This is a genomic window from Saliterribacillus persicus, from assembly GCF_003337485.1.
GTDB classification, from domain to species: Bacteria; Bacillota; Bacilli; order Bacillales; family Amphibacillaceae; genus Saliterribacillus; species Saliterribacillus persicus.
This window is the reverse complement of record NZ_QPJJ01000002.1, coordinates 230,687-346,029: the sequence shown is the minus strand read 5'-3', so window position 1 is coordinate 346,029 and position 115,343 is coordinate 230,687. Positions and strand designations below refer to the sequence as shown.

General features: G+C 36.3%; 98 protein-coding genes and 1 riboswitch (1 of these 99 cut by a window edge). Of the genes, 54 read left to right on the top strand and 44 right to left on the bottom strand.

Annotated elements, in window-relative coordinates:
• Positions 1–485 precede the first annotated feature (485 nt).
• The 10 genes from DFR57_RS03735 to DFR57_RS18440 all read left to right on the top strand — a co-directional run bounded on the left by DFR57_RS03735 (position 486) and on the right by DFR57_RS18440 (position 12,154).
• Positions 486–1,355 carry a hypothetical protein gene (locus tag DFR57_RS03735; RefSeq protein WP_114351806.1) on the top strand — a complete coding sequence of 290 codons (870 nt, stop codon included), beginning with the start codon at positions 486–488 and terminating at the stop codon, positions 1,353–1,355.
• On the top strand, positions 1,348–2,067 hold the full coding sequence (locus DFR57_RS03730; RefSeq protein WP_114351805.1) for a polyphosphate polymerase domain-containing protein: 720 nt from the start codon (positions 1,348–1,350) through the stop codon (positions 2,065–2,067). The genes DFR57_RS03735 and DFR57_RS03730 overlap by 8 nt, the downstream gene beginning before the upstream one ends.
• 11 nt (positions 2,068–2,078) lie before the next feature.
• Complete coding sequence (locus DFR57_RS03725) at positions 2,079–2,756, top strand: DUF4956 domain-containing protein (protein WP_114351804.1); 678 nt, start codon at positions 2,079–2,081, stop codon at positions 2,754–2,756.
• A 3-nt stretch (positions 2,757–2,759) separates the two neighbouring features.
• On the top strand, positions 2,760–4,208 hold the full coding sequence (locus DFR57_RS03720) for a CotH kinase family protein (RefSeq protein WP_114351803.1): 1,449 nt from the start codon (positions 2,760–2,762) through the stop codon (positions 4,206–4,208).
• 335 nt (positions 4,209–4,543) lie between these two features.
• On the top strand, positions 4,544–6,604 hold the full coding sequence (locus DFR57_RS03715; RefSeq protein WP_114351802.1) for a hypothetical protein: 2,061 nt from the start codon (positions 4,544–4,546) through the stop codon (positions 6,602–6,604).
• Between the two features lie 2 nt (positions 6,605–6,606).
• Positions 6,607–7,689, top strand: coding sequence for a HEAT repeat domain-containing protein (locus DFR57_RS03710; protein WP_114351801.1), 1,083 nt, complete (start codon positions 6,607–6,609; stop codon positions 7,687–7,689).
• On the top strand, positions 7,686–9,089 hold the full coding sequence (locus DFR57_RS03705) for a glycosyltransferase family 2 protein (RefSeq protein WP_114351800.1): 1,404 nt from the start codon (positions 7,686–7,688) through the stop codon (positions 9,087–9,089). The genes DFR57_RS03710 and DFR57_RS03705 overlap by 4 nt, the downstream gene beginning before the upstream one ends.
• 576 nt (positions 9,090–9,665) lie before the next feature.
• Entirely contained in the window at positions 9,666–10,883 is a 1,218-nt protein-coding gene (locus tag DFR57_RS03700) for an SEC-C metal-binding domain-containing protein (RefSeq protein ID WP_170132896.1), read from the top strand.
• 283 nt (positions 10,884–11,166) lie between these two features.
• Positions 11,167–11,916, top strand: a complete 750-nt coding sequence (locus DFR57_RS03695; RefSeq protein WP_245937375.1) for a tetratricopeptide repeat protein — start codon at positions 11,167–11,169, stop codon at positions 11,914–11,916.
• Positions 11,870–12,154 (top strand): tetratricopeptide repeat protein, encoded by a 285-nt coding sequence (locus DFR57_RS18440; RefSeq protein WP_245937374.1) that lies wholly within the window; start codon positions 11,870–11,872, stop codon positions 12,152–12,154. The genes DFR57_RS03695 and DFR57_RS18440 overlap by 47 nt, the downstream gene beginning before the upstream one ends.
• Positions 12,155–13,185: 1,031 nt before the next feature.
• On the opposite strand, the gene DFR57_RS18150 is transcribed toward DFR57_RS18440, so the two are convergent.
• Entirely contained in the window at positions 13,186–14,190 is a 1,005-nt protein-coding gene (locus DFR57_RS18150; RefSeq protein WP_147269767.1) for a hypothetical protein, read from the bottom strand.
• A 779-nt stretch (positions 14,191–14,969) separates the two neighbouring features.
• Here DFR57_RS18150 and DFR57_RS03685 point away from each other — a divergent pair.
• The 3 genes from DFR57_RS03685 to DFR57_RS03675 all read left to right on the top strand — a co-directional run bounded on the left by DFR57_RS03685 (position 14,970) and on the right by DFR57_RS03675 (position 17,529).
• Positions 14,970–15,554 carry a TetR/AcrR family transcriptional regulator gene (locus DFR57_RS03685; protein WP_114351797.1) on the top strand — a complete coding sequence of 195 codons (585 nt, stop codon included), beginning with the start codon at positions 14,970–14,972 and terminating at the stop codon, positions 15,552–15,554.
• A 149-nt stretch (positions 15,555–15,703) separates the two neighbouring features.
• Positions 15,704–15,886, top strand: a complete 183-nt coding sequence (locus DFR57_RS03680) for a hypothetical protein (protein ID WP_114351796.1) — start codon at positions 15,704–15,706, stop codon at positions 15,884–15,886.
• A 353-nt stretch (positions 15,887–16,239) separates the two neighbouring features.
• Positions 16,240–17,529, top strand: coding sequence for a YcxB family protein (locus tag DFR57_RS03675; RefSeq protein WP_114351795.1), 1,290 nt, complete (start codon positions 16,240–16,242; stop codon positions 17,527–17,529).
• Between the two features lie 36 nt (positions 17,530–17,565).
• On the opposite strand, the gene DFR57_RS03670 is transcribed toward DFR57_RS03675, so the two are convergent.
• Positions 17,566–17,778: a hypothetical protein gene (locus tag DFR57_RS03670; RefSeq protein WP_114351794.1), complete on the bottom strand. Its 213-nt coding sequence runs from the start codon at positions 17,776–17,778 to the stop codon at positions 17,566–17,568.
• Between the two features lie 56 nt (positions 17,779–17,834).
• Entirely contained in the window at positions 17,835–17,957 is a 123-nt protein-coding gene (locus DFR57_RS18545) for a hypothetical protein (RefSeq protein WP_281270469.1), read from the bottom strand.
• A gap of 153 nt (positions 17,958–18,110) precedes the next feature.
• Here DFR57_RS18545 and DFR57_RS03665 point away from each other — a divergent pair, with 153 nt between their 5' ends.
• The 3 genes from DFR57_RS03665 to DFR57_RS03655 all read left to right on the top strand — a co-directional run bounded on the left by DFR57_RS03665 (position 18,111) and on the right by DFR57_RS03655 (position 20,774).
• A complete protein-coding gene (locus DFR57_RS03665; protein ID WP_114351793.1) occupies positions 18,111–19,067 on the top strand; it encodes a response regulator transcription factor in 957 nt (318 codons plus the stop codon).
• 163 nt (positions 19,068–19,230) lie between these two features.
• The gene (locus DFR57_RS03660; protein ID WP_114351792.1) at positions 19,231–20,079 is read left to right on the top strand and encodes an ABC transporter ATP-binding protein; all 849 of its coding nucleotides are present in this window, start codon (positions 19,231–19,233) and stop codon (positions 20,077–20,079) included.
• Positions 20,079–20,774, top strand: a complete 696-nt coding sequence (locus DFR57_RS03655) for an ABC transporter permease (protein WP_114351791.1) — start codon at positions 20,079–20,081, stop codon at positions 20,772–20,774. The genes DFR57_RS03660 and DFR57_RS03655 overlap by 1 nt, the downstream gene beginning before the upstream one ends.
• Before the next feature lie 157 nt (positions 20,775–20,931).
• Here the strand turns inward: DFR57_RS03655 and DFR57_RS03650 are convergent, their stop codons facing one another.
• Entirely contained in the window at positions 20,932–21,393 is a 462-nt protein-coding gene (locus tag DFR57_RS03650) for a flavodoxin (RefSeq protein WP_114351790.1), read from the bottom strand.
• A 287-nt stretch (positions 21,394–21,680) separates the two neighbouring features.
• On the opposite strand from DFR57_RS03650, the gene DFR57_RS03645 reads away from it, so the two are divergent.
• Positions 21,681–22,091, top strand: coding sequence for an IDEAL domain-containing protein (locus DFR57_RS03645; RefSeq protein WP_114351789.1), 411 nt, complete (start codon positions 21,681–21,683; stop codon positions 22,089–22,091).
• A 168-nt stretch (positions 22,092–22,259) separates the two neighbouring features.
• On the opposite strand, the gene DFR57_RS03640 is transcribed toward DFR57_RS03645, so the two are convergent.
• Complete coding sequence (locus DFR57_RS03640; protein ID WP_114351788.1) at positions 22,260–22,862, bottom strand: DUF421 domain-containing protein; 603 nt, start codon at positions 22,860–22,862, stop codon at positions 22,260–22,262.
• A gap of 290 nt (positions 22,863–23,152) precedes the next feature.
• Here DFR57_RS03640 and map point away from each other — a divergent pair, with 290 nt between their 5' ends.
• Entirely contained in the window at positions 23,153–23,893 is a 741-nt protein-coding gene (map, locus tag DFR57_RS03635; protein ID WP_114351787.1) for a type I methionyl aminopeptidase, read from the top strand.
• 114 nt (positions 23,894–24,007) lie between these two features.
• Here the strand turns inward: map and DFR57_RS03630 are convergent, their stop codons facing one another.
• From DFR57_RS03630 to DFR57_RS03620, 3 genes are all read right to left on the bottom strand, one after another.
• On the bottom strand, positions 24,008–24,604 hold the full coding sequence (locus DFR57_RS03630) for a YkoF family thiamine/hydroxymethylpyrimidine-binding protein (RefSeq protein WP_114351786.1): 597 nt from the start codon (positions 24,602–24,604) through the stop codon (positions 24,008–24,010).
• Between the two features lie 85 nt (positions 24,605–24,689).
• Positions 24,690–24,794: riboswitch (TPP riboswitch) on the bottom strand.
• A 111-nt stretch (positions 24,795–24,905) separates the two neighbouring features.
• Entirely contained in the window at positions 24,906–25,202 is a 297-nt protein-coding gene (locus DFR57_RS03625; protein ID WP_114351785.1) for a hypothetical protein, read from the bottom strand.
• A 408-nt stretch (positions 25,203–25,610) separates the two neighbouring features.
• On the bottom strand, positions 25,611–26,609 hold the full coding sequence (locus DFR57_RS03620; protein ID WP_114351827.1) for a tRNA dihydrouridine synthase: 999 nt from the start codon (positions 26,607–26,609) through the stop codon (positions 25,611–25,613).
• A 313-nt stretch (positions 26,610–26,922) separates the two neighbouring features.
• Here DFR57_RS03620 and DFR57_RS03615 point away from each other — a divergent pair, with 313 nt between their 5' ends.
• The 3 genes from DFR57_RS03615 to DFR57_RS03605 all read left to right on the top strand — a co-directional run bounded on the left by DFR57_RS03615 (position 26,923) and on the right by DFR57_RS03605 (position 29,331).
• On the top strand, positions 26,923–27,819 hold the full coding sequence (locus tag DFR57_RS03615; protein ID WP_114351784.1) for a glycerol kinase: 897 nt from the start codon (positions 26,923–26,925) through the stop codon (positions 27,817–27,819).
• A 163-nt stretch (positions 27,820–27,982) separates the two neighbouring features.
• The gene (locus DFR57_RS03610; RefSeq protein ID WP_114351783.1) at positions 27,983–28,309 is read left to right on the top strand and encodes a nucleoside triphosphate pyrophosphohydrolase; all 327 of its coding nucleotides are present in this window, start codon (positions 27,983–27,985) and stop codon (positions 28,307–28,309) included.
• Positions 28,310–28,344: 35 nt separating this feature from the next.
• Positions 28,345–29,331, top strand: a complete 987-nt coding sequence (locus tag DFR57_RS03605) for an HNH endonuclease domain-containing protein (protein ID WP_114351782.1) — start codon at positions 28,345–28,347, stop codon at positions 29,329–29,331.
• Positions 29,332–29,622: 291 nt separating this feature from the next.
• On the opposite strand, the gene nadA is transcribed toward DFR57_RS03605, so the two are convergent.
• Both nadA and nadB read right to left on the bottom strand, forming a co-directional pair.
• Complete coding sequence (gene nadA, locus DFR57_RS03600) at positions 29,623–30,729, bottom strand: quinolinate synthase NadA (RefSeq protein WP_114351781.1); 1,107 nt, start codon at positions 30,727–30,729, stop codon at positions 29,623–29,625.
• A gap of 134 nt (positions 30,730–30,863) precedes the next feature.
• Positions 30,864–32,426: an L-aspartate oxidase gene (gene nadB / locus DFR57_RS03595; protein WP_114351780.1), complete on the bottom strand. Its 1,563-nt coding sequence runs from the start codon at positions 32,424–32,426 to the stop codon at positions 30,864–30,866.
• A 106-nt stretch (positions 32,427–32,532) separates the two neighbouring features.
• Between nadB and DFR57_RS03590 the strand changes: the two genes are divergently transcribed.
• The gene (locus DFR57_RS03590; RefSeq protein WP_114351779.1) at positions 32,533–33,675 is read left to right on the top strand and encodes an IscS subfamily cysteine desulfurase; all 1,143 of its coding nucleotides are present in this window, start codon (positions 32,533–32,535) and stop codon (positions 33,673–33,675) included.
• A 504-nt stretch (positions 33,676–34,179) separates the two neighbouring features.
• Here DFR57_RS03590 and cntE read toward each other — a convergent pair.
• Genes cntE through DFR57_RS03545 form a run of 9 tightly spaced genes read right to left on the bottom strand, consistent with a single transcriptional unit; the run spans position 34,180 to position 44,524 of the window.
• A complete protein-coding gene (cntE, locus tag DFR57_RS03585; protein ID WP_114351778.1) occupies positions 34,180–35,379 on the bottom strand; it encodes a staphylopine family metallophore export MFS transporter CntE in 1,200 nt (399 codons plus the stop codon).
• A 21-nt stretch (positions 35,380–35,400) separates the two neighbouring features.
• A complete protein-coding gene (locus DFR57_RS03580) occupies positions 35,401–36,540 on the bottom strand; it encodes a cysteine synthase family protein (RefSeq protein ID WP_114351777.1) in 1,140 nt (379 codons plus the stop codon).
• 19 nt (positions 36,541–36,559) lie between these two features.
• Positions 36,560–38,170, bottom strand: coding sequence for an ABC transporter ATP-binding protein (locus DFR57_RS03575; RefSeq protein WP_114351776.1), 1,611 nt, complete (start codon positions 38,168–38,170; stop codon positions 36,560–36,562).
• A 15-nt stretch (positions 38,171–38,185) separates the two neighbouring features.
• Entirely contained in the window at positions 38,186–38,965 is a 780-nt protein-coding gene (locus DFR57_RS03570; protein ID WP_245937373.1) for an ABC transporter permease, read from the bottom strand.
• Between the two features lie 37 nt (positions 38,966–39,002).
• Positions 39,003–39,974, bottom strand: a complete 972-nt coding sequence (locus DFR57_RS03565; protein ID WP_114351774.1) for an ABC transporter permease — start codon at positions 39,972–39,974, stop codon at positions 39,003–39,005.
• 13 nt (positions 39,975–39,987) lie between these two features.
• A complete protein-coding gene (locus tag DFR57_RS03560) occupies positions 39,988–41,574 on the bottom strand; it encodes an ABC transporter substrate-binding protein (protein ID WP_245937372.1) in 1,587 nt (528 codons plus the stop codon).
• A 52-nt stretch (positions 41,575–41,626) separates the two neighbouring features.
• The gene (locus DFR57_RS03555) at positions 41,627–42,424 is read right to left on the bottom strand and encodes a class I SAM-dependent methyltransferase (protein ID WP_114351773.1); all 798 of its coding nucleotides are present in this window, start codon (positions 42,422–42,424) and stop codon (positions 41,627–41,629) included.
• Between the two features lie 7 nt (positions 42,425–42,431).
• A complete protein-coding gene (locus DFR57_RS03550) occupies positions 42,432–43,256 on the bottom strand; it encodes a Rossmann-like domain-containing protein (protein WP_114351772.1) in 825 nt (274 codons plus the stop codon).
• Positions 43,257–43,261: 5 nt separating this feature from the next.
• Positions 43,262–44,524 carry an ATP-grasp domain-containing protein gene (locus DFR57_RS03545; protein WP_114351771.1) on the bottom strand — a complete coding sequence of 421 codons (1,263 nt, stop codon included), beginning with the start codon at positions 44,522–44,524 and terminating at the stop codon, positions 43,262–43,264.
• Between the two features lie 352 nt (positions 44,525–44,876).
• Here DFR57_RS03545 and DFR57_RS03540 point away from each other — a divergent pair, with 352 nt between their 5' ends.
• Complete coding sequence (locus tag DFR57_RS03540) at positions 44,877–46,226, top strand: membrane-associated sensor domain-containing protein (RefSeq protein ID WP_114351770.1); 1,350 nt, start codon at positions 44,877–44,879, stop codon at positions 46,224–46,226.
• A gap of 853 nt (positions 46,227–47,079) precedes the next feature.
• On the top strand, positions 47,080–48,078 hold the full coding sequence (locus DFR57_RS03530; RefSeq protein WP_114351769.1) for a sodium:calcium antiporter: 999 nt from the start codon (positions 47,080–47,082) through the stop codon (positions 48,076–48,078).
• 330 nt (positions 48,079–48,408) lie between these two features.
• Here DFR57_RS03530 and DFR57_RS03525 read toward each other — a convergent pair whose 3' ends face one another.
• Positions 48,409–49,647: a hemolysin family protein gene (locus DFR57_RS03525; RefSeq protein ID WP_114351768.1), complete on the bottom strand. Its 1,239-nt coding sequence runs from the start codon at positions 49,645–49,647 to the stop codon at positions 48,409–48,411.
• 342 nt (positions 49,648–49,989) lie between these two features.
• Between DFR57_RS03525 and DFR57_RS03520 the strand changes: the two genes are divergently transcribed.
• The 4 genes from DFR57_RS03520 (at position 49,990) to DFR57_RS03505 (ending at position 52,984) form a co-directional block, all read left to right on the top strand.
• Complete coding sequence (locus DFR57_RS03520) at positions 49,990–50,538, top strand: DUF488 domain-containing protein (protein ID WP_114351767.1); 549 nt, start codon at positions 49,990–49,992, stop codon at positions 50,536–50,538.
• A 280-nt stretch (positions 50,539–50,818) separates the two neighbouring features.
• Positions 50,819–51,772 carry a helix-turn-helix transcriptional regulator gene (locus DFR57_RS03515; protein WP_114351766.1) on the top strand — a complete coding sequence of 318 codons (954 nt, stop codon included), beginning with the start codon at positions 50,819–50,821 and terminating at the stop codon, positions 51,770–51,772.
• A 65-nt stretch (positions 51,773–51,837) separates the two neighbouring features.
• Positions 51,838–52,416 carry a GyrI-like domain-containing protein gene (locus tag DFR57_RS03510; RefSeq protein WP_114351765.1) on the top strand — a complete coding sequence of 193 codons (579 nt, stop codon included), beginning with the start codon at positions 51,838–51,840 and terminating at the stop codon, positions 52,414–52,416.
• A 148-nt stretch (positions 52,417–52,564) separates the two neighbouring features.
• Positions 52,565–52,984, top strand: coding sequence for a DUF1801 domain-containing protein (locus tag DFR57_RS03505; protein ID WP_114351764.1), 420 nt, complete (start codon positions 52,565–52,567; stop codon positions 52,982–52,984).
• 173 nt (positions 52,985–53,157) lie between these two features.
• On the opposite strand, the gene DFR57_RS03500 is transcribed toward DFR57_RS03505, so the two are convergent.
• From DFR57_RS03500 to DFR57_RS03490, 3 genes are all read right to left on the bottom strand, one after another.
• Complete coding sequence (locus tag DFR57_RS03500) at positions 53,158–53,436, bottom strand: hypothetical protein (RefSeq protein WP_147269765.1); 279 nt, start codon at positions 53,434–53,436, stop codon at positions 53,158–53,160.
• A 290-nt stretch (positions 53,437–53,726) separates the two neighbouring features.
• Positions 53,727–54,734 (bottom strand): NADP-dependent oxidoreductase, encoded by a 1,008-nt coding sequence (locus DFR57_RS03495; RefSeq protein ID WP_114351762.1) that lies wholly within the window; start codon positions 54,732–54,734, stop codon positions 53,727–53,729.
• Positions 54,735–55,578: 844 nt separating this feature from the next.
• Complete coding sequence (locus tag DFR57_RS03490) at positions 55,579–56,046, bottom strand: methylglyoxal synthase (RefSeq protein ID WP_114351761.1); 468 nt, start codon at positions 56,044–56,046, stop codon at positions 55,579–55,581.
• A 569-nt stretch (positions 56,047–56,615) separates the two neighbouring features.
• On the opposite strand from DFR57_RS03490, the gene DFR57_RS03485 reads away from it, so the two are divergent.
• The 3 genes from DFR57_RS03485 to DFR57_RS03475 are packed head-to-tail and all read left to right on the top strand — an operon-like array spanning position 56,616 to position 58,241.
• The gene (locus tag DFR57_RS03485) at positions 56,616–57,068 is read left to right on the top strand and encodes a MarR family winged helix-turn-helix transcriptional regulator (RefSeq protein ID WP_114351760.1); all 453 of its coding nucleotides are present in this window, start codon (positions 56,616–56,618) and stop codon (positions 57,066–57,068) included.
• Between the two features lie 25 nt (positions 57,069–57,093).
• Complete coding sequence (paiA, locus tag DFR57_RS03480; protein ID WP_114351759.1) at positions 57,094–57,612, top strand: spermidine/spermine N(1)-acetyltransferase; 519 nt, start codon at positions 57,094–57,096, stop codon at positions 57,610–57,612.
• A gap of 20 nt (positions 57,613–57,632) precedes the next feature.
• Positions 57,633–58,241, top strand: coding sequence for an FMN-binding negative transcriptional regulator (locus DFR57_RS03475; RefSeq protein ID WP_114351758.1), 609 nt, complete (start codon positions 57,633–57,635; stop codon positions 58,239–58,241).
• 177 nt (positions 58,242–58,418) lie between these two features.
• Here the strand turns inward: DFR57_RS03475 and DFR57_RS03470 are convergent, their stop codons facing one another.
• Positions 58,419–59,678 (bottom strand): helix-turn-helix domain-containing protein, encoded by a 1,260-nt coding sequence (locus DFR57_RS03470; RefSeq protein WP_114351757.1) that lies wholly within the window; start codon positions 59,676–59,678, stop codon positions 58,419–58,421.
• A 197-nt stretch (positions 59,679–59,875) separates the two neighbouring features.
• Here DFR57_RS03470 and DFR57_RS03465 point away from each other — a divergent pair, with 197 nt between their 5' ends.
• The 11 genes from DFR57_RS03465 (at position 59,876) to DFR57_RS03415 (ending at position 77,785) form a co-directional block, all read left to right on the top strand.
• Positions 59,876–61,411: a glycoside hydrolase family 43 protein gene (locus tag DFR57_RS03465; RefSeq protein WP_114351756.1), complete on the top strand. Its 1,536-nt coding sequence runs from the start codon at positions 59,876–59,878 to the stop codon at positions 61,409–61,411.
• 81 nt (positions 61,412–61,492) lie between these two features.
• On the top strand, positions 61,493–62,905 hold the full coding sequence (locus DFR57_RS03460) for an MFS transporter (RefSeq protein WP_114351755.1): 1,413 nt from the start codon (positions 61,493–61,495) through the stop codon (positions 62,903–62,905).
• Between the two features lie 77 nt (positions 62,906–62,982).
• Positions 62,983–64,284 carry a glycoside hydrolase family 1 protein gene (locus DFR57_RS03455; RefSeq protein WP_114351754.1) on the top strand — a complete coding sequence of 434 codons (1,302 nt, stop codon included), beginning with the start codon at positions 62,983–62,985 and terminating at the stop codon, positions 64,282–64,284.
• Between the two features lie 68 nt (positions 64,285–64,352).
• Entirely contained in the window at positions 64,353–65,162 is an 810-nt protein-coding gene (locus DFR57_RS03450; RefSeq protein WP_114351753.1) for an SDR family NAD(P)-dependent oxidoreductase, read from the top strand.
• 124 nt (positions 65,163–65,286) lie between these two features.
• Positions 65,287–66,096: an SDR family NAD(P)-dependent oxidoreductase gene (locus DFR57_RS03445; protein ID WP_114351752.1), complete on the top strand. Its 810-nt coding sequence runs from the start codon at positions 65,287–65,289 to the stop codon at positions 66,094–66,096.
• Between the two features lie 195 nt (positions 66,097–66,291).
• Complete coding sequence (locus tag DFR57_RS03440; protein WP_114351751.1) at positions 66,292–68,928, top strand: glycosylhydrolase-like jelly roll fold domain-containing protein; 2,637 nt, start codon at positions 66,292–66,294, stop codon at positions 68,926–68,928.
• 69 nt (positions 68,929–68,997) lie between these two features.
• Positions 68,998–71,322: a glycoside hydrolase family 2 protein gene (locus DFR57_RS03435; protein ID WP_114351750.1), complete on the top strand. Its 2,325-nt coding sequence runs from the start codon at positions 68,998–69,000 to the stop codon at positions 71,320–71,322.
• A 760-nt stretch (positions 71,323–72,082) separates the two neighbouring features.
• The gene (locus DFR57_RS03430; protein ID WP_114351749.1) at positions 72,083–73,606 is read left to right on the top strand and encodes an MFS transporter; all 1,524 of its coding nucleotides are present in this window, start codon (positions 72,083–72,085) and stop codon (positions 73,604–73,606) included.
• A gap of 541 nt (positions 73,607–74,147) precedes the next feature.
• Positions 74,148–75,833 carry a methyl-accepting chemotaxis protein gene (locus DFR57_RS03425; RefSeq protein WP_114351748.1) on the top strand — a complete coding sequence of 562 codons (1,686 nt, stop codon included), beginning with the start codon at positions 74,148–74,150 and terminating at the stop codon, positions 75,831–75,833.
• 327 nt (positions 75,834–76,160) lie between these two features.
• Entirely contained in the window at positions 76,161–76,610 is a 450-nt protein-coding gene (locus DFR57_RS03420; protein ID WP_114351747.1) for a DUF1569 domain-containing protein, read from the top strand.
• A 194-nt stretch (positions 76,611–76,804) separates the two neighbouring features.
• Entirely contained in the window at positions 76,805–77,785 is a 981-nt protein-coding gene (locus DFR57_RS03415) for a Gfo/Idh/MocA family protein (protein ID WP_114351746.1), read from the top strand.
• Positions 77,786–77,883: 98 nt separating this feature from the next.
• On the opposite strand, the gene DFR57_RS03410 is transcribed toward DFR57_RS03415, so the two are convergent.
• From DFR57_RS03410 to DFR57_RS03395, 4 genes are all read right to left on the bottom strand, one after another.
• Positions 77,884–78,573 (bottom strand): ABC transporter permease, encoded by a 690-nt coding sequence (locus DFR57_RS03410; RefSeq protein WP_114351745.1) that lies wholly within the window; start codon positions 78,571–78,573, stop codon positions 77,884–77,886.
• On the bottom strand, positions 78,566–79,492 hold the full coding sequence (locus DFR57_RS03405) for an ABC transporter ATP-binding protein (protein WP_114351744.1): 927 nt from the start codon (positions 79,490–79,492) through the stop codon (positions 78,566–78,568). Before DFR57_RS03405 ends, DFR57_RS03410 begins: the two co-directional genes overlap by 8 nt.
• 85 nt (positions 79,493–79,577) lie before the next feature.
• Positions 79,578–80,522 (bottom strand): sensor histidine kinase, encoded by a 945-nt coding sequence (locus DFR57_RS03400; RefSeq protein ID WP_114351743.1) that lies wholly within the window; start codon positions 80,520–80,522, stop codon positions 79,578–79,580.
• Positions 80,519–81,220, bottom strand: a complete 702-nt coding sequence (locus tag DFR57_RS03395) for a response regulator transcription factor (protein ID WP_114351742.1) — start codon at positions 81,218–81,220, stop codon at positions 80,519–80,521. The genes DFR57_RS03400 and DFR57_RS03395 overlap by 4 nt, the downstream gene beginning before the upstream one ends.
• A 584-nt stretch (positions 81,221–81,804) precedes the next feature.
• Here DFR57_RS03395 and DFR57_RS03390 point away from each other — a divergent pair.
• The gene (locus DFR57_RS03390) at positions 81,805–82,299 is read left to right on the top strand and encodes a cupin domain-containing protein (RefSeq protein WP_114351741.1); all 495 of its coding nucleotides are present in this window, start codon (positions 81,805–81,807) and stop codon (positions 82,297–82,299) included.
• A gap of 120 nt (positions 82,300–82,419) precedes the next feature.
• Here the strand turns inward: DFR57_RS03390 and DFR57_RS03385 are convergent, their stop codons facing one another.
• Positions 82,420–82,776, bottom strand: a complete 357-nt coding sequence (locus DFR57_RS03385) for a DoxX family protein (RefSeq protein WP_114351740.1) — start codon at positions 82,774–82,776, stop codon at positions 82,420–82,422.
• Positions 82,777–83,249: 473 nt separating this feature from the next.
• Here DFR57_RS03385 and DFR57_RS03380 point away from each other — a divergent pair, with 473 nt between their 5' ends.
• Both DFR57_RS03380 and DFR57_RS03375 read left to right on the top strand, forming a co-directional pair.
• Positions 83,250–84,410, top strand: a complete 1,161-nt coding sequence (locus DFR57_RS03380) for a ParM/StbA family protein (RefSeq protein WP_114351739.1) — start codon at positions 83,250–83,252, stop codon at positions 84,408–84,410.
• Positions 84,411–84,419: 9 nt separating this feature from the next.
• Entirely contained in the window at positions 84,420–85,004 is a 585-nt protein-coding gene (locus tag DFR57_RS03375; RefSeq protein ID WP_114351738.1) for a hypothetical protein, read from the top strand.
• A gap of 156 nt (positions 85,005–85,160) precedes the next feature.
• Here the strand turns inward: DFR57_RS03375 and DFR57_RS03370 are convergent, their stop codons facing one another.
• From DFR57_RS03370 to DFR57_RS03345, 6 genes are all read right to left on the bottom strand, one after another.
• Positions 85,161–86,102 carry an iron-hydroxamate ABC transporter substrate-binding protein gene (locus DFR57_RS03370; RefSeq protein WP_114351737.1) on the bottom strand — a complete coding sequence of 314 codons (942 nt, stop codon included), beginning with the start codon at positions 86,100–86,102 and terminating at the stop codon, positions 85,161–85,163.
• 22 nt (positions 86,103–86,124) lie between these two features.
• Positions 86,125–87,132, bottom strand: a complete 1,008-nt coding sequence (locus DFR57_RS03365; protein WP_170132894.1) for an ABC transporter substrate-binding protein — start codon at positions 87,130–87,132, stop codon at positions 86,125–86,127.
• A gap of 76 nt (positions 87,133–87,208) precedes the next feature.
• A complete protein-coding gene (locus DFR57_RS03360) occupies positions 87,209–88,267 on the bottom strand; it encodes an NAD(P)/FAD-dependent oxidoreductase (protein WP_114351735.1) in 1,059 nt (352 codons plus the stop codon).
• Positions 88,268–88,302: 35 nt separating this feature from the next.
• On the bottom strand, positions 88,303–89,286 hold the full coding sequence (locus tag DFR57_RS03355; RefSeq protein WP_425450938.1) for a FecCD family ABC transporter permease: 984 nt from the start codon (positions 89,284–89,286) through the stop codon (positions 88,303–88,305).
• Positions 89,287–89,336: 50 nt separating this feature from the next.
• On the bottom strand, positions 89,337–90,383 hold the full coding sequence (locus DFR57_RS03350; RefSeq protein ID WP_114351734.1) for a FecCD family ABC transporter permease: 1,047 nt from the start codon (positions 90,381–90,383) through the stop codon (positions 89,337–89,339).
• Between the two features lie 5 nt (positions 90,384–90,388).
• On the bottom strand, positions 90,389–91,216 hold the full coding sequence (locus tag DFR57_RS03345) for an ABC transporter ATP-binding protein (RefSeq protein ID WP_114351733.1): 828 nt from the start codon (positions 91,214–91,216) through the stop codon (positions 90,389–90,391).
• Positions 91,217–91,840: 624 nt separating this feature from the next.
• Here DFR57_RS03345 and DFR57_RS03340 point away from each other — a divergent pair.
• A complete protein-coding gene (locus tag DFR57_RS03340; protein WP_114351732.1) occupies positions 91,841–92,587 on the top strand; it encodes a response regulator transcription factor in 747 nt (248 codons plus the stop codon).
• 17 nt (positions 92,588–92,604) lie between these two features.
• On the opposite strand, the gene DFR57_RS03335 is transcribed toward DFR57_RS03340, so the two are convergent.
• Positions 92,605–92,748, bottom strand: a complete 144-nt coding sequence (locus tag DFR57_RS03335) for an anti-repressor SinI family protein (protein WP_114351731.1) — start codon at positions 92,746–92,748, stop codon at positions 92,605–92,607.
• 109 nt (positions 92,749–92,857) lie between these two features.
• Between DFR57_RS03335 and DFR57_RS03330 the strand changes: the two genes are divergently transcribed.
• Both DFR57_RS03330 and DFR57_RS03325 read left to right on the top strand, forming a co-directional pair.
• The gene (locus DFR57_RS03330; RefSeq protein ID WP_114351730.1) at positions 92,858–98,047 is read left to right on the top strand and encodes an ATP-binding sensor histidine kinase; all 5,190 of its coding nucleotides are present in this window, start codon (positions 92,858–92,860) and stop codon (positions 98,045–98,047) included.
• A 196-nt stretch (positions 98,048–98,243) separates the two neighbouring features.
• Positions 98,244–98,732, top strand: coding sequence for a DUF4871 domain-containing protein (locus DFR57_RS03325; RefSeq protein WP_114351729.1), 489 nt, complete (start codon positions 98,244–98,246; stop codon positions 98,730–98,732).
• Positions 98,733–98,873: 141 nt separating this feature from the next.
• On the opposite strand, the gene DFR57_RS03320 is transcribed toward DFR57_RS03325, so the two are convergent.
• Entirely contained in the window at positions 98,874–103,091 is a 4,218-nt protein-coding gene (locus DFR57_RS03320) for an endo-1,4-beta-xylanase (RefSeq protein ID WP_425450937.1), read from the bottom strand.
• Between the two features lie 492 nt (positions 103,092–103,583).
• Between DFR57_RS03320 and DFR57_RS03315 the strand changes: the two genes are divergently transcribed.
• On the top strand, positions 103,584–105,068 hold the full coding sequence (locus tag DFR57_RS03315; protein ID WP_114351727.1) for a malate:quinone oxidoreductase: 1,485 nt from the start codon (positions 103,584–103,586) through the stop codon (positions 105,066–105,068).
• A gap of 103 nt (positions 105,069–105,171) precedes the next feature.
• Here the strand turns inward: DFR57_RS03315 and DFR57_RS03310 are convergent, their stop codons facing one another.
• Entirely contained in the window at positions 105,172–106,356 is a 1,185-nt protein-coding gene (locus DFR57_RS03310) for a DUF4317 domain-containing protein (RefSeq protein WP_114351726.1), read from the bottom strand.
• 401 nt (positions 106,357–106,757) lie between these two features.
• Between DFR57_RS03310 and DFR57_RS03305 the strand changes: the two genes are divergently transcribed.
• The 3 genes from DFR57_RS03305 to DFR57_RS03295 all read left to right on the top strand — a co-directional run bounded on the left by DFR57_RS03305 (position 106,758) and on the right by DFR57_RS03295 (position 108,866).
• Positions 106,758–107,501, top strand: a complete 744-nt coding sequence (locus tag DFR57_RS03305) for a hypothetical protein (protein ID WP_114351725.1) — start codon at positions 106,758–106,760, stop codon at positions 107,499–107,501.
• A 20-nt stretch (positions 107,502–107,521) separates the two neighbouring features.
• Entirely contained in the window at positions 107,522–108,241 is a 720-nt protein-coding gene (locus tag DFR57_RS03300) for an ATP-binding cassette domain-containing protein (RefSeq protein ID WP_170132893.1), read from the top strand.
• 256 nt (positions 108,242–108,497) lie between these two features.
• Positions 108,498–108,866 (top strand): DUF4181 domain-containing protein, encoded by a 369-nt coding sequence (locus DFR57_RS03295; RefSeq protein ID WP_114351723.1) that lies wholly within the window; start codon positions 108,498–108,500, stop codon positions 108,864–108,866.
• 77 nt (positions 108,867–108,943) lie between these two features.
• Here DFR57_RS03295 and DFR57_RS03290 read toward each other — a convergent pair whose 3' ends face one another.
• Positions 108,944–109,732 carry a phosphotransferase gene (locus DFR57_RS03290; RefSeq protein ID WP_114351722.1) on the bottom strand — a complete coding sequence of 263 codons (789 nt, stop codon included), beginning with the start codon at positions 109,730–109,732 and terminating at the stop codon, positions 108,944–108,946.
• A gap of 128 nt (positions 109,733–109,860) precedes the next feature.
• The gene (locus tag DFR57_RS03285) at positions 109,861–110,421 is read right to left on the bottom strand and encodes a GNAT family N-acetyltransferase (RefSeq protein WP_114351721.1); all 561 of its coding nucleotides are present in this window, start codon (positions 110,419–110,421) and stop codon (positions 109,861–109,863) included.
• A gap of 272 nt (positions 110,422–110,693) precedes the next feature.
• On the opposite strand from DFR57_RS03285, the gene DFR57_RS03280 reads away from it, so the two are divergent.
• Positions 110,694–110,906 (top strand): hypothetical protein, encoded by a 213-nt coding sequence (locus DFR57_RS03280; RefSeq protein ID WP_114351720.1) that lies wholly within the window; start codon positions 110,694–110,696, stop codon positions 110,904–110,906.
• 156 nt (positions 110,907–111,062) lie between these two features.
• On the opposite strand, the gene DFR57_RS03275 is transcribed toward DFR57_RS03280, so the two are convergent.
• From DFR57_RS03275 to DFR57_RS03260, 4 genes are all read right to left on the bottom strand, one after another.
• Positions 111,063–111,851: an alpha/beta hydrolase gene (locus DFR57_RS03275; RefSeq protein WP_114351719.1), complete on the bottom strand. Its 789-nt coding sequence runs from the start codon at positions 111,849–111,851 to the stop codon at positions 111,063–111,065.
• A 271-nt stretch (positions 111,852–112,122) separates the two neighbouring features.
• Positions 112,123–112,491 (bottom strand): hypothetical protein, encoded by a 369-nt coding sequence (locus DFR57_RS03270; RefSeq protein ID WP_114351718.1) that lies wholly within the window; start codon positions 112,489–112,491, stop codon positions 112,123–112,125.
• A 250-nt stretch (positions 112,492–112,741) separates the two neighbouring features.
• Positions 112,742–113,398, bottom strand: a complete 657-nt coding sequence (locus tag DFR57_RS03265) for an HAD family hydrolase (RefSeq protein WP_114351717.1) — start codon at positions 113,396–113,398, stop codon at positions 112,742–112,744.
• A gap of 63 nt (positions 113,399–113,461) precedes the next feature.
• Entirely contained in the window at positions 113,462–113,947 is a 486-nt protein-coding gene (locus tag DFR57_RS03260; RefSeq protein WP_114351716.1) for an NUDIX hydrolase, read from the bottom strand.
• 335 nt (positions 113,948–114,282) lie between these two features.
• Between DFR57_RS03260 and DFR57_RS03255 the strand changes: the two genes are divergently transcribed.
• A protein-coding gene (locus tag DFR57_RS03255; RefSeq protein WP_114351715.1) for an AI-2E family transporter crosses the window boundary here: on the top strand, positions 114,283–115,343 show its 5' portion. Its footprint extends 13 nt past the window's final position; the window shows 1,061 of its 1,074 coding nt (coding positions 1–1,061); the start codon lies at positions 114,283–114,285; the stop codon falls past the right edge of the window.

Here is a 115,343-nt window from a genome sequence, read left to right as displayed (position 1 = left end):
CTTGTTCAGATGGATCAAAAGTAAATACAGTGTATCCGGCTTCGACAAACTATATGGAGTATTACTTTTATTCAACAGTCAACAACCATATCCAGTCCAATAATAACTCTCGGATACCCGAATTTTATACCTGTGTAAATAAATTACTCTATATCCATTTTTTATAAAATTTACTGGATGTGGATAACATGCAGAGTCAGCCACGTCGAGCGCAAACGCCCAGCAACTAGAGAGGCTTCCCTCACTTCCATACGATAAGTCAACATCGATTGGATGAAAAACAGAGTATAGAAGAAACGTTATTTGAGAAAAATGGTGTCAGATTCTTCACATCGAGAGTTGTCCATATGAGGAATCTGACCCCCTTTTTTTATATAAAATGTATTTATAAGTTCAAAACATGTCGTAAGTTGTAAAAAAAATCGTATTTTTCTGTCAATGTAATGATATAATTAGGTCTATTGACGAACTAGTGGAGGTTTAGTATGCGATCCCCCAAAAAATTATTACTTCTACTGATCGGTTTAGTGATTATTCTCTCTATTTTCTGGCTAGGAAGAGACTCAAATCAAGTGAGTACAAAGCTTTCAATTTTTTCATGGTCATCCGAAGAAATTACCCTTAATCAAACCCAACTATTAAATGATTTAATTGAATATGACTTTGACCGTTTATTTCAGTCGTTTTCCAGTGAGTTAACCGATAAAGAAATCACTTCATTTGTCTCAGATGTCACCAAGAATGATATTGATGTGTACGGATTGTCTGGAACACCAGAGTGGGCCCTTGATCCCACCGGAGAAGGAATGATTGACAAATTAGACCGGATTGTAGAAATAAATCGTCAGTTACCAAAAAATCAGCGTATCCAAGGTTTTGTGATTGATGTTGAACCTTATATATTAGATGATTTTGACTGGGAGGATGAGAAGGTGCAACAATCATACATATCGGGAATGAAAAACCTCTATCAAGCTGCTAAGCGAGAAGGTCTAGAACTGATTGTGGTGATTCCTTATTTTTATGATACAAAAGGGTATCAAGAGGTCTTGACATCTTTTATTCACGAAGCTTCAACGGAAGTGGCTATTATGAATTACTATCGTGAAAATGAAAGAGCCAATCTTAAGTTCGAAGCAGAAGAAGCAAAAAATGCAGGGAAACCTTTAACAACGATCTATGAATTCAAACGCCCAGGTGAACATGGCCTGATTGAAATGAACACGTATTTTCATGAAGGGCGATTAGCGGCTTTAGAAAATGCGGATCGTTTAATCCAACATTATCACGACCAAACGATTCATATTGCTTTTCATGATTATCATGCGTTTCGAGAGGTGATTAACAATGAATAATGTGTTTCGAGAAGAAATGAAATTTGTTATTACTCGAGATCAGCATCTGAAATTGCGTCACCAAATTGCTCAAGTATTGAAGCGCGATTACCATAGTGAGCATAACCATTATCGACATCGGAAGGGAGATGGATACACCATTCGCTCTCTCTATTTTGATTCATTAGATGATCGTGACTACCATGAAAAAATAGAAGGAATTGAGTTGAGACGTAAATGTCGTTTACGAACGTATATGCATGATCCTTCTTTTTGTTTACTAGAATTAAAGAAAAAACAGGGATCCAATCAAAAGAAAACATCTTTCCGGCTGACAAAAGCGCAGGGGGAGCGATTAATTCAAGGTGATTATTCGTTGCTTTTGGAAATAGGCCATCCATTTTTACTCGATTGCTACCAGATAATGATGCAACATGTCTACAGACCAAAGTCCGTGGTTACCTATGAACGTGATGCTTTTGTCGCAAAGGAAAATAAAATTAGGGTAACATTTGATCAGATGATTCGAGGAACAGAAAGTAACTTTGATATTTTTTCAGATCAACTGCCCGAAATGCCATTCTTTGATCCAAGTCATGTCGTGTTGGAAGTAAAATACGATGGTTTTCTCTTGCAATATATTAAGGACATATTACAAGAATTAGAAAAAGAGCAACTATCAGTAAGTAAGTATTGTTTAAGTCGAAAAATTAGTAAACATTATTTGTTTTAAGGAGGGTAACAATGCAGGACATATTGAATCAACTATCTGGACAAAATATGGATTTAAGTTTAATAGATATTATAACTAATTTAACAGTAGCTACTGCCATTGCTTTTGCCATTTATATTTCTTATTGGTACACCCATGTTGGTACAGCTTACAGTCGAAAGTTCAATGTTTCATTAATTACGTTAACGATCTTAACTGCAACGGTAATGGCGGTAATTGGTAATAATATCGCTTTATCACTTGGGATGGTCGGAGCCCTCTCGATTGTGCGTTTCCGTACGGCGATTAAAGATTCCCGTGATACCACGTATATCTTTTGGGCGATCGTTGTTGGAATTGGTTGCGGGTCCGGTGATTTTCTTGTCGCAGGTGTAGGGAGTATTGTTGTTTTTATTGTTTTATTATTCCTTGGTCGTGTTACCAATAATCAGCGTTTATTATTAATTATAAAAGCACAACGTTCCAGTGAAATGAATGTCGAAGGTACTGTTTTTAAGCAATTTAATAAAAAAGCCTTTTTAAGAGTGAAAAATACAACAGATGAAAGCATTGAATGGATTTATGAATTATCAAGAAAAGACTATCAAAAAGAAGAGAAAAAAGAATTAACGATTACCGAACTCCTCTATAAAGTAGGAGGTATTGATTATGTCAATATTGTTACACAAAGCGATGAAATCAGTGGTTAAACAATGAAGCATAGGGTGTTATTTAGTCTGATGATTATTGGTTTAGCCAGTTTTGTGCTTTGGATAGCAATAGGAGACGATGAGAATTTTCCCAATCGTGTTCATCAACACCAACAAGGAAATAGTGAATCAACTACAGTACTCGATTTTACAGAAATGAAGACGGATTTACCGGTCATAAGCATGGAAACAGGAGGACAGCGAATACCTGGTACACCTATTATCAATAACAAGGACTATTATTATCAACTATCTGAACAAGGTGAAAGTGAAATTAAAACAGCTTTTACACTATATCAAGAAAATATGGAGCCTTTAAAATTATCGGCAATGATACATTATCGAGGACACTCGTCACGGTTTTTTGATAAAAAATCGTATGCGCTTCGGTTTATTGATGAGGATAACAATGATAAAGATACTTCCTTACTTGGTATGGAATCAGATAATAACTGGGCACTACATGGACCGTATTTAGACCGTAGTCTTATTCGTAATTATATGGCGATGAATTTGGCAGGAGAGATCATGCCCTTTGCACCGGATGTCCGGTTTGTAGAAGTGTTTCTAGATCATAGCTATGAAGGACTTTATCTGGTAATGGAAAAGGTCTCTAAAGGGGTGGGGCGCGTCCCGATTGCTACACCTGAAAAAAATAGTCAACAAACCGATTACCTGGTTCTCGTGGACCGACCCAAGAAAATGAATGCTACGCTGGATGATTTTTTAATGGATACGTATAAAGTATATCCATCAGGTACGGAAATAAACTATCCGACAAATACCCAATACACAGAGGAACGCCAACAATTTGTGAATCAGGACTTTTCTTTTATTGCCCATTCGATTTATCAAATACCATATGCGGATGAAGAAAATCAATACAGAAAATTACTGAATGTACAAGCATTCTATGATTACTTTATTATCAATGAACTGTTCCGAAATGTTGATGCCGGCCATTATTCGACGTACTTTTATCGTGATTTGAGGGGAGGATTAACCCCGGTCGTTTGGGACTTTAATAATTCTTTAAATAACTATCAGGTCATCACGTTTGATGCGTCTGGTTTTTCCTTGACGCAGAGTATTTTTTACGAACAACTATTAAAAGATCAAGCTTTTGTTGATGGCTTAATCAGGCGTTATCACCATTTGCGCAAGACAAAGTTACAAACAGAACGACTTCAACAGTATGTAGACGACACAATTGACTTTTTAGGAGAAGCTGTTGAGCGAAATAACAATCGTTGGGGGGATGTGTATGACCTTAACCATTATGACCAAGATAATCACCTTCAACCATCCGAACGTAACTACACGAGCTATCAAGAGGCAGTCGATCAAGTAAAAGATTATCTGGAGAAGCGTGGAGATTGGCTGGATACAAATATCGACACACTCTATCAATATAGTCATCCATCTCGACATAGTCATGAATCTATTAAATAAAGGCTGTGATCTAATAGATTGATATTTTGTAGACATGATAAATGTATGCGTCGTAACGTTATTGTGTCTTCATCCATCCTTTCTAGGATGAGTGCTAGTGCAGCGCTATGGAAAGCGGAGTATTCTGCCGGAACGGTGGCTAAACATCTAAACTATTATAGAGTGGATGAAAGCAAATCCATCTAAAGGGTTACTCCGCAGTTTATATCAAATCCGAACTATGATAAGCAACAAAGTTTTCGAATAGAGCCTAAAATTTAGAGCAAAAGCCAAAAAAGGGTTCTTTTAGCTACAAAAGTTATGAATAAAGAGTCTAAACCAAAAGGAGGGGTGAGATGAAGCGGTTTTTAATTTTGATGGTTTCGCTATTACTGATTATTGCGTTCGGCTATTATCTTTATTACGTGGAAGGCTATTATATTGATTTTGAAAAGGAATCAGCAATTTCAACACCCTTCTATATTGAAAAAGATGTGATCTACCATCAACAAGAGGAAGCGGGAAAACCTTTTGTGATTAGAGGGGTTGAAGTGGACAGTTCTTACGGGCCAAAACGAGGAACAGATTTTTCCATTGAGGAACAAACATGGCTGCGCTGGTTTGAGATGATTCAGCAGATGGGAGCTAATACGATTCGTGCTTCTAAGGTCTATGATCCTCAATTTTATCATGCTCTCTATCAGTATAATAAGGACCAGGAACAACCGCTTTATCTCCTCCAAGGCATGCAAGTCATGACAGATGAAGTGGAAACGAATAAAAATAAAGAAAATCTGGCTTTCTATCAAACCTTAACGGAAACGGGAAGAAATCTAGTTGATATTATTCATGGCAGAAAAGTGATGCTTGCAAATGAACACGAAGGTTCCGGGGTTTACCGCTATGATGTGTCCCCATGGGTTATTGGTTTTGTAATAGGTGATGAATGGAATCAGGACTTGCTTGCCTATATCGACCAAACATTAGATCCGTCAGCGGCATTTAATGGCAATTACGTTACCACGACGTCAGAAGCAACAACATTTGAAGTGATGATGGCAGAAATTATTGAAGATATAGTTGTTTATGAATCAAGAAAATACGATACGCAACGCCCGGTATCGGTTAATAGTGCGTTGATCATGGACCCATTTAAATATCAAGAAATTTATGCGAGACAGGTAGGTAAATATAACACCTTTACGATTGACCATATAAAGCCAACAGCTGAAATGAAAGCAGGGCTGTTTGCCAGCTATGCGTATGAAGAATTAGAATATGAGCCCCTTCCGTTGATTGCAACTGAAGAGAAAATAGCTTATCCAGATGTATCAGACTATTTTGACCTACTCTATCAAGCACATGAGGTACCTGTTGTGATCACGAGTGTTGGCTATCCGAGTGCAAGTTACTTCAATCATGAAGGCAAACAAGAGACACAAATCATCGATCATCTGAAGCGATTTGATGCGGTAGGATTTAATGGTGTTGTGATTCGTTCTTGGCAAGATGTTTGGGATCGTCGCACCCTCGAAACATCTTATGCAGTAGATCTTCAGCAAATTAACGATTGGCACGATCCACTGACATCGACACAACATTTTGGTTTAATTGGCTTTAAACCTTATCGTGATCAAGTACTAATGTCGGTAGATGGTGAAAAGGATGATTGGCAAGATGGGCAAGAGACAACCGAAAATGTGTCCATGACAAGAGACCATGCGTATTTGTATTTATGGCTGGAAGATCGAGATCTACATGCTGAAGAGCCCATTTATATAGCATTCGATCTACACCCAGAATTAGGTTCGAAAAACCCTGATGTATTCGATCTTACTTTTGATCGGGAAATGGACTTCTTCATCAAGGTAGAACCTAACCAAGAAGCAAGTATCTATGTTCAAGACCGGTACCAAGGTGTGAGACAACATTTTTTAGAACGCGTTACAGGGGAAAATCCATATATACACTATCCAAATAAAGATTCAAATACATTTGAGCCTGTCAACTATGTAAAGCATAAGCAAGAAATTTTTACAGAAGAAGAGATGAACGAATTAGAGACACGGGTCTATCAATATTCTTTTGAACCAATGAGCAGGTTAACTCCGTCTATGAACAACCAAGCACAGGAAGCTGACGTTGCAATAGATGATGGTAGGATCGAAATTCGTGTACCATATCAATTACTCAATCTATATGACCCACTAAAGTTTACTATTCATGATGATTACTATCAGCACTATGGTGTTGAACCTTTCCAAATCGACCATTTTTACGTAAGTGTAGCTAATCGACATAAAACGGCGATTAGTGTGAAAATTCCTGTGCAACCCATTGAAGAATTAGAGCGTGTGGAAGAATATATAAAACCTGCCTATCATGCGGTACAGACCTATTGGGAAGGAGAGGATTAAGCATGTTCGTGTTTGTAACCTATTTTTATTTATTAATTTGTTTATTAATCCTCTTCTACACAATCGGTTACATTTTCTATCAAAGGTATGACCATCACCGTGAAGAAAGAGTAGTCAAAAACTATAAACATATGATTCTAGAACAGCAACAAGCGATCGTGCAAGGAACGTATATGAAGCGTGATTATCGCAAGCCGCTATTAAAAGAGCTTAAAAAAACAAAACAATTAATTGCTTTCGAAAAAGCGTTGCATCAACTAGATAATGAGAACGTGTCTATCTCTGCCTATTTAACACAAATAGAACCAGTAATAAAGAAGCTTGTAACGCATTATCAAGAATACGACTTGATGGAAAAAGCCTATCTTGCACGTTTTATTGCCAACTATGCAAAAGATAGCTGGCAAGATCCACTTATTTACCGGACGCTTGTTTCATATTTGGACCACGCGAGTATTTATTTACGCGAAAACGTCCTTATGGCTACGTATCAGCAATCAGATCCGAAATGGATCATCAAAGTCTATCAGTACCTATCAGAAAATGAGCTGTTTCACCATCCCAAACTAATTCAAGATGGCTTACTCAGCTATCCTTATGATAGTGAAGCGCTGATCGATGAATTATGGAAAGAGCGTCAGACGTTTCATGAACCGATTGTTTTAGGCATGATTGGTTTTATTACGTATCAGAGTGACCGTTATAAGCACATTTTTTATGATATGTTGAAAGAAAAGCAGATCAATTTAGAGGTCAAAATCCGACTGATGCGTTATTTTGAAAAGCATCATCATCCTAAAGTCGAATCACTGTTAATTTCTATGGTTTCAGATTCACAAGAGCCCATCCGAATTATTGCGGTTTATGTGCTGCGTACCTATCCATCTGAAAAAGCGATCGCTACATTAAAAAAAGCGCTCACGGATGCTAGCTGGTATGTACGCAAGAATGCAAGTCAGTCACTGCTAGCAATGCATGTGTCAAAATCAGAATTATTAGATGTGTTAACAGGTCACGACCGCTATGCGAAAGAAATGTTACGTTATCATATTGAAGAAGAGGAAGAAGGAGGTATGCTTGCATGAATCTATTTGTGGAACGATTTATGGAAGTTGTGGCCATCCTTTTTATTACGTATATGCTTTTATATACCACGTTTTTATTCTTATCGGTGTTATTTGGCGCGATCAGGCTGTCTGAAAAAGATCGGATGGTTAGGTTAAATAATGAAATAAAGCATGACTATTATATGCCGATTTCCATTATCATACCAGCCTTTAACGAAGAAGTGACCATTGTCGATAGTGTAAGAAGCTTACTAGACTTAGATTATAAATTATATGAAATTATTATTGTGGATGATGGTTCCACCGATGAAACATCTAACCAGTTACTTCAATTCTTTCCGTTTAAACAAACGAATAGCCCGATTCATCGTAAACTGAAGTGTAAAGAAGAGGAAGCGATCTATGAAGCTACGGTTAATCGGATTAACTTGACTTTAATTAAAAAAGCGAATGGTGGAAAAAGTGATGCGTTGAATATGGGAATCAACGTTGCTGAATATCCATACTTTGTCACCATTGATGCGGATTCTTTACTTCAAGGCAATGCATTAGAAAAGATTATTCAGCCTGTGTTAGCGGACGAACAAGTCATTGCTGTTGGCGGGATGGTCCGAGTTGCGCAATGTGTAGACATGACAGATGGAAAAGTAAATGATTACAGGATGCCTTGGAACCCGATTGTAGGAATGCAAGTGGTGGAGTATGACCGTTCTTTTTTAGCATCACGGATCTTACTTGACCAATTTAGCGGCAACCTTATTATTTCAGGCGCTTTTGGTTTATTTAAAAAGGATGTTGTGATTGCTACTGGTGGATATAAAACGGATACAATCGGAGAAGACATGGAATTAGTGATGCGTCTGCATACGTTTATGCTAAACAATAACCGACCTTATAAAATTAGTTATCAACCGGAAGCGATTTGCTGGAGCCAATCGCCAGAGTCATTTCGTGATATTTTCACACAAAGAAGACGATGGTATATAGGATTATTTCAATCATTAGTTGCTTATCCGATGATGCTTTTCCGTTTTCGTTATAAACCAGTCAGCTTTATTTCCTATTTGTATTATTGGTTGTTTGAATTATTAGGACCATTCATTGAAGTGTTTGGTATTCTGACGATTATTCTTGCCTTTCAATTTGATTTATTAAATGTTCCTTTTATGATTAATTTATTCTTGATCTACACAGGCTATGGAATTTTATTATCTCTGACCGCTTTTTTCCAACGGGTGTACACACAAGGGCTAAGATTATACACCTTAGATATTATAAAAGCCATTTTTATGGTAGTAGTAGAAAATGCAATCTACCGATACATACTATCATTAGTACGTGTAACCTCCTTTATCGGATATAAAAAGAAACGTAAAACCTGGGGTACTATTAAACGACAGAAGCATATGGATTTTTAACTGTTAGTGCCAAATATTGGGTTCAGACCCTGTCGAAAGACAAAGTGATAGGTTTGTCTAGATTATAAGATAAGCGTATCGAATCAAATGATTCGATGCGTTTATTTTTTTCCTTGCTACGTGTACGGTGTAACTAGCTGTAAGCAGTTATATATAGTTGAACTAAGACAGGCGTGCAATTGTAATTGCTGAACCAAGCAGCATTTTCATCACTTGCAAGTGGTGAAGATGTCAGGATTAACAAGGAGAGTAGTGAGCATCTTATCAAATCATCTAAAGTAAAAGCCGAAAGATGTAATTCTTTCCTTTGTTAGGTAGAATTAAGTCAGAAGGTAATCAAATTACTTGCCTAGTCATATTCAACATACTAAACAGCCGGGTCAGGTGTTCCGTTTGGATGAATGTGGCGTTGAGAGTCTGTTCCCAGGGTGCTCGGTACTTTAGTGCCGATAGGATGTCACAGGAGTTTGAGATAAAAATAGTTTTCAGCGGAATTCATAAAAGTTGAAGTTAGCTACCCCGAATTAGATGAAATATATATTAGGTACTTTTCAAAAATTAGAAAAAGGTGATGAAATGACAAACAAATCCGATACAATGTCAGAGCAAGAGAGGAATGAGTTACTAGAACAATTAACAGGTTTGCGAAGTAGTCATTTAGAAAAGTGGTCTCAGAAGGTATGGAGTGACTTAGAGATTCCTTTCTCTCTAGAGGACGGATTGCGTGCATTCACAAAATCTGAATTAGATGATATTAGGAAATATCTAAATGTAACTGGAGTTAGTGGCTTGAAAAAAGGTGACTTACTGCAAGTGTTACTAGAAGAAGTACCTAAAAAAATAGAGGATATATGTAAAAGATGGGATGATAAACGGTTTTCAATGCTCTTACAAATAGCGAACAACGGTGGGAAGATCACTGCCCCTTCATCCATAGGTCTAGTTCAAGCAGGGTATTTACGTACAACTGGTTTTATATTCACAGGGACTAACCAAGAGAAGGAAGTAATAGCCTTGCCAGTGGAATGTATTGATCAAATTAAAGGGTTAAAAAACAATCTCGCTGTTAGGTCTAAGGTAAAGAGAAATACGGAGTGGTTAAACCTCTCTCGAGGTCTTTTATACTATTATGGAACGTTGAATGGTTCACAGTTAATAGAATTGGTGGGTTCCTATATTAATGAACCTGTCGAGGTAAAAGAGTATTTCGAAGTGATGCATGATGCAAATGAATTCATGGAGGATTACCAATACGATAGACATGGATTTTCTGATCAAGCAGTAGTAAATCCAGAATCAGTCATAGCCGAACATGCATTGAGGAAGGATCTATCTTTTTATCCATTCAGTAAGCAGCAACTCCTGAAAGCCGGAGAGACTGACTTTATGGAAAGAAACAAAAGCTATGTTAAGTTGGTTAAACATCTTAAACAATCTTTTGAAATCGATAAAGAAGAAGTTGACGAAATTGTTGAACAGTGTGTAATTGATATTCAAAATGGTGCAACGTTCAACGAGGTTGTGGAGTATTTTAGTGATCAATTTGAATTCGAGGGTATAAATGAGGTTCAGGAATTAATGGATCACGTAACCAATCTCATGAACAACACCCGACTATGGATATTGAAGGGCTATACTCCGACCGAATTAGCGCAGCAAGAGAGAAAACATTTAAAACCTCTACCAACCATACAGTCTAAAACTCAAGAGCCCAAAGAGGTGGTAAAGATAGGAAGAAATGAACCTTGTCCATGTGGAAGTGGGAAAAAGTATAAAAAGTGTTGTGGAAAGTAGGAAGTAGGTAGATCGGGGTTAGATCCTTCAAATGGAAAAGTTGTCGGCGAAGAGGGTCTGGCCCTATTTTCTAGACACGTAACAGGATAAGGGTGTCACGCACTACATACTACATAAGGACATTTGTCTTTTTATAGTTCCTGACACCCGTTTAAGTAAAGGCTTCCACTTGATCGTTATTCCTTCCATGGTGGAATGGAAGCAGGGTCACTCACCAAGTTTCCCAGTTATAATGAAATATGAGATACTCAAGGTAAATTACTAATAGAAAGGTGTCATTCAAGTGGATTTGCAACAAGAATTATCTAAAAAAGGTTATACGAAAGCTGCTGAATTCCTAGCAAATCTAACCAAAAGTGAACATTTTCTTAAAGAACTTTCTTTGATTTTAAAAGAATGTGTTCCTTCTAAAAGTAATCTTCCTGATGATATTCATATCTTGTGTACACAGTTAGAGCACGTAACTACTTTTGAGGAAGAATACAAATCTATTCTATTACGTGATTTGGAAATTATTTTATCTGAAGTTATGAACCACACAAATGATCTAGTGGAAATCTATATCGATGAAAAGGAAGAAGAGGAAGTTATTTCTCTGTATGTAAAAGCCTTTGTAGGTAACGCAGATGCACAGCTCGAACTTGGTCATTTTTATAAATCAATCCAGCGTGATGCATGGGCTTTTGACTGGTTCAAAGCCGCAGCCAATGCCGGTAGTGCGGATGCCCTTTATTGGCTAGGTAATGATTATTTTGTTGGAAAAGTTGTCGAGCATGATTTGGAAAAAACGTATTTTTATTATAAAGAAGCTGCGGAAAAAGGACATGCTGATGCCCTAAACAACTATGCGGATATGTATTTACGTGGGGAGTATGTGGAGAAGAATGAAACAAGAGCGCTAGAAATTTTCAAAGCAGCAGCCGATAAGGGCGTACCAGAAGCAATGTACACACTTGGATATATGTATGAAAATGGTAGAAGTAGACATGGAAGAATCCAAACGATGGTTTACCGAATCCGCACTGTTTGGTGATGTATTTGCAGCAAATCGCCTCGGACATGAGGCAGTGGAAAAAGGCCTTGGGGATGAAGCGATATCTTGGTATCAAATGGCTGCTGATCAGGGTGACTCATATGGCGAGTTTAATCTTGGTCTTTGTTATGAGAATGGGATTGGAGCCCACGTGAATATGAAAAAAGCTAAATATTGGTATCAAAAAGCTGCTTTAAAAGGTGATGATCAGGCAAAGCAGAGGTTGAAGGAGTTATAAATTTATCGCGTTCTGTGAGTGCCTCTCCCACCAATATAATGTCGAGTAAAACAAATCACGGGTGGTGACGAGCACTTTTAAATTTTGTAGATGACTTCGAGAAGTTATCTATTGATTTTTCTACATGGTTAGAGCGTTTCATTATTGCTCAAGGATGTTCCTTCTGGGAATGGAATAAGTGAAAAGCAGAGAGGCTGTCACAAGAAGGTCATTTGAAGGGCCTAACGGACAGTCTCTTTTTATTTTTGGTATCGTATCTTGAGGTGTTTTATGAGTGGAATAGCGTGAATTTGCATGAAGTCACGAAAAATTTCTCGTTTTGGGAGGACTACTTTTGTTTATCAACTGTTCTACTGCTGGGATATATACAGGTGCCCTATGAGCGAATCTAACTTTTCGCGTTCACTTTTTTGGGCGTTCCTTCTATAAGGTTAGCTTTCATAGCAATTAATTCTATTATAAACTTTTCATATTCATGGATGTTTGTATGTAAAAATGATAGTTGTTTTACAATAAATGCTACTAACATTAGTCATTATCATTTCTTTTAATCTGCTTATCTATAATAATCAAATATATAGATAATATAAAAATTAAAAACATAATAATATTAAATATCACATCATCATGTCCTGTAGTATATGGAGTAAAGTGTATTATTCCAAAACAAACCCCTAATAAAGCTATAACACCCGTTACTATTCTATAAATTTTTTCTTTGATAATAATACCAACTCCATTTTTACAAAAATATTTAGTGTTATAGTAACATGAAATATACTACTTAACTAGGAGTTCCTTTTTAACAATCCATCCGTATATGTCTTACCTATATTATCTTTCGTTTTAAGAAGACCCAAAAAAGTCTTGGATCCATCAAAATAGGATTCAAGACTTTTTATCTTTTTAAATTATTATCTATTTCAGAGAAGTGACTGAAGGACTTCCGATATATCTTGTAGGTTTACTATAAGTAATATCTACAATTAAGCTTTTTAAAGAAAAGCTGAACTTTTGCTTTCTCCTAGTATCTAAAGTAATGGATAGCGCAATTTTTCCAGGTCCCTCTCTAATTTATGCTTATGGAAGAAATCCTCAACAATTGTCTCTTGTGACCAATCGATAATGGCAGTGAAACGTTGCGTTAGGGAAGCCATGCCACAAACAACAAATAATTCGATGCATGTATCAGCAGGGAAATGCGCAACAATTTTTTCACTAAATCGATATGGGGTAATCAAAGGCATTTGAGCGGATAAATAGGCTAACTGTAAGGCCGCTTGTTCGGCTGAGCTAAATAGTTTCTCGTTACCACCGCGCTGACTAGCAATAGCAAAGGCGTGTTCCATACGCTTTAGTGTTTTTGCTTGATCATTTGATACGAAATGTGCCATATAGGCTTCCGCTTCCGCTAATTTGGGATGCTCTTTTTCAAGATGGGAGACATACGCAATGATATGTTTAAACTCAGCAGTTAACAGGCTTTGTGCCTGCGGTGCCATGACTTCTGTGTAAAAGGAAGCATGTAAGGGTTGTAAGTGTTTTGGAAAAGCTGCTATCCATGGAGGTAGCATGCCAACGCGTTCTTTACAGTAGGAAGGAGTATCTTTTACTTTTTCGACATACTTGCTCATCATCTCCTCTATGCTAGGTCCTCCAGTAGGTAAGGCGTGGTCAAGATTCGATGGATTTTGATCACTATTTACGGCATGGCGACCAAATGATTGCTGTAATCGTTCTTCAGCTGCCATAGCCCAGCCACCTTCAATGTCCAAACCGACGAGGTCATTAAATACATTGAGAAAACCAAAGGCAGCACTCACTAATGCTACTGACATGATTTCTTCATTTACTACGGCACTACTTTTTCCAGATTCAGCAGCAAGCGCGTGTAAACGATCGAGGTAGTTTTCTGGTACTTGATTAAGTGTTGCCATGCTCGCTAAATCAGCCATCGAAACCCAATATTCATCAAATGGATTGTTCTCATCGCGTTGCTCAAGTCGAGAAAGGCGTAATTGTTCAATAGTTGTCATGGACAGATCACCCATTGTAGCAACAGAATGAACCTGACAATAATTACATCCGTGTGCATTAGAAGTGGAATATGCAACAGCACACAGCATAGCGGGGCCTAGTACCTTTTTGGCAGATTGAATGGTAGGCATGTTATGGCAATAGACAAATTGTTTATAAACCTCTGGCCAATGGTGCAAATAAACGAATGTGTTCGGCCAGAAACCGAAGAAATCTTTGTAGAAGTGTAAGATGGGCCATTGTTCAGGGTCTTGACTGTTAGTGCCATCGCTTTTTGGTATATGCTCGATAAATTTAAAATCTTCTGCCCCAATCGCAAGACTCTTCGCGTTATATGCATCAATGTCTATTCCGGGTGTCTCAGCAAAAAAATGTAGTATATCGCGAAAACGACGTGATGTCCAAAGCCTTTCTACATCATTTGTACTGCCGATGGGATACTGTCCTATAAATACTTGTGGCAGGGTTGTTTTTCCGCTTAGATAAACAGATGCATCCTCGTGAATGCTATTTTCCGTATCGTGCCTTGTAAAGAATAGATTGCCAGTATCGCGAAGGACTTTTTTTATTTTCTCGGATTCGAGTTCCCCTCCTTGCAAAAATACGGTGATGTTCGATTGATTAGCCATCTTAATCATCCTCTCCTTTTTATAAAACGGAATTTAGGTTCCGTTTTAATTTTATAGCGGCTTGGTTTTCCTGTCAATATAAAATGGAATCTTAATTCCGTTTTTAGTATAATGAATAGATAAGATTTAGCTATCGGAGGTAGTGCCAAATGGAAAAAGAAAATTTATCTGTTCCTTCCAGTAGAAAAGATGCCAATCGCAATGTACATAAAATAATGGAAGCTGCTAAAGTGGTTTTTAAGGAAAAAGGGACCGAAGCAAAAATTGAAGAAATTGCAGAAAAAGCCGGAGTGGGTGTAGGAACCATTTATCGGCGATTTGTGAACAAGGAAAGATTAGTTTGGGCGGTCGGGATGGAGATTATCGAAGAGATTCGTGACAAACAGCGAATCGACGTGGATCTTTCTGTACCTGCCGACCAAAAAATCCGCTTGATTCTTGATGAGTTCCTGCTACTTCATCACAAGTATGGCCAACTGCACGAAATGCTGATTACATTGTCACAAGACACACCATTTGGCGAGGAAATTAGGCATATATTAAGCGATGTATTGCAGGTGACGATTAGAGAAGGCCAAGAGCAAGGTATCTTTCGCAATGAAGATCCTGAAATTTTAGAAGCATTTGTTTTGCATATTGTTAATGCGAGCCTGATTAAAAGACTACGTTCCCAAATGGATGTAGAGGATATCCCAAAAACAATTGCTGATTTTGTGTTAAAAGGGTTGTCTTAAAGATTTATCAGTATACTGTTTCTCGGAACGAATTAGAAGAAAATGGGTAATTGTCATTTTATGATAAAATTATTATTGAATTAAATTATCATTTTGGAAGGTTACAAGGATATATTAGTAGAATAAATACTCTTTAAGGGTGGATTAAGTTGAAGACAGTAATTAAAATAATTATTATGGTCATTTATATGTTTCTATTAAGCTACTTACCAAGTGTATATGATGTACCAAAAGATACATTGTATATTGTAGTATTCTTCCCATTAGGCATAGGCGGAATACTCTTAATTGATTATCTGTTCAAAGATAAAGATAAAACAAAACCACAATAAGTTATAAATCATAAAACAGTCCACATCTCTAGGTGTGGACTGTTTTATGATTATCTAGCTATTTGGTTCGACTCCATTAAAGATTTTTTAAATCCTGTTTGGAGTGATTACTTACGTTTTACATGTATCATTTTATAATCTATTGTTGTTTTAGCCATTTTGTTAGGTGTTGTACTTAATCTTGCAACTCTTTCATTAAATAAAAGAAGCGGGATTTTATAACACACATTGGCGTGAACGGACAAATACTAAAAAGATTTGTGTAATTACCAGTATAGTGAAACATTAAAATGAAACCATCCGTCTACTATAGAAGAATGATATAAAATGATCAGGGAGATAAGTGATTATTTATGGAGATTAAATACGATTTACAGCCAAAAGACATTTGGGCTTACTTTAAAAATGTTCGCACGTTTTCTGAAAAATTCAGATACAGATATTCCTATATTAAATATATCTTTTGGCCATTAGGATTGTATCTCATACAATTTAGTATCTTGCTGCTTCAATCTGCTCCTCTTTCATACGCACTAATACATCCGCTTTTTTACACATTTATTGGAGCATTTATCATTGGTCCTTTGCTTATGGAATTATTGTTTTATGTAAAGTATAAAATGTATGTTATCAAATATGAAAGGCTTAAGAATAAAAAGATTATATTTCTAGTAGATGGCTGTGAATTCACTCTCACAGAAGGCACAAACTTTTATAAATGGGCAAATATTCACCGTGTTGTAGAAGATGAAACTCATTATTTTATTTATATAAATGACAATAAATGTATCATTTTACCAAAGCATTGTTTGGAATTAGAGGAAAACCAACACGTCAAACAAATTCTTAAAGAAGGGGTAGAACCCTATATTGAGTATCAAACACCACCTGTTTCCAACAAGCTGGTGAAGGTTGGAGTCACTATGATGGCATTCTTCTTTTGTTTATTGTTATTTAATAATTGGCTAGAAAACTCCTCTTACTTGGCAAAACAAAATGTTTATGACTTATTTGAGGGAATTGAAAATAATGATGACCCAAAAGAATTGTTAGATAGTGAATTGACTTTGAAGGATTCAGTTACTATGGGTAAAATAAATCAAGTGGGAAGAAAGGTTTATACTTTGTCTGAAAGTAATCAAAACCAAAAAGAATGGAGACAATTATCTAACTTACTTATACGCGCTAATGAACTTGTTATTGAAAGAGATCAAATCACCCAAGTCTATTCTGGAGAAAGTGAATATTGGCAAATGGGGGATATCACTTTTAAAATTATGCCTGACCATTATGTAGATGTACATTACGCTACAAATCAACGTGCAAACTCTCAAGAAACACAAACGGTAGTCGAATTCTTAAATATAGAAGTTTATATGACTTTAAATGAAGAAATAGATATTCTTCTTAATGAAGTAGAATTTAGCACGTCTGATATTGATTTTACTGAAGGAAAGGGATCGGGCTTACTAGGGTTAAGTGACCGGTACCAATTAGATGAAAACAGCAAGCTTATCAATGCAGATGGGGCCCAAAAAAACATAAATGACATCACAGGCATCTATATACTGGTACAATGGAAAAGTAAAAATGCAGATAAAATACAAGAGGAAAAGATAATATATTCCCCTGTTTCTTACTAGCATAAATGAACCCCTAAACTCTTATAATTCTGATTATTAATCTTTATAACTATCTATCAATTTATTCGCGATTTTGACAGCATCTTTTTTTGTATAAACATTTTGGGTTTTCTGGTAAGTGTCTTTTTCAAAGGTTAAAAACGACACTTTATGGAACAATTCACTTTGTTTATTTGGGTTTTGCCATGTTAAAATTATTTCTTCAAATATAAATTCATAATAACCTATAACATTATCATTTAAATTCATTAACTCTCTACCGTTGACTTCAAAATCTTCTTGTTTCCATTTAAAAAGTAAGATGCTTAAGTAATCACTTTAATTCTGTAATTTATACGGATGGATGGTAAATCACGTGATTCGCGTGCTTTATATTCTAAGCTGACCTCATCTACTTCAAAAGGAATATCACTCATCTTTGGAACCAAAATTTCCTCTCTTAATTCTAGAGGGATTTTTTTGTGAACTTTCTTAACTTCTGGATATTGATCAAACAGTTTTTGTAGAAGTATATTGAAATTATAATGGTATACTATGGTAAATTAATACATGGAATATACAGTTAAAAAGGAGCTAGTAAGATGACAGGTTTTAAACTAGAATATGAAACTATGAAAAGCGAGATATTACCACCTATTTCGCTTAATTTAAATGAATCACATACCACTGCGATCTACAGTGATACAGATATGCAAGCTGAGTTAATACATATGCTTCTTAATGATAGAGATATTACCGTTTTTGACCGTTCAGAAGGATTATATGAGCGTTTGACCGTAGGTGATAATATAACTTTTTACCATAAATGGTTCGGGTGCAAAACGCCACTACCGGAAATTCTAGTGTTGTTCGAGCTACAACTGTGTGCAAACAAACCATTACGGAAGTGCTCTCAATCTGAAATTGCCCGCGTGTACTATGCAAAGTATTTCATGATGGATACGTATCCAAAGGTGTTTCATGAGCCAATCCATGGTGTCGATATCAAGACAATGAATACCTTTATAAACATGCTAAAAAAGATAGCAGACGACAAGACGCCAGCACTTATTTTAGTATCTAATATTGAACATGCGCTGCTTCTTAGCGATGTTGCTTATCGTTTGCAGGAAAAAGGTCTGCATGAAATTGAAATAGATGCTGAGGAGAAGGATGAGACTACACCTGAAGACAAACCAACTTCCACGCTAACAACAGCAAAATTGTTCAAAATTCCAGCGAAGATAGATGATAAAGTCATTCTTTTTGATCCGATGGAAATTGATTATATCGAAAGCCAGGACGGGAAGGCGATGATTGTTATCAATCATGAATCATTCACACTGGATTCGACGCTGGCTGAAGTTGAAAAGAAATTAGAGGTTTACGGATTTTATCGATGTCACCGATCCTACATCGTAAATTTACAAAAGGTACGTGAGATCATCACATGGTCAAAAAATACATACTCACTCAGAATTGATAACCAAATTAAGTCAACCATTCCGTTATCGCGGACGAAAATACAAGGGATCCAAGATATGTTTAACCTGAAATAGATACAGTTCAGCTTTCACGTGGAATAAAGCTCCTTATTTAGTGGTTCACTCAATATTAAATCGGTACACTTAAGTCTCTTTTTGGTACATCTCGCCTTGATATTACTGCATTTGTAAGCAATACAGGATACGATAAGGTCATATTACTAAAGGGGGATTTCCATTGGAAAATGCAATGAAAGTTACGGGGCTGAGGAAGGTATTTAATCAACATACAGCCATTGAAGATGTCAGTTTCAATGTGAAGCGAGGTGAAATTTTTGGATTGTTGGGTCCGAGTGGGTCAGGCAAAACAACAACCATAAAAATCTTAACAGGTGAACTTTTACAAACATCAGGTGATGTAAAGGTATTAGATTTCGATATAGCCTTTTTTAAAACGCCTGACTTTAAATCGAGAATTGGAATCTTATCTGATAATAGTTCCTTGTATGATCGACTAACCGTATATGATAATTTGAAATTATTTTGTAAGTTGTATGATGCACCCTTAGAACAAATTGATGTAATGCTAGAGGAAGTAAATTTGAAAGATGCGCGCAATAAAGCTGTATCAAAGCTGTCAAAAGGAATGAAGCAACGTGTTTTACTGGCGAAGGCACTTATTCATAAACCTGATCTTGTATTTTTAGATGAACCTACCTCTGCATTGGATCCAGGAAACATAGCACATATCCATCGCGGATTGCAGAAACTAAATGAAGCTGGAACGACTATTTTTATAACGACCCATGATATGGAAGAAGCAACAAAATTATGTGACCGTGTCGCCTTTTTAGATAAAGGTAGAATACAGGAATTAGGTAACCCGAATGCACTTCGGTACAAATATTCAACGCATGCCTTTCATGTGGAAACATTTGATGACAAGCGATTGGTAATTGAAAATGAGCGCGAGAATGCAGATGAAATTAAGGAATTAATTGCAACTGGAAAAGTTAAATCAATCCAATCAGATAATCCCACACTTGGGCAGATCTTTTTAAAAATTACTGGGAAGGAGCTGGTATAATGCATACACAACGTATAGGTGCCATTTTTGAAAAAGATTTAAAGGATTTTATGAAGAATATGATGCTTTTGATGATGCCAATCGCTCCTATCTTACTTTCAATCATGTACAGCCGGTTAGGCGATGGGGAAGAGATTCCTATCTCAATGTTATATATAATCGTAGGGGTGACCTTTTCCGCTGTAACATCAAGCTCGATGATGACGATGATGGCGGAAGAAAATGAGAAGAAGACACTACGTGGCCTGATGTTGTCACCTGCTTCTTTTATGGACATCATTATAGGGAAAAGTTTAGTAGTTGCTTTGATAACGGCTGTTTCATTAGCTATTTCTTTATTTCTAATGGGAATTGAGCCTTTTCTTAGCGCGCAGGCCATCATAGGCTTAGTCCTATTATTTCTATTCTTTTTATTTCTTGGTATTGGTATAGGATTATTCGCGAAATCAATCGCTTCCACGTCTGCCTACATCATGCCAGTAATGTTTTTATTTGGATTCACGCCGATGATTGAATTCCTTGCCCTTGGTGAAGACAGTATCGCTATTAAAGTAGCGGATGCATTTCCTATCATGCAGTTAATCAACATGCACGATACCAATTCATGGGTTCCAATAGGTGTTGTTGCGCTTTGGACGATTGGTGCAGCACTATTCACTTATATCTGTTTTAAAAAGGAAAGAACCGATGACTGACTGTAAGTGTAAAATCGTTTAATATTTTTAAGTAGGCAGGCAACGCATTCTTTTTTAGAGAAAGCGAATGCCTGTCTTTTGTAGATAGTAGTTTTCAATAAAAAATGCTCCAATGGTTTTCTACAGGAACCATTGGAGCATTTTTTTTAAATTATCACTATTCAGCGTAAGCATGAAGTTCTTTCACAAAGTCTTCCGCAAACTTTTGACACCGTTCCACGTCATCTTGATCGGGAGACAATTCTATTTTTAAATTATATAAAACATTCGATGCTCCTCGTTCTTTAAATCGTTCTGCAAATGTATCGATGGCTCCACCATAATCAGGATACATGGAATCACACGACCCAAATAACCCTACAACTTTCCCAGTTAAATCAATCTCATCCATGTCATCATAAAAATCCTCTAACTCATAGGGAATATCGCCATCTCCCCAAGTATATGTTCCGAAGAGTATTGCTTCGTAGTTAAGTAAATCTGTAATTAAAAAATCATCCATATCTATTTGAATTTTTTCTACATCTAATCCATGGTTGGTAATATTTGTTTCCATAATATCAGCTATTTCTTCCGTATTTCCAGACATACTGCAGAACAATATGATTACTTTTGGCATGTAAGGATCCCTCCTTTTTGTCTTCACTTTCTATTTTAAATGAAAATGATTATCAATGTCAATTAAATAAATGCTTGTAAAAAGGAACACAGTTTAATGTTAGAAAAAAACTTGTGTGTAATTGGGATAAAGTGAGTTGACATTGAGAATAATTATCAACTATAATTAATTGATAACGATTCTCAATGTGGGGTTAGTCAAAATCGCTAACTTATCATAAGTCCATAGAAAAATATTATCATCAGTTTTAGCGTTAACATTTATAACTACTATAGGAGAGTGATGAAATGTATCAAGATTTTATTGCTGTAAAAGCTTTCACACATAAAGTTGATTGTTTCTGTCTAGGTTCAATACATAGTGAATTATTAAGAATTGAACAAGCAGATATCATTAGAGTTACAAATGAACGAAAATATGTAGCCAATAATGGGTGGTATATGATGGTTGAAGTTGATAATCAGTATAATTTTTATATAGCTCTTACCGACTTGGAACGCTATTACACAACGGGGCAAATTCTTTTAAAAGATGATATCGAATTTAATATAAATTATTTAAACGCTCAGGTTGATCGCTCACTAGATAATAAAGATGAAGCGCTGTTCAAATTATTTTCAACGCAATTAATTGAAGTCAGTAGGCTGAAGGTGAAACTGGAAAAGAACCTTGAAGCTGGTGCGTTGAATTATATGTAAGAGTGGAAAAATCACACCTTCCTAAAGGTGAATTTAACTTAGAAAAGGCATTTGAAGGTACACAAAGGATTTTGTTATCTTGCTTGTCTCTAGAGAAAAGACTTACCCCTTTTTTCTTGCTCAGAAACGGAAGCCATCATGGTCAGATGGAATTTTCCATTAACAAACTTAATCTAAATTACCTTTAGGTTTTTCGTTATGCTTTCTATCTTTCACTTCTGTAAAAAGGTTATCAGACGCATTAGGATTGGTTATTTTATTTGGAGAGCTCTGATTAGATTCGATCAGCGATTTCAGCATCGCAATATCCTCTTTCGTAGCATATTGCTTATCAGATTTTAACATATATCCTATTTGACCATTCGCTTCTAAAGTAGCCCATTTTAAATCAGCGAAATTTTGAATATTTTGTTGTCTCAGGCGCACTTCAAGCATATCAACCGTTAACCTTAGCTTCTTTAAATTGTCTTCCTTCAGTTTGCCATCTTCGACTATAATAACGGATTTTCCATAAATTAAAGTCTCAAGTGAGTCCCATCTCATAACGATATATTCAATAAAGAGAAGTGTGATCACCATGAGAAAAGTAATTATCATGGTAATCCAAATGTTTCTGTCGCCAACAGGTTGAATAATCAATGAACCAACAGCTACCATCATGACAGTCTGAGCAACAGTGAGCTGTGAGATTGATTTTCTTCCAGCCAACCGTAAAATAAGGACGCCTCCTATTACGATGACAATAGCTTTCCATATAAAGTTTAAATCCATAAACAACCCTCTCTTCAGACGTACAGCAGTATTGTATCAGTTATTGTTTATTGTGGATGATATTCTATACTTTATTCCTCAAAAGATGGTAATAAAAAACTTCCTAGGTAAATTCTAATTTTAATTATTTTTTTCTAGTCTAAATAATAGGATTGTTATATAGCTTTCTGCCACGGAGGCACAATTACTTTCCCTCCATTATTTATTAAGGGGAATTGATTTGAGCACAGTCTAGAACTGGTTATGATAGAATGATAATCATACAATACTTTAAAAAGCGAGGAAACACGATGATTGCAAAGACTGAAGAGGATTTTAATGGATTAAAAGAAATTGGTAAAATTTGTGGTGAAATTCGAGATAAATTAGTTCAAAGCACGAAACCTGGAATTACTACAAAGGAAATCGATCAAATTGCGGCTGAGATGTTTGAAAAAGCAGGAGCTCAATCTGCCCCAAAAGGAGTATATGATTTTCCAGGGTATACGTGTATTAGCATAAATGAAGAAGTAGCACACGGAATTCCGAGTGACCGGATTATTCAAGAGGGGGACCTTGTAAATATTGATGTTTCAGGTTCTAAAAATGGATATTTCGCAGATACTGGAATTTCCTTTGTTGTTGGGAATGGAGAGGACATTTTACAGAAAATATGTGACGTTGCTAAAGAAGCATTCGAAGCTGGACTTGCGAAGGCAAAACCAGGCTCGAAAAAAAGCGCTCTCGGAAAGGCTGTCCACAATGTTGCGAAAAAGAATGACTTAACTGTCATCAAAAATCTTACTGGACACGGGGTTGGACGCTCGATTCATGAAGCTCCAGATCATATTTTCAATTTCTTCTCACGCTGGGATGATGAAATTTTAAAAGATGGCTTAGTAATTGCTTTTGAACCCTTTATCTCTTCATTTGAAGAGGAGGTTTACCAATCTGATGATGGATGGACCTTTCTAACCGATGAGAGCCATGTGGCTCAATATGAACATACGATTATTCTTACAAAGGAAGGACCAATTATTACTACATTGTAAGAGAACTAATACCACAATTGAACACGATTTTGAATACTAAAAGCCTAATCCTTCACTAGAAATAGGAAGAGATTAGGCTTTTTTATTTTTGAAATTCCTTTTTGTTCTAAATCATTATTTTTTCGTTGATGGGCTATTTGCTGACATTGATACAGTCATCACAGTATGAGAAGACCCGCTTTCTTCCATATCAATAAATACCTTTTCTAATCCGTTAAATATATTTACAGCTTCCCCGTCTAATCGAGTGGCATAATGGGTGCCACTAACTTCAACCCCATGATCTTTCATGGCTTCAATTTGTGCATAGATTTGATCCATGTATTCGCCACCACCTAATGGGTATAAAGCAAATTTAGTAGCGGCTTCTTGTTTTATTGAATCAACGCTGTCTTTATTTAGAACGACGTCATCTTCAGCCATAAACACATCCCCTGTAGTATCGCCTGGACAACCAACGGAGTAAGTTGCTTCAAATGTCACATGAACACCTGTCTTAGCAGCATGAAGATAAATTGCTTTTGTTACATCAAAAATATGTGGAATTCTACCTCTTACTAATGTGCTAACATCATCTGTTTGCATCCAGACCTTCGAAGTATCTACATTGTTTAATGCTTGTGTAATGATGTCTACAAATTCATCACTCATAGGATGAATAGAAAAACTACATCCTGCTATACGATTACTACCACAAACAAAATTACTCATATATATTCTCCTCCTTCTACATATAAAAAGCTGCATTCCCGAGGGAATGCAGCCAAGGTTTTTGTATCAAATAAATGTTCATACAAATTGTTCGACTGCACTTCCCCACGCTAGTATTATCTAGATCGGGTTCCAAGGGTCAAAACATTATCGTTCCTCTCAGCCATTTCAGGCTCCCCTAGTACAACTTCGTTATATAATTATCTTCACTTATTATCGTAATAAAATCTTGTAAGCTTGTAAAGCTCGATGTTTAAATTATTCTCTCTTAAGCAGTCCGTTTGTAGATTAACCCGCAATGTTATGGGCCAAAAATCAAAGTCCCCCAAAAGTGGGAAATTGGAGGAAAAAACAGAAAAACAATTACTAAATTACCATAAAAACCAATCTTACCTACTATTTTAGTTACTGAACTCAGTTTATTAAACCTTTGAAGTATCCATCCCATAAGCCCAAAAATAAAACCTAAAAAACTAAAACCATACACAACTATGAAATTTGATCCAAACACAGATATATTAAGGAAAGCACTGGATATACAGAGGATTAAAAGAATAAATCCTAACCAACTGCAAGTTGTTACAAATATCTTCTCCAAAAAATCTCCCCCTTTTTAAAATTTGAACACAAATCTACATGTTGTTTATTCTCTATATATAGGATTCATACTGTACCCTGACCAAAATAAGAAATGATATTTATATCGTAAAACTAAATAACTTCAGTGTATCATGATTTACCATATTTTGTATTTCGTTCATTTTAGTAATCAAGCTATTCATAGTGAAGAGATTTATATGATGTTGAATGTGTTCCAAAACTTGAAACCAATTAATGTAATGATCCAAGTATCTAGGCGCAACTTCGTTGAATCTTCCCTTGTTCTTATAAATTCAATTATCAACAATTAACTTTAACAGTGCCTAACAAAAAGAGAGGAAAGCACGAACGGCTCTCCTCTCCTGTTAATTTAAAAATGTTTCGATTCAAACGAAACGTGACTAACTTATGAAACAGAAAAACCGTTCTGTTCATTCACGCCATTTTTCTCTGAAAATTCATCAAGCAGAGCACGTACTTCATCAGTAGATTCTGTCTCCATCAGCTTATTTCTCAACTCACCAGCACCGCGGAATCCGCGGACGTAAATCTTGAAGAAGCGACGTAGCGGTTTGAAAAGTCTTGGCTCCAGCTCTTCAGAGTATTTATCATGAAGATCAAGGTGAAGGCGAAGGAGATCGAGCAGCTCTGCGCTGGTTGGATCTCTTTTCTCTTTTTCAAAGGCAAATGGATTGTGAAAGATGCCTCGGCCGATCATCACGCCGTCTATGCCATACTTTTCAGCGAGCTCAAGGCCCTTCTGACGGTCAGGAATGTCCCCATTGATAGTTAGAAGGGTGTGAGGGGCTACCTCATCCCGGAGTTTCTTGATTTCTGGTATCAACTCCCAGTGTGCATCGACTTTACTCATTTCCTTTTTCGTACGAAGGTGGATGGTAAGGTTGACGATGTCCTGTTCGAGCAGGTGCTTAAGCCAGCTGTGCCATTCATCCACTTTTGTATAGCCGAGGCGGGTTTTCACACTAACGGGTAATCCACCAGCTTTTGCTGCCTGGATGAGCTCTGCTGCGACATCCGGGCGGCGAATCAGGCCACAGCCTTTTCCCCCTGCTGCTACGTTTGGTGCAGGACAGCCCATATTAATATCAACTCCGCGATAACCCATTTCTGCCATCCCGATACTCATTTGTCGGAAGTATTCGGGCTTGTCTCCCCAAATGTGAGCCACGATTGGCTGTTCATCTTCTGTGAAGGTCAAACGCCCCCGTACACTCTCTTTTCCATTCGGATGACAGTAGCTTTCTGTATTCGTAAATTCTGTAAAAAACACGTCAGGTCTCGCAGCTTCACTCACGACATGGCGAAAAGCAACATCCGTCACGCTTTCCATCGGTGCAAGAACAAAAAACGGTCGCGGCAACTCGTGCCAAAAATTATCTTTCATCATATATCTAAACCCTTCCCTTAAAGGTAAATATGTTCCTATAATAAAAATATTTCTGTTATATCCATAACGAGATAAATTGGATTTCAACTAATATATTTTAATAGTATCAAAAGAAAAGTGCAAGGGAACGAGATGTTTTGTTTGTGTGTATAAAAAGTATAAATGTGAAGTATCTTCCATCAGTTCTTATATATTTTACAATTTTAATGGTAATAAAAGACTATTTTTTATTCACTTTACGTAAAAATCTGGTAAAATATTATTACAGAGATCTAAATATTGATAATTAGATAAAAATAGGAGTGATTCTATGAAAACTAGCGATAAGATTAAATATCTTTCTACAACAGCTCTATCTAAAGAATTAAAAATGAACGTCAAAGAAGTATTTCAAATTTTACTAAAGGATGGATTAATTAAACGAGTAGAAAATAACTGGGTTTTGACTGAAAAAGGAGAAAAAACAGGTGGAACTTTAAAGAAGCATCCAAAAGTAGGCGAATACATAGCGTGGAATGAAAATATTAAAGAAAACGAAATATTTACAACTACCAATAATGAAGTACTGCTAAACGCAACGGCGTTAAGTAATCACTTTGGTGTATCTAAATTAAAAATGAATCCCATTTTATCTGAGTTAGGTTTTATTCAGAAAGCTATAAAAGGATGGACAGTTACAAAACTGGGATTGAGTATTGGTGGTAAACAATTAGAATATGATAGAACTGGAGTACCATATGTTAACTGGCCGGAAAGTATTTTACATAATAAAAGATTAGTAGAAACGATGAATGAATTGCAGGGAAATGAACCTGAAGAAAACAAAGCAGCTGATACAGACAACAGTTTAGGATTTAGAGATAAATTTGAGGCAAAGCATAGATCGGCAGATGGTCACTACGTGCGTTCAAGAGCTGAAATGCTAATTGATAATTGGTTATACATGTCTGAAATTGTCCATGCTTATGAAAGAAAATTACCAGTTGAAGAAGATGTTTATACGGATTTTTATTTACCTGTTGGTAAGGTGTACATAGAATATTGGGGATTAGAAAATGATCCGAAATATGCAGCGAGAAAACAAGAAAAGTTAAAAATCTATGAAAAGTATGGGTTTAATTTAATTGAGTTACAGGACGCTGACATTCAGAATTTGGACGATATATTACCTAAGAAATTACTGAAATTTGGAATACAGGCGTATTAGAATTATAAGAATGTAGGTTATATCCTAATAATAGTTTAAAAAATAGGAGAAATAAATTTATGATGTGTCCATTCTGCACCCTAAATGAAATGAAGATTTTACCGTTATGTAAAGCGATTATAGCACTTTATGATAAGTATCTCGTTCAGAAAGGAAGAGCTCTTTGCCTACATACAATAAATTAGTAAGAGATTTCATTCCACAGATCATTGAGAAAGCGGGGAAGCAATATTCTACAAAGGTTCTAGATACTGATGATTATAAAGCAGCCTTACGAACAAAGCTTGGCGAAGAAATAGAGGAGTATTTATCTGCAGAAAATGATCAAGAGAGTCTAGAGGAATTAGCTGATCTTTTGGAAGTGGTGTATGCCATAACTAAAACACATGGTTCTTCGATGGAAGATGTGGAAGAGATTCGCCAGCAAAAGAAAGAAAAACGCGGAGGATTCAACGATAAGATATTTCTAATAGAGGTAGAGGATGACTAGGAAAGCTTGCAAGGAAATCCTCTGGTGGTATGTGTATGAGTTATAAATTAAAAATTGGGGAACTAAAAGAAGGATATTTAACGGATGAAGAAATATGGCGTATCTTTACGATTGTTTTATCTAGCAAATCAGTTAAGTCTTCCACCTACAAGTATGCTCTAATTAAATCCTTAATCGAAAATTTATACCAAGTTAACGAAAGGTGTGAGCTGACCTATGATCAACTCGCATACGCCTTTGCCAAGATATATTGGAACCTAATTGTTAAACACAATTTGGAAAACCAAAATCGTGGCAAGAAAGCCAAAGTGGTAACGATTATTAAAGAGATGCAATGGAGGCATCAAATTCCTTCAGACTTTAGCTTCGATAAGTTAAATGCACATGTACAGGTTAAGCTGATAACAGAAGTGAAAAAGACAATGAAAGAAAATGTCTTTGGTGCAATTTATGGCGATACGAGGGAGAAGTTTTACGCCTTCGAGCACAAGTCTGAATACTTTAAAATAAACCCTTCGGTATATCGTTTTATGTTGAAATATCAGAGATTACTTGTAAATCTAACTAACTATCATATGGCAGCAATGATGGAACAATTGAATGAAGTTCCTAGTATTAACTATCTTCTTGGAAAAGTGGAAAGCATTGCGAAACGTTCATCGTTACGTCCATTTGAAAATATTTTACTAAACCACTTTGAACGGAGCTGTTTCTATTGTGGTAAAGCACTACCAGATGGGAAGAGACAGATTCAAGTGGATCATTTCATTCCATGGTCCTTTGTTCAGTCAGATCAACTTTGGAATCTTGTATTATCATGTAATACCTGTAATAGCTCAAAACGAGATAAGTTACCGAAAAAATATTACTTGGATAATATCATAAATAGAAATGAAGAATTAGTGGATAAGCAAGAGGAAAATGTAATGAACTTAATGACAAATTATAAGGATAAGAAGATTATCCTGTTGTACGATTATTCGATTAAAAATGGTTTTGATACGATATGGGAGCGGGGTTAGATGGAATTGTTAAATGAGAAACATAATCTATAAAGGGTTAATCAAAGTGCATGCTGGCTAGGGTAAGCGCTCCTTTTATGATAAAAACATTTTCTCGAAATTAATCAATATATCTTTTTAAAGCTTGTTAATCAAGAGTTTAGATTATATAAAAGGAGCATTACCTTCAACCATTCTATAAACATCGGCAAAACTTTTTAAGTGGCCTCGCCCACGGTCTTTATTTATTAGAGTACATCATTTTAAATCAAAAAATATATACTTTAAGTTCCTACAATATAGGAATCCTAATTAATTATTAAAAGTGAGCATGCGTTCAAGCGCTAGTTTGGCGTTATTGGCAATGTTATCTTCCACTTTAATAATGTTGGCATCCTCTCCTGCCTCAATGCGATCTAGACACCATGCTAGATGCGGTAAGTCTATCCGGTTCATCGTTAAGCAAGGACACATATGTGGGTTCAGTGAAATGATATGCTTATCTGGATGGGATTGAATGATCCGTTTAACTAAATTCATTTCGGTTCCAATCGCCCATGAAGATCCAGGCTCAGACTTTTCAATCGCATTAATAATGTAATTGGTGGAGCCCGCCGCGTCAGATAGCTCCACGACTTCTCTTCTACACTCCGGATGGACAATGATCGACATATCTGGATAGGACTTGCGCACTTCCTGAATATTCTTTACGGTAAAGTTCTCATGAACGGAACAATGACCCTTCCAAAGAATCACCTTAACCTTTGAATAGTCTCCGTCATATTCTAACGTGTCAGTTATCGGGTTCCAAACAGCCATTTCATCCAAACCGACACCAAGGTTGTATGCTGTATTACGTCCTAAATGTTGATCAGGTAAGAAGAGGATTCTTTCTTTTTGGTTGAATGCCCACTTTACCATTGTCTCAGCATTGGAGGAAGTTACAGTTGTACCTTTATTTTCACCAACGAACGATTTTATTGCTGCAGTAGAATTCACATAGGTTAATGGTAGAATGGTGTCTCCGAATATTTCCTGTAATTTAGTCCAGGCTCTTTCAGTTTGATCGATATCCGCCATGTCAGCCATCGAGCACCCTGCACGCATATCGGGTAAAAATACTTTTTGCTTTTCCGTTGTTAAAATATCTGCTGTTTCTGCCATAAAATGAACGCCGCAAAAAACAATAAACTCTGCTTCTGTATTTTCTCCAGAAACCTGAGCCAACTTCAGGGAGTCACCAGTGGTATCCGCAAACTGAATCACTTCATCCTTTTGATAATGATGACCCGGGATAAATAATCTAGAGCCTAATCTTTTTTTAGCCTCAGCTACTTTTGTCTCTAATTCCTCTTGAGATAGCTGAAGGTAATGATCCGGGATTATGATTTGCTCTTGTAATGTACTTAAAATACTCATCTATATTTCTCCTTTGGTGTGAAAAATTTTATCCTTATATTCAACGCTTTGTACTAATGAGTTAAAATCCGAGATATATTTAGTTCCTAGGCTGATAAATGCGCTAGTGGCACTTCATAAGTAATGATTGGTCCTTAAACTGGTGCATGATCTTTCTCTCTTTCTATATGTTTGATTTGTTTAATCGATCTGCCTAACCATTTTTTATCATCTTCAAACGGATAGTCACTTCTAAAATGTCCTCCTCGGCTTTCTTTGCGCGCTATAGCTGAATCGGTAATGCAACTTGCATTGATCAGCATAAAAATCTTGGTGATATCTTCTATTGAATAAGTATCTAAATTATTTATTTGATCCACTTTAAACTGCTCTAACCAATTTTTCTGCGTGTGTAGTAAAAAGCTATTTCGAACAATCCCAACACGTTCCATCATGGAAGCTTTAATCTCCTCGAGATTGGGTAGTTCCATTGGTCGCTCACTAGGCGTTGTGTGAGCCTCATGAGATTCATATAATTCGTGTTTACTAGAAAACATATTAAGCGATTCCGCTAGCTTTTTACCCTGATATAATCCCTCTAATAGCGAATTACTGGCAAGACGATTCGCGCCATGTAATCCTGTGCATGCTGTTTCACCAATGGCATAGAGTCTCTCTATGTTTGTACGACCGGTTATATCTGTTTTTACTCCCCCCATTAGAAAATGGCTTCCTGGAGCAACAGGAATTTTCCCTAACGAAAGGTCAATTCCATTTTTTGCGCAATTTGCTGAAATCGTAGGGAAGCGGCTAGTGAACTCTTTAATGGTGCTAATATCTAAATAAATACGCTGGCCTTGTTTCAAATAGTTATAGATTGTCTGTGAGACGATATGACGCGGCGCGAGGTCTTTAGAAGGGTGAACGCCTTCCATAATTGGAAGTCTTTCGTCCGTCACTAAAATAGCGCCTTCTCCTCTTACAGCCTCCGAGATAAGTCCTTTTGTTTCTCCATTTATATATAAAAGCGTAGGGTGAAATTGAATGAATTCCATATCGATTAATTCTGCCCCGGCACGGTATGCTAAAGCAATGCCGTCTCCACAAGCAGTTTCTGCATTAGAGGTATAGCTATATAATTGGCCACAGCCACCAGTTGCTAGAATGGTATGATTCGCATGAAAAAGGGAAGTACTGTTATCTTTTCGTTTCCCTTTTACACCAATACAACGATTGTTCTCTGTGTTAACAAGTAATTCATAAACAAATATATCTTCTTCTACCGTTATATTAGGAGGTAAATTATCAATTAAATATTCACTGACATATTTTCCTGTGGCGTCACCGCCACTACGAACGATCCTTGGTACACTATGAGCACCTTCCATTCCCAGCAATAAATTCCCCTGCGGATCATGATCAAAGACTCTGCCACGAGCAAACATTTCATTGATTAATCCAGGTGCATCAGAAAGAATTCGCCGAACAGTATCAATATTATTGTGATTTCTACCGGCTTCAAGTGTATCGGTAAGGTGCTTAGAGGTATGGTCCTTGGCACTTAATGCAGCAGCAATCCCACCTTGAGCAAGATATGAGTTAGTCATTCTAAGCTTTGACTTTGTTATAATCTTCACATTTATATCCGTACGTAAATGAGCTGCTAGCTGTAAGGCTGCAATTCCACTTCCAATTATTAAAACATCTGTCTTTCGCATCGTAACTTTACCCCCTAACTTTACAAGTGTCTTGACATCTATATTTACATAGAACTAAACTAAAAACAAGACTTTCTCCTAAAAAAATTGATATTGGAGGCCAAGGATGAAATATTTTGATTTTGCTGCTACTACACCACTTGATCTTGATGCTGCAGAAGTATACACAAAGGTGGCTACAGATCACTTTGGAAATGCGAGCAGTTTACATGATATTGGTTACGTTTCAAATAATTTGTTAGAGAACTGTCGCGCGATATTAACAGAGCTAATGGGAATATCTAAGGAAGGTTTGTTCTTTACAAGTGGGGGCTCAGAGGCGAACTTCTTATGTATGGAAGCACTCTTATCTGCTTCAATGAAAAAAGGTAAACATATTATTATAGGAATGGCTGAGCATTCATCTATTCACGGGATAGCAAAAAGGTTAGAAGCAGATGGTTTTACGATCACGTATCTTCCATTAAAGCCTTCTGGATTTATAGATATGGATAGGTTTATAAATGCAATCATGCCTGAAACAGTCTTGGTTGTGATTCAACATGTAAACTCTGAAATTGGAACGATCCAACCGATTGAAGAAATCGGGAGAGTTTGTCGTGAACATGATATTTTGTTACATAGTGACATGGTTCAATCATTTGGAAAAATAGATGTAAGGAATGTGACGCCTTGGGTGAGCAGTTGCTCTATCTCGGCTCATAAAATCTATGGTCCAAAAGGAATTGGCATGGCATATGTGGATCCTAAAATAGCGTGGCGCGCCTTTTTCCCAGAAACGACACACGAAAAAGGCTTTCGCCCTGGAACCTTAAATGTACCAGCTATTGCAGCGATGACCGAGGCGGCAAAGAAAATAGTGAACAGGCAAAGGATAGATGAAGAGAAATTTGTTCAATTCCGCCATACATTTATAGAGAAGCTACAGCCAATAAATAATCAAGTCGTTATTTATCAAGCGGATCAAACGAATCAATTACCTTCTATTATTGGTATGCGTGTAAAGGGAGTGGAAGGTCAGTGGATGATGCTAGAAGCAAATCGCCTTGGTTATGCAATTTCAACCGGGAGCGCTTGCCAAGCGGGAATGCAGAAACCAGCGAAAATTATGAATGCGTTAGGGGTAGAGGCAGAAGATGCGAAAGGTTTTTTTCGTATATCGTTTGGTCATGGAACAAGCCTTGAGGACGTAGAGAAATTAGGGGAGGCTATCACAGAGATTACGAAGCGGTTGCATGCTAAAGATTGATTTTTAAAAGGAATAAGATGCGTGCGTGAAAAATATTTGTAGTATCTTTTTATAAGTACTTACGAGAGTAGAAAAATTAAACTTTGCGCCTCTATTTGATTCCATGCGAAAATTCCTTCATTTTTGTTTATTTTTTCTATTTAATATTACTTGGTAGATAGCTAATACAATACCGATAATACATAGGCCATCTTTTAATGTTTTATAATCCGGATTAGTATACTGAACTATCAGTAAAGATATAAACAATAGCAATATTATGCCTGTTAAAATGTGATAGGTTTTTCTTTGTTTGATACGATTACCTCCAAATTTTAACAATATAAGATGCATTATACAAAAATGTAAATGTTATTTAAAATGTTGTCAAGGTATGAGCAGAAAATAGTATATAGGGACAGATCTTATTGGAGTGAATATAAGATACATAACAATCATTTTGTATTTTTCTGCTTTTTTGGATGATTGATTATACAAAAAAACCTACCGCATTGTGCGATAAGCTTAAAATTTTTCACTGGCCATCGTATTGTTTATTTTACCTCCTAAAAAAGCGAGGCATCCTGAAATAATTAAAAATGTTGCGCCCGTTGCGTACATCGTAGAGTAAGAGAATCGATCCGCAATGGGACCCATCATCATTCCTCCCATAGAAATACCTAAATCAGCCATCGCAATGAACAATCCAAGCAGTACATTTCGAGAGCTTCCTGAAAGAACAAAGGTCAAATAAGATACTAGAGTAGGGTAAAGTAGAGCTTGAGCAATACCAATTAATATCGCAGCACTGTAAAAGGCGAATAACCCCCACGATTGGGATAAAGCTAGTAGCATGGCGCCAGCGGCTCCTATTAGAAAGATTCCTCCCACAAATGCAGCATACCACAATCCATCGGAAGGAATACGTTTACCAGACATTAACCGAACAATAACAATAATGAAGGCTTGTATCATTAGGAAAATCCCAGCATTCCCACCCGTTATCTGTAGGGAATATAATGGTATGTAAATGGTAACAGCACCGAACAGAACCGATGCTGTAAACATTAAAAAGCTACAGAGCTGCAGGGAACGTTGACGAGTAACTAGTTTCAAAGCTTCAAACATTTTCGGAGGCTCTGACGAAGCTCCATTTGTCGGTCGCATGGAATTAGTTGGGAAACTAAATCCGAATAATCCGGTTACTAGCGCAATTACGAGAGTAATAACAGCAAAACCGTTCATTCCCGACCACTCCCATATTCCAATCGCGAAAACTGGGCCAATGATAGACGGAAAATATGTAAACAATGAATAGAGGGAAAGCCCTTGAGAGCGTTGTTCCTCAGTCAGGGAGTCGATAATTCCCATTTGTAATGCCATCGAAAAAAAAGCGGTGCAAACTCCTTGCAATACCCTTGCAGCAAGATAGCCTTCAAGTCCAGTAAGTATATATAACAATAGCGCAAATCCATTTACAATTAGCAGTATGCGGAGTACCCTCACTGGACCGTGCTTATGTACGAGGTATCCAGCATAAGGTCGGAAGAACATACAGGTAAACATGTAAGCACCCATGATCAATCCAATATGACCATTGCTTGCACCGAGTCTTTCGCTTTGTAAAGGAAGGATTACGGTTAACATTGCATTGGAGCTGAAAAACAATAGTGTTAAGGTATATAATTTTAAAAATGGAGCTGAAAATGCATGTTTAGATGTCATTTTCGATTAACCTCCCGGTACTTAGTCGATAATTTCTGAACGTTCTCGATTTAAAAGCGATCGATTTACTGTTTCCTGATTCATTTTCAGCGTGCTCTTCGGTACATTAAGTGATTTAATCAAATCTGTTCGGTAGTTTGCACACCCTTGGGGATTTTCGCTCCATGGTATAAGCTTGCTAGCTGTAGCTCTTACCATTTCTGTATTGACCGATAGTGAGAAGTGTTGCTTTTTCATCCACTCGTCATTAAATAAGGTGGAAAGATAGCGATCACCGCCGTCTGCAACCATACAGACGACTTGTTTATCAGGTCCTAGCTCTTGAGCCACCTTAAGTGCGACCATCACACAAGCCCCGCTTGAAGGTCCAATCAAAATACCTTCATGTCGAGCTATACTTCTAGCCGCTATAAATGCGTGCTCATCCTTCACCTTAAAAATACGATCCACATAATTCACATCTAGGTTTAGTGGGGTCCAGCTTAATCCAACACCCGGAATTTTATATGACTTCGCTTCACCTCCAAATATCGTTGAGCCTTCCGCATCTACTCCAATAATATGGACGTGGGGTGCAAAGGTTTTTAAATATTTTGAGATACCACCGAGTTGGCCACCTGTGCTTACTGCTGTAATAAAAACTGCAATTTTATCGGAACATGCATGCATAATTTCCTGTGCTGTGTTTTTATAGTGCGTCTCTCTATTTAATAGGTTAAAGCATTGATCTGGGCGGTATGCATTTGGAATTTCCTGAGCTAACTTGTTTGCTTGAGTTATTCTCGTTTTATGATAGCTTCCAGAATCATCCTTCTCTGTAACAATAATTACTTCCGCTCCAAAGGCTTTCAAAACGGAAATGTTAGCACTAGTTGTCTTGGGATCGGCTAGAATGATGACACGGTATCCTCTAGCAGCACCAATCATTGCTAAGGAAATCCCGAAGTTACCACTGGAGGACTCTATAATGGTTCCACCTGGCTTGAGAAGTCCTTTTCTTTCCGCTTCCTGAATAATATACAGGGCAGGACGATCCTTTATGCTACCTCCGGGGTTAAAGCGCTCATACTTGAGTAGGATTCTACCTTCATCTGCTGTATTACTATTTGGAATCGTGATTAACGGTGTTTCACCAATTGTTTCCAGTATATTGTGTATCATTAAATGATCCCTCCGTCATCTAAAGTGAAAGTCCTTTTTCCATTTCTAAAGCACTGTGAAAAAGCTTTTTCGTATAAGCGTTTTTACTTTCTTTCTCAAGTGCATTTGCGGGTCTAACTTCACAAAAACGTCCTTGATCAATAACGGCAATAGTGTGGCAAAAACTGCGTAGCACTCGAATATCATGGGAAATCATTAAAATAGCAAATTCGAATTTTTGATGAAGCTGCTGAAGTAGCTTTAAAATTTGTGCCTGTACATGCATGTCAAGGGCTGAAACTGCTTCGTCACAAATAAGAACTTCTGGTCTAAGTACGAGCGCCCGCGCGATAGCGATTCGTTGACACTGTCCGGTACTAAGCTGAGGAGGCTTTCTTGCGTGCATATCCGATGAAATACCGACTTCTTTTAAGAAAGCTTCTGCCAATGATTGACGTTCCTTTCGATTTCCCAAATGCAAATAGTGCAAGGGCTCCATTACAATTTGTAAAGCGGTCCGCCCAGGGTGAAGGCTGCCTCTTGCTTCTTGAAAGACTAGTTGAATATGCTTACTCATGGCACGTCTTTTTTTGTTGTTTAATTTTGAAAGATCAGTTCCTTTATACATCATCTGACCACTATTTATTGTTTCTAGTCCCATCACGCAACGAGCAAGCGTAGATTTGCCACAACCACTTTGACCTAAAATACCCATGATCTCATGTCTGTGGAGTGTTAAATCAATATTAGTGAGTACTTGTTTTTGTTGAAATTGTTTCTCGAGACCTTTAATTTCTAACAATTTTTGTTTGCTTTGAAATGATACTGACTTACGCTGTGGTGATTCACTTAAGAGTGAACGTGCCGAAAGTAGTTGTTTGGTGTAGGAATCCTGGGGTTTTGAAAATACTTTTTTTGTATTTCCTTCTTCTACAATTTTTCCTTTATTTAATATAAGAACGCGATCACCAATCGAGTTTGCTACTGCAAGATCATGGGTAATCATAAGAAGTGTAAGCCCGTACTGTTTCTGTACAGTTTTAAGCACATCCAAAACTTCTCTTTGGTTGACAATATCAAGTGCAGACGTGGGTTCATCTGCAATCAAAACAGATGGCTTCAGACAAAGTGCTAGTGCCAAACAAACACGCTGACACATTCCGCCACTAAGTTGAAAAGGGTAGCATTCCAGTACACGTTTAGCGTCTTGGAAATTTAAAGCGTAAAGCCATTGTTCACTGATCTGCAAATAATCCCGAGAGGAGGCTAGTTGATGATCCTGTAACAGCTCTCTGAAATTGTCTTTTATTTTCATTAAGGGATTCAATGCCTGTCTCGGATCTTGATAGAGCATAGCAATCCTTCGCCCGCGGATCCTTTGCCATGGTGTAGATGTATCCGTTAAGTTGGCTACCTGTTCCGTTCCAATAGTTAATGACCCAGAGGTGACACGCGCAGAGTGAGGAAGCATACCTGTCATGGCTTTTGCCAATGTCGATTTACCTGAACCGCTTTGTCCTAATAAAGCCACTGTTTCGTTTTGTTCCATGTAAAACGATACATCTTTTAAAACAGGTTCTCGCTGATCGCCCTGCAAGTAAGTCACTTCTAGATCTTTAACCTCAAAAAGCATATTGGTTGTAGCGTGCATGAATCATTCCCCTTATCACTCAAATTTTTCGTAAGGATCTAGTCGATCCCTCAGTCCTTCTCCAATCAGGTTAAATGCAAGTACAGTCAAAATGACAAACAAGGAAGGGCCAAGCAAAATATGTGGCGTTTGCATAAAATGATCACGCCCATCTGCAAGCATACTACCCCATTCCGGGGAGGGCGGTTGTGAACCGAGCCCGAGAAAGGACAGAGCAGAAATTGACAAAATTAATGTCCCCAGTTCAAATGTCGCAAAAACTAACACTGGCCCTGCCGCCTTTGGTAACAACTCTTTTAGTATCAGCGTAAGATGTGATGCACCAAGTATTTGTGCAGCTGCAAAGGAGGTCTCGCTTTTCACTTGCAAAGCGATGCTTCGAGCAAGACGGGCAAAGGAGACCCACCATACGGCAGCAACCACTATGAGTAAATGAAAGAGACTTGTTCCAAACAACCCTGCAACGATCATAGCAAGCACCATAAATGGAAAGGCGAGCAGCACATCGATGATTCTCATTAGTACAGCATCTAAAAGCGTGCCATGAAAAAGCCCAGCTACTAACCCTACAAATAATCCGATAAGTAAAGCGACGCTTAATGCAACTACAGATGAAATTAATGTATTTTGTCCCCCGTAAAGAGTCCGTGTTAAGATATCCCGACCAAATCGATCTGTTCCTAGTGGATGCTCTAAGCTAGGCTTTTGCAATCGCTCTGCAGCATTTTGTTCTACAGGGTCGAGTGGAGAAATAATTGATGCTCCAAAGATTAAGATAAATAATATACACAGCAAAATAATGCCGGCGATAAATGAAGTCGATTTTTTGAAGTTAATAATCTTTTTTAACATTTTCTTCTCCTTTTCGATGAATTCTTGGATCGATAAAGGAATACACTATTTCAATAACCAGATGGATGACAATGACGAGCGCTATCATAAGCAACGCATAACCTTGAATCACAGGGTAATCTTTCAGCAGGATACTGTCTAAAGCGTATTTTCCTATTCCAGGCCATGAAAATATACTTTCGATGACTACTGCGCCACTTATAAGTGTAGTAAGGGAAAGGCCGGTCATGGTTACAATAGGAAGTAATGTGTTTTTAAAAGCGTGTTCGACAATTCGTCGATATTTTAACCCTCGCGAAACAGCTGACGATATATAAGGCTGGCCAAATTCGGTTAACATGTTTGCTCTTATGGTACGTATCCACTGAGGTGCACCGATCATTCCAAGTGTTAATGCAGGAAGCCACAAACGTGACAGCTTCGCCTCCGTATTGATTTCGTAAGTGCTGAAGGTGACTGCAAAAGTGGATAAAAGCACCAGTCCAATCACAAAACCAGGCGTAGATGCAAACAAAACACATAAGAAGCGGGTTAAATGATCGAAAAACCGCCCAAATTTTAAAGCTGACAGAACGCCTAGCAAAATCCCCAGAACTATTTGAATAAATAGAGCAGCTACCGAAAGTAATATGGTAGCAGGGAGTCGATCAGCGATTTCTGTCATTACGCTTCTTCCGGTGTGAATAGAATCGCCTAAATCGAAAAGTATCAGCTGTTTCATCCAAATGAAATATTGTTGGAAAATCGTTTGATTTAGCCCAAATTCTGACCGTAGTTCTAAGAGCTTCTGTTCGTACCTCTCCGTGTTACTTGAAGCAACATCAGATGACTGTCCTATCATAATCGCTACAGGATCACCTGGAGCAAGGCGGATAAGTATAAACAATATGGACGTTGCCAAGCCGAGTGTGAGCAAGGCTTCTAGTATCTTTCGTGAAAATATGAGAAGCATTTGCTATCTCCTATTACTCAGTGCCAAAGGACAGACCAGCATGAACAGTATGCTCGAACTGTCTAAAATGGGCTTCGAATCCGTTAAGTTTTGTACTTACTGCTGTAAGTTGTGGACGAGGGTAAAGACTAATCACAGGTGCTTGTTCGGCAACTCGTTCATTAATTTGTAGTGCTAACTCACGTCTAGCTTGTGGATCAGTTATTTCGGCCAAGTCATCTAAAAGCTGATTTGTTTGTTCATCATTATAACCACCATAATTTCCACTTCCATCAGGTGAAAATTGTCCCGTCAATAATGCATGCTCGTCACCAAAGGTACTCCATGCCTCAATCGAAGCATCCCATTCGCCACTTTCTCGGGCAGTTTGAATTAAATTATAGTCGCCATGCTGCACTTCAACCTGAACGCCAATTTGTGTCCACTGGTTTTGAATGGTTTCTCCCAATGCCTGATCATCTCCCCAGGTCATCAGCTTCACAGTAAGTGTCTCTCCATCCTTAGATCGTGTACCTTCAGCATCCTTGCCCCAACCTGCCTCATCTAATAATGCTTCCGCTTTATCAGGATCATACTCTGGATATACAGCATTTTTAGCCTCTTCATAGGTTGGATTAGAAGCTAGCCAAGTCGTGACTGGGGTACTTTGACCTTCTGCACCAAGCTCCACTAGTTCTTCTCTATTCAATCCCCAGGATAGTGCTTGCCTAACTTTTTCATTTTCAAATTGTGGCTGATCCAAATTCAAATAAATTGTCTGTGTATTTGCTGGAGGAGCAGAAATCGTTTCAGCCTCGTCACTTTCAGCAAATTGAGTAAGACTAGTAACTGGTACTTTAATCGCTATATCACTACTACCGCTTAACACGGAAAGAGCTCTAGTTTGTGCATCACTGATTTGTTCATGGACAATCTTTGGTATAGAGGGTGTTTCTCCCCAGTAATTTTCATTTAATTCAAGCTCCATTTTTTGTGCAGGTGAAAAGGAAGTAACCTTGTACATACCGCTTAAATCCATTGAATCTATATCTTCATATGACTTATCCGCATTATGGATTACGGTTTGATAGTAGGACAGATTTAGAGGAACTGGCTGTTTAGCATGCTCAGTCTCGACTTGTATTGTATAATCATCCACCTTCGTAAAAGACAACTCGTTAAGAAACGGCTCTGCTTGTAAATCAAGAGATTTTGAACGTTCTAAAGAAGCAATCACTGCATCCGCATCAATGGCCTCTCCACTCCAAAAGCTGGCTTCTGTGCGAAGATTAATTTCCCATGTTGTATCATTAATTTCTTCTGCACTTTCTGCAAGAGAGGGCTCCACCTCTCCTTTTGCATTTACTTTAAATAATGCTTCCGCAGCTCCGATGTTTCGCAGATAACTAGAGGTCAAAGGTTCCACAGGATCAAGAGAGGCGGCAATTTCCTGATCGGCAATTATCAACTCTTGCTGTTCACTCTTCTCTTCTTGTTGATCGTCTGTGGCATTGGTATTTTCTTTTTTATCGTCATTCGTATTATCCTTACTTGAACTCACACTGCATCCTACAATTACAACAACCATAAATATTGCTAAAATAATTCCAAATCGTTTCATTAAAATCCCCGCTTTACTATATATTATTGGTTTAAAATGACATATAAGCTGATTAAACAGCTTCAGCAATTACCTGCATTCGTCTTCCTTGCAAGTTATTATTAAATATTATCCTTTGTTCAGGCTCGTAGTGATCCACATGTGGCGCTGGTTCATCAAAGAGTTCTTTGATACGGAATCCACTTTTCTCTAGGAAAAGAACAAGCTCTTGAGGGAAAATAAGCCGATGCTGTAAATGTTCCACCACCGGTTCTTGTCCTGAGACAGTCCAGCAATAATCTCTCATCAGCATTTGGTTAGGTAAATCAATTTCGAAACGAGTTTGCAGGGTAACCAGTTGTTCGTTCATTTTTCTCCGATCAACTAATTCCTCTGACAGCCATCTTTGTCCTTCTTTGGTTAAGAAGAAAGCAGCATTACGCATATCCAGATAAAGCAATCCGCCAGTTTGTAAATGTTCACGGAAGCATCTTAAGCTTTGTAATATCGTTTCGTTGGAAAAATTGTACAAAAATGTACTGCCTACACAATATATCGCATCAAAAGATTGGGCTAACGAAAAAGCTGCTTGATCCCCTTTAACAAAAGTTGATGCAGGATAACGCTTTTGCGCCCATGAGAGCATTTCCTCAGAATTATCAAGACCGAATACATCGTAACCATTACGATTTAAAAACGATACTTCTCTCCCTAGTCCACACCCTACATCGAGTATTTTAGAACCTGCTTTATAATGATTTAGAAGCGTAAGAATAAACTTAGCCATACTATCGTTATCTTCATGATGAAATAGTTCATATAAAAATGGGTTCGAATGTAGAAAATTATCCGTATTCAGTTTCATTTGCATATTAATTTCAGGGCCCCTTTCTGTTCTCATATACATAAAGCTTTGTTGCATCTGCATTAAATTGAGTGAATGGAAAAGGTTCTGCAATCAAAGAGGTAACTCCTTGATTAAACCACTGAGCTACTATTGCGCTGCCTGTTTGTGCATAAAAGGTTAAGGGGATTTTTTTCTCTCGTGTACGTTGTAATATCCGGTCAAAGGTGCCATTGCTTAATGTCATTGCCGTACAAATGACTGCATCTGCAAGGTCAAGAACGTTTTCCATGTCTTTCTCCACTTTTATTCCTGTTTCGGTTTCATCAAGTTGAAGATCACAAGGCAAGCAGATACCACCACGATTTGTGATCGCATCGACAAGTGGATTGACGACCCCAATAAGAGCTACCTTCTCAGACGGTTTGAATGGGCTGACTTCTGCGATAAGATGGTCTCTTTCTTTAGCCTTTTGTATAGGGTCTCCACCAAGAATGTTTAATTCTCTTGTGCAGCTATCCTTATGCTTGAATATTGTTCCTAGATACGCATCCATTATCGCAATTTGAAGAGGTAGATTTCCTTTTAGAAGTAGATCTGCGACAGAAGCACCAGCATATTGACTGGTCAATTCCAAGGAAAGCTGATCGGGCATATGTGAACATGCACCAAAATAATCATCTATCCTTAACAATAGATAGTAATTACCATACTTCGTCGTTGAAGAGGGGAACTGTGTGGTTTGATATATGTATGCTGAGCCGGTAACTACCATTTCAGCGGGGTCTGCCCCGTAAACTCCATCCAAAATTGCATCGCGTAAATCAGAAACTGTCCTATGAGCGTATACATCTGCCATTCGCTCTACACCTCTACTTGGTTGTCAGTCTCATATTTTAACAGAATCCGCCTAATGGCTGCTTCGGCAAATGATCTAGCTTTTAAACCATCGGAATCTTCTGCAATTACATGACCTAGATAGCACGCATTGTCGATAGGGCTGGCAACGAACTTGCCTTTAACGTTACCCATCACATAACGAGCAATATTTTCATTCGTTTCTAGTTCATTTATTCCCTCAACTTCGGTGATAGTACCAGCTTTTGGAGGAACAAGGAATTTGACAGCTGCACTAGAAACCAATGTTTTTGAAGAAGTTAAATTCGGCTTTTGACCTATTGCAAGCTCTGCAAATATGTTCAGCAAATCTATTCCTTTTACTCTATTAATCAGTTCTACAATGTAATTTCCCGCTGTTCTTGGATTTATTTCAATAATTCTTGGGCCTTCTGTTGTCAGCATCACCTCAGTATGCGCAATGCCATTATCAAATTTAACGGCTTGAAGTGCTCTTTGGACAAACTCTATTACTTCTTGCGTAACCTTTTCCTCTAATTGCGCAGGAAACATATGACCATCCTCGATAAAGTAAGGTGTGCCTGTGATTGATTTGTCAGTAATGCCAAGTATGGTTGTTTCCCCTTGATACGTAACGCTTTCCACACTGACTTCTTGTCCGGTTATATATTCCTCAAGCAAATAGACGCGTTCTCTTGGCTGATCTCTAAAGTTAAGGGGGAATGCTTCAAGTTTTTTATAGGCTTCTTTTAAATCAGTTTCATTCTGAATTAAGCTGACAAATGCACTCGAGGCAAGGTCAACTGGCTTAAGTACGAGGGGGTAACCAATATCAGATGCCGCCTTTTTTACGTTTTCCCATTCATAAGCAAGCTTGTAAAGAGGGTTTTCCAGTTGTGCCAGATCAAATGCTTGACGCATCAAATGCTTTTTACGGACATTCTCCACTTGGCTTGGAAAAGGGTGGGGTAAATGAAATGCGTCTGCAACTTCCCTGACGATTTCAATATAGTAATCACAAACTGTAATTACGCCATCAAAATGGTAAGGACGTAAAAATTCAATCAATGATTTTACATTGTTTGTTTCTGTGACAAGAACTTCCTCTGCATGATGAATAACAGGGTGTGTCTCTACACTCATACTAGATTGATAATGTTCAGGCTTGCGTGTAATAAATGTATAGGTATGCCCCTTTGACTTTAATAGTGGTGGTAATAGATTACCACTAGCGCCTACCCAACTCTCAATCATTAACAAATGAGCCATTTAATATCCTCCTTCTGCAAATCATAATCATTACGATTTAAGGGTATAGGAATAATTTAGTAAAGTCAATCTTTTTTTGAAAAAGCTCATGTGATTAATGTTATTCCAATCATTTACATAAAGTACTCTTTAAAGCTAAGAAAATATTGTGAGCGTGCATATGTTATATTCATCTTTAACTAAATTAAAAAATGGAAAGTAAAAATATGTTAAATATGTGAAACCTTAGGCATAAATTACTCGTATTAAAATAAAAGGGTAAAAAATAAAGGCTTAATAAACTATTTTTTTAAAGATGAAAAAAACGTATTTTTTAAATAGAATGCATATGAAAAGTCTGGAGATGTTTCAAATGGGGAAAAAGGAGAATTTAGAGAATATTGATCTGTTGAAATCGTTAGAGCAGCTTATGGAAGACTTTAGTATACCTGATTGCCTACGTGAAAAGACAATTAAAATTCTCGAAACGAAAAAAAAGACGATGTCGGATGAAGAAGTTTATCGTTATTTAGAGCAGCTAGGTAGTGAGGAAATTAATACACTTCCTGTTGATTTGATGAATGAAAAATGGCTACAGTCCGTATATGCATCAGATTCAGAATGGGTGGAAGAGGAAGTCGATTTTTTTGTTAAGGCTAGCTACGAACCTTTCGATGAAAAGGTAGAAGCGAGTCCACCACTGATTAGAGGTATGAGTCAAAATGCACAAAAGAGCTACATAGCGATAAGTTCGAATTTGTTTAATATTTTTTCTCAAATCGATGATATTTTTTATCAAAAGAAAACAACTAAGCCGACAAAAAATGAGGATGATTTCTCCACTCCTAATAAGGTTTCGCGTTCTTTAAAAGTAGTTTTTGGCAATATCCTCATGCTTATCGGTTACATTTTTGCTTTGGTAGCGTTTATACTCTCAGGCGAGGAAGGGATGGGTGCATATCTTACCATATATTTATTCATGGCGATGCTGCCATTTTTGATTGGACTGTTCCTTCTTAAGGATGTGACGCTTAAAAACTTTTATAAGCATACTGTATTTCGGGGTTATTTCTATCTTTCTTTCATCGTTCCGATTGCATTTATGATCCTAATTAATTTCGATCAATGGAAAAAAGATTTATTATACGAACCTGATTTTATATTATTACACTTAGCCTCCAATGAATGGATAAGTGTAATTGAATACGCACTGTTCGCGATTTTGATAATATCGACAGGATATATCATCTTTCAAAGAAAACACTTGAAAAAGTTACTCTTAGTATTTAGCATTTCCTTTATTATATTTGCTGGTGTGCAATACGTGAGCTTTAAGGATTATCAGGCGATTGCAACCGATGGGGTGATACATTCTAGCTTTGGTTCCAAAGAGACGTATGAGTGGGGAGAAGTAGAAGGTGTTCACTTATATGGAAAAACAGAATCCTTCGGTACAGGAACTTCAAGAAGTGAAGAATTTAGGTGGAGTTTTGAATTTCACATGGAGAATGGAGATACTATTTTATTTGATCCCTTTAGTTATAGAGAAGGCCCGATTGAAGAATCTATAAAAATAAAAAATAAGATGGAGACGGAGAACATTCCAATGAAAATTGAGCCATTAACGGAAGAAGACCGTACTTTACTAGAAGTAGGCATGGATTATGAAGAAGCGGAATTAAAAGAAGAATTTTTCAAGCTATTTGAAATAGACAGCTTTTAAAACCATAGTGGAAAATTTGTTATTCAAGGTCATTGTTTTAAAGGGGGTTAAATAGTGATTAAGGGAAAAACAAAGAATATTATGGGGATTCTCTCAATCGTCACTGTGGTAGTATGCATCATTTTTTTCTTTGTAGTAAGGGGCCCGAATGTGAATTTGCCTTTGGTTATTGGCGTTCTTATATCGTTTTCCGTACTAGGTATAATCTTTGCTATAATATCTAAGAAACTTTGGTTTATGATAACGGGAATCATATTGAATAGCGCAGTGTTAGTAGTTGCTTATTTGCTTTTAATTGCAGTAGGAATAAGTGAACCATAAAGAAATATTCAACCAAAGAGAGGTCAAAATCATCAATTACATGAAAGTTTAATATAAGAATTGAACATCTAACAAGAGCTCCTCTTAATAGAATTTTGAGGAGCTCTTGTTAATTTATGGTCGTCTCCAAATTAGTGCTGCGAACCAGGTTGAACAAGTATATACAGGATTTCTATATTAACTGTTTGATAAATGACTCTTAGCAGGTATGAGATTAAACAAGACTGAAAAGGGGAAGGGGTCTCCGTAAAGAAAAATGTGTTGCATATAAAATTTAAAGATAGGAACAAACTAGAAATAAAACATTAAACAAAAATGCACATGTGGGACCGGATTCAAAGTTATAAAGAAGCTCATTTATTTATTACTACTGAAATGGTTTATAAGCCTTGTGGATTTAGCACGCTACTATAGTTGGCAGGGGTAAACTCGATATAAATTCAAACCTTTTTTCCTAAAAGTGGGTAAAGGGTTTTGTATTAAGCTAGGATTATGCAAATTGTTGTTCGTAAGAGAAGGGAGTCAATAACTCATTAGCTCATCTGTCATTATTATCATTTTTATTATATCAGCGATTATTTCTGCATTTTCTGCTGTGCGTTTAGCGACATATGCGGATTATATTAGTACCGAAACGAAGATGGGAGGATTTTTAGCCGGAACAATCCTTTTAGCGGTAGCAACCTCGCTGCCGGAGTTAACGACTACCGTGTCTGCAAGTATTATTGGCAATGCTAATATCGCCGTAGGAAACGGATTAGGTACGATCATGTTTAATATTTTTATTTTGTTTATCTTGGATATTCATTTTCGAAAAAAACGGCTATTTCTTCGCGTATCCGACGATCATCTCTATACCGGGCTTATTGCACTTATACTATGTATCATTTCAGCTGTAGGGCTTGCAGTTAACTTTTCATTTACTGTTTTCAATGTAAGTATGACCAGTTTAACTGTTATTTTAGTATATTTCATAGGAATGAGACTAACTTCTAAGAAGCAAAATAGTGAATCTGCCTTATCGAAACCAGAACCGAAAGCGAAGCCTAAGAAAATGTCTTTAAACCTAAAAAAAGCAGTAACAGGGTTTGTATTATATGGGATTATTATTTTGGTTGCCGGTAGTGCCCTTGCTATTTCAGGTGACGAGATGGCTAAGAGTACAGGCTTGAGTGGAACACTGATTGGAAGTATTTTAGTTGCGTTTACGACCTCTATCCCTGACGCCATGAGTACCTTCACGGCATTAAGATTAGCCAATATAAATATGGCGCTTGGTACCATTCTTGGTAGTAACCTTTTTAATGTTTTAGTGGTAGCAATTGGTGACGGATTCTATTTTGACGGTAGTATTTGGGAAGCTACCAGTGACGACATCATATTTATAGCGTTAGTTAACTTTTTCCTGACAGCAATCATTATGCTGATTATTAAAAGGGATCGTACGCTCAATACCTTTACGTACATTCTACCTGCTCTATTAGCTGTAATTAGTTACTTGGCTGTAGTGGGATATGTTATTTTTGGTTAATATTTGATTTAGCCCCTTCTATGATACAGGTTGAAGGGGCTAAAACTTTGACATCTATGTCTAGAAAGAGAGCTTCATGAAATAAAAGTGTTACCTTAAGAAAAAAGCAACTGAAAAACCAAATTTCACTTTTCTACATTTTGATAGAAGGAACCAATACATCAAAAAGACACTTTAATATATATCGATTCATCGTTCATTTAAAAAACATAACTATCTTTTTGTAATAGGTACCATAATAAGTTCTTTATAAGCCTTTTCTAATGTATTACCATTAAACGAAGAAAAGGCACTCATTCAGAGTACCTCACTCTACTTCTTCAATAATTATCATGCTTTACAAACTTTCACCTTTGAAATCATTCTGCCGTCTACTTCGTCAATTTTAAAAATGAATCCTTCATATTCTATGGAATCAGTATCTCCAACTGCAGGAATACGCCCAATCTGAGCAATGATAAACCCACTCAGTGTTTCATACTCTTCAATCGGAAGGGCTACATCAAAATAGTCTACAACCTCATCCAAGTCTACACTGCCGTTTACGTAGAAGGTGTTCTCATCAATTTTTGTGATATCTGTAATAACCTCATCATCTTCATCAAAGATCTCACCTACAATTTCCTCCAGCAGGTCTTCTAGGGTTACAATCCCGGCCGTTCCCCCGAATTCATCTATTATGATGGCGATATGAATTTTATTTTGCTGAAAATCTTTAAATAATTCATCCAATGTTTTAAACATGGGAGAGATATAAGGTTTTCTACAAAAGTCTATCACATTAAAATCATCTGTATTATTAGAACTGTTCAAATAATGGATGAGGTCTTTGGCATGCAATATGCCAACAATGTTATCAATACTGTCTTCATAAACCGGCACTCTTGAAAATTTTTCTTCGTCAACAACAGATACAACCTCTTCTAAAGATGCATCGGAAGGAAGGGCAATAATTTCCGTTCGATGCGTCATAACCTCACTTACCTTAACTGCCCAGCGCTTTATCGTACCTTGGATAATTTTATTCTCATCTTCTTCAAAGACGCCTTCTTTTGTACCCACATCTGCAAGCATTGCTAATTCTTCTCTACTTGTAGTTGTTTGATCATCAGTAGAGTTTTTGGATATTATTTTTGTAATGAATTCTGAAATGATCACCAATGGATATGTAATATAAATTAAGAATTGAATAATTTGTCCAGATACTAGAGCCATACTCTTCCAGTATCGTGCCCCAAGTGTTTTTGGAATAATTTCTGAAACAACAAGGATTAGGATGGTAAGGATTGCTGAGACCACACCAAAATACGCCTCGCCAAATACTTTAGTTGCCTGCGCCCCAACACCGGACGCACCAACTGTATGGGCTATGGTATTAAGTGTTAGAATTGCGGAAAGGGGTCGATCCACATTATCTTTCATATGAAGAAAAACCTTGGCACGCTTGTTTCCATTCTCTGCTTTTACACTCAAATACGAAGGGTTTGTGGAAAGAAAGACCGCTTCGAGAATAGAACAAAGAAAGGACACACCTAGAGCCAAGAATAAGTAAAAAAACAGAAGTATCATAAAATTAGCTTAACCTCTTTCTCATTAGTATAAATCTACTAGAATTTTTATAACGTTATTATTTAATATAGCAAAGTAAAAAACTCTTTACATAGTTAATTCTTTAGCCATACATCAACTTACTGTGTAAGATTCCCTATCATGCTAAAATAAAACCTTTTGCCATGCCTCAATGAGAGAAATTGTGTCTGCATAATGATTTGTGTACAGCCATTCTACTTCTTTTTACAAAATCGCTTAGGTTTTTAAATTTATTAATCTAAAATTTGAGTAAATCAATTGTTAATTTTATCTGCAACGGGGTAGAGAAAAGTAATACTTTGTTAGAGAAGAGGGATGAAAATGAGTGTGTATTCGATTGGACATTACAATCATTCAAAAGATGAATTTTTAGAGATGTTAAGAGCTAAAGAAATTGATTTTGTAGCAGATGTTCGCACTATTCCAGGAAGCAATAGAAGCCCACATTTTAATAAAGATCAATTGAAAGAATGGTTAGAGGAGGCGTCCATTACATATTCTCATTTTCCTAAGCTTGGTGGGAGGAGAAAGATGTCCACTGAAGTTGGTGAAGTTTTAAATGAAGGTTGGGAAAATCAATCCTTTCATAATTATGCGGATTATACGCTGACAGAGAGCTTTAAAGAAGGTATCGATGAGTTGAAGTTCCATATAAAAGATCATCGCGTGGTATTAATGTGTGCCGAACGCCATCCATCAAGATGTCACCGACTAATTATTAGTAATTATCTGCAAGCGAATGGTTATAACGTAACCCATCTATTACCTAGTAGAGAAGGAAAGGTGAAAAGTGTAGAACATGAATTAGGAGAATGGGGAGCTACACCTTTGATTGAAAAGGATAGGACGGTTGTTTATCCGAAATTTTAAAAATAACAACGAAGCCTCATTGTAGGATGAAAGGATTGGTAAGCACGCTTTCATTCTGGTTATGATACAATAAAAAAGATCTGAAAGCCATACATATCACGCCCTACAATCCAATTATGATTTTGTTATTAACCAAATTAAAATGAAACTACAACATGACCAAGTTAATCTGAAATTCAATTTTCCGTTTATTGTTACTTGTAGATAGAAAGAAGCAATTATTATTTTAAATAACGCTTGAAGCCTATAAAGCCATATTGAAATAGAGGGGGCACACCCGTTGAAATTAGAAAGACTTTTATCCATCATCATTTTATTGCTGAATCGTCGTATGGTGCAGGCGAAGGAGCTGGCAGAGAAATTTGAGGTCTCCATTCGGACCATCTACCGAGATATTGATGCCATTAATGCAGCTGGAATTCCGGTAGTTACCTACCAAGGCACTAACGGTGGAATCGGTATAATGGAAGGTTATCGACTAGATCGTAATATGCTAACGAATGACGAACTGGCTACGATTGTTACAGCACTTCAAAGTATCTACAGTTCTATCGGTAAAGAAGAACATCACATTCTCATGGAAAAGATTAATAGTGTTGTTTCGCCAGCAGATGCCGGAGAATTTCAACATAAAACAAACCGTGTGCTAGTCGACTATTCTCCTTGGGATGGTATGGAAAGGCTGCAACCGAAACTAAAACTATTAGAAGCTGCAATAGATTGCTGTATGTTAGCAACTTTCACCTATTCAAATGCAAAAGGTATCATTTCCGAGCGTAAAGTAGAACCACATATCCTTATACTTAAAGGGCGACAATGGTATCTAAAGGCATATTGTACGGAGAAGCAGGATTTTCGCCTATTTAAACTAAAAAGGATGAAAGAACTGGATCTAGATCGAGAAAGCAGTTTTCTTCGTCGCGAATTACCTACACAAGAATCGAGTGAATACAAAAGAAGGTTAAATACATCCAAGGTGCCAGAAATCGTCTTGCGTTTTCGAAATGAATCTCGTCATTTAGCGGAAGAATGGTTTGGCGTTGAGGAATTAACAGCAATGAGTGATGGAAGTTGGCAAGTGAAGAAGGCGTATCCAGAAGATGAATGGCTATATAGTTTTATTCTCAGTATGGGTCACCATGTTGAGGTCTTAGAACCCCTTCATTTGCGGGAAGTTATCGCAAATCGTGCGGAACAAATTGTGAAATTGTATAGAAATAACGTTATTACCTGACAAACAGTTGTCAGGTTTATTGTTTTATACTAATCTCATTCCAAGTAAAAGGAGAATGATTAGTGATGAAACAAAATGACTTAGTAGGAAATAAAAAAGAAAGTTTGAATGAGGGGAAAGGGAGCTCATCCGAAGAGAAGAACATTGGACCACACTTGAAACCAAATCGTATCGAAACCCTACCTTCCTTTACGCTGGCTGGAATTAGTGCGGTCACTTCTAATGAAGCTGAATTAAGAAACGACGGGAAAATTGGCCAATTGTTTGAAAAGTTTTTTATTGAAAATATTGCTGGCGAATTAGGTGCTGATATAAAAGAGAGTGGGCATTATAGCTGTTACTTCGATTATGAAGAAATGGATCTTGGAAGCTATGAAGTAATGGTTGGAGTTAAGGTACAAGATGAGGTACAAGTGCCCGATCTTGATAGCATAACAACTTTTACTGTTCCTGCTGCAAAGTATGCAGTATTTGTGACAGAGCGTGGACCGATTATAGAAGTAGTGCAACGTGCATGGGCTAACATTTGGCAATGGTCCAGGCAAAAAGGGGTTGAGCGAGCATTTACAGGTGATTTTGAATATTATCCAAATGGTATCGATCCAAATGATGGGCAAGCAGAAATATATATCGCGATAAAATAGCTAGTTTGATGCGGTTCATATCTTAGCATGTTTGAAGGTAAAGGAGAGACAACAAATGCAAGTGAAAGAATAGTCTCTCTGCACTTTCTTCTATTTAAAGATTTGAAAATCGTAAAAGATTATAAAAATAAAGAGGGGTGACTGATTTATGTATCCAATTGAAAATTCCAAGGTTGAAGCAATATTCAAACAGTATCCTGCAAATATTCAAAAGAAGCTATTGTTTCTTCGTCAACTAATTTTAGAAACAGCTGTAGAAGTAGAAAATATCGAAAAAGTAGAGGAGACACTAAAATGGGGAGAACCTAGCTACATCACCAAAAAGGGAAGCACAATTAGGATTGGTTGGAAACAGTCATCCCCAGAGCAATATGCGATGTATTTTAATTGTAATACAAACCTTGTTGAAACCTTTAAAGAAATATTTGGAGATTTATTCAACTATGAAGGAAATCGAGCGATTGTCTTTTTGGAAAATGAAGAGATACCAGTAGATGAATTAAAACAATGTATAGTATTAGCTGGCACTTACCATACACGAAAACATCTACCCATGCTGGGGATGTAACAACTGAAGGATGAATTAATCATAATAAAATCATCGAAATCATCTCAAAACTCTATAAGTGATAATTGTTTTTTTAATATTCTATTTGAGAGATTGAAATAGGAGTAAATCTAGGAAAAGAAAAATGAGTTTTTGTATTTAATCAATTCTCTTTTAAATATTTGGAATGCTTTCTATTTAAGTACAACACCTTTTGTAAGCATATTCTTAAGCCCAATCGAGAGTATTCCACCAATAATTCCAAACGGTATTAGTCCTTCCATGATGATATTAAATTCAAATCCCCCAGAAGCATCTGATCTGAAATTATAAATCGTAAAAAACTCCTTCCACAATACAACGTTTTCTATTTGCTTGATATATAGCAAAATGCTAAAAATAAGTAGTAAGACTACACTAATTGAAACTGTTAGTAAGAAACCACCAATAAAACTTAGAAAAGATTTTTTCATACCAAATCCCTCACTTTCAAAAAATAAATAAACTTCAGAAGCGATTTTTAATATAGGTGCTAACAATTTTACTGATAAACAGTAAAAATATACCATAAATAGATCCTTTTTGTAAGTGACTACCAATAAGATTTCGAATAGGAAAATAATTACAGGAAATAAAAAATGCTATACACCACATATAATAGATGTATAGCATTCCTTTATAAAGCTTTGAATTATTTTCATTCGATCGCTTTTCTATTATTATCAAGTAAACTGAATAGTTAGCCCAGTTTACATGTTTTTCTTTACTTATCAACTTTCACTAGTAGCTTCCCAATATTATTTCCTTCAAATAAATCAAGGAAAGCATCCGGTATATTATCGAAGCCATCAATAATTGTTTCTTCGTATTTAAGTTTACCATCTTGAAGCCACTTAGCAAGTGCTTCAGACCCTTCGGCTAACCGGTTCGCAAAATCCCCTACTGTAAAACCCTGCATTAAAACACTTTTCTTAATAAGTGTCGTTTGGATACGCGGTCCAATATCCTCTTCTTTCAAATTATAACTTGAAATTGCACCACAAACAGAAATTCGTGCATACTTATTTAAATTCGTGTGAACCGCATCAGATATCTCACCACCAACATTATCAAAATATACATCTACACCATTCGGGCATGCTTTTGCGATATCTTCTTGGAGATTAGTGCTAGTCTTATAGTTGATCGCTTCATCAAAATGCAATTCTTCTTTTAGGTATTGATTTTTTTCATCGGTACCAGCTATTCCAACAACACGCGCGCCTTTTATTTTAGCAATTTGACCGACAACGGAACCTACAGCACCGGCAGCTCCAGAAATAACAACAGTTTCCCCTTCTTTAGGTTTACCAATATCAAGCAATCCGAAATATGCGGTCAGTCCTGTCATTCCTAAAATCCCTAAATAAGTAGAGATGGGTGCTATATCTTTATCTACTTTTCGAACTTCGTCTTGCTTCGCTGTATAATAACTTTGCCAGCCAAAGCTTCCTAAGACAATATCACCTTGTTCAAACTGATCTGATTTAGATTCCACTATTTCCCCGAGAGCCCCGCCACCAAGTACATCATCTAATTGGTATGGTGGAACGTACGATGGTGCATCAATCATTCTGCCACGCATATAAGGGTCTACTGATACATAGAGGGTGCGAATCAAGACTTCCCCTTTTTCAGGCTTAATAATCTCTGTTTCAACAAATTTGAATGTATCTTTATCCGGCAATCCTTTTGGTCGCTTTGCTAAAAGAATTTTTTTATTTATAGTCATGCAGTTCACTCCAATTCGTTATATTTAAGCTTCTTCCTTAAAATAACAGAAACGAACTCCAGACAAAAGTTACTTGCTTCCCAGATCGTTCCATTCCGAAGTTATACCTTTTATATCACGAGTGCTATGTTGATTTTCCCTTAAAATAGTTCTTGAAGTCGCTTAGTTTTTGTGATCTAAGTTGGATGTGGCATATAGTGATTAACCTTATTCCCATGGATAATTTTTATGATTTTTTAAGCAAAAATTGAGAAAGTCCAACGTTAATTCTTTCCATGAAATTTTTAATAGGAAAGATAGAGATAAAGGAGCGCGCAATCTGCCGCACTACCATCCTTTAGGGTCAAGATTGGCAGTACCAGTACAATCTTTGGGTGAGAAACATAAAAAGAAAATAAAATTATCCAAAACAAGTCCCACAAAGTAAGCTGTGAAGGATTTAAAAGACGAATGAATATATCGAATGGGCCATCCTTAAACGATCAAAAAAAAGCTGGATTAAGTCCAGTAGAATACCGAACACAACCCAGCCGATTCATGAAATAATCAATACTTTAACTTTTAGTGGGAGCCACTAAGAAACTCCTCCCATATTGCATAAAATAATAATGAGAAACTAGCTCCAAACCCAATAATTATAGATTACAAATACTACATGTTTCATTCCATATGCCACTTATTTATTATTACAAAACCAAACATTTCAAATAAACCTGTTAAGATTAAAGAAATCCTTTCCATTAGAACTTAGCACCATATAAACAGTAATTTGATATTATAGGGTTGTAAAACATTCCACTTAACCTATATTCCGATATAAATTTACTCCATATTTATTTACTTTTTAATAATGGAATATATTAGATTTAACGGACTCAAAAAACAAACTTTTTTTCAAGAGTTCTTTTTCCTTATCTTCACGAATTACATTACGCCACTCTAAATCTCCTCGATCTAAAGATCGAATAAGAATTTCCGCTGACCCCATATTTGTAGCTAACGGTATATCATACACATCACATAGCCTCATTAAAGCAGATATACCCGGGTCATGTGGTTGAGGTGTTAAAGGGTCACGAAAAAATATAACCATATCCAACTCGTTATTAGCTGCCATTGCCCCTATTTCTTGGTCACCACCAAGTGGACCTGAGCGAAAGAGGTGGATGTCTAACTTTACTTTTTGTTGAATACGAGCACCTGTAGTACCAGTTGCATATAAATTGTGCTTTTCCAGGTACCGTTGATATGCTCTTGTAAACTGTATCATTTTTTCTTTGCTATTATCATGGGCAATTAAGGCGATATTCATCTTTTCCCTCCTTGTTAATTTAAAAAATACCTTTGAACCAATCCTTAAAACGGAAGATTAAAATTGATCCTTGACTTGATGCAAACACTAAGTTTCTAATTTAAAATAATTCCTTCAAATATTGAATTTTTTCCATTCCAAACTTCCAAAAAAATGCGATTACGTGTCTCTACTCTTCGTATTAAAATGATTTACCATAACTAATTTATCAAGTTCCACCCCCCACACAATTCGTTTATATTACTACTTTAACAAGAACCCACTTATTAATATGGTGTTTCAGTGATGTTTTTGGTTTCATCAGAACTTTTTTTATTGCTATCTAGCTATAAATTTCCTTACACCTTGAATATTAATTGTAAAACCTCTGCTTTTCAGTCCCTATATGATACTTTCGAGAGATTATCTATGCGATACTGTTGCATGACCAAATGAAAAAAATGGGACTTAAAAGAATAGAGCAAATAAATTCCCCGACATTTTTATTGTAAATACAACAAATATGAGTTAAATTAAATACATATTATTTTTATTGCAAATACAACAAATAATTAATGGTGGAGGTATTTATGAAAGACATTCTTCGAGAAATAGGAATAATAGCGAGGGCACTAGATTCAATAAGTAATATAGAATTCAAAGAACATGAACTTACAAAAGGACAGTATTTGTATTTGGTGCGAATATGCGAAAATCCAGGAATCATTCAAGAGAAGTTAGCTGTGTTGATAAAAGTAGATCGAACCACAGCAGCTCGTGCAATAGAAAAGCTGGAGACTAATGGATTCATAGAGAAAAGAGCAGATAAAGATAATAAAAAAATAAAAAAACTATTTCCTACAGAAAAAGGAGAAAATACTTATCCTTTTATAAAAAGAGAGAATGATTATTCTAATACCGTTGCATTAGAAGGATTTTCTGAGAAAGAAGCAGAGACGGTCTTCGGTCTTCTTCAAAGAGTAAGAAAAAATATAGAAAAAGACTGGGAATTTGTAAAAAAGGGAAACAAGCGGAATTATTGATTTAATAAAGGAGCGACACATTGATATGGAAGTGAAAATGAAAAAGTGTGGTCATGGAGATTTAAAACTATTACAAGAAATAAGTATTGAAACATTCAACGATACGTTTAAGGATCAGAATTCACCCGAAAATATGAAAGCTTATATCCTAAGAGCGTTTAATTCTAAACAATTGGAAAAGGAATTATCCAATATCTCTTCAGAATTCTTTTTCATTTATTTTAATAATGATTTAGCTGGGTATTTAAAGGTTAATATTAATGGTGCTCTATCAGAAGGGATGGATGATGAATCACTAGAGATTGAGAGGGTTTATATAAAGAAAAAATATCAAAAACATGGCCTAGGTAAATATTTGTTAAATGAAGCTATAGAAATTGCGCATGAACGTAATAAAAAGATAATTTGTCTCGGCGTATGGGAGAAAAACGAAAATGCGATAGCTTTTTATAAAAAACTGGGATTTGTTCAATCGGGTGCCCACTCTTTTTATATGGGTGAGGAAGAACAAAAAGATTTTATAATGACCAAAACACTTAACTAACTTTTGAAAGGTGGATTTTTATGTACATTCCAAATCACTTTAAGATTAATGATGAAACAACAAATTACGAGATTATAAATCAACATAGTTTTGCTACTCTGATTTCTCAACATAGTGGGATGCCATTTGCAACGCACTTACCGTTAATATTAAATAAAGAAAATACATACTTATATGGACACTTTGCTCGTCCAAATCCTCAGTGGGAAGATCTCAAAAACCAGACAGTACTAGCTATTTTTCATGGTCCTCATTGTTATATCTCTCCATCATGGTATGAAACAAATAAAGCAGTTCCAACATGGAACTATGTAACAGTACATGTATATGGAGAAATTGAGCTTTTAGAGGCTGAAGATGAGTTAAAAGATTCCTTAAATGAAATGGTATTAAAATATGAAGACCCTGATAGTTCTTACAGCTTGCAGGATTTAGACACTAAGTTTCTTCAGGGTATGAGCAAAGGTGTTCAGGGGTTCAAAGTAAAGATCAAAAGAATAGAAGGGAAATCTAAATTAAGCCAGAACCATTCCATAGAGCGACGAGAGCGGGTTATTAATCAATTAGAACAAATTTCAAATACTGATGAGAAACAGATTGCCACTTTAATGAAGGCAAATTTGAAATAAAGCTTCTCAAGGGTTAGCTAACTTGAAAAAATACTTTTTCTTTAAATAAATGTGTAGCAAAAGCTACACATTTATTTTCATTCTGTAAGTTTGAATATTTATGGCGCAGTACCCTCAATTTTGAAGGAAAGATACCTAATGTGAAATGGATAAGTTAAAAGTAAACACTGCCCAGGGTTACTTTTTCTCAAGTAAATGATGCTTTTCTCTATATTGTTTTGGAGTTATTCCTACTGTTTTTTTGAAAACTTTAGTAAAGTAACTTTGGTCATTATAATTTAAAAGAGAAAAAATCTCTGAGATTGGAGTTTTGCTGTAAGCTAATATTTTTTTTGCTTCGTCTATTTTTTTCTGTTGAATATATTCGTTAACAGTTATTCCTACTTCTTTCTTAAATAGACGCGACAAGTATTTAGGGTTTAGTTCAACCTTATTAGCTATATCGTCATGGCTAATTTCTTCATAAATATGCTTGAAAATATAATCTTTACAAACGGTAATCGTCCTAGAAAAACGTTCATCATTGACTTGCTTGACTTTTTCAGTATACGTAAAAAGAACGTCTTTGGCTAAACTTCTAATGTCATCTAATCTTTTCAATTCCTCCAGTTGTAGAATAAATCTATCATGTAAAGAAAAAGCAATTTCTTCGTGAAGTCCACCTTCAATAGAAGCTCTAGAAACTAAGGTAATTAAAGTAATGATATGATATTTGACTGATCGAAGATAACTAGTTTTGGAAAGAAGGTTATAATCCTCTTCTTCTTTCACAATAGGAAAACTCTTTAACTCCTCCACTCTACCTTCTCTAACAATATATAGAATTTCTTTTTCGAATAGATGATCATGATGAAAGACGTTAGATTGTAAATTTTCTGATACAGCTAAGTCAATTTGTTGGTTTTTTTTGTTTTCTTTAACGCTTTCGGCAGATTCAGTTATCACTACAGATTGCGGAGAAAGTAGTTTGTTATTAAATAGGAGATTAGCAAATAGACTTATATTTATTAATTTATCGGTTCCAATTATCGGTAAAGATTTGAAATACCTAATCACTTTTTCTTGATAAAAAAAAGCTTCCCAGTCATTGATAATGCCACTTATCACATCTTCAGATAAAGTAAAGGGAAGAGAAGGACCTATAAGCAATGTCCCCAGAAGTACTTCCTCTTGAAGCACACTTATTAATACAAGTTTTTCGGAAAATGCAGATTTCTTAATTACTGGAAAATGCAAATTTTTACTAGGATTTAAGCTCAATGGGTTAAAGAGCATATCTTTTTGATTTTCATATAGAGGGTTTGGTCCAACAGCATTGTCATCTTTATGAATAACCTTACCTTCAGGGTTGACGAAGAAAACAGGTAAATCAAATGTTTCTTTTAAGAGGGTGCACTTGTCTTCTATGGAGTAATTGTCGTTATTAATCAGAACCATCTCCTAAAAAAAGCTTGTTTGTACTTAATTATACTAAAATAGTCACGAAAATACCATAACAATTTAAAAAGCAATGTTAATATAACATGAAACATAGTTAGTAATGGTTAAAGTTATATGGATTCTGATAATAGAGATAAGTAAAATATGTAAACGCTTTATATAGTATTTATAATTTTTTAAGGAGAGTTGGCAGTATGAATTATAAAAACCCAGTACTTAAAGGCTTTCATCCAGATCCTAGTGTGTGCAAAGTGGGTGGAGATTATTATTTAGTCACTAGTTCATTTGAATACTTCCCCGGAATACCGATATTTCATAGCAAAAATTTAGTTGATTGGGAACAAATTGGTCATGTACTGACACGTGAAAGTCAGCTACCACTAAAACGTCTCCATTCTTATACGGTATCGCAGGGAATATATGCCCCAACCATTCGCCATCACAAGGGACGATTTTACATAATCGCATTAAATGTAACAACTCAAAAAAATTTTTATGTATGGGCAGATCGTGCAGAAGGCCCTTGGTCAGAACCTGTCACGATTGATGGGTTTGCAGGGTTTGATCCATCTCTGTTTTTTGATGATGACGGTAAAGTATATCTTACCGCGAGTGCTTTTCCTGGTTTTGGTCCTGAAGGGATATTACAAGCGGAATTAGATATTGAATCAGGACAACTAGTAAGTGAAAGTAAGTTAATTTGGGAGGGAACAGGCGGAAGTTCTCCTGAGGGTCCTCATTTATATAAAATTAATGACTGGTATTACTTATTGGTTGCGGAAGGTGGAACAGAATATGGACATATGGTAACAATTGCTAGAAGTAGAAATGCAAATGGCCAATTTGAAAGTAGCCCAGATAATCCAATCCTATCCAATCGAAGCACGAAGCTGACGATTCAAGCAACCGGTCATGCTGATTTAATCGAAGCCACTGATGGATCTTGGTGGGCGGTGTTCTTAGGTTTTAGACCTGTTAAAAGCACCAAAGTTCATCATCTAGGTCGTGAAACGAATCTAGCTCCTGTTGAATGGTCTGAAGAAGGATGGCCAATAATTGGAGAAAATGGCCGGGCTAAAGTGGAGCATGATTCAAAATTACTTCCACTAGGTAATCCTACTCCATGGCAACAAAAAGAAGAGTTTGATAATGATTCACTCTCACCAGTTTGGAATTTTTACCGAAATCCACAGAAGAATTCTTGGTCACTAACGGAAAAGAAAGGAGCGTTAACACTGCATGGTCAGGCTTGCTCACTCAATGATTTAGAATCACCTGCTTTTATTGGTCGTAGACAGCAACATTTCAACTGTGAGGTTTCTACATTGATGGAGTTTATTCCAAGAAATGAAGGAGAAGAAGCTGGATTAACGATATTTATGAACGAAAATCACCACTATGAAATTGCCAAAACATTGAAAGATGGAAAATCTATTCTTCTATTTCGTCGTTGTGTCGGAAGTTTATGGAAGGTAGAAAAGGAATTGGAGTATGACGATTCTAGCGTCGTGTTGACAGTAAAGGCAACAGCTATGGACTTTGCTTTTAGCTTTACAAAAACAAATGGTGAAATGGAGTTGTTCGGTAGAGGTGAGACGTCCTTGCTATCTACACAAGTTGCTGGAGGATTTACTGGTCTATATTTTGCAATGTATGCAACTGGAAATGGAAAGGTATCGACTGCACCTGCGCATTTTGAATACTTCGATTATATACCTGGAGATGAATAATAATGTTATAGCATCATTAGCTCTTTCTTATACAGGTAAGTGAGTGGGAAGGCTTTGAGTTTGAAGGGGGGAAGTAAGGCGATGCAGGTGACGTCAGGTGCTAATCAAAAGGCTTCTTTTAAAGAAGATAGAAGACTTAATGTACAGGAGAAGATAGCAGCTGCGCTTGGAGGTATGACAGGGGTCCTTCATACACAAATGATTTCTATGTTTATTCTATTCTATTATACAGACGTCATGCAAATAAACCCTGGATATGTAGCAGGTTTGTTATTAATTAGTCGTATTGTTGGGGCAGCTTTAATACCACCTTTTGGGATTGTAGTAGATAAGGTATCAACTCCATGGGGTAAGTATGTTCCGTGGTTTATGATCTTAGGTGTACCGATTGCTATATTTGGTTGGTTAACATTTACGGATTTCAACTTTGGTCCTACTGGAACGTTAATCTATGCTACAGTAACTTACTTAATTTATAGTATATTGGTTTCCATCAAGGCCGCGCCGTTTAACGCAGTTCCCCCTGCTATTACGAAGCGAGTGGATGACAGAGTTTCTTTAGGGCAATATTCTTATTTTGCTATTATGATTGCTGCAATTATCGTAACAACGGTAGCTCAACCAGCTTATAAAGCTCTTGGTGGTGGTGATGACGCGAGGGGTTTCTCTTTCCTGATGGGATTGATAGCAATATTTTGTATTTTAGCTTCCATTTATCAAGTTCGTACTTTAAAGGAAAGGTATGTTATTAAACCTAAAGTAGAAGAAAAGAACGCATCGACTAAAGAAATGTTTAGAGCTGTATTTACTGATAAAAACGCTGTAGTTGTCTATATATATGTATTAGCAATTTCGTTAGCAACGGGTATCCGTTCAGCTATTATGATTCACTATTTTAAATACTTTTTTAATAATGAAAGTCTAGTAGTTATATTTGGAGTGACGAGTTTAATACCGACTATCATTGGCGTTATGATCAGCGGGAAAATAATTAAACGTTTTGGTATTAAACCTGTAATTCTTGCTTGTACAGCAGTTAATGTAATAACTACTGCTGCTGTTATGGTTATTCCTGCTACTTCTAGTGGTGTAGTAATCTTTTTTACTACACTAGCTCTTGCGAATATGTTTATGGGGCTTGCTACTCCAGCTCAGTCAACTATGCTGCCGGCTGCTATGGACCATACAGAATGGAAGACTGGAATAAGTATAAATGGGTTTATGGGTTCGTTCCAAGGGGTTATGCAGACAATTGCGATTGCTTTATCAGGTTCGTTAGCAGCAGTAGCCTTGTCTATGATTGGCTATGTACCGGGTGCGGAGCAAAGTAACGAGACCATTTTTGGTTTGAAAGTGTTAATGGGGCTTATTCCTGCAGTTATCTTCCTATTTACAGCGTCTGTTGCATGGTTTGACATCACGGAGGAAAAACAGAATCAAATTGCAAAAGAACTTGGAGAACGAAGAAGAAAAATAGAAGCTAATCAAAATTAGCACTATGTTTATCTAAGCAAATAATTTAAATACACTTTTGTAAGGTATGTAAGACTATATGAAAGGAAGGATTAATAATGAATAAATTCAATGATGATTTTATGATGGGAGCTGCTACTGCAGCCCATCAAGTAGAGGGAAACAACGTTAATAGTGATTTTTGGGCGATGGAGCAGGTTCCTTACTCCATGTACAAAGAACCTTCGTTAGAAGCTGTTGATCATTACAACAAATTTAAAGAGGATATTCAGCTGTTAGCTGATGCAGGATTGAACACATATAGATTTTCCATAGAGTGGGCGCGAATTGAGCCTACTAAAGGTAATTTTGATAAGACAGAGATTGATCATTATAGAGAGGTTCTAGAGTATTGTTATCAAAAGAATGTAACGCCTATTGTAACGTTGCACCACTTTTCTTCCCCAAAGTGGTTAATTATAGAAGGTGGATGGGAAAGTGAATCAACCGCTGAATACTTTGAAAATTATACTCGTTATGTAGTTTCGGAATTAGGCAATTTAATTCCTTATATTTGCACAATTAATGAAGCGAATATGGGTAAACAAATTGCAAAGATTATGAAAAGAATGACAGAAAGTAATGGGAATAATCAATCGCAGAAAGTAGAAAGTGGAGATGTACAGGTTGGACTTAATGTGGATATGAAAGAGAAAATGGAGAACTATTATCGAGCCTTGGGTGAGGCCTTTGGTATGGACCCTAGAAATATACAGACGTTCCATAATCCTCGAACTGATAATGGTGAACGTATTATTATGGAATGTCATGAAAGAGCGAGAAGTGTCATTAAAGAATTAAAACCAGAAATTAAAGTTGGAATCACACTTTCCCTTTATGATCATCAAGCGTTACCTGGAGGAGAAAAATTCGTAGAAATAGAACAACAAGAGGATTTTTTCGACTATCTTCCGTATCTAAAAGAAGATGACTTTTTAGGTGTTCAAAATTACTCCCGAAAAATTCATGGACCAGATGGTTATGTAAAAGCGGATGAACATACTAGATTAACTAAAATGAATTATGAATATTATCCAGAAGCATTGGGGAATGTTATACGATTTGTTTCTCAGCATTGGGATAAACCAATTATTGTAACAGAAAGTGGCCTATCAACCGATCACGATGAGGAAAGAATTGAGTTTATAGAAAGAGCATTAACCGGTGTCCATGAATGTATAGAAGAAGGTATAAGTGTAATTGGTTATACTTACTGGTCACTACTAGATAATTTTGAATGGCAGTTAGGTTATGAACAAACCTTTGGACTTATTGCTGTTGATCGTTCTACTCAAACAAGACATCCAAAGGAGAGCTTATTCCATTTAGGAAATATTAAAAAATCTGGATTAAAAGGATAAGGAATAATTGTCCGGTTATGAAAAAATTACACCTTTAATGAAAAGGTCAAGATAGGGGTTAAACAAAGATGAAAGTTCTAGACAAGGTTATCGTTGTTACAGGAGCTGGAGGAGGAATTGGACGCGAATTAGTCCTTAACCTTCTTTCCAAAGGTGCCCGAGTAGCTGCGGTAGATATTAACGAAACTGCACTCGAGGAAACAGTTAAACATGCTGGGGAAAAACGCGAAAAACTATCCACACATATTGTGAACTTAACAGATAGAGAAGCTGTGGAGGCATTACCTGAGCAAGTGATTGATTATCATGGAGCGGTAGATGGCATCCTTAATAATGCAGGAATCATTCATGATTTTGTAGATATCAATGATCTTGATTACGATAAAATCAATTTAGTAATGGATATTAATTTTTATGGAACACTTTATATGACAAAGTCATTTCTTCCGTATCTATTAGAAAGATCAGTCGCGCACATTACAAACGTTTCAAGTATGGGGGGATTCTTACCTGTTCCTGGCCAATCTATTTATGGAGCATCAAAGGCTGCTGTGAAATTAATGACAGAAGGACTATACGCTGAGCTTAAGGATACAAATGTTAATGTAACGGTTGTATTTCCAGGTGGTGTGGGCACAGATATAATGAAGAATTCTGGTGTTGAAGGTGCTGAAAAGACAGATGCAAATGAAAAAGATATGGCACAATTATTAACACCTAAAGAAGCAGCAGAAATCACTATCAATGGAATTGAAACGGATCAATACCGCGTTCTTGCTGGTAAAGATTCAAAAATGATGGATAAACTGTATCGATTAAAGCCGAAGCTGGCGGTTGGAATTATTGCTAAGCAAATGAAAAAAATAATAAATAAGTGATGTTAATTACTTGATGATGACGTTTTTGTAGGATGCATACAAATTTCTTTATGAAACTATTGATTTTTCTAGAAATAAAAATTGTGCAAGGCTTTTTAAATTTGATGGCCATTGGAGGATAGGTATGACTAATTTTTTAAGTGTAAAAGACAAAGTTGTGATAGTAACGGGTGCAGCCGACGGTTTAGGCCAGGCGATTGCTAAATGCTATGGTGAAAATGGAATGAAAGTTATTGTATCTGATATTAATGTTGAAAAAGGAACACAAACTGAACTTGAAATAAAAGAGCTGGGAGGAGAAGTGAGATTTTTCCCTGCAGATGTAAGTGATGAAGCACAAGTTAAAAAACTTATTAACTTTGCTATGGATACATATGGCAGGTTAGATGGCATTGTCAATAATGCAGGTATCTCAGCTGATAATAGACCAATGCATGAATATTCATTAGCAGAATATGAACGCTTAATGAGTATTAATTTAAAGGGTGTCTTTTTAGGGATGAAATATGGTATTGAAGCTATATTGAAATCGAAGTCACCTTCTGGTTTTGTTCTCAATATTGCATCAATGGCAGGTATTGAAGGAAATAGTGCAATGGGGGCATATGTTGGATCAAAACACGGTGCAGTAGGATTTACAAAAACCGCGGCACTAGACTATGCAAAATATAATATTACAGTAAATGCGATATGTCCTGGTACTTTCCGTACGTCGATTTGGGGTGACGCATCAGAAGAAGTAATTCAGCAATATGCAAATGTTTTTTCTCCGAATGGTAGATTAGGAGATTCTAAAGAAGTAGGTTATCTTGCTTTGTTCCTTGCATCAGATTTAGCTAGATATATTAATGGTGCAGTTATTCCTATTGATGCTGGATCTGGGGCAGGTAAAATCACTCCTGTGACATGGGAACATCCTGAAATTTTAGAATAAAGTTTTTTCTTGATAAATAATCTAGGAATAAAAAACTGATACTAATAGAATATGAAACACGAAATATTTTACGCTTAAACGAAAGATGAAAGAAAAAGAACATATATAGACTAGGGATATATTTCTTGTGATATTAAAAAAAAGTAACTTTTAAAGCGCTTGAAGCTATATATTCTAACTAGATGAGGTGAAACAATGTCAACGAGATTAGATGATGTATTAAATGGAAACGAAGAAAATTATATATTACCTTTTTTCTGGCAACATGGAGAAGAAGAAGAAGTACTTCGCGAGGAAATGGCTCGGATATACGAAGCGGGAATAAAAGCGGTATGTGTAGAGGCGCGACCACATCCAGACTTTCTTGGTCCTAAATGGTGGAAAGATATGGATATAATTATGGAGGAATCAAAAAAACGTGACATGCGTGTATGGATCCTTGATGATGATCATTTTCCAACTGGGCATGCAGCAGGTAAGATAAAAGACGCTCCAAAAGAACTGCGCCGTGTTTTTTTATCAGTTGATCATGTAGATGCACTGGGACCGCGTAATCATGCGTCATTTAATGTAGAGCCACCTCCGTATATACCTGGCTATTATGAAACAGGTGGCGGCACTATTATAGCAGTAGTTGCTATTAAGAGAGATTCTGAAACAGGTGAGTTAACGAATGTAGCTGAGGATTTATCATCAAAAGTTGAGAAAGGAAAGCTTTACTGGGATATTCCTGAAGGGTATTGGCGAATATTTACTATTGTTGAAAATGAAAGAGGCGGAGATCTTAAGAAAAATGACTACTTAAATCCACTTGTTAAGGAATCTGTAAAAGTCCTTATTGATACCGTCCACGAAGCATTTTATGAGCGCTATAGCGATGACTTCGGTGGAACGATAGCTGGTTTTTTCTCCGATGAACCTGGATTCTATAATGACAATCAAGGAGCCTACTACGATTCAAAACTTGGAAAACCATCCGTGTCACTTCCTTGGAGTGCAGAATTGTATAACTTACTTGAAAAGGAGTTTGGATCAGATTACAAGAAGCACTTGCCTTTTCTTTGGCATGATGACAAAGAAAACATGTCAAAAATGCGCTACTGTTATATGAATATAGTTACCGAACTATATGCTGAAAACTTCACCTCTCAAATAGGGGATTGGTGTAGAGGACACGATGTGGAATACATTGGGCATGTTTTAGAGGATAATAACGTGCACGCTCGCCTTGGCAGTGGTGCTGGGCACTTTTATAGAGCGCTAGGTGGACAAGATATGTCCGGTTTGGATGTAGTATTGTGGCAATTAAATCCGGGCTTTGATGAAGTTCCTTCAAGAATGTTTGCTGGTGAAGCTGATAACGAGTTTTTTAATTACGGAATGGCAAAAATGGCAACATCGCTTGCACATATGGATCCGAAAAAGAAAGGCCGTACAATGGCAGAAATCTTTGGAGCATACGGATGGGTGGAAGGTTTAAAACTAATGAAATGGATTACGGATCATATGCTGGTTCGAGGTGTAAATTATTTTGTACCGCATGCTTTTTCACCAAAAGAATATCCGGATTACGATTGTCCACCACATATGTATGCAAGAGGGAAAAATCCTCAATATCGTTATTACAAATTTTTAAACCAATATACGAATCGAATGAGCCATCTTTTATCAGGTGGTAAACATGTTGCCTCAGCAGCTGTTTTATACCATGCAGAAGCAGAATGGTCGGCAGGGGACTATATGTATTTTCAGAAGCCAGTAAAAGAATTAATGAGAAATCAGATAGACTGCGATGTTCTTCCATGTGATGCCATCATAGACGATGTTGAAGTTCAAGATGGGAAGTTAGTATCAAATGAAGAGACATTTGATTGCTTAATTATTCCTTATTCTGAAGTATTACCTGCTAGTGCTATTAAACGATTTGCAGAATTAGCAGAAGCGGGCTTACCAGTGTTCTTCATTGATGGACTTCCTCAACGTTCAAGTGAAGGCGAGTCTATCGATGACGTAATTCGGGTTTTGGGTTCAAACAAAAGGGTTAAGACGATTCCTCTGTTAGATCTGGTGAGAACGATGAAAAGTGCTGGATACTATGATATTCAAGTAAAAGACCACCAACCATATTTACGTTACCATCACGTTGAGCAACAGGATATGGATGTATATATGTTTTTTAATGAACATCCATTACATGAAATAGAGACTGAGGCAGAGCTTCCAATTACAGGGAAAGTCTTATGTTATGATGCTTATGACAATCGTGCAAGGAATGCTCAAGTCGTTAAAAAAGGTGAAACTTCACTTGTTTCAATAAAACTTGCTCCGAATGAAACGATAGTAGTTGTAGCAGTTTCTGAAGATAAAACACTAAAGCTCAGCCCTAATTTGAAAAAACTTGAACAGGTGGCTACGATAGAAGGCCCTTGGTCACTTTCAACAGCAACTTCTGAACAATATCCTAATTTTAATTTTTTCGGCAAAATCAAGTCACTAACTGATTTAAGTCGTATAGAAGGTTTACAATCGTTTTCTGGAACCATGCAATATGAAGTAGACTTAACATGGACTTCAGAGGGGGAACGAGTATTTATTGATTTAGGAGATGCATTTGAAACAGCGGAAGTATTAGTAAATGGCGAATCTGCAGGAGTGCGTATCCAGGCTCCATATCAATTTGAATTGAGTAATTATATCCAAGAGGGAATAAATTCACTTCTTGTTGAAGTAACGAATACCCTTGTGAAAGAAAATAATGATATGCTCTCTCGGATTGGGCATCAAGAACCAAGCGGACTACTAGGACCAGTTAGACTATTGGTTGAAGAGTAATTTGTAACTAAAAATAGCGTCATTGATATGATCATTTGGAAAAATGAAATAATGGTGGGAGGTATAACTATGAGAAAGGTAATAAATCTAAATCAAACATGGAAATTTTCCCCTAATGGAGAAAAAAATGAAGTGAAAGAAAAGAATTTTAACGATAAAAATTGGTATACATTATCTTTACCACATACGTGGAATGCAATTGATGGGGCAAATGGAAATGAATTTCATCGCGGAGCTTGCTGGTATCGTAAAGCGATTACGCTACCTATAGAAGAGCAAAGAAACCGTGTCTTCATAGAATTTGAAGGTGCTAATAGTGTCACGGATGTATTTTTAAACGGGAAGCATTTAGGTCAACACCGTGGCGGATATTCAACCTTTCGTTTTGACTTAAGCGAACATTTTGTATTTGGTGAACAGAATATATTAGCTGTTAAAGTAGACAATTCTGCTTTTGAAGATGTCTATCCATTAAGGGCTGATTTCACATTCTATGGTGGTATTTATCGTGATGTTAATTTAGTTGTAGTAAACCCTGTGCATGTAGATTTATTGGATTATGGTTCACAAGGTGTCTATGTAGTGCAAGAAGAAGTATCTAATGAGCAAGCTAAGTTAAGGTTGCAAACACGACTGACCAATGATCTAACGGAAGCTAGTAAGGTGAGGCTATGGATTGATTTGGTTGACCAAGAAGGCGGTCTGGTTGGATATCGTGCTGCCGAAGTTAAGATTGAAAACGGAGAAACGAAAACTATTGATTTGGATCTTAAAATCGACCATCCAAAATTATGGAACGGTTTGGAAAATCCCCACATGTATGAAGCGAGAGTTTTCTTGCAGAGCTATAATGATACATTGGATGAAGTAATAGTGCCATTCGGTGTTCGTTATTTTCATGTTGACCCGAAAAAAGGGTTATACCTAAATGGAAAGAATGTAAGGTTAAATGGTGTATCGCGCCATCAGGATCGAAAAGATATGGGATGGGCGATAACTGCTCAAGAACATGAAGAAGATATGTCACTTATTAAGGAGATAGGAGCAACATCTATTCGTTTAGCGCACTACCAACACGCTCAATATTTCTATGATTTGTGTGATCGTGAAGGAATGGTTGTATGGGCAGAAATCCCATTTATTACGGAAATATCTGAAACGGATTTAACGGGCGAAAATGCTAAATTGCAAATGCTGGAGTTAATACGTCAGAATTTTAATCACCCGTCCATTCTATTTTGGGGAATTCAAAACGAAATACAAATTGGTAGTAAACATGAGAAAGCGGTTCGAAAAGTAGTTCGTGAACTAAGTGAATTGACAAAAAAAGAAGATCCAACCCGATTAAGTACAATGGCCAACGTATTTATGGTGGAAGAGAAAGATGAATATAACTTCATGACAGACGTCATTGGCTACAATAAGTACTATGGTTGGTACAATGGGAAAGCAGAAGATTTTGCTCCGTGGTTGGATAGTTTCCATGAAATAAATCCAAATACGAGCCTATGTATCTCTGAATACGGTGCTGAAGGGATTATTGAATATCATAGTGATGAACCTAAGGTAAAAGATTACACAGAAGAATACCATGCATTATATCACGAAAAAGTCTGGAAAATATTTGAGGAACGCCCTTTTTTATGGGCAACCTATGTATGGAATATGTTTGATTTTGGCGCGAATGTTCGTGATGAAGGTGGTGTAAAGGGGCGTAACAACAAAGGACTGGTTACTTACGATAGAAATGTAAAAAAAGATGCTTTCTTTATGTATAAGGCGCACTGGTCAAGCGAACCGTTTGTTCATCTTACAGGTAAGCGTTATGTAGAACGTTCGCGTGATAATATAGATTTAAAGGTATATACTAACTGTGATCAAGTTACTCTGTTGGTCAATAATAAAAAAATTGAAACAAAATCGGAATCTACTAGAATTGTAGTTTTTAAAGATGTAGCGTTAGCAGAGGGCTCTAACGATATTAGAGTTGAAGCGCAAGCTGGAGATACTGTATTAAGTGATCAAGCTTGGTTTGAAAAAGTGGCAGAGGCAAATCCTAACTATAAAGCACCAGTGGATGATTCGGGAGAAGTTTCCAATTGGTTTGACATTCCAGAGTTTGATGAGGATGAAGTAGTAGATGTAATTGACATCCCTGAAGGTGTGTATTCTTCCCGTGAAACACTTCAAGAATTGTTTGAAAATGAAAAGACGAGAGATGTTGTCATAGGGATATTAGGCGATCTTAGAAAAATTCCAATGTACGGGATGATGAAGGGGTTTAAACTAGATGTCTTGGCATCAATGGCTAGCGAGGAAGATGATAAAAATACAATATTTGACGAGCGTAGGGTAAATCGATTAAACCGCGAGTTAATTAGGATTAAAAAGTAAAGTGATATGGGGGTGTCTCTTAAGTGAAAAGAGGCACCCTTTGATATAAAGTAATAATCTTTGAAAAAGGGACAATAAAAAATATTCTCAATGTAATGATTACTACAAAGATAGTTATCAACAGTAGATTATAAGAAGTGAATTTCACTTAGTAATACGTAATTAAAAGTATGAAGATTTATATTATTTTTAAATATCCATGCAGACATACCTAAATGACTAAAAAGGTGACTATAACACAATACTAAGACGATAAAATACATTATCTTATATGTAAGCGCTTAATGTATTGAGTGTAATAGTCAAAAGAGGAGGCAGGTTGATAAAAAGTAAGATAAGAAGAGGTGTATAAACGGGTAGCAAAACTAAGGATTAAAAGGTTAATTGAATGAAATGGGATTAGTGAAAATGCTGATGTTAAAGTAAATTGCCAAATAATAGTAGTACAAACAATTTAACTGTGGTGAATTGGTTACAAATTTAAGCTTTAAAATCAACTGAACTGACATTCCTTTGAAGAGTTTTTTATTAGAGAGAGCTTCTTAGTTTGTCATGACAGTAAATAACCAAAATTGAATTAGCATATATGAAGAAGTAGAACTAACAACTTGAATTTATTATATGTCATAAAATTTTGACACCGTTTACAATTGTGAATTATAAAAATGATAAGTCAATATTTGCGATACTTCAGTAACTCTATCAGCAGCCTTAAGAATTCAAACATAAAATAAAAGTTAGTTAGTGAGGAGGAATTTTAGTGGATAAGAGAGAGAAGAGAAAGTTAACAAAGGAACAAAAGGTTGCAAGGAAAGCGGAAAGAGAAAGGAAATATCGGAGAGCGAAAACATGGCAAATGTCTCTTTATCCGATTGGAGGATTTGGCCATAATGCATTTATGTTTCTAATGGGGATCGTTGCCTATTATGCCACAGGTATTGTCGGACTTGGGACCGTTATTGCTTCCTTTATCATTACTGGTTCAAGAGTTCTTGACGGTATTACAGATCCACTCATTGGGCTTATTATTGATAAAACAAAAGGAAAGTATGGGAAAGTTAGACCAACTATACTTATTGCATATATACTCATGAGTTCATCTACGTTACTTTTGTTCTTCACAAACCATCTAATTCCAGAAAGCTTTGGAATCATTTATTTTATCTTATTATATGCTATTTTTATTTTTGGATATACGTGTTCTCAAGTTGGACTTCAGATTGGAAACAATATTATTACAAATGATCCTGAACAACGTCCGGTTTTTGGTATCCTTACAATGATATACACGATGTTATTTTACACGATTGCCACCATATATCTATCCATGTATCTAACTGGAAAATACGGTGGTTACAGTGAAATTGGACTATTTCATGAGATGACCATTTTTACTGTAGTGCTTGCGGGGGTTGCATATGGACTTGGTATTTTAGCAATTGCTTCAAAGGACCGAATTGAAAATTTTGGTGCTGGGAAAAATACAGTACCTCTTAAGTTAAAAGATTTATGGCCAATCCTAAAAGGAAATCGACCATTGCAAATGTATATAGTAGCAGCAACCACTGATAAATTAAGTTTGCAAATTCATGGTAATCAAATAGTTAATGTAATGTTTTTTGGGATTGTCATTGGAAATTATGCGTTGATGGGGACCACACAAGCTATTGCGATGATACCAAATATTCTAGTACTTATTTTCGGTATGCGATATGCTATGAAATTTGGATCAAAGAAAGGTTATGTTGGTGCAACTTGGTCATGCTTGATCACATACGGACTTTTATTCTTACTTTTATGGTTAGGCGATCCAACACAGATTCGTATGGATAACTTTGGCTTTATGACAATTGCATTTTTATTGTTATTTTTAGTGGGAGGAGCAGTTCGTTACGTTGCATCTGGTCTTAGCATGCCGATGTTAATGGATGTTATTGATTACAATACGTATAAAACAGAACGTTATGCACCAGGCGTTATATCTGCTGTTTATTCATTTATTGATAAATCAGTTTCATCACTACAGCAAACATTCGTAGGCTTGGTGCTTGCGTTTATCGGTTTCAAATCAGTTTTTCCAGATGTGGATACTCCATATTCCGACAAAATATTTTGGACGACAATGTTCTTATCAATCGGGATTATGATGCTTGCATGGACCGCATCTTTGATTGCAATGAAATTCTATAAATTAGATAAAGAGCGTATGGCTGAAATTGAACAAGAAATAGAAGCGCGTAGAAATGAAATAACAGAGAAGGATAAAAGTGCTGTGACAAATTAGTATTAATATAAATATTTTAAATGGCTCAACTCAGTTGAGTCTTTTTTTTTTGGCTTTCTTAGCTAGGTCATTGCTTTGGGGGAATATTTCACTCGTAGATGGAGCAGTAGCGTTTGAAAGCTACTGATAATTACCAAATCATCTACCGAGTCTTTAACTAAGTAGTATTTACTCTAGGCTATTTTAATAGCTTATAAACAAAGTAACATTAACTACGAGTTAATAATGGTACAAATTTATTATTTTTATACAAAAAATGGCACTAAAATACTATAAGATACTATTTTACAGCGCTAAAATAGTACTTGTAATAGTTCAAAAATTTATTATAGCTATGGAAAATGGGTTTTATGCGAAGCGGTCTCTATATTTCAGGAAATTCCATATGAATATTTCGTTAATTATAACGATGATGTTTTCTGTTACAAAGAAAGGAGAACACATTATGGTGTAAGTTAAACCTAAAGTGAAGGAAATAATCATTGCTCTTCATAAAATTTATAGTAAACATAGCTATATTATACGAAAAGGAGAAGGTAATATGAAAATGAATATAACAAAAAAATTACTGCTTGGATTTATATCTATTTTAATTTTATTAATAATAATCGCCTCTCTTACTTTTTCCTCATTCTCTCATATTGAAGAATTTTTATCTTCTAATGAGGATGCTAATGTTGAAGTTGAGTTATTTAATGAAATGGAAAAAGAAATATTAAATGAGTATAAGGCAGTTACTCAATATTTGGTTAGTTCAGACAATAGCTTTATAGATCAATTTGAAAAATCAAATGAGTTATTTACTAATCATGCAGAGAGACTATTGTCTACGGATAGTAAGAATGAGAGTGAAATAGAGGAAGTTATTAACTTAGAAGGGCGATTACATGGTTTAATGAATGAGATGATAATGATTAAGGATTCAACTAGTAATGAATCCTACACGGAATTAATAAATGAAAGTAACACTATTATTTCTAGTGTAGCAGAAGCATCGGACGAATTACGAATGGGTTATCATACACAAATTGAAGAAACTAATGGTGGAGTATTGTACATGTCCCAATTTAGTAACAAGGTTATATCTTCTATAAGTATTGTGGCTATAATATTAGGATTAGCTATAGCGTTGTATATTAGTAGAATTATTTCCAAACCATTGAAGCAGTTAGCTATAGCTGCGGATGAGGTTAGTCAAGGAAATCTATTAATAGATGAAATTAAAGTGAAAAATAGAGATGAAATCGGGCAATTAGCCTCATCTTTTAATCTAATGGTATTGAACCTTAGAGACTTAATAGCAAATGTTCGAGATACTTCAGAACAAGTTGCTGCTTCAGCAGAAGAATTAACGGCAAGTGCGGAGCAAACTACTTCTTCTACCAATCAGGTTACTACAGCAATACAAGAAGTGGCCAGTGGCTCTGAATCACAAGGAAGAGCAACTCAGGACAGTGCAAATGCAATAAGTGACCTAGATAAAGGAATAAAACAAATTACTGATACAGCTTCCACTTTAACTGAGTCTACGTCTGCTACGGCAATTCAAGCTAATACTGGGAATGAAATGTTAAAAAAGGTTATCTCACAAATGTATTCCATTAGTCAATCCACGAAAGACACAAATGAACTAATCAATGAATTAGACAATAATTCAAAAAAGATTGGGAATATAATCGGAGCAATTACAGAAATAGCAGAACAAACAAATCTTTTAGCGTTGAATGCTGCTATTGAATCGGCAAGAGCTGGTGAACATGGTAAAGGCTTTGCGGTTGTGGCAGATGAAGTAAGAAAATTAGCGGAACAATCGAGAAATTCCGCAAGTCAAATTTCAAACCTAGTAGAGCTTACACAAAATGACATATTTAGAGTGGTAGAAATGACGAAAAATAGCTCAGAACAGGTTACAGAAGGAAGGATTTTAGTAGAGGATACAGGGAAGAGTTTCGGAAACATTTTAGGTGCTGTGGATAATGTTAGTGAAGAAATTTCAATTTTATCTTCTCTATCTAAAAAAATGTCTGTAAGCATGAATGATGTTAATTCATCTATTAAAGAAGTGTCCTCTATTGCAAAATCTTCTATTTCAAACACAGCAGATATAGCAGCGTCCTCTGAGGAACAATTAGCTACAATGGAAGAGGTTAATATGTCTGCTTCCAACTTAGCAAAAATGGCCGAGGAGTTAAGGAACCAGATTAGCACATTTAAAATATATAAATAGCTACTAGATTGTATAGTTTGTAGCAGGTATGTAATAGATATAACCATAAAAAGACGTACATTAAAAGGTATTGCCCCCAGAAATTAGAGAGAAAAACTAATTTTCGGGGGTATTATTTATACTAAATGTAATAAGAATTTAAAATACTTTTTAATAAATTAATTCTTATTTCGTAAAAAATTTGTGTTTTTATTACTATTTCGATAGTCTCACCAAAAATATTTGGTAAACTTAAAAAGTGAGTATTTAAGAGTGGGCAAGTAATGTTGTGATGTCTCTATTTTGTAATTCAAAAATAAATTGAATTTTATAGAAGGAGTTATTCTAATGAATAATATATTTGAAGAGAAGGATACAAATGAAATATTGAATCGTTTGAATAAATTAAGTGTGAGTTCACAACCCAAATGGGGGAAAATGGACGTTGCCCAAATGTTAGCTCATTGTTCATCCTTTCAAGATATTGCTATGGGAACTTCAATAGCTAAAAGAAGTTATTTGGGCTTAATAGTTGGGAGATTTGCAAAACCCGTTTTTTATAATGACAAACCGTTACCACAGAATATGTCTACTATTCCAGAAATTTTAATTACAGATAAAAAAATTTTTGAAACAGAAAAGGAAAAATTGCAACATAAATTAATAGATTTTCAAAAGAATGGATCAGAACTTTGTGAAAATTTGATTCATCCCTTTTTCGGAAAACTTACTGCTGAACAATGGGGAAAAGGAATATATAAGCATCTGGATCACCATTTAAAACAATTTGGAGTATAGTCTAGTGAAATTTCTTTATTCAAAATAACATTTCAACGATTACTAGTTACAAATTCTAATTTAAGAATCTTCGATACGAAGATTATAATCTTTATTGAGGATAGGATTCGAGCCAAGTCTTAGTCCTACGGTTCATGCTAAAATAGAAATAATGATTAAACGAAGCAGCAACTCAAAAAAAGAGGAGGGTTTGCATGAAATTTGAAAAGGTTCGTTGGGGTATTATTGGATGTGGTGACGTGACGGAGGTTAAAAGTGGCCCTGCATTTCAAAAAACGAAAAATTCAGAGTTAGTCGCAGTGATGCGCAGAACCGGGGAATTAGCGAAGGACTATGCAGAGAGGCATAATGTTCCGAAATGGTATGATGATGCGGAGGCACTGATTAACGATCCCGATATCGATGCAGTCTATATAGCAACACCTCCAGGTTTACATAAAGAATATACACTGAAAGTAGCACAAGCAGGAAAACCTGTCTATGTCGAGAAACCAATGGCGATCAATGAAGCGGAATGTACAGAAATGATCGCTGCATGTAAGGAAGCGAATGTACCATTATATGTAGCTTACTACAGGAGAGCCCAGCCTCGATTTGTAAAGATTAAAGAATTATTGGATGAAAAAGTAATCGGTGATATTCGTTTTGTATCCATCATGCAATATCAAAAGGCTGCAGAGGAACTTACTGAAAATCAAATCCTTCCTTGGCGGCTTCAACCAGAATTGTCTGGTGGGGGATTGTTTTTTGATTTAGCAAGTCATACTCTCGATATTCTAGACTATTTGCTTGGGCCGATTAAACAGCTACAGGGCTTTTCTGCAAACCAAGCGGGTCTTTATAGTGCAGAAGATATCGTTACAGGAACTTACCAATTTGAGTCTGGTGTGCATGGCTTAGGAAATTGGTGTTTTTCAGCCTTTGAAGATGTAGATGTAAATGAAATTGTTGGTAGTAAAGGAAAAATCACTTTTTCTACTTTTGGGAAAGATCCAGTAGTTTTAACTACTGAAAGCGGTAAAAAGGAATGGAGCTATGAACCACCTCAACACGTTCATCAACCGCTTGTTGAAACAATGGTAGCTGAGTTAACCGGTAGCAATGTGCCATGTCCAAGTACAGGACTCAGTGCTGCAAGGACCAATTGGGTGATGGATGAATTAACAAAGAAATAAGTGGTCTTTTTAAAACGAATAAAAACAATGCAAGCTTAAGTGTAGAACAAATCAATATGAAAAACCATGAGGGAGATGGCTGCATCCCCCTCATGGTTTTAAAAGTCTGCTTTTACTGCTTTCGTAATAACGAGATAGGCAATCAAAAATCCAACGATTCCAAGTGAAATCGGGGTAGCCATAAAGGAATAAAGATTGGTACTGCTGTTTACGGAAGAAAAGATAACCGCAATAATCAGGATAGAAGAGGTAATCGTTGCTTGTACAGAATATTTTCTCATCCCGAAAAGTAATGGGATTAAAGCCATCCCCGCAGAGCTAAATGCAATAATAAGTGTGCGGAGGGCTCTTTCAGTTACCATGCCTTGTGTGATGGGTTCGTTGATATAGTCAAAGATCGTATTGAAATAGACAAAGCTACTAAACACAAAGATGTTCGAGAGAATGACAAAGAAGAAGGTTAATAAACTTACGATAAGCACCTTTGCTACCAGAAGTTTTTTTCGATTTATCGGATACATAAATAATACAGAAATCGTTTTATCCCGAAATTCCTCTATAATCATATGCGAAAGAAGAACCGCAGCATAGATAACAAAAGCAGCTACAATAAATACTTCCATTAACATAAAGACAATTTCATAGTTGATTAATATTTCAGCTGTTGCGTCTTCGTCTATTCCAAACAATAAAAATACACCGATTATTCCTGCATTGATATACAGAAAAGTTAAAATAATACTTCCAATATTCATCTTTTTCATTTCTAGTTTGATCAGGCTACGCATCTTTATGGCCCCCTTCAATTAACTGTAAAAAGTAATCTTCCAGCGTTTTGCTTTTTTTATTAATCGATCCGATCTCAATCTGATGCGTAACCATCGCATGAATAATATCATTTTGTGAAATGTTACTATCATAGATATGAATCAAATCATCGCTTTCTTTTATTCTGAAATTATCGATATTCAATTCATTTTCTAGTACAAATGCGGCTTTTGCTTGCTCTTTCACACGTAGTTCCACATGCTCTACATGTTTACTGCGTATCATATCCATAGAAGCTTCTTCTAATAATTTACCTTCTCGTATTACACCTATGGTATCTGCGATCTGCTCGATTTCACCAAGAATATGACTAGAAATCAATAAAGTCATTCCATACTCTCTGCTAAGGTTTAAAAACAAATCACGTAATTCGCGTATTCCAACAGGGTCTAGTCCATTCACAGGTTCATCGAGTATTAGTAGATCTGGTTTTGTGATAATGGCTCTTGCGATGGCTAACCTTTGCTTCATTCCAAGAGAGAATTCCTTTACGGCTTTCTTTTCAATGTTCACCAAGTTTACTAGCTTTAACGCTTCAGAAATAGCACCTTTATTGTAGAAACCCATGTATTCACAATGGAGCTCGAGGTTCTTTCTGGCTGACAGCTTTTCGTAAAAAATAGGATATTCAATGATGCTTCCCATTCTTTTTAATACCTCAAAGGAAGAGGGGCTTAATTTTTCACCTAACACTTCAATTTCTCCGCCAGTTGGTGTAACAAGGTTCGTTATCATCTTCATGACAGTTGTTTTTCCTGCACCATTTGGACCTAGGAATCCATAAATTTCACCTTTTTTTACATTTAAATTTACCTCTGAGACTACTTCTGTTCCTTTGTATACTTTTGTTAAGTTGTGTGTTCGAACAATATAGGTCATCTTCTTGCCTCCCTTTCGATCTAGCTTAACTATAGCAAAGGAAAATGTCTTTTCTCTTACCAATTCCTTAAGTAAATCTTACGTTTTAAAAAGTCTTATTTTTCGCAGGTTTGAATGTTAGGGTAAAGGTAGTCAGACTGTATGGAGCGCTAGAAAATTCGATCTGTCCATTCATCTGTTCTATCAGTCGTTTGCTAATTGTTAAACCTAAGCCGCTTCCTTCTGCAAACTCACTCTTCGAATCTTTAACTGTATAGAGGCGTTCAAAAATACGATCCTGTTCGGAATGGGGAATGCCTTTTCCTTTATCTGTGACTTCGATCGTTACGTTCTCATTTTCTTGTGATACGGTTAAGCCGACAAAATTGCCATCTTTTCCATAGCGCATCGCATTAGATAATAAATTATGTAAGACACGGTTCAAGGCATCCTCATCGCCATACAGATAGATAGGTTCTTTGGGAATATCTATCGCAACGTCAAAGCCTTTGTTGATTAAGGTGTCATAATATCCCACTACTACTTTTCGACACAGTTCATTGATGTGAATTCGCCTAAAGTCTAGTTGCCAGTCACCTGACTCTAGCTTAGCCAAATCAAAAAATTTATTAATTAAGCCTGCTACATTGATCACTTTTACAGATACCTTGTCTATTAAAGCAGTTCGTTCTTCCGGGGTATAATCGTTATCGTATTGTAGGTTTTCTAAATAGCCTACAACAACGGTTAAAGGTGTCTTTAGATCATGTGAAATATTGGTTAGCATGCGGTTCATTGACATACGCATCCGGTTATTGTCAGCTAAATATTCTTGATGATAATCAAGTAATTGATTGATTTCAATTAACAGTTGTCGTACTTGTTTTTCCTCTGTAATTAATAAAATACGATCTGACGATTCATTGGAGATAATAAGATTTATTTTGTTGGATATGTAGCGTAGATTTTTATCTAAGCTCCTCTTGGAATGGTATTGCTGAAAGAGTAATAGAAGCAAAATAAGTATAATGATAGATAATATAACGATCATTTACTTAGCTCCATTTTATAGCCAATTCCCCAAATAGTTTTGATATACGTCGGTGCGGAAGGATCATCTTCAATTTTGCTCCTGAGTCTTCTGATATGAACATTGATGACATTGTCGTCCCCGTAATAGGTATCTTTCCAAACACTTTCGAAAAGTTGCCCCTTTGTAAAAACGTGATTGGGATTTGCTGCGAGTAAACTTAATATTTGAAATTCCTTTGCCGTTAAACTGATTTCCTTACCATTTTTTATGACCGTGAAGTTATCCAAATCTATGAGAAGGTCCAGCACCGCTAATTTATTCTCTTGTTTTGCTGAATGGCTCAGGGTGTACTGGTTTGATCGGCGTAATGCGGCATTTATTCTTGCAGTCATTTCAATTAAGGAAAAAGGTTTACCTATATAGTCATCCGCGCCAAATCCAAGTCCTAAAGCCTTGTCGACATCACTATCTTTTGCGGACATGATTAAAATTGGAAGCAAGCTATCTTCGCGAATTTTCTGCACAATATCGATTCCATTACTCGATGGAAGCATTAAATCAAGCAAGATTAAATCAACTTTTTCCTGTGAAAAAAGGGCTATTGCTTCATGTCCATCAAATGCTGAGATAACTTTGTATCCTTCTTTCTTTAGATGCTTAGCTACCATTTCATGAATTTGTTCATCATCTTCTACTAATAAGATCAATTCGTTCAATTTGCTTCACCTCTTCTTTATTAAAATAGCTGAGTGCGAGTTTTGTTATATTCCTATCATGATTATTTTTCTACTTCAGCAGAATCATTTCTTTATTATAGTACAAAAAATCTTCTAATTCTTACCAAATCAATAAAATTATAATTTGATATTTTGTATATACTTTGTATCTATTTGGGTTGGTTACTAGGTAAAAAGCTGAATTTAAGTCATTTCATTTATCAAAATAAAGACTTATAAAGATAGTATCCCTAATAGAAGGGAGCTGCATGTGAAATGCAAGAAAATAATGGTAAGATGAATTTATCTTAGAGTGATTAGAGTTAATTTTTAAAAACGAATAATATCGATTACGATATAACTAACCTAATGGATTTATGTAATGAGGGGGTTAATATGAATAGAGTGCTTGAGACTTTAAAAAATATGTCCTTAGATCTATTCTCTATGGGAAAAGGTTTTGTGTATGGTTTTGTCATGATAGGATTATTTATAGTTATTGGAGGCATGTTGTTATATGCTTTCTTGTATATTAGAAATCTACTATTCTAATGACGTTTATACATAATAGAAAGGATGTTTAGATGCATAACCAGACAGTAGATGAGATTATTCAAATGTTAGATTTACAACCCCATCCAGAAGGTGGTTTTTATCAAAGTACGTATACGGGTGAAGAGTCGATAGAAGTTTCAGATGGCACACGAAACTTGTTTACGAGTATCTATTTTTTGCTGCGATCTCAAGATGTTTCCCATTTTCATCGATTGAAATCTGATGAGCTATGGTATTTTCACGAGGGAAGTCCAATTGAAATCCATATGATTGAACCCAATGGGAAATATAAAAAGGTGAAATTAGGCTTGAATTTAGCAGAAGGGGAGTCTCCTCAGTATTTAGTCCCAAAGAATACAATTTTTGGATCAACTGTACTCGAAGAAAACAGCTTTTCGCTTGTTGGCTGTATGGTGGCACCAGGTTTTGATTTCGCTGATTTTAAAATTTTTGAGCAAGACGAATTGCTAGCGAAGTATCCAGAACATGAGGGGATTATTAGAAGGTTAACGGTGGATAGTTGATCATGGCACGAATTCATTAATAAAAGAACCCATTAAAATAAAACCTGATTCCACTGGTTTGTGCAGGAAAGGTCTGCCCGCTTCCTTTGGATCAGGTTTTTATTATTCATACTATAGGGTCTATTTTTTCCAAAGAATATAGAGAAGAATAATCATAACAATATCCAATCTCGCTTCAAACGCAAATTGGAAGAACCCAGTCTGAATGATAGGTAACTTCGTCAAAAGTAGTGCTGCAATCATAATGACCAATAATGGTATCGTTGCTTTTCTTACATAATGGTTTAAAACAATCAAAATACCGCACGCTAACTCTGTAATTCCTACAATTAAAACTATCATTTGAGGGTAGGGGAGTCCTAAGCCTGCAAACACATGCGTAAAATCAGAAACAATTAATTTCATGATAGCTGACGCGATAAACACATAACCAACTGCATAACGAATCAAGGTGAAAGTCGATACATTTCTGTTCAATATAAAATGCCCCCTTATTAGTTGTTACCTTATTTCTATGTAAGACAGAGGACAACCTATGTCTAAAAACTGCAAAAAATAGATACCCCACTGAATTTTTAAGTTTCAATAGTGAAAATCAAAAAAGATAAATTTACCAAATAAAGGGTAATTATTCATTTTTAATTAAAAAAGAACAACAATCTTATTACGTGTACATTTCTGTATACATGTATACAAATATGTTTGCTATGCACACAAATAACGTTTGCTTGCAAACAAAAGCGTAAACAAACCGTTGTAAATGCTTGTGTATGGCTTTGTGTACAATGCATACAAAAAAGTTTACAAATAAGTTATTTTTCAGAAAGATTACGGTTATCTTTCTTTTCATCTAAAGGTATTGATGTAGGGCTTTATATAAAATATGCTTTTTGAAGGCTTTATTTTAATAGCAAAAGTCTGAAACGAAAGAAAAGGAAGGATGAATAGATTTGAGTCAATCAAGAATAGCTTCCATAGATGTTGGAAATGATTCAGTTAAAGCGATTTTTGGAAAGATGGAAAGAGAGCTTAATTTACCAAATATTATTGCGCGAGATACGGAAGACCGTCCTGTCATCGGAATGGAAGAATTAGACCAGAAGGATCCAATTGAAGGATTACATATTCGTGTGCACTCACCAGCTTTAAAAGAAAACAATGCGATCTATCGTGTGGGGCATTTAGCGACAAAAGCAAGTAACTCGACAGAACTTGATCCAGGAAGCAGTAAATCGGAAGAAGATCAAACACTAGTTATGCTACTAGCAGCAAGTGCATTAGATGCAGTAGAGGCATTTAAACCGAATGCGAATCAGATGATCGATGCAAATTATACACTGGGAACTGGTTTACCTTTGCGTGAGGTGAAAGAAGGAAATGATTTAGGATATCGTTCGAAGCTGATTGGTTCTGTTCACCAGGTTGAATTTCTTGTCACACCGCAGCATCAAGGGAAAAAAGTGAATATTAAATTCGATGAAGCAAAGATATATCCAGAAGGATTTGCAGCGTTTATCAACCTTGTCATGGATCAGGATTTGAAAATCATTAATAAAAAATTGATCGATAAGCAAATTTTAATACAGGATATTGGTGGGCTATCTACTGATATAGCGGTGATTAAAAACAGAACAGTGGATGATGATAAAGCGCAAGGGTTTAATTTAGGTGTATCGGAGTCACTGGAGACCATTCGCGAAGAAATTTTCACCAAACACGGCGTTGAGTTAGACAGTCGTCGCGACGTTGTGGATATTATCACGAGGAAGAATGACCGTAATCATATTATGGTTAAAGGAAGCAGAACCAGCGTCCATGAGACCACAGACAGAATTTTACTCGAGTTAGCCAAAAAGCAATATCGCCTACTCAGAAACGTTTGGCAGAAGAATTCTCAAACAGAAATTTGTTATTTTGTGGGCGGTGGATCGAATGTGTTAAAGGAATATATCAAAACGTTAAATAACAATTTAGACGGCTATAACATCGAATTTTTTGAAGATGAGAAGGAAAGCATTTGGATGATGGCCAATGCTTACTATAAGCTGATTGTTGAATTTATGAAGAAAACAAGTGACAAGGAAGAGAAAAAAGTCTCACAACAATCCTAAGGTGATAACATGAAAAACAATAAGCCGATTGAAAGAGGACAAACGATATCATTTCGAATTCCGTCCGATACACCTGACTATATTATCAAAGAGCTCCAGCGTTTAAAGGAAAAAGAGCGACGCAATTTTTCCAGTAAAATAGCGGAACTGGTGAAAAAAGGAGTGCAGGAAGGAAGTTCGAAGGAAAAGGAGACCATTACGGTCCCTTTGCCGAAGCAATTAACCAAAGCACAACGAAATTGGATCAAGCATGAGCATTCCGAGGCGTTGCTCGGAAATATTATGTATCAGCTATTAGAAGATCCGGTTCGCTCCACTTCTATACTGGCTGCTTTAAATAGTAAGGCAACCGATATTGATGAAGCTTTGTATTTACAAGAAGAACCTCCAGAGGAAACGCATAAGGAGGAGAAGATTTCCCAGGAAATAAATCAGAGTAAAGAAAAAGGTAAAGAGAAGACAGATGATTTAGAGGATATTGATTGGAACAAAGCCTTGAGCCATAACCGTGAAGCGGATGAAGGTGAGTCACAAGAACCGGAAGAAGACTTGAATGATTTATTAGGAAGTTTTCTCGATAGGATGAATAAATAATTTATAGGTCGCATCCTTGTAAAGTGAAAACATCATATTCTTTAGCACTAAAAAACGAGGTAAAACCTTTTAAGGGGTTGTACCTCGTTTTTTGCTTTCAAATACAAGTATATTTATTCGTTTTTGTTCGTGTCAGGTATTTAAGCGATCATTTACTTATTTCGTTAGTAAATCAACAGATAACTCTAAAGATTCTTTAGAGGCGATAGGGGAATAGGTAAACCACGGCTCCTGTTGAATCACATGAAAGTTTCCAGCTTCAACAGCATCAAGATTCTGCCATAAAGTACTGTTTTCTATGTCATTAAACATGCCACCTTCTTCACTTGTTTCAGGGCCATAGTTAAGCATGATGATATGATCACCAGCAAGCTCTGGCAGTTTTTCCATAGAGATTTCTTCATTGTTAAATTCAACAAACTCCGGATCATCCGCTATTTTTTCCTGTATATACGGTGGAGGCGTTAAACCTAGAGAACGATAAAAAATATGTCCGATATTTCTGCCACCGTAAACCCGTAAAATGTTTTTGTAGGTCATAAAAATACTGACTGTTTCATCTTCACCTATGACTCCATTTAACTGCTCCTGCGCTTCTTCTGATTTCTCTTTATAGTCAGCAATCCAAGCCTCTGCTTCATCTTCTTTACCGAGCACCTTGCCCACTTCTGTTAATTGGCCATAAACATCGACAGCATTAAAGGCAATGACAACCGTTGGGGCAATCTTGCTAAGCTGCTCAACTTCCTCCGGATTTGCAGTAATAATCAAATCTGGCTCTAATTCTAACACTTTCTCCACATTTACAGGGTTACCGATATCTACAACACCTTCTTGTTTTTCTTTCAAATAATTATTATCCAGTACGTGTGTAGCAGCCCCTACTGGTTTATGGCCAAGGGCGATCATGGCATCTAAGTATTGTGTCGTTACAATACGTTCTGGATTTTTAGGAATTTCAACTTCTACTCCAGTAGTGTCTGTGTATATTTTAGTTTCTGATTCTCCCTTTGCTTGACTCGTTTGATCGTCCTGCCCACACGCACTTATCAGCAACAGAAAAATTACCATAATGAACAAAGTTTTTAGTTGTTTCATGATTTGATCTCCTTTTTAATTATTAATTGGTTAATGCGTTGAGGACGTCTTCTATTTTTCTAGATTCTGCAATTGGACCATTTAGCATCCAATGGCGAGACGATACGGTGAAAATATTGTCATTCTTAGCTGCGGGAATACTTTGCCAAAGCGAGTCCTCTTTCAATTCTTCAAGCATTAGCAGCGCTTTTTCTGTATCTTCTTCATTTGCGAGAGAAGAACCAGCTGTCACAAATACATAATCTGCCTCTAAATAAGGTAATTTTTCAAGTGACATCACCATTCCCCATGCATCCTCTTCTTCTTGTTCCTGTAATTCTTTTACTAAATCCCCAGATTCTAGTCCTAAGTTATTCTCATATAGCAGACGAGTATAGGAGAAGCCCGGGAAGAGAATCTGTGCGTCTTTTGGAGTAGGCCTTATAAATGCTACAGTCTTACCTTCTCCAACTTCGGCAATAATTTTTTCTTTTGCTTCTTCGAGCTCTGTATGAAAGTTTGAGATTACTTGATCCGCTTTGTCTTCTTTACCAAAAACATTTGCGATTTTTTGTATGGAGGTTTCCCAATCTTCTCGATCTAAAGCAAGCGTTGGAGCAATATCAGTTAATTTGTCATAAAGGCCATCCGCACCCGCAGGAGCTGCATTGACTAAAATCAGATCTGGATCCTGTGCAAGGATCGCTTCAAAATTATAACTTGCTCCGGCTGTTTCGATTACTTCAGCACCGTAATCGATTAATTCATCATATAAATATTGTCCCTTTGTTGAAGTGGCTGCTTGAATTGGTGCTTCAAGGGATAACATCATATCCTCCAGACCTAAAACTACTACGCGCTCAGCGTCTTTAGGTATCTCTGTTTCACCTAATTCATGCTCTACAAGTTGAGTTTCTGCTTCTTCGTTTTTGCCATTATCTGAATTTGAGTCGGAGGACGCTTCTGTTTCAGTCTCCCCACTACAACCGACCAACGCTAATACAAATAACAAAACACCAAACAAAAAGTATAAAGATTTAATTTTTTTCACAGACTTACGCTCCTTCATCGTTTGAAAATAACTGTTGCTCTCCTCACGTTGACAATTTCATGTGCTTGGAAAATCTTTATGAAGGACTTTTGTACAGATGTTTGATTAATTCACGATTTTTTTCTTTGAATAAATCATTATGGGAGGAGACCCTTCCTCTGATAGTTGCATCTGGATCAAGATAAAGCTTCGCCTTATTAACGGCATTTCCAGCTTCCTGAAAAGCGCCTGCGATTAGCTTGAATTTCCCTTCATGATCGACAATATCGCCAGCAGCAAAAAGTCCAGGTACAGATGTTTCGCATGTAGGTGAAGCAGCTACACGACCTTCTTCTGTCAGCTTCACGTTCACACCACTTTGTGAAAGGAGTTCTGTATCACGTTCATAGCCATGATTAATGATGACTTCGTCCACTTCAATATCGAAGGTCGATCCATCGTCGTTGTTCTTCAATTGAACATTAGTAATCTGATTATGGTCTTCACCCGCAATTAATTTATGAATCGAGGTTTCAAGTAGTAGATCGACTGTGCTGTTTTCTAACTTTTTCACCTCAGCCTCGTGGCCTTTCAATGCCTCGTTTCGATAAGTAAGGTACACTTTTTTCGCAATAGGTTCGAGTTCATTTGCCCAATCAATGGCTACATTCCCACCACCTGAGATAAGTACTGTCTTATCTTGAAACTTAGATAAAGACGTGACAGTATAATTTAAATTGCTAACTTCAAAACGGCTCGCGCCTTCAAGGTCTAGTTTTGATGGGTTTATAATGCCGCCACCAACGGCCAAAATTACAGTCTTCGAAATGTGCTTCTCACCACTCGTTGTTTCAATAAGAAAAAGATCCTGATCGTCTTTTTCAATAGAAGTAACTTTTTGCCCTAGGACAACTTGTGGATCGAAGGTTTGTCCTTGCTGGACCATCTGTTCAATAAGCTTCGCCCCGGTAACTGGCGTCATACCACCTACATCCCAAATCAGTTTCTCGGGATAGACATGAACTTTTCCTCCTAAGAATGGTTGATACTCAATGATTTTGGTCTTCATCTCTCTCAATCCACTATAAAAAGCGGAAAAAAGTCCAGCTGGGCCACCACCAATGATGGTTACGTCATATATTTGCTCTGAATTCATATCATCTACTCCTCTTCATAATAGTAATAAAACGTTTATGCTTTTGATTTTGCTAGTAAATACAAGAAATAGGGGGCACCAATGACCGATACCACAATTCCTGCTGGTATTTCAGAGGGTTCAATTAACCAGCGACCAATTGTGTCTGCAGAAAGCAGTAATAATGCCCCTATGGCAGCAGAAGCAGGAATAACAAATTGATGTTTTCCACCTACTAACTGGCGGGCTAGGTGTGGGCCAATTAAGCCTACAAATCCAATTCCACCGCTTACTGCCACACTTGCGCCTGCTAATGCAACTGCTGCAGCAAGTAAAAGAAGTCGCTCCTTTTCAATATTCACCCCGAGTCCTGTCGCTGTGACCTCACCAAGGTTAAGTGTGTTTAACACACGAGCTTTTATGAATACATATGGAATCAAGATCAGTAGCCAAGGAAGTACGGAAAGAACAAACATCCAATTTGAGCCCCAGATACTACCTGCTAACCATACGGCAACAAATTGATAATTGTCTGGGGTTAAACGTAAGGTTAATATGATCATGGCAGCGCTAATCCCCGCAGCGATAGCAATCCCTGTCAATAATAATCTTGTTGGTGTAATTCCTTCTCCTCGTTTATAAGCAAGAGCGTAAATGACAGCAGCTGTCACTCCGGCGCCTACAAAAGCTAAAATTGGAAGAAATAGCACAGGTACATCGGACGTCGTAGGGAAAAAAGAAATAAACAGAACTACAGCTAAGCCTGCACCAGCATTAATCCCTAATATTCCTGGGTCTGCTAATGCATTGCCTGAAACTCCCTGCAACACGCAGCCAGACAGGGCGAGTCCGATTCCCACCAAGACTGAAATCACGATTCGTGGTAGACGAAACTCAAATAAAGTAAGATTTTGCTTCTCTGTTCCCATTCCAAGGAGTGTTTCAAGTAGCTCCATAGGGGAAAGTCGGATAAATCCAGTATTCATACTGATAATAAATGCGATAACGGTAAGCAAAAGAATAAGCAGTATCGTATAAATTTTGCGTTTTTGTCTCGATTGTTGGTACGTGGAAACGTATGGCTTATCAATCACAGTTCCTTTCCTCCTTTCCTAGTCAAATAAAGGAAGAAGGGAACACCGATGATGGCGATTAAAGCTCCAATCGGTGTTTCTTGTGGGGGATTAACCATTCTGGCTGCTAAGTCTGCAAGCACCACTAGTACTCCGCCCAAAACTGCTGAGCCTGGGATGATCCAGCGGTAATCATGTCCTACAATAAAACGGGTGATATGGGGAATAATTAGCCCCACAAATCCAACTGCCCCAACAACAGATACCGCTGCACCTGCCAAAATTAGAATAATAATTGTTCCAAAAAGTTTAATTTTTCCTGTTTGTTGACCAAGTCCCACTGCAACTTCATCGCCTAGACTAAGAAGTGTAATTGATTTTGATAAAACGATGGCCCCAAGAATTGCAAGTAAGACCCACGGCGCCATAATTTGAAGGTTTTCCCATTTAGTTCCTGAAACTCCACCTGCATTCCAAAAGGCTAAATCTTGTGCGATACGATGATAGATGGCAATCCCTTCACTTAGTGCAACAAGAAGTGCCGTAACAGCCGCACCTGCTAACACAAGTCGCATAGGGGTCAAGCCCCCTTTAGCTATCGACCCTATACCAAAAACAATCCCCGCACCAAGAGCTGCTCCAAGAAAAGCAAAAAGAATGAGATACATATAAGGAAGTCCAGGAAAAAAGGCAAAACATATAGCTAGCATAAAAGCTGCTCCAGCATTCAAACCTAATAGTCCTGGATCTGCTAGAGGGTTCCGTGTCATTCCTTGCATAATTGATCCTGAAACAGCGAGGCTTGCACCTACAAGTGCTGCACCAAGAACACGTGGAAGACGGGTTTCTTGAATAATTTGATGTGGGACAAGTGCGGAATCATATTGGAAGACAGCTGACCATACTGTCTTCACATCGATTTCTGCTGCTCCAATAGAAACGGATATCCCAATTGCAATAATCAATCCGATCATTCCACCAATTAAGATGAGTGTTCCTATGACCGGACGAGAGGTTAATCCCCTTTTCTTAACTTCTAATGATTGTTCAACGGAAGCTGACATCTATTTCACCCTGATTTTTTGTTTTCTTTTTGTAATGTGTGTTCAGATAATTTATGCAATGTATAAGATAGATAAATAGGATTAGCACTGTGTGGACAGACAGACATGGTTGCTTCAATATCAAAAATGGCTTTCAAATTAGAACGGGTCATTACTTTTTCAGGCGTTCCTTCTTCTACAATAGCTCCATTTCTCATGGCGATCAGGTTATGAGAAAACCTTGAAGCGTGATTGAGATCGTGGAGCACCATAACAATGGTTCTTCCTTCTTCTTCGTTCAATTTCTGGAGTAAGAATAATATTTCCAGTTGATGTGCTAAATCTAAGTATGTTGTTGGTTCATCTAGGATAAGTATGTCTGTATCTTGAGCGAGTGCCATCGCAATCCATACACGTTGTCGTTGCCCGCCTGATAAAGCTTCTACAGATCTGTCCCTCATCTCACTTAAGCCTGTAACTTCAATGGCCCAATTTATATGTTTGAGGTCATCCATTTTCAATGACCCAAAACCTTGCTGGTGAGGAAATCTCCCGTATGAAATTAGCTCAAAGACTGTAAGACCAGGAGGAGTATCAGACGATTGGGGTAGAATAGCCATTTTCTTCGCGATTTCTTTTGTCGGTAGCAGTTGAATCGATCTACCGTCTAAATACACGGTTCCCTTCCGTGTTTTCAATATCCTCGCGATAGCTTTTAATAAAGTAGATTTTCCACATCCATTTGCTCCAACGATTGTTGTTATTTTCTTCTCAGGTATTTCTACACTTAAATCATCAATGATCATAAGATTTGAATAGCCTACCTTCACTTGTTCAACAGCAAGACTAGACATAAAAAATCACCCCCTGTTTATATTGATAATGAGAATCAATATCAATTATACAATAATTAATTGGAATTACAACCTGATTTTGTTAATTTTCAAATTAACAATTGGAAATCTATAACCTATTTTTGTTTAAAAAGTGCTAGTTTTCCTATGCTATATCACACTTAAGGTCGGGGTATTTTTATCTAATATAAGCTTGCTAGAAATCAATAAAAATAATAATCTGTGGAGGGAAATCCTAATAAACACCAGAAGAAAAAGTCTTCTCAAGTAAGAGCGTTTTGTTTGTAGTACCGTCTGTTAAAGGCACTCAAGTCCCTAAATCATGTCTTAAGATAATTTATATTTGGAATTTCAGAATAGAGAGAGTAGTAGAGAAAAAAAGGAGAAAAATTAACATTGGCCTTTTTATGAAATAGCTATCTGAAAGGTGTATATACTATGTTTTTTACCGATTTAAATTCAATTAGTATTGTTCTTAGTAGAACCTTTGGTATACTAAGAGAAAAGTACCAATAAAAGGTAGTTTTTAATGCCCAGTCGAAAAAAACCACCTGTAAAAACAAGTGGCTTGTCCAAATAGATAAAATTTTCCATGTAAAAAGAAAAAAGCTAGGGGGGATAAGCGTGGCAAGTGAAACAATTTTAATTGTCGATGACGACATAGATATGCGCACAATACTTGAGCTCTATATGAAAGAGCAGGGCTATCGTGTGTTATCTGCTGCAGACGGATTAGAAGCATTAACGGTTGTGGAAAAAGGATTACCTGATCTTATTTTGTTAGATGTTATGATGCCTAATTTAGACGGCTTTGAATTTTGCCAGGAACTAAGAAAAATAACAGATATACCAATAATTTTCTTAAGCTCTAAGCAGGATGACATGGATAAAATACTTGGGCTTGGCGTTGGTGGAGATGATTATATTGAAAAAACAACCAGCAGCTCGGTGATCATGGCAAAAGTGAAAGCGCATATACGCAGATACAGAAACCTCACCGATAAAAGCAAGCAACAGAATGCTACAGAAAAAAAGCCAAGGTTAATTGAATATCCTGGATTGGTGATTAATCTAGATAGCGCTGTTGTGAAGCTAAATGACGAAACGTTACGCTTACCTGCGAAAGAGTTCCAAATATTATGTTTGTTAGCACAAAATCCTGAGAGAATCTTTAACGTCGAGAAGCTGTTCGAATTAATCTGGGATGAGAATAGTTTAGGAGATTACCGTACGGTCATGGTCCATATCAGTAATTTGAGAAAAAAATTAGAAACAGATACAAATCAAGCTAACTATATTGAAACAGTTCGTGGTATAGGCTATAAATTTAATCGAACCAAAACAGAATCCTCTTATTCTAGTGATTATTAAATAACGTAGCTTTCCCTTTAACTATTGTTCTTTTTTTGATTTAAAAATTCCCTTACCTGCTCTGTGGTTAAGCCTTGTAACTTGGCAGTAGCCATTAAGACTAACCATTCCTTATCTACTGCCTGTTTAGGACTGTAATTTTGTTCTTTTGAATCTAGCATTTGTACTTCCCCCTTTACTCAACATATAAAGCATAACTTATTAAATTAAAATAACGTTTAAGTATAGTTTAAATTAACTTAAAATTTAGATAATTTAGGATGATGGAGAATGCAAAATTTTTCAAACTATCAACGAACCGATACGATTATCACTTCAAGCTCATGGATGTTGTATAAAGCAGTGTCTTCTTTTGATAAGGAAGCTGTGTTAATAAAGACGAGTAACAGCCAAGCCTTAGCTCAAGCTAAAGCTGAATTAATACATGAGTATTATACACTTTCCGAAGTAGATCTATATGGGGTACTTAAGCCTGTTGCTTTAGAAAAAAATAAAGAACAGCCTTATTTGATCATGGAGTATTTTCAAGGAGAGCAATTTACTAGTTGGTTAAGAAGAAATCAAAATTTCGACATTCACACATTTTTAAAAACAGCGGTAAAATTAACCTCTATTCTTTTTTCTGTACATCAAAAAAACATTATTCATAAATCGATTATGCCTGATCATATATTGTATGATCCCAACACAGACCAATTTAGATTAACAGGGTTTCACCAATCCACCACCCTTTCAAAAGAAATGCCACAAGCAGATATCACCCCATATCAGATAGAAGAAGTAGCTTATGTGTCACCGGAGCAAACAGGTAGAATGAATCGTCCAATTGATTATCGTACAGATTTATATTCATTAGGTGTGCTATTCTATCAAATCGCAACAGGTCACGTGCCATTTGCTATGGAGGATCCGGCAGAGGTGATCCATGCACATCTGGCTCAAACGGCCGTCCCTCCTCACAAGGTGAACCCGGCTGTTCCTGAAGTAATCTCCAACATTATTATGAAGCTGCTTGCCAAAATACCAGAACAACGGTATCAAAGTACAAATGGATTAAAAAAGGATTTAGAGAAGTGCTTTCACCATTTTCATGTAAACGCTGAGGTGGAGTCATTTGTACTAGGGGAATTTGATACAAATCCTGGGCTAGAAAAACCGAATAAACTTTATGGAAGAGATCAGGAGCTAGAGCAGCTTATTAGAAAATTCGATCATATCCAGTACGGTTCACCTGCGCTTGTTTTGATCCCAGGGCCATCTGGAATTGGTAAAACAGCGCTGGTTCGTAGCTTGTATCAACCATTATTAAAGAAAAAAGGCTATTTTATTACAGGAAAATTTGTTCAATTTCAAAAACACATCCCCTACGCACCCATTATTGAAGCATTCAGGTCATTAATCAGACAGGTGTTAACTGAAGACGCGGACCGGATAAAGGCTTGGCAGGATAAACTAAGCGCATCTCTTTCTGATAATGCGTGGGTAATCGGCAATTTTATACCTGAAATCGAGTGGTTGCTTGGGAAGCAGGAACAAGGGCCAGATATACCGCCACAGGGTGTTCATAATCGGTTTTTATTAGCAGTCAGAAAATTTGTGGATGTGTTTGCGACCGAGAATCATCCTCTGATCTTATTTATCGACGATTTACAATGGGCAGATAACGCGACGCTTGATGTGATGAACCACCTTTTAACAAACCCATACAAACGAAATTTACTCATCATAGGCGCATACCGTGATAATGAGGTGTCGATTGGGCATCCATTTGAGTTGTTTTTAAATCAATTAAAAAATCGAGAGGTACCAGTTTCTCAGATTCCAGTCTCCCCTTTAACAAAGAACTATATCGAACAATGGGTGAAGGAAATACTTGATTTAGAAGCGGAAACCTCTAAATCACTAGTAGAGTTAATCTACCGAATTACAAGAGGTAATCCATTTTTTATTATTCAACTATTGCAATTATTGAATCAGGAAAAAATAATTAGCTTTGATTTAAGTATCGCAACGTGGCAAGTGAATTTAACAGCCTTAAAGCAAATCCCTATGACGGATTCGATGATTGATTTTATTATCAAGCAAGTCAATAAACTTCCTGAGAAAACGATCAAGCGTTTACAGCTGGCAGCTTGTATCGGAAGCCAATTTAACCTTACCCTATTAGCAACAATTGCTGGGGAAGATTATGTAGAAACGTCCAATTCATTATGGCATGGGTTAGAAGAAGGGGTTATTCTGCCAATGGATGCCCGCTATAAATGGGTTTATCCGAATGAGAACGAAAGCCTTTTAAATGATAGTCCACCAAGCTATCGCTTTTTGCATGATAAAATTCAACAGGCACTCTATACCTCGATGACAGTTGGAGAAAGAGAAGAAAGTCATTTGAGGATTGCGGAGGAATTAATCCATCATTACACTGAAGAGGAAATAGAGGATCATATTTTTCAGGTCGTCAACCATTTTAATCTTTGCCAAGATAGATTAAATAAAGAGCAAAAAAGGGATTTGATCAAGTGGAACCGGATGGCGGGGGAGAAGGCAAAGCGAGCAGCAGCGTTTGAATCCGCATGGACTTTTTTCGCGAAGGCTTTCGGGCTACTTCCTGAAAATAAATGGCAGGTAGATTATAAAGAGACATTTAATGTTATGGCTGGGTACGGGGAAGCTTTGTATCTTAATCAACACTTTGAACAAGCGGAGAACATTTTTGAAGAAATATTAACACATGCTGAGACTAAACAAGAGAAGCTGTATATTTATAATTTGAAAATCACCGTGTACACTCATATTCATGAAGTGGAAAAAGCGACCATCTCAGGTCTTGCCGGACTACGATTATTTGGAATTGAAATAAATAATAAACCAAATAAATTGGTGGTTGCGAGAGAATACCTTTTAACAAAGCTTGCGCTAGGAAAAAAGAGTGGGGAAGATTTATTAAATATTCCGCCTGTCACAGATAAAGATCAGCAAATCATTATGCGAACATTCATTAATACAAATGCGCCAACCTATCATGTTGATCAAAACTTAGCGACGATAATAATGCTGCGCGCACTGCGCTTAACTTTAAAATATGGCGATTTAGATTTATCTGCTTTAGTCTATAATAATTACGCGCTCACACTAAGTGCTGGATTTGGAGACTACGAGGGAAGCAATCAATTTGGCAGGCTTGCAATAAAACATGCAGAAAGATCTGGAGATAAGGCATTACAGGCGCGTGTTTACTTTGTATTTGGTTCTTTTGTGAATCATTGGAAGAAGCATATTCGTTATAATTTAGAATATTTAGAGCGCTCCCAGCAGCTTTCTATTGAAAACGGAAACTTATATTTAGCGGGTGCATCGGGTGCATTTATCGGTTTGACGCTTCTTATAAAAGGCGACAATTTAGAGCAGGTGGAAGAGGGTATAAGAAGACAAGTAACCTTTGCGAAGAAGAATGAGTATGCGATTAGTGATGATTTTTTAACGGAGCTATTAGATTGGATTGCCATACTTTCTACGTCAGAAAAAACACCTACATGGGAATTTACTGAGTTTACCGATGATAAGTCAGCGACTATTATGCATAAGACGATTCGCCTGCAGATGGCATACTTCTTTAATAATCGCCCTGTTGCGCTATCACTGATGGAGGAATTGGAGCCACTTGTCGATAACACGATGGTATTAGTTGTTGCACCAGAGTACTTTTTCTATCATGCGTTATGGGTAACGAAGCTAATAAAAGATGGCGAGCTTTCTAAAAAAGAAGGCTTTAAGAAACTGAAAAAGGATCTTACGAAGCTTGAGAAATGGGCGAAACATTCTCCAAGTAATTATTTGCATAAATATTTACTGATTTTAGCTGAAAAGGAACAGCTTATTGGAAAGGATTCGGCAGCAACAGAACATTATCATCAGGCTATTGAAGCGGCTGAAAAAAATGAGTTTCTCCAAGATCTAGCACTTAGCAATCATTGTGCTGCGAACTTTTATTTAGACCGACAGCTTCCGAAAACAGCGAAATCTTATATGACCGAAGCCTATAACGGTTATCTGAATTGGGGTTCAGTGCGTCTGGCAGATCAAATTAAAGCGACGCATCCAGAGCTATTGCTAGAAACCAAGCAGAGTGTGGTAAATAATGGTGCTACAACAGAAAGCTTGGATACAAAAGCAATTTTTGAAGCGGCGCGTATTATTTCAAGTGAAGTGGTATTAAATAAATTAATTAGTCGCTTAATGGATATCGTTTTAACCTATGCAGGTGCTGAACATACTTCCTTTTTGTTGTATCATGATGAAAAACTTGAGGTGGTCTCCTATAATCACATCGATAGAAATGTAGAAATATACAAGGAGGCTAAGACCGTCGATAAGCATACACGCGTTTCATCAGCGATTGTACGTTATGTTATGAATAGCAGGGAGGCGGTTGTTTTAGATCATGCATCAGAAAACGGCGCTTTTACGGAAGATGTTTATATTCAAGAGACAGATGCTAAATCAGTGTTATGTCTACCGATTATCTATCAGGATAAGCTAGTCGCTTGTTTGTATATGGAAAATAATAAATCCACCCATGTATTCACACGGGAACGATTAAATATTTTAAGATTAATAGCTTCTCAAGCAGCGGTATCGATTGAAAATGCCTATTTGTATGCAGACTTGGAGGAAAAGGTAAGCAAACGGACCGATTTACTAAATGATGCGAATCAACGACTAACAACGGTTAACCAAGAATTGACCAATTCCAAAGAACGAATGAAGCATTTACTATCGAATGTTTCCCATGATTTACAGTCTCCAGTGGCAGTGGTTCAGGGCTACGTCGGTGCTATCCTTGATGGATTAGTAGAAGACCCTAGCAAACAGCAAGAATATTTAACTATCATTAATAATCGAATGGGTGGGTTGAACAAGCTGATCAAGGATTTGTTTGATTTATCTAAGCTAGAGTCAGGAAATATGAATTTTTCAATGGAAGCTATTCCAGTTAATCAGTTGTTTGAGCACTTTTGCTCGATGTTTGCACTTGAGATTAAGGAAGCGGGACTTGAATTCATACGAAAGTTTGATGAAGATCAAGCGGAAGAATTTCCGTTAGTGGAAGTAGATGTTACACGACTGGAACAGGTCATGACGAATTTAATTTCGAATGCCATTAAACATACCAAAAAAGGTGCGATTGAAATAGGCTTAACGATCTCTAAGTCACAGGGAGCAATTTTCTCGATTCGTGATGAGGGATCAGGAATCTCCCATGCAGATATTCCTTATGTATTTGATCGGTATTATACAAAAAGCGACCATCAAGGAAATGGACTTGGACTTGCTATTAGTAAAGAAATCGTCAACTTTCATATGGGTGATTTTTGGGTCGAAAGTAAAGAGAAACAAGGTACAATTTTTCAGTTTTCTATTCCCGTTTATTCTGTTGGTGTACCTGAAAGTGTTCGATAAAATTTATAGAGATGCGCTACTTAGATAGTTCACTAGAAAAATAGTGAACTATTTATTTTTAAAAATAAATGGAAGAAATATGTTAAAATAATGCTAGAAATTGTGAAAAGTTCTTTTAATAAAGCACGGAACAAAGATAATGTAACTATTTAAAATATGTATTGTCGATTCGCAACTATATACAAGGGAGGATATTATGAAAAAAGTTCTTTTAGCTATTTTCTTAATAGGAATGTTAGTAGGTTGTTCAGACGCAGCAGATCCAATTGCTGAAGAAGCCTGGGAAATTACTCCGACGTTTACAGTAGAAGGTGAAGAACGCGAAATCGTATTTAGAGGATTTAAAAATGAGGTGGCTTTTATGGACGGAATGGATTTCACCAAGGGTGAGGAATATAAAACAAGATGGTTTTTCTGGGGAGAGGAATTAGAGGAAGTTAATAAGGGAAGCTTTACACTGGTTGGAAATCATCAAGAAACAGGAGAAGAAGTAACGCTAGTTGAATCCACTGCTTGGGAGTTACTCAATCCTACATATAAAGAAACTGCAACAAAAACTATTTTAGGTGCGCAATCTTCTCAGCATACAGTCTTTTCTCTTCCGACTGCTGGATTATGGCGTTTAGATGCTTATATTGGAGATAAGCTTTATGGAAATATTGTGATTGAAGTAAAAGAAGGATAATGAAACTATAGCTGAATAAAAGAAGCATGAATGTTCATGATGTTTTAATAAACAATAACATTGTTGGAATTTCATATGAAAAGCACCACCAACTTTTAGAGGGGTTCTAAAATTGGCGGTGCTTCTTTAGCTTTTGTGACGTTATACAGTAGTGTTACGTTGTGCTTTTCTTCTTTTTATGAGTAAGAATCCTGCACCTATTACAAGCATAAATAAACCTGCTAATAAATAATTGAATGTACTTGTAGCTGTATCAGGTAAAATTTGTTCGTCAGATGCTACCGGTGCTTCACTACTTACTTCAGTTTCCTCTGTTTCCAATACGGTAAAGGTACTGAAGTGATTTGTTTGTCCTGTCACAACTCCGTCTTTGTATTCTCCACCGATTAGTTCCCAATTCTTCGTATCCGGATTCCAATAGAAGATTTTTGCGAGATCGGCATTTTTCATTTTACTTTCATCAATGTTAAAGGAAAGAGTAACATTTTCATCAAATTTGCTTATTTCTTGATCACCTTGCATAATTTTAAAGTCATAAACAGCACTTAATGCTTCTGCTATATCTTTCATCTTTTCAAATTCGATAACGACCGCTTCATCACCATTTGTAAAAATAGAGGCGGGAAGCTGTATGCTAACATCTTTTAAAAGAATGTTTATGGTAGCATTTTTCTCTTTCAGCTGTTTTACCTGCTCTTTCGTTAAAGAAATGTTTATAGAAGCATCCTGCTTGCTAACATCAATGAGTAATTCGCCGTCTACTTCCACTTTGTCAATCGTGCCGTCTTTGATTGATGCTTGATTTTCTTTGACGGAGACTTTAGCTTTGACTGCTTTTGATTTGTCAGAGTCTGAATTTTCGTCTTTAGGCTTTTCTTCCTTAGGTTCTTCTTCATCTGGGCTTTCTGTATCTGGCTCTTCTGGTTCAGCTTCTTCCTCCGCAGCCTGTAAAAGCGTCAGCTCTCCAAACACGGAAGTATCCTGGTATCCAGCCCCAGTAGTATCATTCCATGTGGCAGCACTCTGGCGGGACCCATCTTTTGCGTCATTAATTTGGACGTCAAATCCAACCTTTGTATTGCTTTCTGGACTAATGGTCTTAAATGGAATCTTCATCTCAACCGTATAGCCATTCGCCGACTTATATGTTGCAGACTCAAATCCTTCTGAAATACTTGCAGGGTTGAAGGAGGTTTCATTATCAAAATTAACTCTGTACTGTCCATCTTCATCTTCATAGAAGGAAGTTTTCGCATTATTCTCATCCACAAACACTTCAACGGAATCTTGCTCCCAAGCATTCTCATTTGTTTTATCAAGGTCGGAATCACTCACCTGGATTAATACATATAAATTTTCATTGTCCCATAGCGTTTTCGCTGTTCCGTTTGCACCCTGCCAAGCTGTTTGGTAACGATTAATCGGAAGTTCAGTGGCGTCACTCCAGATGCCATCGATAGATCCATCAATTTCAGGGGTTCCAAATACAGCTGATCCTTGATTTGCCTCATTTTCAGTCGGTTCATGCTCTGCAATAAAGGCATCTGGGTCGATGACAGCGTAATAGGCAGGTTTTGCTTGTAGATCGTTATCAAATAATAATGGGCTTTGTTCTGCTCTCCAGCTTGTCGCGTCATTTAATCCCCATAAAGTTACACGAGAGATATGCTCTGCGTGCTCTTTGTAGAGATTAAACAATTGAGCGTATAAGTATCCTTGTGCATTCGCTTGTTGTTCAGTAAGCTCATTATCACTACCTGCGGTTATATCTAATTCTGTCACACCAACTTCGACACCAAGAGAAATAAATTTCTCCATTGATCGTCTTACATTTTCTGGACTTGTATTTAAGTTGTAGTGTGCTTGCATTCCTATTCCTTCAATAAGAAGTGCACCATCATTTTCTGCTCCATAATTTTGATTGATTTCTTTTACCATTTGATAAATGGCTTCTGCTTTGTTTTGGTTATCATCATTGTAATCATTATAGTAAAGCTTAATATCCCAGCCATTTTCGTTAATTACCTCTTTAGCTGCCAGAAAGGCTTGTTCAATATAATCTTCACCAATTGCTTTATACCATCCAGACTGACGTAAAGATGCTTTCCAGTCTGAAGGGTTTGATGGGTTGTCATTCATCGCTTCGTTTACTACATCCCAAGAAATCACACGTGGACCGAAATGCTCTACCGTAGTTTTGACATGAGTTTTCAAGTTTTGCAGTGCTTCCTCACGGCTTAAAGGATCCCCGTTTTCGTCAGAATGTAGCCATTCGTCTGACTGCTGGTGCCAAATAAGTACATGGCCATGAATGTCTAAGCCTTCTGCAGCCGCTTTATTTACTAGCTCATCTTCAGCGGTGAAATCAAATTCTCTGTCGTCGTTATAAGCATAACCTGGCTTCATCGCATTTTCCGCTGTCACTAAGTTATGATGCATATTTAGAAGCTCAAGCCTTGTTCCTTCTAGTTCAGCATTAGAAATAGCATTTCCAATTAGAAAGTAGTCTTTGTATACGTCTTTAATTGGAGCTAACTCCTTCTCAATTTCTACGTCACCAGTACCAGTAGGCTCAAACGAGATATCATCAATATAGAATGAAGCGGTACTGTTATTGGAGCTTTCTACGTAAATGCTTAAATTTCCGTCTCCTAAACTACTATAGCGGTAGGTTCCTTCAAGCTGAACCCAACCGTCTTCGGTACTAATTGTTTTTCCTTGAATATTATTGTAACTAGCACTGTCCCCTTGGCCAACCTGTGTGGATAATTGCAGCTGTGAAGTCTCAGGTGCAATTAATTTAACCCAAGCAGAAATGGTGTATTCTTGTCCTTCCTCTACATAGGCTGCAACGTCCATCATGGGACCGTGCCAAGTATCTGTTCTATCTTCTACTTTTAGTGCATAAGAACCGTCATCGGTATGATTTGCTTCGTCCGTGACAGTAAGGGTTTCCGTTCCAGCCCTGCCTTCGAATGCTCCTTGTGATTGATCTTCAAAGGTAATCGTAGAAAGGGATTCAGCAGGAGGTGTAGGTTCTGCGTCTTCCTCGGACTCATCTGGGTCAACAGGATCTACCGGCTCTTCTTCGTTGTCCTCAGGAGTTGCCGCTTCGGTGATTAGGATGTCGCCGATATAAAATGGAACTGTTGTGGCAGCATCGTTGGATTGAATACGAAGGGCTCGGTCCGCACTCGTATCCACCGTATATTCACCTGTTAAAGTGAAGCTTTCTCCAGCTGTTAAATCTGCAGCCACATATAAACCATTATAGCTATCTACATTTTGAAGTAATGCTTGGGAGCCATCTGGGGTAGTTGTTGAATCATCGATATAACCGTTGATCGTAATCGTATAGGTTTTACCATTTTCCATACTGGCATCAGAAAAATTAATATCAATTCCATCATAATTATTTGTTCTATTACTTACGTGTACCGCTTCTCCATCATCGTTTCCTTCAAAAATGAGATCAGACACATGATCAAGCTGTGCATTTCCAGCTTGAGTAGCTATCCCTAATCCACCATCAAATGTTTCGTGAAAAACGATATTTGATTCGGGAGTTTCCTCCACGGTTTCTTCAGGCTCTGACTCTGGTGCGGGTCCGCCAACCCAGGTAGCAATTTCTTCTAGTGTTGTATCCATCATGATATAATGTCTTCCCATCGCATAATCACTACCATTTGGATACCCTACTTTAAAGGCGTACTTGATACCATTTTCTTCATTCGCTAATTCTGCATCAGCGTTGTATGTCCCATAAGGGTAAGCCATTAATAGAGGATCTTTATTCGTATGTGATTTTAAAAATTCATTTGCTGCTGCAATTTCTTCGTCAGCTTGTGCCTTTGTAAGCGAATCATTCCACACATTATCTTCATCGTGCGTTTTTGAATGATTCTCTAAACTAACATTCGGTTCATTTAGTAAGCTTTTAAACTGCTCTAAAGACATACTATAATCGTCGCCGATCCAATCACTGACAACAAAAAGTACAGATTTCATGTTGTATTGGTTTAATATTGGAAGTATATGATCTATGAAGTCAGGTGTTGCATCATCAAAGGTTAACAGAATTGGATTCTCAGGAGCTGCTTCTGTTCCTTCCATGATATTGACATATTCTTCAGCTGATAATGTGTTATAGCCATTGTCATGGAGATACTGCATTGTTTTTTCGAACTTCTCAATAGAAGTATCTGTCCATTCGTTCGTAGGATTTTCGAGCACTCTGTGATACAGAAGAACAGGAATATCCGCTTCCGTTTCCGCTTCTGCAATTGATGTTACCGGTCTTGCTGGGATCACCAAAATTGCTACTAGAAGTAAAGAAAGTACTTTTTTTAAATTGCTCATTCTTTTCATTCCTCCATACGTATTTTAATATAAAGCGCTTACAATCCTCCTTTCCATAAAACAGTTTAGCGTGTCTTATAAAAACACTTAACCCTTCAAACTAAAGGCTTTACTTTATAAATTAAAGGTATTTTAATTCTTTAATTTAAAATAAGAGGGTAGTTTAATGAGAAAATACTGCGAAAAAAGGTGTTAGAGCAAAGCACTCTATCTTTCCTAAAAAGTGTATTCGTTCAGAGAAATGCGAAACGTATAAGTGGGAAAAATGCCTAAAGTTTACTTCGCCTTTAAATTCCTCGTAACTGTTAATTAACTTTCAACTATACTATAATAGTAGGTACATATTTTAATTTAAAAAGTATAGTGCTAAACTATGAAAAGGTAATCATTCATCCAGATTAGATAGACGGCAAGATATTTCCTTGAGCATTTAGAAAGCAAGTGGAGATATCTACATCTTTTCTGCAAATCTAGGGGATAAGGAAGGTCAATATGAGCAACGATCAAAATAAAACTGATGTTATATTAATAGGTGCGGGAATTATGAGTGCGACGTTGGGGTCAATGTTGAGAGAATTAGAGCCAGACTGGAATATCAAGGTTTTTGAAAGGTTAGAAGGTGCTGGAAAAGAGAGCTCTAATGAGTGGAATAATGCAGGCACAGGGCATTCCTCTTTATGTGAGCTTAATTATACGAATGAAAAAGCTGATGGAACGATGGATATTACGAAGGCGATTAAAGTGAACGAGGAATACCAGATATCGAAGCAATTCTGGGCTTACCTTGTTAATAGAAATTTACTTACAAATCCACGTGACTTTATCATGCCGCTTCCGCATATGAGCTTTGTATGGGGTGACGATAATGTAGCGTTTTTGAAAAAGCGCTTTGATGCATTACTTGCGCATCCACTTTTTATTGGGATGGAATATTCAGATGATCCGAAGCAATTAGAAGAGTGGATTCCACTTATGATGAAGGATCGAGAAAATAAACAATCGCTTGCTGCTACTAAAATTGACACAGGTACAGATGTGAATTTTGGTGCGCTTACGCGTAAATTATTTGATCATTTAGAAGCTGAGCAAGTAGATGTGCACTATAAACATAATGTAGATAATCTATCACGTACAAATGATGGTTGGGACGTGAAGGTTCGTAATCTAGCTACAGGAAAAGCCGAGCATCATGAGGCCAAATTTGTATTTATCGGCAGTGGAGGCGGAAGTCTACATTTACTTCAGAAATCTGGCATTCCTGAAGGTAAAGGTGTGGGTGGCTTCCCTGTAAGTGGGCTATTTATGGTTTGTGAGAACCCAGAGATCGTAGAGCAGCATCATGCAAAGGTATACGGAAAAGCTCCTGTTGGCGCACCACCAATGTCTGTGCCACATTTAGACACCAGACTAATCGATAAAAAGGAATCATTATTCTTCGGTCCATTTGCCGGATTTTCCCCAAAATTTTTGAAAACGGGTAAAATGACTGATTTATTAACTTCTGTAAAAATGGATAACCTTTTAACAATGTTATCTGCCGGTGCGAAGAATATGTCCTTAACAAAATATTTGATTAACCAAGTAATGCTATCCAAAGAGCAACGCATGGAAGCTTTAAGGGAATTTGTTCCGAACGCAAAAAGTGATGATTGGAAATTAGTTGTCGCTGGTCAACGGGTTCAAGTAATCCGAGACACAGATGAAGGTAAAGGCACGCTTAAGTTTGGAACAGAGGTAGTTAGTTCTGATGATGGATCGATTGCAGCTTTACTAGGAGCGTCACCTGGAGCTTCTACAGCAGTTTCTGTCATGCTTGAGGTACTAGCGAAATGTTACCCAGATCATATTCAAAAATGGGAGCCGAAGTTAAAGGAAATGATTCCTTCTTATGGTGTCCCGTTATCGGAAAACCCTGAATTAATTAATGAAATTCACCGGACTACGGCAGAATCGCTGAACTTAGATCCGGCTGAATAATTATTATTAAACAATGTAGATACACGATGTAACCATTATAAAAACCCTATTCCCCTTTGATATTAGCAACTCATGCTAATTTTAAAAAGGAAATAGGGTTTTCTTATTGATCGTTTGTTTTATTTGCAAAGGCTTCTGGAATCATCGTAAAGCCATCAACAACTGTTTCTTCTTCTACTTCAATCATCAAGTATCTTCTGCCATCAAATTGAATTTGCTTTACATGTCTTAAATCTTCCGGACTTACGGCGATATTGGCAACCTTTGTATTGATTTTAATTGATTTTGTTTTATACTTCGGGACAATGTTTCTCGCTTTTAATTCATATTTATCATTATCAATCACATTTTGAAATGCAGTTTGAATCTTTTCTGTACTAACTTCTTCCACACCACTTACTTTTAATACTTGTTCTACATCTTTATAGTCAAGTTTTTGTGAATCTTCTTCTTCATTATCTTCCACTACTCGGTTAATTTCCTCATATACATTCGCAAGAGTAGAGGTGTTTAATTGGTGGCCAACTGCATCTCTTACAATTTCCTCAAAAATGATTTTATCTTCTTTTGCAGTCATCGTTTCCTCTGCATTTAATACTTCTTCTATAAACGCGGTATCTGTTTCATTGGCTTTTCCTGCTGAATATAAAATGTGATTTACATCCGCTGAATTGTCCGTAAAACAAGGGAATAAAAATCCTCCAATTGGTGCATTAAGGTTGATGACAGGATCAACAACTACATTGTATTTAAATTGCTTTTCAACATAATCAAAATGTAATTCTTTTTTGGGGTCCTGCGTTTTATTCATACTGCAAAGAATAAAGGAATGGGAATAAACCGAGTCCCGATCACTTTCTTCCGTTTCCTCGTTACTTCTTTTCATCGGTTTTAAATACTCACCTCTGATAAAGGTAACAACGATATCCATTTCATACACTTTATCTTGTAGCATTTTTTCCACCATTAAAAGCATCTGTTCTTTCCAGCTATCAGAGTCACTGCTAAGTAACCCTTTATGTAAAATAAGCTGGGTAGGGTTTTCCACTTCCGTTTGAAATTTTAATTCAAATAATTTTTCATCAAGGGTACCTGTTAGAACCTTTTTAAAGTTATTCATAAATAACTCCTGCTCATCTGGATCTAGCATGTCAAATACCTTACTTTCCTGATGATAAATTTCACTGGATTCCTTCATGATATATACATTAAAAATCTCTGTTATCTTTAATAAATCATTATCTAACTTAAACTGTTTTCTGATATTTGCTATGTCTTTTTTATTCATTTATCTCACTCCCACATTGTTAGATGATACCATAAATAGCGGGAATAAATCTGATGAAAAGGTTTATTTTTATGTATTTTTAATGGATTTCTCTAAGAATAACTTTATAAGAGTTCAATATTTTTATAAATACAACAGCCTATTAAAACTCCAAGGAAAGTCAAGATCATAATAAAACACTCTGAGCATTGAAATGAAAATAATTTTTGGAGGAAATTTAATTGTGTTATAATTTGTATTTAATCCCATATATAGAAAAATAAGGATGATCGGTCCACTTAGATCCTATTGCTTAATCAAATGATTGCCCCGATAACCGTTACTTTACCTATATATTTATATGGGGTTAGAGTTCCTACTAAATTTCTGTCTATTCCGTTTCCATACAGGAGGAGAAAAATGTGAATCAAACGATTGAATACTTTAAATATTTTAATAAAGAAAATCTCGCGAATAAAATGACGGGCTTTTATACACTTATCATTCCAATAGCATTTATGTTGTTCACTAATTATAGTTGGATTAATGAAACACCTGATTACTATATGAGTATTGTATCAGCTTTTTGGACGTTTATCATTTTGTTATCGATTTTTAGTGGATATGGAATTGCCTTATTAATTAATAGAGAGAATGGGTTTTTAAAGGTTTTTTCATTTATTTCTGGTTCTAAGACACCAATAATTATTGGGAAAATGTTTTCTCAAATCTTGTATTTATTTGTTGTTCTATTCGTATTTACGGTTACTATAGGTTTCCTATTTCAATTAAATGTTTTTTTGTTAACTATTAATGTAATATTATTGGCAGCCGTCATAAGCGTACCCTTGTCTTTTCTAGCTTTAGTGATACCTACTCTATCAGTTCGACAAGAAACAATAGCTCCGGCTTTTATGTTAGTTATTGTGCTTTTAGTAAATACAGTAACCTTCGATTTCCAATCGAGTGTTATCAATACTATTTTTACTATTATTAATCCAGCTGCTTTAACCTATGATTTATCACTATTAATAAGCGATGTGGTGTGGAACGCTAGCTTCGATATAAATCAAGGGATTGTCATATTGATTGGTATTGTAATTTATATAGGAATAGGGTTATTAATAATTAACCGTGTTGGTGTTACTTCGCTAACACAAAGATAATTGCCAGAAAGGGTGTTTTTGTGAAACTGCAGGAAGTTAATTATCAATATAAAAAAAGTCCAGAAAAGGCATTGGAAAATTTAAGTTTGACGTTTTCAAAAGGAAAACTAAATATTATTTTAGGGGAAAATGGTGCAGGGAAAACCACATTGTTCGATTTGATTTCTGGTGCTTTAAAGAGACCAAGTGGATTTTTCAATATGCTCCCACAGGAGGATATTTGCTATCAGCAACAAACCTTTAGTATTCCTATGACTCTTAAGGGAGATGACTACGTAAAACTCTTTTTAAATACAGAAAGGAAAAAAGAAACTACTGCTGTCGAAAAAATGAAAAATAATTTGAATGATAATGATTATGAAAAGCTGAATCGGTTACGGAAAATGAGAATGGGTGACATGTCAGTAGGAGAAAGAAGATGGTTATTAGTTCGTACTATTTGTTTGCTAGATAGAAAGTTACATATTTTTGATGAACCCACTGCAGGTTTGGATCCCAACGCTAGAGAAGAAGTAATGCGGACAATTAATTCAATGGTAGATAAGGATAGATATGTATTAATGTCTACTCACATTTTACATGAATTGGAAAATGTAGATTGCGATATTTTCTTTATTAATAAGGGTGAATTGATTTTTCAAGGGTCTTATCAAGAATTTGTAGCAGAAGATAAAGACCGTAATCCGAATAAAGCTTTCCAAAATTTACTGGTGAACAAAGGGGCTTCTAATCATGGATAAAAGCATAATTACTCCCACACTACTTTTTTGTCAGCATAACCTCCAAATAACTTATGGTAGGGACAGTCTCACATACATTCCAAAAGAAAAAAGGTATGCTAATTGACCATTACTTTCAATAGGAGTATCCCACCTATGCTCGGCTATTCTACATCATAAGAAGTTGATTTTTATATAGAAATGAAAACATAATTAAGAAGCTTTAATAGATTTAAAACTTATGATTAATACCATTTATACAGTTTAAGGAGGTTGTTTGCTCATTAATTCCATAAATATTTCAGTAATAATTATTGTTGGATTAGTTTTAGGTGCTCTAATTGATAAATTAATTAGAAAATGGATGAAGGTGGATGATAAAGATAATCCAGACTATTTAAATTCCTTTCACAAAAGGGGCAGTATATTTATACTGGCTTTATATTTAATTATTTGGCGTTTCTTTTTTGAAGATAATGAGCTAATTGTGACAATTATTTTTTTCTATATTTTTATAGGTTTTACCATTTATACAGAATGGAAACATTTAGAAGATCCAAAGGTGTATAAGGCATCTATCCTATCTGCATTAATTATAGGTGTATTGATATTAGTAATTTATTGTGTAGTTAGTTGGTTCATTTAAATAGTCCTCAAAACTCATAATGACATCGCTCCTAAAAATCAGCTGAAATTATTCTGAGTGTATATACAAAATCATCTTTAAATCCACTCTTTTCCATGATCACGAATGAAGTCAATATCATGTTGATAATGTTCAAGATGTCCTTCATCTATCATGGTTTGAAATGCAATGTCACCGTCACTTGCTTTTCTTTTAATCGTTTTACATAACCCTTCTAATCGTAGCAATACGATATCTAAATAATCCTTTTCTTTAGACATGCCATAAGAATCAAAAAACAAATTTACTCTTTGTTTTATCCGATTGGCATCTTTGGAATTATAGTAAATTTTCTTACCTGTTTCGGAAAGATAAAATCTACTTAAGGGAACGCATGTGTATAAGGTATAGGCTATGTCCCAAAGTCTTGGGCCTGGTCCTGTAACGTCAAAATCAATAATACCTACAGGTCTTTTGTTACTGAAAATTATATTGTACCTAGCAAAGTCATTATGACATAATACTTCAATATTATCTGGCGTATTATCTATTGGTTTCCATTCATCTGTTATGGAGAAATCACTCACAGCATCATGGTAAAGACGGAGCATCTTTGCTATTTCTTTCAAACTATCATTAGACCACATATAATCTTTTAATGGATCATTCCCAGCTTCTCCATCAATAAATGATAATATTTCTCTTCCTTTTTCATCAATACCTAAGAACTTTGGTGCATAACTGAAACCTTTCTTCTCTAAATGTTTTAATAGTCTATGAATTTTAGGACTGTCTGGATTTAATTCACGTCTAACCGTATCACCTAACCGAAAAACGTTAGAGACATTTCCACCTGTTAGAACCTCTTCATCTTCATGGTTTGGCAATAATAGGTCCTCCTTTAATGGTCTTCTATGTAATTCAAACTATGGCACGCATGATAAACAAAAACAGTTGTTACTTTAAGTTGATATTTCAACAATTAAACATTAAATATATTTTGAGTCTAACTATTTTAAATATTATCAAAGTCTTGCTTCAACAAAGAATACATATATAGATCATCAAATTTACCACATGTAAATTCATAATTCCTTAATAATCCTTCTCTAATGAATCCCAATTTTTCCACTAACTTTTGTGATGGTATATTCGGTGGCTCTATTAATGCTTCTATGCGTTGAAAATTCATATATTCAAAACCATAACTTAGTATAGCTTCAACAGCCTCAACAGCTATACCTTTTCTCCACTGTTCTTTACTCAATTCAAAGCCAATTTCAGTACGGAAATGCTGAGGATTAATGTTATGAAAACCGCAACTACCAATAACAATTCCTTTCTCTTTTAAAGTAATTCCCCATCTAATCCCCGTACTATTAGTATGTATTGATTGATACCATGAAATCTCGTCCAAGGCATCGTTGATGGTGTTAAAAGGTTCTAACCCATAATACTTCATTACTTCTTCATCAGACAGATAACTCAAAATGCTGTTCGCATCATCAGGAGTAATTTTTCTTAATATTAATCTTTCAGTCTCCAGTATAGGAAATGCTAAACTTTCTTTAGTCATAGGAAACTCTCCTCAGTTATTATTGTTGTAAATGAGCATTTCACAAATGTTTATAGTCATATATTTTAGGTTTTTATGTTAACGAAGAAATTGAAAATTAATAGAGACAAAAGAATATCTAGTATCTATAATAGGTAGATTTTTAACGAAAAATTTTGTAGACAAAATTCATTAATGTAAATTATACTACTTTAAATGGAATAAAATTGAAAAAAGATTGATAACTGATAAAACTTTTTAAGGAAAGATATAAATCGGGAGAGATTTTATCCATGATTAACAATCATAAAAAACTAAGAGGTGGTGATTCATTGTTGTCTAAAAAGATATTTTATAGTTTTATTGTATTATATATAGCTATTGTATTAACTTTAAATTATATGTATAATCTCGAAAATATTACTTTAACGTGGTTATTTGGTATTTTTCTACTTATTGTAATTATTTTCAAGTATTTTATACCAAATAAAGTGAGAAATGAATAAGTGAAAAAACTAGTAAAGAAACAAATGAAGATTATTCTAATTATTCCTTTCTACTTTTGCCCCAGTAGCTAATGCGGCATCAAGTTATAAATGATTTCTCTTTAGGGGCTTGTAAGCAAAAAGAAAATAACGTTCATTCTTTATAAGATCCAGATATTAAATAATATTTATTGATTGTAAATATTTCTCAATTTCAAATTTCGTTTTATGAAAATATTCGTTTTGATGTCTTCCATAATTAAAAAAGCCGTGCTCCAAATTTTCAAATGTTTTTAAGATTATATTATTTCCTTCTTGGTTCATGAGATTAATAAAATTAGTATTGTTTTCATAAAGATCGTCGCCTGTACCACAAAGCCACAATGTAGTCGGTAAGCATTTTTTAATATTATGTATAGGTGATAGTTCAATTGCGTTGTCGAGTAATTGAGGATATCTTCTTTTCATTATGTCAACACCATCCATTCCAGCAGCAAAAATAATTAAAAAGTTAGGAAGGTGCTCAGTGCTTTGATTATCATATTCGTTATCATCGTTTAAATTATCGAGCATAATAGAGGAAATAGTAATATATCCTCCAGCTGAGGCACCGCATACTACAATTTTGTCCGGATCTACACCTAAATCAGAAGCATTTCTTCTTACGTATCTCACAGCGGATTTAACGTCATAAATTGCTTGAGTTGGTAAGAAACCTTCATCCGAGCCATTTCGATAGTCAACACAAATTGCAACCATTCCATTAGTTGAAAAGTAGTGTGCTTGATGTTGGAATTGAACTGGAGTTTTTGGTTTCGTTTTAAAGCTACCTCCATTAAAAAATAGAATAGCAGGTCTTTCTCTTTGATTTCCTTTTGGCTCAAATATATACAAACTCAGCTTTCTATTCTCTACTTCTTTATAGGTTTTCTCAGTTACTGGGAAATCAAACTTTAAACTATTCATGGTAGGACACAACCTTCTTATAATTTTCCTTCATCTATTTTATAACTAAACTTGGGTCATTATTGATAAAGTGATTTCTGTTCTTTAGATATCTCTAAAGTGATTTTAAGATGTAAATATTATTTGTCTGCATGATTATCCATTAAAATATCTTTTAATTGCTTAACACTTTTGGCGATATAAGATCTTTACATGTCATCTTCTCACTTTATAGTTGATAAGAATTGTGATCTACCAGGTTAACTAAAGCACTGGTTAATGGAGGAAGCGTTTATTTATATACATATATCTTTACAGCAATTTTTTTATCATCATCTATTTTTTTAGTCCATACTTTTAGGTCATCATTTATGCTTAATTCATCAAATTTTTGTTTATTGCCTTCTATCTTGGTGTTTTGATTGAAAAATATCTCATAAACAGGGTAAGAAGCCTCTGGGTCAGTGGCATGTGGGGCGATAACGATACTATTTTCCTTTATATCCTCAATAAACATATTATGATAATCTGGATTAGCTTCTGCTTTTTCTTCATTTGTTTTTTCAGTTGGGTTAGAAGGAGATTCAGCATTATCTATTTCATTACTACTACAGCCTAATAAAGCTAAAATTAAAGTTAATAAAATTAGAAAAATTCTCATCTAATCATCCTCTTTTATACGCACTCTTGCCACGATAGTTTGATAACTTTAAATTTAATAGTTTAATTGAAATTGCTATTGTATCTAATCTCTTTTCTTTTTTGGAGCATATATTCGATAAGTTCGTTGTATCCTGTTTTCAAATCTTCATGATCTGAAAATTTATAACTAGACTTCGCTTATTGAAGATAAAGTGATAGCTGTTCTTATTAAATTGCAACTGTATGTTTTATATGTATAGGTTATTTATCTAATCAGCCATCAAAATATCTTTTAATTGCTTAACGCTTTTGGCGATATAAGTAGGTTTGGAAAGGCTTAGTTCCTCAAGTGCACCATATCCATAAGTGACGGCAATAGAGTTAATTGCTGTATTATTTGCACCAATAATATCGTGTTTCCTATCTCCAATCATAATAAAGTCACTAAGTTCATGATCATTATACTTATCTAATATGTATTGAATAATTTCTGTTTTTGACGATCTTGTGCCATCCAGATTGCTTCCGACAATAAGTTCAAAATACTGGTCAATATTAAAATACTTTAATATTTGTTCGGCAAACACAGTGGGCTTTGAAGTGGCAACCACTAACGTAACCCCTTCTTGTTTTAACGATTTTAATAGTTTGGAAATCTCTGGATATAATTGATTCTCATACATTCCCTTTTCCTTAAATCTCTCTCTGTAAAAATCTATTGCTTTTTGTGTATCTACTTTATCAAAATGGTAGAATTCAGCGAATGATACTTGTAGTGGTGGGCCAATAAAGCATTCTAGTTTATCAATATCAGACTCAACTATGTTCATTTTCTCTAATGCATATTGCACAGATTTAGTTATACCTACCTTTGGATCTGAAAGTGTTCCATCTAAATCAAATAAAATAATTTTATATTTTCTCATGTCAATTCTCCCTCTACTGCTAATTAGTCAACAATTTTCAATTTCTGTTGAATGATTCTGTCATTATTTTAAGACAGTCCAATTTTTATAAGTTTTTACATCAATCCCTAAATTTTTAGTTCTTATCCATTCAAAGGCTTTTAGGACAAGTGGGGAAGCATTGTCAGACGATACATCATTTTCCGATATCCACATTGCTCCAAGTGAATCTTGTCCATCGAATTGTTTAGGAATACTTAACTTTCCATCTATTTTATTAACAGTATAATAGACTGCAATATGGTGAACATCGGTAAAATCCTTCCACGACCAAGGTACTTTAAAATCAATGACACCAATATTTTGTTCAATCTCAATTTTTAGTCCTGTTTCTTCTTGGAACTCTCTTTTCATAGCGGTGGATAAAGATTCACCTTCTTCTAAGCTTCCTCCAGGAAGGTCATATCTGTTAATATAAGGACCACTATTTTTATTTATCACTAATAGCTTTCCGTCTCCCAAACATATTCCATATACACCAAAAGCCCTGTGGTATTTTTTATCAGACAAAAAATAACCCTCCCAAGTTTCCTTCACACTTATTCACGTAAATTTCCTATTTCTTTAAACACAAACTGTCACAATCTTTGCATTTATTTTAACATAAAATTACAATTACCCGATTGAAATATATAAAACCATTCCCCGTAACAGTCTCATTAACAGCATACTTAGCAAGTTAATATTAGCTACTCACAAATAAAATTAGAGTATATATTAAATATTAAACCCGCGAAGCATTTTTAAAAATCATGCCCTGAGGAAGAACTTGGCCTTTATGTGAAAAAAATATAGTTTGAAAACGTCCCAATAAGTGAATGAATGAAAGGAGGGAGCTGATAGGGATGTGGTGGAAGGACTCTTATTATAAATATATTACCGCTTTTATTCTTTTATTAATTGCTTTATTTTTTATGAAATTAATGAATATGTTCGATCCTTTTTTGACGATATTTAAGACATTATTTTATCCGATTTTAATCGCTGGATTTTTGTTCTACATATTAAGACCTGTGGTGGAATTCACTTCTAAAAAGCTACATGTACCTAACGTGGTGGCAATTATCATTACTTTTATTTCGGTTGCAGGAATTATTTATGGTGCAGGATATTTTTTAGCTTCAACGATACGAAAGGAAGTCGAGGATTTCTCCCATTTACCGAGTAAGCTAAGAGAAATGGCTGATAAAGCGAAATTGGAAGTAGAGAAAAAGGATATGGGGCTACTTTCACCGAATTCAATTGAGCATGAAATTACCCAGTATTTTAGTAATTTAACACAGCGTATGGGTGAGCACTTCACTGAGGTGTTTACGACTGTTATGGGTGCCGCTACTATTATGATTATTGTCCCTATATTGGTATTCTTCTTTTTGAAGGATCGAAAGAAGTTCTTGCCGTTTGCGACCAAATTTTTAAAAGGGGAGAAGAGGCAGGAGGCAAAATCACTACTATCGAATGTGGACAAAACGATTGCTGCTTATATCATTGGACAAGTAACCGTAGCGTTTGTTGATGGTGTACTAATGTATCTTGGATATCTCATCATCGGGTTGCCATATGCACTTCTGCTTGGAATTTTTGTGATGGTGACTGCTGTTGTTCCGTTTTTCGGGCCAATTATTGGTGTGATTCCTGCTTTGATTGTTGCGTTAATGCAAGACCCTGTGATGGCGATTTATGTCTTGATTATTTTGATCATCGTGCAACAGCTGGAAGGGAATTTAGTAGCACCAACCGTTTTAGGTTCTCGCCTGAAGGTGCATCCGCTGACTATTATATTATTACTGGTGATTGCAATGCCGCTAGCTGGTTTTATTGGTATGGTCATCGCAGTACCTGTGTATGCAGTAGGAAAAGTACTGGCGATAAATTTAGTAAGGTATATTAAATTATACCGAGAAAC

Excerpts from the sequence above, each read along its gene's own strand:
- DFR57_RS03735 (WP_114351806.1), top strand. The coding sequence starts at position 486 with ATGCGATCCCCCAAAAAATTATTACTTCTACTGATCGGTTTAGTGATT.
- DFR57_RS03730 (WP_114351805.1), top strand. The coding sequence starts at position 1,348 with ATGAATAATGTGTTTCGAGAAGAAATGAAATTTGTTATTACTCGAGAT.
- DFR57_RS03725 (WP_114351804.1), top strand. The coding sequence starts at position 2,079 with ATGCAGGACATATTGAATCAACTATCTGGACAAAATATGGATTTAAGT.
- DFR57_RS03720 (WP_114351803.1), top strand. The coding sequence starts at position 2,760 with ATGAAGCATAGGGTGTTATTTAGTCTGATGATTATTGGTTTAGCCAGT.
- DFR57_RS03715 (WP_114351802.1), top strand. The coding sequence starts at position 4,544 with ATGAAGCGGTTTTTAATTTTGATGGTTTCGCTATTACTGATTATTGCG.
- DFR57_RS03710 (WP_114351801.1), top strand. The coding sequence starts at position 6,607 with ATGTTCGTGTTTGTAACCTATTTTTATTTATTAATTTGTTTATTAATC.
- DFR57_RS03705 (WP_114351800.1), top strand. The coding sequence starts at position 7,686 with ATGAATCTATTTGTGGAACGATTTATGGAAGTTGTGGCCATCCTTTTT.
- DFR57_RS03700 (WP_170132896.1), top strand. The coding sequence starts at position 9,666 with ATGACAAACAAATCCGATACAATGTCAGAGCAAGAGAGGAATGAGTTA.
- DFR57_RS18440 (WP_245937374.1), top strand. The coding sequence starts at position 11,870 with ATGGAAGAATCCAAACGATGGTTTACCGAATCCGCACTGTTTGGTGAT.
- DFR57_RS18150 (WP_147269767.1), bottom strand. The coding sequence starts at position 14,190 with ATGACAACTATTGAACAATTACGCCTTTCTCGACTTGAGCAACGCGAT.
- DFR57_RS03685 (WP_114351797.1), top strand. The coding sequence starts at position 14,970 with ATGGAAAAAGAAAATTTATCTGTTCCTTCCAGTAGAAAAGATGCCAAT.
- DFR57_RS03675 (WP_114351795.1), top strand. The coding sequence starts at position 16,240 with ATGGAGATTAAATACGATTTACAGCCAAAAGACATTTGGGCTTACTTT.
- DFR57_RS03670 (WP_114351794.1), bottom strand. The coding sequence starts at position 17,778 with ATGAATTTAAATGATAATGTTATAGGTTATTATGAATTTATATTTGAA.
- DFR57_RS03665 (WP_114351793.1), top strand. The coding sequence starts at position 18,111 with ATGACAGGTTTTAAACTAGAATATGAAACTATGAAAAGCGAGATATTA.
- DFR57_RS03655 (WP_114351791.1), top strand. The coding sequence starts at position 20,079 with ATGCATACACAACGTATAGGTGCCATTTTTGAAAAAGATTTAAAGGAT.
- DFR57_RS03650 (WP_114351790.1), bottom strand. The coding sequence starts at position 21,393 with ATGCCAAAAGTAATCATATTGTTCTGCAGTATGTCTGGAAATACGGAA.
- DFR57_RS03645 (WP_114351789.1), top strand. The coding sequence starts at position 21,681 with ATGTATCAAGATTTTATTGCTGTAAAAGCTTTCACACATAAAGTTGAT.
- DFR57_RS03640 (WP_114351788.1), bottom strand. The coding sequence starts at position 22,862 with ATGGATTTAAACTTTATATGGAAAGCTATTGTCATCGTAATAGGAGGC.
- map (WP_114351787.1), top strand. The coding sequence starts at position 23,153 with ATGATTGCAAAGACTGAAGAGGATTTTAATGGATTAAAAGAAATTGGT.
- DFR57_RS03630 (WP_114351786.1), bottom strand. The coding sequence starts at position 24,604 with ATGAGTAATTTTGTTTGTGGTAGTAATCGTATAGCAGGATGTAGTTTT.
- DFR57_RS03620 (WP_114351827.1), bottom strand. The coding sequence starts at position 26,609 with ATGAAAGATAATTTTTGGCACGAGTTGCCGCGACCGTTTTTTGTTCTT.
- DFR57_RS03615 (WP_114351784.1), top strand. The coding sequence starts at position 26,923 with ATGAAAACTAGCGATAAGATTAAATATCTTTCTACAACAGCTCTATCT.
- DFR57_RS03605 (WP_114351782.1), top strand. The coding sequence starts at position 28,345 with ATGAGTTATAAATTAAAAATTGGGGAACTAAAAGAAGGATATTTAACG.
- nadA (WP_114351781.1), bottom strand. The coding sequence starts at position 30,729 with ATGAGTATTTTAAGTACATTACAAGAGCAAATCATAATCCCGGATCAT.
- nadB (WP_114351780.1), bottom strand. The coding sequence starts at position 32,426 with ATGCGAAAGACAGATGTTTTAATAATTGGAAGTGGAATTGCAGCCTTA.
- DFR57_RS03590 (WP_114351779.1), top strand. The coding sequence starts at position 32,533 with ATGAAATATTTTGATTTTGCTGCTACTACACCACTTGATCTTGATGCT.
- cntE (WP_114351778.1), bottom strand. The coding sequence starts at position 35,379 with ATGACATCTAAACATGCATTTTCAGCTCCATTTTTAAAATTATATACC.
- DFR57_RS03580 (WP_114351777.1), bottom strand. The coding sequence starts at position 36,540 with ATGATACACAATATACTGGAAACAATTGGTGAAACACCGTTAATCACG.
- DFR57_RS03575 (WP_114351776.1), bottom strand. The coding sequence starts at position 38,170 with ATGCACGCTACAACCAATATGCTTTTTGAGGTTAAAGATCTAGAAGTG.
- DFR57_RS03565 (WP_114351774.1), bottom strand. The coding sequence starts at position 39,974 with ATGCTTCTCATATTTTCACGAAAGATACTAGAAGCCTTGCTCACACTC.
- DFR57_RS03560 (WP_245937372.1), bottom strand. The coding sequence starts at position 41,574 with ATGAAACGATTTGGAATTATTTTAGCAATATTTATGGTTGTTGTAATT.
- DFR57_RS03555 (WP_114351773.1), bottom strand. The coding sequence starts at position 42,424 with ATGCAAATGAAACTGAATACGGATAATTTTCTACATTCGAACCCATTT.
- DFR57_RS03550 (WP_114351772.1), bottom strand. The coding sequence starts at position 43,256 with ATGGCAGATGTATACGCTCATAGGACAGTTTCTGATTTACGCGATGCA.
- DFR57_RS03545 (WP_114351771.1), bottom strand. The coding sequence starts at position 44,524 with ATGGCTCATTTGTTAATGATTGAGAGTTGGGTAGGCGCTAGTGGTAAT.
- DFR57_RS03540 (WP_114351770.1), top strand. The coding sequence starts at position 44,877 with ATGGGGAAAAAGGAGAATTTAGAGAATATTGATCTGTTGAAATCGTTA.
- DFR57_RS03525 (WP_114351768.1), bottom strand. The coding sequence starts at position 49,647 with ATGATACTTCTGTTTTTTTACTTATTCTTGGCTCTAGGTGTGTCCTTT.
- DFR57_RS03520 (WP_114351767.1), top strand. The coding sequence starts at position 49,990 with ATGAGTGTGTATTCGATTGGACATTACAATCATTCAAAAGATGAATTT.
- DFR57_RS03510 (WP_114351765.1), top strand. The coding sequence starts at position 51,838 with ATGAAACAAAATGACTTAGTAGGAAATAAAAAAGAAAGTTTGAATGAG.
- DFR57_RS03505 (WP_114351764.1), top strand. The coding sequence starts at position 52,565 with ATGTATCCAATTGAAAATTCCAAGGTTGAAGCAATATTCAAACAGTAT.
- DFR57_RS03500 (WP_147269765.1), bottom strand. The coding sequence starts at position 53,436 with ATGAAAAAATCTTTTCTAAGTTTTATTGGTGGTTTCTTACTAACAGTT.
- DFR57_RS03495 (WP_114351762.1), bottom strand. The coding sequence starts at position 54,734 with ATGACTATAAATAAAAAAATTCTTTTAGCAAAGCGACCAAAAGGATTG.
- DFR57_RS03490 (WP_114351761.1), bottom strand. The coding sequence starts at position 56,046 with ATGAATATCGCCTTAATTGCCCATGATAATAGCAAAGAAAAAATGATA.
- DFR57_RS03485 (WP_114351760.1), top strand. The coding sequence starts at position 56,616 with ATGAAAGACATTCTTCGAGAAATAGGAATAATAGCGAGGGCACTAGAT.
- paiA (WP_114351759.1), top strand. The coding sequence starts at position 57,094 with ATGGAAGTGAAAATGAAAAAGTGTGGTCATGGAGATTTAAAACTATTA.
- DFR57_RS03475 (WP_114351758.1), top strand. The coding sequence starts at position 57,633 with ATGTACATTCCAAATCACTTTAAGATTAATGATGAAACAACAAATTAC.
- DFR57_RS03470 (WP_114351757.1), bottom strand. The coding sequence starts at position 59,678 with ATGGTTCTGATTAATAACGACAATTACTCCATAGAAGACAAGTGCACC.
- DFR57_RS03465 (WP_114351756.1), top strand. The coding sequence starts at position 59,876 with ATGAATTATAAAAACCCAGTACTTAAAGGCTTTCATCCAGATCCTAGT.
- DFR57_RS03460 (WP_114351755.1), top strand. The coding sequence starts at position 61,493 with ATGCAGGTGACGTCAGGTGCTAATCAAAAGGCTTCTTTTAAAGAAGAT.
- DFR57_RS03455 (WP_114351754.1), top strand. The coding sequence starts at position 62,983 with ATGAATAAATTCAATGATGATTTTATGATGGGAGCTGCTACTGCAGCC.
- DFR57_RS03450 (WP_114351753.1), top strand. The coding sequence starts at position 64,353 with ATGAAAGTTCTAGACAAGGTTATCGTTGTTACAGGAGCTGGAGGAGGA.
- DFR57_RS03445 (WP_114351752.1), top strand. The coding sequence starts at position 65,287 with ATGACTAATTTTTTAAGTGTAAAAGACAAAGTTGTGATAGTAACGGGT.
- DFR57_RS03440 (WP_114351751.1), top strand. The coding sequence starts at position 66,292 with ATGTCAACGAGATTAGATGATGTATTAAATGGAAACGAAGAAAATTAT.
- DFR57_RS03435 (WP_114351750.1), top strand. The coding sequence starts at position 68,998 with ATGAGAAAGGTAATAAATCTAAATCAAACATGGAAATTTTCCCCTAAT.
- DFR57_RS03425 (WP_114351748.1), top strand. The coding sequence starts at position 74,148 with ATGAAAATGAATATAACAAAAAAATTACTGCTTGGATTTATATCTATT.
- DFR57_RS03420 (WP_114351747.1), top strand. The coding sequence starts at position 76,161 with ATGAATAATATATTTGAAGAGAAGGATACAAATGAAATATTGAATCGT.
- DFR57_RS03415 (WP_114351746.1), top strand. The coding sequence starts at position 76,805 with ATGAAATTTGAAAAGGTTCGTTGGGGTATTATTGGATGTGGTGACGTG.
- DFR57_RS03410 (WP_114351745.1), bottom strand. The coding sequence starts at position 78,573 with ATGCGTAGCCTGATCAAACTAGAAATGAAAAAGATGAATATTGGAAGT.
- DFR57_RS03405 (WP_114351744.1), bottom strand. The coding sequence starts at position 79,492 with ATGACCTATATTGTTCGAACACACAACTTAACAAAAGTATACAAAGGA.
- DFR57_RS03400 (WP_114351743.1), bottom strand. The coding sequence starts at position 80,522 with ATGATCGTTATATTATCTATCATTATACTTATTTTGCTTCTATTACTC.
- DFR57_RS03390 (WP_114351741.1), top strand. The coding sequence starts at position 81,805 with ATGCATAACCAGACAGTAGATGAGATTATTCAAATGTTAGATTTACAA.
- DFR57_RS03375 (WP_114351738.1), top strand. The coding sequence starts at position 84,420 with ATGAAAAACAATAAGCCGATTGAAAGAGGACAAACGATATCATTTCGA.
- DFR57_RS03370 (WP_114351737.1), bottom strand. The coding sequence starts at position 86,102 with ATGAAACAACTAAAAACTTTGTTCATTATGGTAATTTTTCTGTTGCTG.
- DFR57_RS03360 (WP_114351735.1), bottom strand. The coding sequence starts at position 88,267 with ATGAATTCAGAGCAAATATATGACGTAACCATCATTGGTGGTGGCCCA.
- DFR57_RS03350 (WP_114351734.1), bottom strand. The coding sequence starts at position 90,383 with ATGTCAGCTTCCGTTGAACAATCATTAGAAGTTAAGAAAAGGGGATTA.
- DFR57_RS03345 (WP_114351733.1), bottom strand. The coding sequence starts at position 91,216 with ATGTCTAGTCTTGCTGTTGAACAAGTGAAGGTAGGCTATTCAAATCTT.
- DFR57_RS03335 (WP_114351731.1), bottom strand. The coding sequence starts at position 92,748 with ATGCTAGATTCAAAAGAACAAAATTACAGTCCTAAACAGGCAGTAGAT.
- DFR57_RS03330 (WP_114351730.1), top strand. The coding sequence starts at position 92,858 with ATGCAAAATTTTTCAAACTATCAACGAACCGATACGATTATCACTTCA.
- DFR57_RS03325 (WP_114351729.1), top strand. The coding sequence starts at position 98,244 with ATGAAAAAAGTTCTTTTAGCTATTTTCTTAATAGGAATGTTAGTAGGT.
- DFR57_RS03320 (WP_425450937.1), bottom strand. The coding sequence starts at position 103,091 with ATGAGCAATTTAAAAAAAGTACTTTCTTTACTTCTAGTAGCAATTTTG.
- DFR57_RS03315 (WP_114351727.1), top strand. The coding sequence starts at position 103,584 with ATGAGCAACGATCAAAATAAAACTGATGTTATATTAATAGGTGCGGGA.
- DFR57_RS03310 (WP_114351726.1), bottom strand. The coding sequence starts at position 106,356 with ATGAATAAAAAAGACATAGCAAATATCAGAAAACAGTTTAAGTTAGAT.
- DFR57_RS03285 (WP_114351721.1), bottom strand. The coding sequence starts at position 110,421 with ATGACTAAAGAAAGTTTAGCATTTCCTATACTGGAGACTGAAAGATTA.
- DFR57_RS03280 (WP_114351720.1), top strand. The coding sequence starts at position 110,694 with ATGATTAACAATCATAAAAAACTAAGAGGTGGTGATTCATTGTTGTCT.
- DFR57_RS03275 (WP_114351719.1), bottom strand. The coding sequence starts at position 111,851 with ATGAATAGTTTAAAGTTTGATTTCCCAGTAACTGAGAAAACCTATAAA.
- DFR57_RS03270 (WP_114351718.1), bottom strand. The coding sequence starts at position 112,491 with ATGAGAATTTTTCTAATTTTATTAACTTTAATTTTAGCTTTATTAGGC.
- DFR57_RS03265 (WP_114351717.1), bottom strand. The coding sequence starts at position 113,398 with ATGAGAAAATATAAAATTATTTTATTTGATTTAGATGGAACACTTTCA.